General features: G+C 71.5%; 104 protein-coding genes (2 of these 104 cut by a window edge). 53 read left to right on the top strand and 51 right to left on the bottom strand.

Annotated features, from left to right (window positions below):
* Positions 1–860, bottom strand: partial view of a hypothetical protein gene (locus tag EG812_RS18010; RefSeq protein ID WP_013732385.1) — the 5' portion only. 61 nt of this gene lie to the left of the window's left edge; the window shows 860 of its 921 coding nt (coding positions 1–860); it begins with the start codon at positions 858–860; the stop codon falls past the left edge of the window.
* A gap of 176 nt (positions 861–1036) precedes the next feature.
* On the opposite strand from EG812_RS18010, the gene EG812_RS18005 reads away from it, so the two are divergent.
* Both EG812_RS18005 and EG812_RS18000 read left to right on the top strand, forming a co-directional pair.
* Positions 1037–1705: a class I SAM-dependent methyltransferase gene (locus EG812_RS18005; protein WP_013732384.1), complete on the top strand. Its 669-nt coding sequence runs from the start codon at positions 1037–1039 to the stop codon at positions 1703–1705.
* 1 nt (position 1706) lies between these two features.
* Positions 1707–2891, top strand: a complete 1185-nt coding sequence (locus tag EG812_RS18000) for a cytochrome P450 (RefSeq protein ID WP_126712242.1) — start codon at positions 1707–1709, stop codon at positions 2889–2891.
* Positions 2892–2902: 11 nt separating this feature from the next.
* Here EG812_RS18000 and bioD read toward each other — a convergent pair whose 3' ends face one another.
* On the bottom strand, positions 2903–3640 hold the full coding sequence (gene bioD / locus EG812_RS17995; protein ID WP_013732382.1) for a dethiobiotin synthase: 738 nt from the start codon (positions 3638–3640) through the stop codon (positions 2903–2905).
* Complete coding sequence (locus tag EG812_RS17990) at positions 3628–4764, bottom strand: 8-amino-7-oxononanoate synthase (protein WP_126712241.1); 1137 nt, start codon at positions 4762–4764, stop codon at positions 3628–3630. Before EG812_RS17990 ends, bioD begins: the two co-directional genes overlap by 13 nt.
* A gap of 161 nt (positions 4765–4925) precedes the next feature.
* Here EG812_RS17990 and bioB point away from each other — a divergent pair, with 161 nt between their 5' ends.
* Genes bioB through EG812_RS17975 form a run of 3 tightly spaced genes read left to right on the top strand, consistent with a single transcriptional unit; the run spans position 4926 to position 6633 of the window.
* On the top strand, positions 4926–5921 hold the full coding sequence (bioB, locus tag EG812_RS17985) for a biotin synthase BioB (RefSeq protein ID WP_013732380.1): 996 nt from the start codon (positions 4926–4928) through the stop codon (positions 5919–5921).
* 5 nt (positions 5922–5926) lie between these two features.
* Positions 5927–6121 carry a biotin synthase auxiliary protein BsaP gene (gene bsaP, locus EG812_RS17980; protein ID WP_126712240.1) on the top strand — a complete coding sequence of 65 codons (195 nt, stop codon included), beginning with the start codon at positions 5927–5929 and terminating at the stop codon, positions 6119–6121.
* Positions 6122–6123: 2 nt separating this feature from the next.
* On the top strand, positions 6124–6633 hold the full coding sequence (locus EG812_RS17975; RefSeq protein WP_013732378.1) for a GNAT family N-acetyltransferase: 510 nt from the start codon (positions 6124–6126) through the stop codon (positions 6631–6633).
* A 99-nt stretch (positions 6634–6732) separates the two neighbouring features.
* Here EG812_RS17975 and EG812_RS17970 read toward each other — a convergent pair whose 3' ends face one another.
* The 4 genes from EG812_RS17970 to EG812_RS17955 all read right to left on the bottom strand — a co-directional run bounded on the left by EG812_RS17970 (position 6733) and on the right by EG812_RS17955 (position 12923).
* Positions 6733–7542: an inositol monophosphatase family protein gene (locus EG812_RS17970; RefSeq protein ID WP_126712239.1), complete on the bottom strand. Its 810-nt coding sequence runs from the start codon at positions 7540–7542 to the stop codon at positions 6733–6735.
* Positions 7543–7636: 94 nt separating this feature from the next.
* Positions 7637–10555, bottom strand: coding sequence for a glycoside hydrolase family 9 protein (locus EG812_RS17965; protein WP_126712238.1), 2919 nt, complete (start codon positions 10553–10555; stop codon positions 7637–7639).
* Between the two features lie 499 nt (positions 10556–11054).
* Complete coding sequence (locus EG812_RS17960; protein WP_013732375.1) at positions 11055–12110, bottom strand: GNAT family N-acetyltransferase; 1056 nt, start codon at positions 12108–12110, stop codon at positions 11055–11057.
* Between the two features lie 111 nt (positions 12111–12221).
* A complete protein-coding gene (locus tag EG812_RS17955; protein ID WP_126712349.1) occupies positions 12222–12923 on the bottom strand; it encodes an ACT domain-containing protein in 702 nt (233 codons plus the stop codon).
* A gap of 149 nt (positions 12924–13072) precedes the next feature.
* Here EG812_RS17955 and EG812_RS17950 point away from each other — a divergent pair, with 149 nt between their 5' ends.
* On the top strand, positions 13073–14164 hold the full coding sequence (locus EG812_RS17950) for a phosphotransferase family protein (RefSeq protein ID WP_126712237.1): 1092 nt from the start codon (positions 13073–13075) through the stop codon (positions 14162–14164).
* Positions 14164–15378: an acyl-CoA dehydrogenase family protein gene (locus EG812_RS17945; RefSeq protein ID WP_126712236.1), complete on the top strand. Its 1215-nt coding sequence runs from the start codon at positions 14164–14166 to the stop codon at positions 15376–15378. Before EG812_RS17950 ends, EG812_RS17945 begins: the two co-directional genes overlap by 1 nt.
* A gap of 93 nt (positions 15379–15471) precedes the next feature.
* Here the strand turns inward: EG812_RS17945 and EG812_RS17940 are convergent, their stop codons facing one another.
* The 6 genes from EG812_RS17940 to EG812_RS17915 form a co-directional block, all read right to left on the bottom strand.
* Positions 15472–16518, bottom strand: coding sequence for a LacI family DNA-binding transcriptional regulator (locus EG812_RS17940; protein ID WP_043720107.1), 1047 nt, complete (start codon positions 16516–16518; stop codon positions 15472–15474).
* An 82-nt stretch (positions 16519–16600) separates the two neighbouring features.
* The gene (locus EG812_RS17935) at positions 16601–18034 is read right to left on the bottom strand and encodes a GH1 family beta-glucosidase (protein ID WP_013732370.1); all 1434 of its coding nucleotides are present in this window, start codon (positions 18032–18034) and stop codon (positions 16601–16603) included.
* Entirely contained in the window at positions 18031–18813 is a 783-nt protein-coding gene (locus EG812_RS17930) for a carbohydrate ABC transporter permease (RefSeq protein WP_050814713.1), read from the bottom strand. The genes EG812_RS17935 and EG812_RS17930 overlap by 4 nt, the downstream gene beginning before the upstream one ends.
* A gap of 67 nt (positions 18814–18880) precedes the next feature.
* Positions 18881–19849: a carbohydrate ABC transporter permease gene (locus EG812_RS17925; protein ID WP_013732368.1), complete on the bottom strand. Its 969-nt coding sequence runs from the start codon at positions 19847–19849 to the stop codon at positions 18881–18883.
* A gap of 112 nt (positions 19850–19961) precedes the next feature.
* On the bottom strand, positions 19962–21251 hold the full coding sequence (locus EG812_RS17920; RefSeq protein ID WP_013732367.1) for an ABC transporter substrate-binding protein: 1290 nt from the start codon (positions 21249–21251) through the stop codon (positions 19962–19964).
* 273 nt (positions 21252–21524) lie between these two features.
* Positions 21525–22088: a plasmid pRiA4b ORF-3 family protein gene (locus EG812_RS17915; protein ID WP_043720104.1), complete on the bottom strand. Its 564-nt coding sequence runs from the start codon at positions 22086–22088 to the stop codon at positions 21525–21527.
* Between the two features lie 151 nt (positions 22089–22239).
* Between EG812_RS17915 and EG812_RS17910 the strand changes: the two genes are divergently transcribed.
* The 13 genes from EG812_RS17910 (at position 22240) to EG812_RS17850 (ending at position 41194) form a co-directional block, all read left to right on the top strand.
* Entirely contained in the window at positions 22240–22986 is a 747-nt protein-coding gene (locus tag EG812_RS17910; RefSeq protein ID WP_013732365.1) for a pyrimidine reductase family protein, read from the top strand.
* A 64-nt stretch (positions 22987–23050) separates the two neighbouring features.
* Positions 23051–25354 carry a hypothetical protein gene (locus tag EG812_RS17905; protein WP_126712235.1) on the top strand — a complete coding sequence of 768 codons (2304 nt, stop codon included), beginning with the start codon at positions 23051–23053 and terminating at the stop codon, positions 25352–25354.
* Between the two features lie 185 nt (positions 25355–25539).
* Positions 25540–27306 (top strand): ATP-binding protein, encoded by a 1767-nt coding sequence (locus EG812_RS17900; RefSeq protein WP_013732363.1) that lies wholly within the window; start codon positions 25540–25542, stop codon positions 27304–27306.
* 20 nt (positions 27307–27326) lie between these two features.
* Positions 27327–28475, top strand: coding sequence for an exonuclease SbcCD subunit D (locus tag EG812_RS17895; RefSeq protein ID WP_126712234.1), 1149 nt, complete (start codon positions 27327–27329; stop codon positions 28473–28475).
* Positions 28475–30949 (top strand): AAA family ATPase, encoded by a 2475-nt coding sequence (locus tag EG812_RS17890; protein WP_126712233.1) that lies wholly within the window; start codon positions 28475–28477, stop codon positions 30947–30949. The genes EG812_RS17895 and EG812_RS17890 overlap by 1 nt, the downstream gene beginning before the upstream one ends.
* 7 nt (positions 30950–30956) lie before the next feature.
* A complete protein-coding gene (locus tag EG812_RS17885) occupies positions 30957–31910 on the top strand; it encodes a hypothetical protein (RefSeq protein ID WP_013732360.1) in 954 nt (317 codons plus the stop codon).
* Positions 31910–32767, top strand: a complete 858-nt coding sequence (locus tag EG812_RS17880) for a spermidine synthase (protein WP_126712232.1) — start codon at positions 31910–31912, stop codon at positions 32765–32767. The genes EG812_RS17885 and EG812_RS17880 overlap by 1 nt, the downstream gene beginning before the upstream one ends.
* 83 nt (positions 32768–32850) lie before the next feature.
* Positions 32851–33543: a sigma-70 family RNA polymerase sigma factor gene (locus EG812_RS17875; RefSeq protein WP_126712231.1), complete on the top strand. Its 693-nt coding sequence runs from the start codon at positions 32851–32853 to the stop codon at positions 33541–33543.
* Positions 33540–34316 carry an anti-sigma factor gene (locus EG812_RS17870; RefSeq protein WP_043720100.1) on the top strand — a complete coding sequence of 259 codons (777 nt, stop codon included), beginning with the start codon at positions 33540–33542 and terminating at the stop codon, positions 34314–34316. Before EG812_RS17875 ends, EG812_RS17870 begins: the two co-directional genes overlap by 4 nt.
* Positions 34317–34514: 198 nt before the next feature.
* Positions 34515–35201: a COG4315 family predicted lipoprotein gene (locus tag EG812_RS17865; protein WP_043720096.1), complete on the top strand. Its 687-nt coding sequence runs from the start codon at positions 34515–34517 to the stop codon at positions 35199–35201.
* A 355-nt stretch (positions 35202–35556) separates the two neighbouring features.
* Complete coding sequence (locus EG812_RS17860) at positions 35557–37365, top strand: stealth family protein (protein WP_233579530.1); 1809 nt, start codon at positions 35557–35559, stop codon at positions 37363–37365.
* Positions 37362–38351, top strand: coding sequence for a hypothetical protein (locus EG812_RS17855; protein ID WP_013732353.1), 990 nt, complete (start codon positions 37362–37364; stop codon positions 38349–38351). The genes EG812_RS17860 and EG812_RS17855 overlap by 4 nt, the downstream gene beginning before the upstream one ends.
* Positions 38348–41194: a stealth family protein gene (locus tag EG812_RS17850; protein WP_126712230.1), complete on the top strand. Its 2847-nt coding sequence runs from the start codon at positions 38348–38350 to the stop codon at positions 41192–41194. Before EG812_RS17855 ends, EG812_RS17850 begins: the two co-directional genes overlap by 4 nt.
* A gap of 66 nt (positions 41195–41260) precedes the next feature.
* Here EG812_RS17850 and EG812_RS17845 read toward each other — a convergent pair whose 3' ends face one another.
* Complete coding sequence (locus EG812_RS17845) at positions 41261–43060, bottom strand: stealth family protein (RefSeq protein ID WP_126712229.1); 1800 nt, start codon at positions 43058–43060, stop codon at positions 41261–41263.
* Positions 43061–43519: 459 nt separating this feature from the next.
* Here EG812_RS17845 and EG812_RS17840 point away from each other — a divergent pair, with 459 nt between their 5' ends.
* Complete coding sequence (locus EG812_RS17840; protein WP_013732350.1) at positions 43520–44437, top strand: DNA-3-methyladenine glycosylase family protein; 918 nt, start codon at positions 43520–43522, stop codon at positions 44435–44437.
* Between the two features lie 52 nt (positions 44438–44489).
* Here the strand turns inward: EG812_RS17840 and EG812_RS17835 are convergent, their stop codons facing one another.
* Complete coding sequence (locus tag EG812_RS17835) at positions 44490–44702, bottom strand: hypothetical protein (protein ID WP_013732349.1); 213 nt, start codon at positions 44700–44702, stop codon at positions 44490–44492.
* Positions 44703–44837: 135 nt separating this feature from the next.
* Between EG812_RS17835 and EG812_RS17830 the strand changes: the two genes are divergently transcribed.
* Positions 44838–45950, top strand: coding sequence for an ATP-dependent DNA ligase (locus EG812_RS17830; protein WP_126712228.1), 1113 nt, complete (start codon positions 44838–44840; stop codon positions 45948–45950).
* 54 nt (positions 45951–46004) lie between these two features.
* Positions 46005–47570 (top strand): alpha/beta hydrolase, encoded by a 1566-nt coding sequence (locus EG812_RS17825; protein ID WP_199743905.1) that lies wholly within the window; start codon positions 46005–46007, stop codon positions 47568–47570.
* Positions 47571–47702: 132 nt separating this feature from the next.
* Here EG812_RS17825 and EG812_RS17820 read toward each other — a convergent pair whose 3' ends face one another.
* On the bottom strand, positions 47703–48410 hold the full coding sequence (locus tag EG812_RS17820; protein ID WP_126712226.1) for a DUF899 family protein: 708 nt from the start codon (positions 48408–48410) through the stop codon (positions 47703–47705).
* A 136-nt stretch (positions 48411–48546) separates the two neighbouring features.
* Between EG812_RS17820 and EG812_RS17815 the strand changes: the two genes are divergently transcribed.
* Entirely contained in the window at positions 48547–49467 is a 921-nt protein-coding gene (locus tag EG812_RS17815) for an RNA polymerase subunit sigma-70 (RefSeq protein WP_126712225.1), read from the top strand.
* Between the two features lie 69 nt (positions 49468–49536).
* On the opposite strand, the gene EG812_RS17810 is transcribed toward EG812_RS17815, so the two are convergent.
* A complete protein-coding gene (locus tag EG812_RS17810) occupies positions 49537–50313 on the bottom strand; it encodes a winged helix-turn-helix transcriptional regulator (protein WP_158632521.1) in 777 nt (258 codons plus the stop codon).
* A 30-nt stretch (positions 50314–50343) separates the two neighbouring features.
* Here EG812_RS17810 and EG812_RS17805 point away from each other — a divergent pair, with 30 nt between their 5' ends.
* Entirely contained in the window at positions 50344–51069 is a 726-nt protein-coding gene (locus EG812_RS17805) for a DUF899 family protein (protein WP_126712223.1), read from the top strand.
* A 96-nt stretch (positions 51070–51165) separates the two neighbouring features.
* The gene (locus tag EG812_RS17800; RefSeq protein WP_126712222.1) at positions 51166–51657 is read left to right on the top strand and encodes a hypothetical protein; all 492 of its coding nucleotides are present in this window, start codon (positions 51166–51168) and stop codon (positions 51655–51657) included.
* Positions 51658–51697: 40 nt separating this feature from the next.
* Here the strand turns inward: EG812_RS17800 and EG812_RS17795 are convergent, their stop codons facing one another.
* A complete protein-coding gene (locus EG812_RS17795; RefSeq protein ID WP_126712221.1) occupies positions 51698–53341 on the bottom strand; it encodes a TolB family protein in 1644 nt (547 codons plus the stop codon).
* 345 nt (positions 53342–53686) lie between these two features.
* On the opposite strand from EG812_RS17795, the gene EG812_RS17790 reads away from it, so the two are divergent.
* Positions 53687–54331 (top strand): C39 family peptidase, encoded by a 645-nt coding sequence (locus tag EG812_RS17790; protein WP_013732340.1) that lies wholly within the window; start codon positions 53687–53689, stop codon positions 54329–54331.
* A gap of 98 nt (positions 54332–54429) precedes the next feature.
* Positions 54430–54882: a GNAT family N-acetyltransferase gene (locus EG812_RS17785; RefSeq protein ID WP_126712220.1), complete on the top strand. Its 453-nt coding sequence runs from the start codon at positions 54430–54432 to the stop codon at positions 54880–54882.
* A gap of 225 nt (positions 54883–55107) precedes the next feature.
* On the opposite strand, the gene ligD is transcribed toward EG812_RS17785, so the two are convergent.
* On the bottom strand, positions 55108–56133 hold the full coding sequence (ligD, locus tag EG812_RS17780; RefSeq protein ID WP_126712219.1) for a non-homologous end-joining DNA ligase: 1026 nt from the start codon (positions 56131–56133) through the stop codon (positions 55108–55110).
* A 47-nt stretch (positions 56134–56180) separates the two neighbouring features.
* On the opposite strand from ligD, the gene msrB reads away from it, so the two are divergent.
* Complete coding sequence (msrB, locus tag EG812_RS17775; protein ID WP_013732337.1) at positions 56181–56591, top strand: peptide-methionine (R)-S-oxide reductase MsrB; 411 nt, start codon at positions 56181–56183, stop codon at positions 56589–56591.
* A gap of 5 nt (positions 56592–56596) precedes the next feature.
* Here msrB and EG812_RS17770 read toward each other — a convergent pair whose 3' ends face one another.
* The 3 genes from EG812_RS17770 to EG812_RS17760 form a co-directional block, all read right to left on the bottom strand.
* Positions 56597–57208 (bottom strand): DUF305 domain-containing protein, encoded by a 612-nt coding sequence (locus EG812_RS17770; RefSeq protein WP_013732336.1) that lies wholly within the window; start codon positions 57206–57208, stop codon positions 56597–56599.
* Between the two features lie 56 nt (positions 57209–57264).
* Positions 57265–58008: a lytic polysaccharide monooxygenase gene (locus EG812_RS17765; protein ID WP_126712218.1), complete on the bottom strand. Its 744-nt coding sequence runs from the start codon at positions 58006–58008 to the stop codon at positions 57265–57267.
* Between the two features lie 99 nt (positions 58009–58107).
* Positions 58108–58383, bottom strand: coding sequence for an isoamylase early set domain-containing protein (locus tag EG812_RS17760; RefSeq protein WP_013732334.1), 276 nt, complete (start codon positions 58381–58383; stop codon positions 58108–58110).
* Positions 58384–58575: 192 nt separating this feature from the next.
* On the opposite strand from EG812_RS17760, the gene EG812_RS17755 reads away from it, so the two are divergent.
* The 3 genes from EG812_RS17755 to EG812_RS17745 all read left to right on the top strand — a co-directional run bounded on the left by EG812_RS17755 (position 58576) and on the right by EG812_RS17745 (position 60714).
* Positions 58576–58836 carry a metallothionein gene (locus tag EG812_RS17755; protein ID WP_013732333.1) on the top strand — a complete coding sequence of 87 codons (261 nt, stop codon included), beginning with the start codon at positions 58576–58578 and terminating at the stop codon, positions 58834–58836.
* Positions 58837–59023: 187 nt separating this feature from the next.
* Complete coding sequence (locus EG812_RS17750; RefSeq protein ID WP_126712217.1) at positions 59024–59464, top strand: GNAT family N-acetyltransferase; 441 nt, start codon at positions 59024–59026, stop codon at positions 59462–59464.
* A gap of 161 nt (positions 59465–59625) precedes the next feature.
* Complete coding sequence (locus EG812_RS17745; RefSeq protein ID WP_013732331.1) at positions 59626–60714, top strand: lytic polysaccharide monooxygenase auxiliary activity family 9 protein; 1089 nt, start codon at positions 59626–59628, stop codon at positions 60712–60714.
* Positions 60715–60862: 148 nt separating this feature from the next.
* On the opposite strand, the gene hemQ is transcribed toward EG812_RS17745, so the two are convergent.
* Genes hemQ through hemE form a run of 3 tightly spaced genes read right to left on the bottom strand, consistent with a single transcriptional unit; the run spans position 60863 to position 64073 of the window.
* Entirely contained in the window at positions 60863–61564 is a 702-nt protein-coding gene (gene hemQ, locus EG812_RS17740; RefSeq protein ID WP_126712215.1) for a hydrogen peroxide-dependent heme synthase, read from the bottom strand.
* On the bottom strand, positions 61561–62970 hold the full coding sequence (gene hemG / locus EG812_RS17735) for a protoporphyrinogen oxidase (protein WP_126712214.1): 1410 nt from the start codon (positions 62968–62970) through the stop codon (positions 61561–61563). The genes hemQ and hemG overlap by 4 nt, the downstream gene beginning before the upstream one ends.
* 5 nt (positions 62971–62975) lie before the next feature.
* The gene (gene hemE, locus EG812_RS17730; RefSeq protein ID WP_126712213.1) at positions 62976–64073 is read right to left on the bottom strand and encodes a uroporphyrinogen decarboxylase; all 1098 of its coding nucleotides are present in this window, start codon (positions 64071–64073) and stop codon (positions 62976–62978) included.
* Positions 64074–64292: 219 nt separating this feature from the next.
* Between hemE and EG812_RS17725 the strand changes: the two genes are divergently transcribed.
* The 4 genes from EG812_RS17725 to EG812_RS17710 all read left to right on the top strand — a co-directional run bounded on the left by EG812_RS17725 (position 64293) and on the right by EG812_RS17710 (position 69639).
* Positions 64293–64865, top strand: a complete 573-nt coding sequence (locus tag EG812_RS17725; RefSeq protein ID WP_013732327.1) for a DUF3000 domain-containing protein — start codon at positions 64293–64295, stop codon at positions 64863–64865.
* Positions 64866–64935: 70 nt separating this feature from the next.
* Positions 64936–66252 carry a ribonuclease D gene (locus EG812_RS17720; protein WP_126712212.1) on the top strand — a complete coding sequence of 439 codons (1317 nt, stop codon included), beginning with the start codon at positions 64936–64938 and terminating at the stop codon, positions 66250–66252.
* Between the two features lie 124 nt (positions 66253–66376).
* Positions 66377–67573: a thiolase family protein gene (locus EG812_RS17715; protein WP_126712211.1), complete on the top strand. Its 1197-nt coding sequence runs from the start codon at positions 66377–66379 to the stop codon at positions 67571–67573.
* Entirely contained in the window at positions 67570–69639 is a 2070-nt protein-coding gene (locus tag EG812_RS17710) for a 3-hydroxyacyl-CoA dehydrogenase NAD-binding domain-containing protein (RefSeq protein ID WP_013732324.1), read from the top strand. The genes EG812_RS17715 and EG812_RS17710 overlap by 4 nt, the downstream gene beginning before the upstream one ends.
* A 173-nt stretch (positions 69640–69812) precedes the next feature.
* Here the strand turns inward: EG812_RS17710 and EG812_RS17705 are convergent, their stop codons facing one another.
* The 3 genes from EG812_RS17705 to mdlC all read right to left on the bottom strand — a co-directional run bounded on the left by EG812_RS17705 (position 69813) and on the right by mdlC (position 72905).
* Complete coding sequence (locus tag EG812_RS17705) at positions 69813–70037, bottom strand: hypothetical protein (RefSeq protein ID WP_126712210.1); 225 nt, start codon at positions 70035–70037, stop codon at positions 69813–69815.
* Positions 70038–70204: 167 nt separating this feature from the next.
* Positions 70205–71296, bottom strand: a complete 1092-nt coding sequence (locus EG812_RS17700; RefSeq protein WP_126712209.1) for a Glu/Leu/Phe/Val family dehydrogenase — start codon at positions 71294–71296, stop codon at positions 70205–70207.
* A 19-nt stretch (positions 71297–71315) separates the two neighbouring features.
* Positions 71316–72905: a benzoylformate decarboxylase gene (mdlC, locus tag EG812_RS17695; RefSeq protein ID WP_233579529.1), complete on the bottom strand. Its 1590-nt coding sequence runs from the start codon at positions 72903–72905 to the stop codon at positions 71316–71318.
* 127 nt (positions 72906–73032) lie between these two features.
* On the opposite strand from mdlC, the gene EG812_RS17690 reads away from it, so the two are divergent.
* On the top strand, positions 73033–73761 hold the full coding sequence (locus EG812_RS17690; protein ID WP_013732320.1) for an IclR family transcriptional regulator: 729 nt from the start codon (positions 73033–73035) through the stop codon (positions 73759–73761).
* Between the two features lie 10 nt (positions 73762–73771).
* On the opposite strand, the gene EG812_RS29100 is transcribed toward EG812_RS17690, so the two are convergent.
* From EG812_RS29100 to EG812_RS17665, 5 genes are all read right to left on the bottom strand, one after another.
* Positions 73772–74158, bottom strand: coding sequence for a VOC family protein (locus EG812_RS29100; protein WP_158632520.1), 387 nt, complete (start codon positions 74156–74158; stop codon positions 73772–73774).
* 80 nt (positions 74159–74238) lie between these two features.
* Positions 74239–75426, bottom strand: coding sequence for a sensor histidine kinase (locus EG812_RS17680; protein ID WP_013732318.1), 1188 nt, complete (start codon positions 75424–75426; stop codon positions 74239–74241).
* The gene (locus tag EG812_RS17675) at positions 75423–76091 is read right to left on the bottom strand and encodes a response regulator transcription factor (RefSeq protein WP_013732317.1); all 669 of its coding nucleotides are present in this window, start codon (positions 76089–76091) and stop codon (positions 75423–75425) included. Before EG812_RS17675 ends, EG812_RS17680 begins: the two co-directional genes overlap by 4 nt.
* 129 nt (positions 76092–76220) lie before the next feature.
* On the bottom strand, positions 76221–77513 hold the full coding sequence (locus tag EG812_RS17670) for an outer membrane protein assembly factor BamB family protein (RefSeq protein WP_126712206.1): 1293 nt from the start codon (positions 77511–77513) through the stop codon (positions 76221–76223).
* An 82-nt stretch (positions 77514–77595) separates the two neighbouring features.
* Positions 77596–78882, bottom strand: a complete 1287-nt coding sequence (locus EG812_RS17665; protein ID WP_126712205.1) for an outer membrane protein assembly factor BamB family protein — start codon at positions 78880–78882, stop codon at positions 77596–77598.
* Between the two features lie 38 nt (positions 78883–78920).
* Between EG812_RS17665 and EG812_RS17660 the strand changes: the two genes are divergently transcribed.
* Positions 78921–80858 (top strand): DUF6311 domain-containing protein, encoded by a 1938-nt coding sequence (locus EG812_RS17660; protein ID WP_199743897.1) that lies wholly within the window; start codon positions 78921–78923, stop codon positions 80856–80858.
* Positions 80859–80861: 3 nt separating this feature from the next.
* Here EG812_RS17660 and EG812_RS17655 read toward each other — a convergent pair whose 3' ends face one another.
* Both EG812_RS17655 and EG812_RS17650 read right to left on the bottom strand, forming a co-directional pair.
* Positions 80862–82637, bottom strand: coding sequence for a DUF6311 domain-containing protein (locus tag EG812_RS17655; protein WP_233579528.1), 1776 nt, complete (start codon positions 82635–82637; stop codon positions 80862–80864).
* Complete coding sequence (locus EG812_RS17650) at positions 82637–84424, bottom strand: DUF6311 domain-containing protein (RefSeq protein ID WP_502697200.1); 1788 nt, start codon at positions 84422–84424, stop codon at positions 82637–82639. Before EG812_RS17650 ends, EG812_RS17655 begins: the two co-directional genes overlap by 1 nt.
* A 324-nt stretch (positions 84425–84748) precedes the next feature.
* Between EG812_RS17650 and EG812_RS17645 the strand changes: the two genes are divergently transcribed.
* The gene (locus EG812_RS17645) at positions 84749–85924 is read left to right on the top strand and encodes a hypothetical protein (protein WP_233579527.1); all 1176 of its coding nucleotides are present in this window, start codon (positions 84749–84751) and stop codon (positions 85922–85924) included.
* Positions 85925–86189: 265 nt separating this feature from the next.
* Here the strand turns inward: EG812_RS17645 and dxs are convergent, their stop codons facing one another.
* The 3 genes from dxs to EG812_RS17630 all read right to left on the bottom strand — a co-directional run bounded on the left by dxs (position 86190) and on the right by EG812_RS17630 (position 91609).
* A complete protein-coding gene (dxs, locus tag EG812_RS17640; protein ID WP_126712201.1) occupies positions 86190–88142 on the bottom strand; it encodes a 1-deoxy-D-xylulose-5-phosphate synthase in 1953 nt (650 codons plus the stop codon).
* 99 nt (positions 88143–88241) lie between these two features.
* Positions 88242–89510: a class I SAM-dependent RNA methyltransferase gene (locus tag EG812_RS17635; RefSeq protein ID WP_502697199.1), complete on the bottom strand. Its 1269-nt coding sequence runs from the start codon at positions 89508–89510 to the stop codon at positions 88242–88244.
* Positions 89507–91609 (bottom strand): APC family permease, encoded by a 2103-nt coding sequence (locus EG812_RS17630; protein ID WP_233579526.1) that lies wholly within the window; start codon positions 91607–91609, stop codon positions 89507–89509. The genes EG812_RS17635 and EG812_RS17630 overlap by 4 nt, the downstream gene beginning before the upstream one ends.
* Positions 91610–91763: 154 nt before the next feature.
* On the opposite strand from EG812_RS17630, the gene EG812_RS17625 reads away from it, so the two are divergent.
* Positions 91764–92426, top strand: a complete 663-nt coding sequence (locus EG812_RS17625) for a potassium channel family protein (protein ID WP_013732307.1) — start codon at positions 91764–91766, stop codon at positions 92424–92426.
* A 2-nt stretch (positions 92427–92428) separates the two neighbouring features.
* On the top strand, positions 92429–93118 hold the full coding sequence (locus tag EG812_RS17620) for a potassium channel family protein (RefSeq protein ID WP_193386294.1): 690 nt from the start codon (positions 92429–92431) through the stop codon (positions 93116–93118).
* Positions 93119–93136: 18 nt separating this feature from the next.
* Here the strand turns inward: EG812_RS17620 and EG812_RS17615 are convergent, their stop codons facing one another.
* From EG812_RS17615 to dut, 4 genes are all read right to left on the bottom strand, one after another.
* Positions 93137–93820, bottom strand: coding sequence for a DUF3159 domain-containing protein (locus EG812_RS17615; protein WP_013732305.1), 684 nt, complete (start codon positions 93818–93820; stop codon positions 93137–93139).
* Positions 93821–93896: 76 nt separating this feature from the next.
* A complete protein-coding gene (locus EG812_RS17610) occupies positions 93897–94277 on the bottom strand; it encodes an OB-fold nucleic acid binding domain-containing protein (RefSeq protein WP_013732304.1) in 381 nt (126 codons plus the stop codon).
* 152 nt (positions 94278–94429) lie between these two features.
* Entirely contained in the window at positions 94430–95080 is a 651-nt protein-coding gene (locus EG812_RS17605; RefSeq protein WP_013732303.1) for a DUF3710 domain-containing protein, read from the bottom strand.
* Positions 95077–95607, bottom strand: coding sequence for a dUTP diphosphatase (gene dut, locus EG812_RS17600; protein WP_126712199.1), 531 nt, complete (start codon positions 95605–95607; stop codon positions 95077–95079). Before dut ends, EG812_RS17605 begins: the two co-directional genes overlap by 4 nt.
* A gap of 84 nt (positions 95608–95691) precedes the next feature.
* On the opposite strand from dut, the gene EG812_RS17595 reads away from it, so the two are divergent.
* Positions 95692–96180: a DUF3093 domain-containing protein gene (locus EG812_RS17595; RefSeq protein WP_436278298.1), complete on the top strand. Its 489-nt coding sequence runs from the start codon at positions 95692–95694 to the stop codon at positions 96178–96180.
* Between the two features lie 19 nt (positions 96181–96199).
* On the opposite strand, the gene EG812_RS17590 is transcribed toward EG812_RS17595, so the two are convergent.
* Both EG812_RS17590 and EG812_RS17585 read right to left on the bottom strand, forming a co-directional pair.
* A complete protein-coding gene (locus tag EG812_RS17590; protein WP_126712198.1) occupies positions 96200–97009 on the bottom strand; it encodes a hypothetical protein in 810 nt (269 codons plus the stop codon).
* A gap of 211 nt (positions 97010–97220) precedes the next feature.
* Positions 97221–97517 carry a DUF4193 domain-containing protein gene (locus EG812_RS17585; protein ID WP_007075406.1) on the bottom strand — a complete coding sequence of 99 codons (297 nt, stop codon included), beginning with the start codon at positions 97515–97517 and terminating at the stop codon, positions 97221–97223.
* A gap of 427 nt (positions 97518–97944) precedes the next feature.
* On the opposite strand from EG812_RS17585, the gene EG812_RS17580 reads away from it, so the two are divergent.
* The gene (locus EG812_RS17580) at positions 97945–98460 is read left to right on the top strand and encodes a LytR C-terminal domain-containing protein (RefSeq protein ID WP_199743904.1); all 516 of its coding nucleotides are present in this window, start codon (positions 97945–97947) and stop codon (positions 98458–98460) included.
* A gap of 159 nt (positions 98461–98619) precedes the next feature.
* Here the strand turns inward: EG812_RS17580 and EG812_RS17575 are convergent, their stop codons facing one another.
* Complete coding sequence (locus tag EG812_RS17575) at positions 98620–99438, bottom strand: inositol monophosphatase family protein (RefSeq protein ID WP_126712196.1); 819 nt, start codon at positions 99436–99438, stop codon at positions 98620–98622.
* A gap of 284 nt (positions 99439–99722) precedes the next feature.
* On the opposite strand from EG812_RS17575, the gene EG812_RS17570 reads away from it, so the two are divergent.
* Together EG812_RS17570 and EG812_RS17565 are read left to right on the top strand one after the other, a co-directional pair.
* Entirely contained in the window at positions 99723–101330 is a 1608-nt protein-coding gene (locus tag EG812_RS17570; protein ID WP_013732297.1) for an RNA polymerase sigma factor, read from the top strand.
* 243 nt (positions 101331–101573) lie between these two features.
* A complete protein-coding gene (locus EG812_RS17565; protein WP_013732296.1) occupies positions 101574–101807 on the top strand; it encodes a DUF7455 domain-containing protein in 234 nt (77 codons plus the stop codon).
* Positions 101808–101923: 116 nt separating this feature from the next.
* Here the strand turns inward: EG812_RS17565 and EG812_RS17560 are convergent, their stop codons facing one another.
* From EG812_RS17560 to EG812_RS17550, 3 genes are all read right to left on the bottom strand, one after another.
* Entirely contained in the window at positions 101924–103654 is a 1731-nt protein-coding gene (locus EG812_RS17560; protein ID WP_126712195.1) for a DEAD/DEAH box helicase, read from the bottom strand.
* Between the two features lie 200 nt (positions 103655–103854).
* A complete protein-coding gene (locus EG812_RS17555) occupies positions 103855–104511 on the bottom strand; it encodes a trimeric intracellular cation channel family protein (RefSeq protein WP_126712194.1) in 657 nt (218 codons plus the stop codon).
* 28 nt (positions 104512–104539) lie between these two features.
* Complete coding sequence (locus EG812_RS17550) at positions 104540–104758, bottom strand: DUF3039 domain-containing protein (RefSeq protein WP_013732293.1); 219 nt, start codon at positions 104756–104758, stop codon at positions 104540–104542.
* Positions 104759–104846: 88 nt separating this feature from the next.
* Between EG812_RS17550 and EG812_RS17545 the strand changes: the two genes are divergently transcribed.
* Both EG812_RS17545 and EG812_RS17540 read left to right on the top strand, forming a co-directional pair.
* Complete coding sequence (locus EG812_RS17545; RefSeq protein ID WP_126712193.1) at positions 104847–105779, top strand: pseudouridine-5'-phosphate glycosidase; 933 nt, start codon at positions 104847–104849, stop codon at positions 105777–105779.
* A 127-nt stretch (positions 105780–105906) separates the two neighbouring features.
* Positions 105907–106788 (top strand): carbohydrate kinase family protein, encoded by an 882-nt coding sequence (locus EG812_RS17540; RefSeq protein WP_043723432.1) that lies wholly within the window; start codon positions 105907–105909, stop codon positions 106786–106788.
* A gap of 86 nt (positions 106789–106874) precedes the next feature.
* Here EG812_RS17540 and EG812_RS17535 read toward each other — a convergent pair whose 3' ends face one another.
* The gene (locus EG812_RS17535; protein ID WP_013732290.1) at positions 106875–107231 is read right to left on the bottom strand and encodes a DUF3099 domain-containing protein; all 357 of its coding nucleotides are present in this window, start codon (positions 107229–107231) and stop codon (positions 106875–106877) included.
* 103 nt (positions 107232–107334) lie between these two features.
* Here EG812_RS17535 and EG812_RS17530 point away from each other — a divergent pair, with 103 nt between their 5' ends.
* On the top strand, positions 107335–107634 hold the full coding sequence (locus EG812_RS17530; protein ID WP_232510707.1) for a hypothetical protein: 300 nt from the start codon (positions 107335–107337) through the stop codon (positions 107632–107634).
* Between the two features lie 2 nt (positions 107635–107636).
* Complete coding sequence (locus tag EG812_RS17525) at positions 107637–107948, top strand: hypothetical protein (protein ID WP_043723428.1); 312 nt, start codon at positions 107637–107639, stop codon at positions 107946–107948.
* Positions 107949–107990: 42 nt separating this feature from the next.
* Here EG812_RS17525 and EG812_RS17520 read toward each other — a convergent pair whose 3' ends face one another.
* Positions 107991–108572, bottom strand: a complete 582-nt coding sequence (locus EG812_RS17520) for an HhH-GPD-type base excision DNA repair protein (RefSeq protein ID WP_013732287.1) — start codon at positions 108570–108572, stop codon at positions 107991–107993.
* Between the two features lie 111 nt (positions 108573–108683).
* On the opposite strand from EG812_RS17520, the gene EG812_RS17515 reads away from it, so the two are divergent.
* The 4 genes from EG812_RS17515 to EG812_RS17500 all read left to right on the top strand — a co-directional run bounded on the left by EG812_RS17515 (position 108684) and on the right by EG812_RS17500 (position 113132).
* Positions 108684–109244, top strand: coding sequence for a GNAT family N-acetyltransferase (locus EG812_RS17515; RefSeq protein ID WP_013732286.1), 561 nt, complete (start codon positions 108684–108686; stop codon positions 109242–109244).
* A 126-nt stretch (positions 109245–109370) separates the two neighbouring features.
* A complete protein-coding gene (locus EG812_RS17510) occupies positions 109371–110429 on the top strand; it encodes an iron ABC transporter substrate-binding protein (RefSeq protein WP_126712192.1) in 1059 nt (352 codons plus the stop codon).
* Between the two features lie 65 nt (positions 110430–110494).
* Complete coding sequence (locus tag EG812_RS17505) at positions 110495–112030, top strand: ABC transporter permease (RefSeq protein ID WP_126712191.1); 1536 nt, start codon at positions 110495–110497, stop codon at positions 112028–112030.
* A 34-nt stretch (positions 112031–112064) separates the two neighbouring features.
* On the top strand, positions 112065–113132 hold the full coding sequence (locus EG812_RS17500; RefSeq protein WP_126712190.1) for an ABC transporter ATP-binding protein: 1068 nt from the start codon (positions 112065–112067) through the stop codon (positions 113130–113132).
* A gap of 47 nt (positions 113133–113179) precedes the next feature.
* Here the strand turns inward: EG812_RS17500 and EG812_RS17495 are convergent, their stop codons facing one another.
* Positions 113180–113633, bottom strand: partial view of a S8 family peptidase gene (locus tag EG812_RS17495; protein WP_013732282.1) — the 3' end only. The gene runs 767 nt beyond the window's last position; the window shows 454 of its 1221 coding nt (coding positions 768–1221); its start codon lies off the right edge, out of view — the gene reads right to left on this strand; its stop codon occupies positions 113180–113182.

Below are 113633 nucleotides of genomic sequence, written 5' to 3'. Positions count from 1 at the left end.
CGTTCCCACTCCCCGACCCGTCCCGGGCCGACCGTGACGGTCGCGGGCTCGGTCACCTCCGGATCGCGGGTCAACTGCCGTAGCCGCATGAGCAGACCGACGCCGAGGAAGAGCAAGAGTCCACCGAGCAGGAAGGCGGCCTCGGTCAGGCCGATCCCGGTGCCGGACTGCGAGACCTGGTTGCCGGCCGCGCCGGCCGCCGGCGGCTCGGCCGCAGCGCCCGCGTCCGCCTCGTCGGTGGCGTCGAACTCCTCGTCGACCGGATCCACCGTCGGCACCTCGGTCGGCTCGTCGGTCGGGTCCACCGTCGGCACCGAACTCGGTGTCGGCGCCGCCGTGGTGGGTGGCGCCACCGCAGCCCGGCCGATCACCTCGCGCGTCGCCGTCTGGCGCGACAACAGCCGCAGGTTGCGGTCGTACGCCTCGGCGGCCAGGCTCACCCGGCCCTGCGCCGCATCCGCGGCGAACCCGATCCGGTACTGAGCGGTCACCGTACGCCCCGGGCAGAGCGTGCCCGGGTCCAGTTGCCGGTCGGTCAACCGGGCCACGTCACCGTCGATGCGCACCTGCACCGGGAACGAGCCGGTCTCCTCGATCCGGTCCACCCGGACCTGATCGAGGCGCAGCCCCTGCACCGCGAGCACCAACGACCAGCGGACCTTCAGACAGCCGCCGGGATCGTCGCGGGACACCACGGCGGACACCGTCGCCGCCTGCCCGCCCGCCGTGAACCGCTCCGGCAGACCGCTGAGCTCGGTGGCGAACGCCGCGTGCGCGGGCGCGGCCATGGCGACGTCCACCCCGGTGAGACAGGCCAGCACCACCCCGATCCGTAGCGTGCTGCGCCACAGCCTCTTCACGATCCGCCCTCCCGTTGGTCGTCTCCATCGGCAACGCTAGGAGCGCCGGAGGCCACCCGGTAGACGGGTGTGTTCGCACGGATGGTGAAGCAAGATGCCCGTTTTCACGTACGGTATTGAACCGCTCACCGCCGACCCGCGACACGCCGGGAAACGCACCGGTGGACAATCACCGGATGTCCGCGCTCTCCACCGCCTTCGTCCGGCTGCACGCCCGGCTCGCACCCGTCGCCTTCGTACCCGAGGTGCGGCTGCATCAGGCCGACGAGCCGATCGGGTTGTGGGAGTTGACCGAGGGCGAGTTCCGCAGCGACCAGCCGCCACCGTTCTGGGCCTTCGCCTGGGCCGGCGGGCAGGGCCTGGCCCGGTACGTCACCGACCATCCGCAGCTGTCCGCCGGCCGCCGGGTGCTCGACCTGGCGTCCGGCTCCGGGCTGGTCGCCATCGCCGCCGCCAGGGCCGGTGCCGCCGCCGTACGCGCGGTGGAGGTCGACCCCCTGGCGGTCGCGGCGATCACCCTCAACGCCGAAGCCAACGGGGTACGCGTCGACGCCGAACTCGCCGACATCCTCGACGGCGAGGCCGGCGACGCCGAGGTGATCTTCGCCGGGGACGTCTTCTACAGCGCGGCCATGACCAACCGGGTGCTGCGCTTCCTGCTGCGCGCCGCGCGCGGCGGAGCACAGGTGCTCGTCGGTGACCCCGGCCGGGCCTTCCTGCCCCGGGACCGTTTCGATGAACTCGCCAGCTACGACGTGCCGGTCAGCGAGGCGCTGGAGAGCGTACGGGTGAAGCGCACCACCGTGTGGCAGCTCCGCGCGGGACGACCGGAGGCGACCGGCTAGCGTGGCGCGCGTGCTGTTCCGCAGCTGGGAGCAGGCCCCGGCGGCGCACGACGACGCCTGGGCCGGCAGCGGCGTGGCCCGCGTCGCCGATCACGTGGGCGTCGAGCATCTGCTGGTGACCCGGCACGCGCTGGTCCGGCAGGTGCTCACCGACCCGCACACGTACCGGCCCGACAACGCCCTGGACGCGGTGACCCCGATGCCGGTGTCCGCGCTGCGGATCCTCGCCGCACACCGGTTCCGGCTGCCGCCGACGCTTGCCAACAACGGCGACGCCAGCCATCCGGGCATCCGGGCCCTGGTCGCCGACGCCCTGCACCCGTTGCGGGTGGCCGAGCAGCAGGACTGGCTGACCGCGCTGGTGCGCCGACGGGTGGCCGGGCTGACCGCCGAGCTGGACGCGGGCCGACCGGTCGACCTGTACGCCGGACTCGCCGCCGACCTGCCGTTGCTGGTCCTGGCCCGGCTGGTCGAGCTGCCCGACGCCCCGGTCACGGCGGTGAAGAGCTTCGCCCGCGCGGCCCTGGAACTGTTCTGGGCCCCGCTGGACGCCGCCCGGCAGCAGCAGCTCGCCGCCGAGGTGGGTCGCTTCCACCTGGTGCTGCGGGAGTTCGCGGCCACCGGCGGCGGGCTCGCCGGGGCACTGCGGGCCGCCGGGCACCCACCCGACGTGGTGGTCGGCGCGCTGTTCTTCCTGCTGGTCGCCGGTCAGGAGACCACGTCCCAGTTCCTCACCCTGCTGATGCACCGACTCGTCGGTGAGCCGGGGGTGCTCGCCGGGGTGCGGGACGGCTCGGTCGCGGTCGCCGACGTGGTCGAGGAAGGGTTGCGGCTGGAACCACCGATCGTTACCTGGCGTCGGGTCGCCGCCGTGGACACCACGCTGGGCGGGACGGCGGTTTCGGCGGGTACCAGTGTGGTGTTGTGGCTGGCCGGGGCCGGACGGGACCCGGCGGTGGTGGAGTCACCCGACGAGTTCCGGCCCGGCCAGCGCGGGTCGCGCCGGCATCTGGCCTTCGGGGCGGGCGTACACCGCTGCGTCGGCGACCAGTTGGCCCGGATGGAAGCCGCGACGGTGGTGGCGGAGGCGGCCCCGCTGCTGGCCGAGGTCCGCGTGCTGCGCGCACCCTGGTACCCGGACAACCTCACCTTCCGGATGCCGGACACCTTCCTGGTGGCCCGCTGACCGGGGGCCGTTCAGTTGATCTCGTCGGCCCAGGCACGCCAGTCGTCGAGGACGCCGTACAACGCCGGGGTGAGCCAGCCCGGAGCGGACCGACGGAACACTCCCGGGTCCATCGCGCCGGCACCAGCGGGCAGGGCGCCGAGCAGGTTCGGCAGCAGGTCGCTCAGGTTGGCCCAGTGCACCAGCTCCGGATCGGCCGGCCAGGCGCCGATCACCACCCCGGCCGGCACGGCCCGCCGGTCGAGCGCCTCCAAGGTGAGCGCGGTGTGGTTGAGGGTGCCGAGCCCGGCGCGGGCCACCACCACCGCGGGCGCGCCCAGCGACACGGCCAGGTCGGCCACCGTCCACGGCTCGCCGGAGGGTCGCACCCCCATCGGTACGAGCAGCCCACCGGCCCCCTCGACCAGCACGAGGTCGTGTTTGTCGGCCTCGTCGCGGATCGCGTCGACCGCGTTGTACAGCTCCAGGGGCGGCAGTTCGGCGACCCGGGCGGCGACCAGCGGGGCGAGCGGGTCGGGGAAGCTGGCCAGGGTACGGCCGGTCATCGGGGCGGCCAACCGGGTGACCGCCTCGACGTCACCGGGCTCGCCGGTGGCCGTACCGGTCTGACCTGGTTTGACCACCGCGACTCGCAGCCCGGCCGCCTGCGCGGCGGCGGTGATGGCCGCCGTCACCACGGTCTTGCCGACCTCGGTGTCGGTCCCGGTGACCAGCACCGGTCCCCGCCACTGATCCGTCATGGCGCACATTCCACGATGGCCTCCAGGGCATGCTCGAAGTCCGCCCGCGGCACCCCGGCACCGATCGTCAACCGCAGCCGGGACCGGCTGTCCGGGGTGGAGGGCGGACGGAAACAGCCGACCGCGACGCCCCGGTCCCGGCAGGCGGCGGCCCACTCGGTGGCCGCCTGCGGGCTGGGGGCGGTGACCGAGACGACGGCGGCGTCGGGGGTGGAGACGTCCAGGCCGGCGGCGCGCAGCCGACGCACCGCCGTCGCGGCCCGCTCGGTCAGGACGGCACGCCTGTCGTCGCCGGTGCGGGCCACCTCGACGGCGGCGTGCACTCCGGCGGCGACGGCCGGCGGCAGGGCGGTGTCGTAGATGAAGGTGCGGGCGGTCTCCACCAGGTGCCGGACGAACTCGGCCGGGCCGGCCACCACGCCGCCCGCGCCGCCGAGCGCCTTGGACAGGGTGGCGGTGACCACCACGTCCGGCTCGCCGGCCAGCCCGGCGGCGGCCACCGCACCGGCACCGGCCGGACCGGTCACGCCGAGCCCGTGCGCGTCGTCGACCAGCAGCAACGCCCCGTGTTCGCGGGCGACCCGGTGCAGGTCCACCAGCGGGGCCAGGTCACCGTCGACGGAGAAGACCGACTCGGTGACCACCACCGCCGGCCGTCCGGGTGCCGCGGCCAGCGCCGCCACGACGGCCGCCACGTCGGCGTGCGGGGTGACCACGGTCTGAGCACCGGAGATGCGGCACCCGTCGATCAGGCTGGCGTGGTTGTGCGCGTCGGAGACCAGCAGCGTACGGGGACGCACCAGTGCCCGGACGGCGCCGACGTTGGCCAGGTATCCGGAGGAGAAGACAAGTGCCCGCTCGGTGCCGAGCCAACCGGCGAGGGTGTCCTCCAACGCGTGGTGCGCCTCGGTGGAGCCACGGACCAGGCGGGAGCCGGTCGCCCCCAGCCCGTACCGGGACAGCGCCTGCGCCGCGGCGGCGATCACCTGAGGGTGCGTGGACAGGCCCAGGTAGTCGTTGCCGGCGAGGTCGACCACGGCGTCGGCGGCGGCGCGCGGATGCAGCCGGCGGGTCAGTCCGGCCTTCGCCCGCAAGTCGGCGCGGCGGGTCAGCGCCGCCAGCCAGTCCGCCACCGCCACGTCCCTCCCCCGGGTTCCCGCCGGGCGAAATTACCACCCGTACGGTCGGCCCCGGCGTGGCGCAGTACGGCTCGCCGGGCAGGCGCCGGCCGTCCGTTCGTGCTGGCTCGCCGCGCCCGTTTCCGCCCGTCTGGCGGCCTTGTAGGGTACGTGCCATGCCAGAGATCCTCGACCAGGCCCGTAACCAGGTGCTGGAGGGTGGCGTCGGCCTCGACCAGGCCGGCGTCCTCGCGGTGCTCAACCTGCCCGACGAGCACCTGACCGCCACGCTTCAACTCGCCCACGAGGTGCGGATGCGCTGGTGCGGCCCGGAGGTGGAGGTCGAGGGCATCGTCTCGCTGAAGACCGGCGGCTGCCCGGAGGACTGCCACTTCTGCTCCCAGTCCGGCCTGTTCACCTCACCGGTGCGCTCCGTGTGGCTGGACATCCCGTCGCTGGTCAAGGCGGCCAAGCAGACCGCGGCGACCGGGGCGACCGAGTTCTGCATCGTGGCCGCCGTACGCGGCCCGGACGCCCGGCTGATGAAGCAGATGCGCGAGGGCGTGGCAGCGATCAAGGCCGAGGTCGACATCCAGGTCGCCGCCTCGCTGGGCATGCTCACCCAGGAGCAGGTCGACGAACTGGTCGACATGGGTGTGCACCGCTACAACCACAACCTGGAGACCTGCCGCTCCTACTTCCCGAACGTGGTCACCACGCACTCCTGGGAGGAGCGCTGGGAGACCCTGCGGATGGTCCGCGAATCCGGCATGGAGGTCTGCTGCGGTGGCATCCTCGGCCTCGGCGAGACGGTGGAGCAGCGGGCCGAGTTCGCCGCCCAGCTGGCCGAGCTGGACCCGCACGAGGTGCCGTTGAACTTCCTCAACCCCCGCCCCGGCACGCCGCTCGGCGACCGGCCGGTGGTCGAGGGCAAGGACGCGCTGCGGGCCATCGCCGCGTTCCGGCTCGCCATGCCGCGCACCATCCTGCGGTACGCGGGTGGCCGGGAGATCACCCTGGGAGACCTGGGCACTCGCGACGGGCTGCTCGGTGGCATCAACGCGGTGATCGTCGGCAACTACCTGACCACCCTGGGTCGATCCGCCACCGACGACCTGAAGCTGCTCGACGACCTGAAGATGCCGGTCAAGGCGTTGTCGGCGACGCTGTGACCCCGATGGACGAGGCGGTCGGGATGTGGTGTGACAGGTGCGGCGAGGCCGCGACGACCGGCACCCACCCGGGTTGTGCGGCGGCCCGCGCGCTGGAGCCGCCGCGCTACTGTGCGCACTGCCGGCGCCGGATGAAGGTGCAGGTGCTGCCGGTCGGCTGGTCGGCGGTCTGTGTCGAACACGGCGAGTTGCGAGGCTGAGCATGCTGCTGCGGGGACGATCGGTGGTGCTGCGACCGGTGACCGCAGCGGACGTACCGGCTCTCGCGGCGATCCGCGCCGAGCCGGAGGTGCGCCGCTGGTGGCGCGGTGACGACGACCTGGCCGCCGCCGTCGCCGCCGATCTCGCCGACCACGACCTGACCGTGTACGCCATCGAGCACGGCGGCCGGGTGGTCGGCGCGATCCAGTGGTACGCCGAGGACGACCGCGACTACCGGCACGCCAGCCTGGACATCTTCCTCGACCCGGCGGTACGCGGTGCCGGGCTCGGCGGCGACGCCATCCGCACCCTGGTCCGGCACCTGATCGACGAGCACGGCCATCACCGGTTCACCATCGATCCGGCCGCGGCGAACACCCCCGCGATCCGGGCGTACGCCAAGGTCGGTTTCCGCCCGGTCGGGGTGCTGCGCCGCTACGAGCGCGGTGCCGACGGCCGCTGGCACGACGGCCTGCTGATGGACCTGCTCGCCGACGAACTGGCCGACTGACGTCGCCTGAACGGGCACGCGCCCCACTGTCGCGGGGCCTCAAGGTCACACTCGATGTCGGATCGAGTGGTTACCGTGCCGCTCGGAGGCCACTCGATCTCAGATCGAGCGTGATCTTGCGCATTGGTCTCGGACGAGAGTGAGCAGGGCGGCGTGGGTCGGCTCGTCGGCGGCTACGACAAGACCGCCGAGGCCGGTGTGGAGCGGCCTACCGTCGATGCCGGTGACCACGCAGCCGGCCGCCTGGCACACCGCGATGCCGGCCGCGAAATGCACATTGTCGCGCAGTTGGCCGTCGGTGACGTAGGCGGCTCGGCGGCCGGCGGCGACCCAGGCAACGGCCAGGGTGGTGGAGACCACCCGCGGGCGGAAGGTGTCGATGAAGCTCTGGTCGGCGAGCAACCGGGCAGCCGAGAAGACGTCGATGTTGGGAAAGGGCGGGTCGAGATTGACGTCGACCAGCCTCGACTCCGATGACGGGTCGAGTCGCTGGTCCACACCACGGTGACGCAGGTACGCACCGGCACCGTCGGTCCAGAACACCTCATGGCTGAACGGATCGGCAGAGGCGGCCACGGTGACCTGCTCCCCGACCCGCAGAGCCACGTTCACCGCGGCCAGCATGTTCCTGACCGCGAAGTTCAGGGTTCCGCACAACGGATCGACAAACCACACGCGACCGCTGACGCCGGTACCTGTGCGTCCGCTCTCCTCGCCCACGAAAAGATCATTCGGGCGCGCGCTGCGCAGGACATCGAGGATCGCCGCCTCCGCCTCGACGTCGGCGGTGGTGGCGAAGTCACCCGCGGACTTCGAGAAGTGCGTCAGCGCTGACCCGTAGTGCGAGCGGACGACCGCCGCCCCGGCTTCCGCGGCGGCAACGACCAGCTCCTCATCGCTGATCGGCATGCAGGCACCATACGCCCGGGGTCCAGCCGGCAGATGTGGACGAGGGCGGGACGGCTCACCGGTCGGTGAGCCGCCCCGCCCCACAATGCGTCCGTCAGCCGATGGTGCAGGTGTTGCCGTTGAGGGTGAAGCTGGTCGGCCTCGGGTTGCTGCCCGTGTGGGTGCCGTTGAAGCCGATGCTTGTCGAGGCGCCCGGCGCGATGGTGCCGTTGTAGGACGGGTTGGTGGCGGTCACCGAGGTGCCGGTCTGCTGGAAGGTGGCCGACCAGCTCTGGCCGACCCGCTGGCCGCTGTGCGGGAAGGTGAACGCCAGCGTCCAGCCGTTGATCGCCGTGGTGCCGGTGTTGGCGATGGTGATGTTCGCGGTGAAGCCGGTGCCCCAGTCGTTGGTGCCGTAGGTGATCCGGCAGGGCGACGTGGGCAGCGGCGCCGAGGTGGTCACCGTCACCAGCTCCGACGGCGGCGAGGCGTTGCCGGCCGCGTCGATCCCGACCACGTAGAAGTAGTACGTGGTCTGCGGGTTCAGCCCGGTCACCTGGTACGTGGTCCCGGTGACCGTGGCAACCAGTTCCGCGCCGAGGTGCGTACGGTAGATCCGGTAACCGGTGACGCCCACGTTGTCGGTCGACGGGGTCCAGGTCAGGGTCGCTCCGTTGGCGGTGATCCCGGATACCGTCAAGCTGCCCGGCGCGGTCGGCGGGGTGGTGTCGCCCTCGTCGACGGCGGGGGTCGTCACGGTCAGGCTCGGCGAGGTGGCGGACCGATTACCGGCCCGGTCCCGGGCCTGCACGCTGAACACGTAGGTTCGGGCGGGGGTCAGGCTGTCGATCGTCACCGAGTTCGTGGCGCTGGTGCGCAGCAGGATCGCGTCGCTGCCGACCTGCCGGATGCTGACGCTGTAGTCCTCGATTCCGCTCTCGGTGTCGGTGGACGCCGGCCAGGTCAGGCTCACCGAGCGGGAGGTGACCGCGGTGGCGACCGGGGTGCCGGGGGTGGTGGGCGGGGTGGTGTCCGCAGCGGTCGTCGGTTCCTGTCCCCAGACCCGGGCGCCACCGGCGTAGAGCGGCACGTTGCGGTTGGGCCCCGCGGTGGCCTGGAACGACGGGTCGTTGGCGGTGTTCCAGGTGCCGCCCTCGGGCACCCCGACCTTGAACTGGACCTCCATCCGGTGCTGCGACTGGCCGGCCGGGGCGATGGTGTGCCCGGTGCAGTCGACCTCGACGTACCAGAGGTCACCAGCGGCCTGCCGGGCGGTCGACGGCGCCGGGCAGCCCTGGGTGTATCCGGGGGTGACGGTCACCGGGCCGGTGCCGTCGGGGCGGAAGTAGTAGCGGAACTTCGCATCCGTCAGGGCCCGTGCCGGGAAGGCCGACTTGTTGTAGATCATCACCTTGAGGCCGGTGGCCCGGGTCTCGTTCTGCAAGACCGTGGTCTCCACGGTCAACTCGTCGATGTCCGGCTGCTCGGCGACCGGGAAGTTGGCCAGCGGGGTGCCGCCGTACTCCTGGGTCAGCCGGGCCAGGGCGGAGGTGAAGCCGGCGTTGTAGTCGGTGGCGACCTCGTTCATCACGTAGTCCGACCGGTTGTCGGTGTACGCGTCGTTCGGCGAGGACGGGCCGCCGACCAGGGCGCCGTAGAGGGTGTGCCGGGTCTCGGTGGGTACGGTCATGCTGTCCCACCAGGAGCCGTGCGCGGTGCGGTGGTGCGGGTTCTTCGGGGAGTTGGCGCCGAAGCCGATCATGTAGCTGGAGTTGCGCGGGTTGTCGCCGAGCGCGTAGTTGATCTGCCGGACGGCGAAGTCCTTGTAGCGGGCCTTGCGGGTGGCGTCGGTGGTCTTGTCGCTGTAGACCAGTGCGGCGAACGCGGTGTTGGCCGCGTAGCGCAGGGCCCCCCAGGAGTCGAGCACCGCCATCCCGCCGGGCGAGTAACGGATCCGCTCCCCGTTGACGCCGACGGTCCAGAAGTCCAGCCAGCGGTTGGCGTCGTCGATGTACTTCTGCTTGCCGGTCAGGTTGGCCAGCAGCACGTACGCCCCGAACTGCTTGTTGTCCCAGGCCACGGTCCACTTGTAGGAGCGGGTGGTGGTCTGCGGCTCGGTGCCGAGCTTGTCGTACTCGCTCTCGGCCTTGGCCAGGTAGGCGGCGTCGCCGGTGGCCCGGTACAGCCAGATCGCGCCCCACACCAGCTCGTCCTGGTAGCCGCTCCAGGAGCGGTAGAAGCTTGTCGCGTCGGTGATGCACTCGTGGTAGTTCTTCCGCACCGTGTCGGCGAAGGTGTAGAGCTGCCGGGCGTGGGTGAGCAGCTTGTCGGCGTACGCGGCGTCGGTGGGTCGGAACACCATCGACGACGCGGCCATCGCCGCCGCCGTCTCCCCGGCCAGGTCCGCGCCGCCACAACTGGCATCGATCTTGTACGCGGGCCGCGCCATCGGCATCACCTCGGCCGGGCCCCACCACTTGTGGTCGTCGTCGCCCTTGCCCACCTGCCCGTAGAGCACGTTCGGCGACGGGTGCGCCTTGACGAAGTAGTCGTTGACGAACCGCAGGTTGTTCAGCAGGTGGGTGAGCTGACCGGAGGCGGCGTAGCCGGAGCGGTACTCGACCGCACCCCAGGCGAGCATGGTGGTGGTGAACGCCATCGGGAAGCCGAACTTGACGTGGTCACCGGCGTCGTACCAGCCACCGGTCAGGTCGATCCCGACGTCGGAGCCGTCGCGCAGGCCGGAGTCGCCGCGCCAGGAGACCCGGTTCCAGTCCGGCAGTTTGCCGGACTGCTGCGCCTCGTAGAACAGCAGGGACTTCTGGAGCGCCTCGGCGTAGTTGAAGGCGGGCGCGGCGGCGCTGGTCGAGGCGTCGCCGGAGGTCGGCGCGGCGACACCGGCCGCCGGTACGCCGAGCACGAGCGCGAGCCCGGTGGCGAGGGCGGTGCCGGCGGTGCGGAGCCGGCGGGACCAGGGCTGGTGGTGACCGGGCTCGTCGCCGCGGGCGCGACGCGGCCGTCTGGTGTGGTGCATGCGGCTGCTCCTGTCGGTGCGGGGCAGGCAGCGCCGACGCGTGCCGCGTCGGGATGGACGGCTGCCGGCAAAAGTGGCGGAGGATGGGATCCAGCAGGACCGGGAGCGCTCCCATGGATAGGTAGCAATGTAATCTGGCACCGACCACTTTGGGAAGGCCGACGCGGAGCCGCGAGCAGCGCCGAAAGAGCCTGGTGTGTTACGTCGACACGCCGTCTTCAGCCCTCGAATCGTCTCCGTCGTACCGACAGGAGATCCTCCCGTCCGCCCAGGTCAGACCGTTCACCTGAGATCAACACAGGTGGTGGGCAGGCACACTTGTGTCATCCCCCGACCAGGTCGGGAAAGCTCGCTGCGAACCAACCACCAGAAAACGGCCGCCGGTGTCCCTCCGGCGGCCGTTTTCTGGTGCCACAGGCGAAGGGCAGGGCCTCCGCACCGGAAGTCCTGCCCTTCTCACCGTCCTCCGCATCGGAGGTCGGTCGTCTGATTCCCCCGGTCAGCCCGCGCTCTCCACCGGCACCTCGGCGACCAGGGGCATCGTCACGGTCAGCAGGCCACCGTCCTGCTCGATCGTGGTCGGTCGGTGCAGCCGGCGCAGCGTCCGCAGCATCGGCGTGTTGTCGGCCTGGGTGTGCAGCACCGTGGCCGCGTACCCACTCGACTCGGCCTGCCGGACCAGCCGCCGCAACAGCATCGAACCCAGCCCGCGCCGCTGCCAGTCGTCACGTACCAGCAGCGCCAACTCGGCCTCGTCGCCCTCGGCGAGCAGGTTCGCCATCGCCACCACCGACTCCGTCGACGGATCGGCGTCGTTGGTGACCGCGACGAGGGTCAGTCCACGGGTCGGCTCCAGCAGCCGCCGCAGCCGCGCCGGTGTCGGCAACGCCGCCCCACCCAGGTAGCGCCGTTGGCGGGTACGGGCCGAGCAGGCCTCGTGCAGCTCGGCCACCGCGGTCAGGTCCTCGGCGACCGCCGGTCGTACGGTCAACTCCGCCCCGTCGGGCAGGACGACGGTGATCTGGTCAGCGCCCCGACCCGCCGCGGTCGCGCCCAACTCCAGCAACGCCTGCGCTCGTGCGTACTCCGCCGGGGTGAAGCTCGGCGCGACCCGGCGCAGGTGGTACGCGCCCCCGTTGGGGTCGGCCAGCAGCATCGTCAGGCCGTCGATCCCGCACCGGGCCGCCTCGGACGCCGGGCGCCAGGTCACCTCGTCGGCACCGAGCAGGGCCCGCAACACCTCCCCGGTCGCGTCCGGGTCACGCACCAACCGGGTCGCCAGAGCGAGCACCCGGGTCGGCTGGTCGACCAGGCCACGCGCCTCGCTGCGCGCCACCCAACAGTCCCGCCCCCGACCCCGCTCGACAGCGGCGACGAGGTCCGCCTCGTCGAGGGTGTCCGGCGCGTCGACCAGGAAATCGTCGACGGCACCGTGCTCGGTGGTGTGCACCTGCACGGTGAGGATGTTGACGCCGCGCAACGCGAGGCTCGCCGTGAGCACCGACAGATAGCCCGGTCGGTCGTCGACGGTGGCCCGGATTCGCCAGAGGGTCATTGGTGCCTCCCTTCGCGTACCACCCTCGCGCCCGCCTGTTGCCGGACGATTGCCCCGCCGTGTCGAGCCGCGTCCGGCCCTGCGGCGTACGTCACAGCTGGCCAGGGGCGGTCACGGCGTGGCGCTGATCGGCGGGACGTCGACCAGGTCCAGCCGGTCGCCGAGGATCACCGCGCTGGCCCGGACCAGCTGCGCCAGCCGGTCCACCTCGGTGGAGTGGAACGTGGCCGGGGTCAGCGACTCGCTGTGTTCGCGGCAGACGACCATGACCAGCCCGGCCCGACCGAAGGGCGCGACCGCGAAGTGCCCGCCGTCGCGCATGGTCATCGACCGGGCCCGCAGCGGGGTCACCTCTGGCAGGCGGGGCGGCTCGGGCGTACGCCAACTGGCGTGCGCGACCGTGGCCCCACCGCCGCCGGTCCGACTGGCCCAGTCGACGGGCACCACCGCGGCGACCGCCCAGTCGGCGGCGAGCAGTCCGGGCACCGCGTCGACAAGGGTGGCCAGCCCGTCGGTCGGGTTGGCGGCCACCTGTGCCAACAGTTCGGCGTCCTGACCGGTGGTGGTGGGCGCGCCGATCGCCCGCCACACCCCGTCCACCCGGACGCCGGGGATCGCCGCCAGGCCGGCGAGCAGCCGTTCGACCCGAGCGGCGCCGGGCCACACCACGGTGAAGTCGTCGACCGCGCGCCCGCCGAGCCGTTCCAGCACGACCACCTGGACGATGTCCGCGCCCGACACCCCGAGGGTGCGGGCCACCTGGCCGAGTGTGCCCGGGCGGTCCGGCAGGGTGACCCGTACGCGCAACAACATCTCGAACCCCTCCGCTCGGCGGGCCAGCACGAGGGCCGGCAGGCTGATCATCAGGCTGCCAGGTGACCATTTCGTCCCTGTTGCGGCGGCATGACCCGAGGGTCAAACCTGACCTTGACAAGCGGTCCGAGCTGCCCTGGACTGTCCGGATGACCGATCCGGCCACCCGCCACCCGACGCCGGAGCGGCACCGGGGCACCGGCGGCGACTCCCCCGCCGGTCTGGACCTGGGTCGACTCAGCCACTACCTGGCCGAACACCGACCCGACCTGGCCACCGCCCCGCTGCGGGCCGAGCTGATCACCGGCGGCCGGTCCAACCTGACCTACCTGCTCCGGGCCGGCGGCCAGGAGCTGGTGCTGCGCCGTCCGCCGCTCGGGCACGTGCTGGCCACCGCGCACGACATGGCCCGGGAGTTCCGGGTGATCTCGGCGCTCGCCCCGACCGACGTGCCGGTGCCGGACGCGGTGTTGCTCTGCTCGGCCCCGGACGTGCTCGGCGCGCCCTTCTACCTGATGCGACGGGTGCCCGGCGAGGTGTTCCGCAGCCGACAGCAGACCGACGGGCTCACCGCCGAGCAGCGACACGGGCTGGCCATGGCGATGATGGACACCCTCGCGGCACTGCACACGGTCGAACCGGAGGCGGTCGGCCTGGCCGACTTCGGCCGCCCCGACGGCTACCTCGCCCGGCAGGTACGCCGCTGGGCCGGGCAGCTGGACCGCTCCCGCAGCCGGCCGATGCCCGGCATCGACGAGCTGCGCGACCTGCTCGCCGCCACCGCACCCGAGGGCCGCAACGCCGGCCGCATCGTGCACGGCGACTACCGCCTGGACAACCTGCTCGCGACGGTCGATCCGGTGACCGTGGCGGGCGTGCTGGACTGGGAGATGGCCACCCTCGGCGACCCACTGGCCGACCTCGGGCTGCTGTTGACGTACTGGGAGGTGCTCGGCGGCAGCGACATCGCCGACGGCAACCCGGTCGCCGACGGCCTCGGCCCACGGGCCGGCTTCCCCACCGGCACCGAACTGATCGACCGGTACGTCGACCGCAGCGCCGTCGACGTCGGCCCGCTGCACTGGCACATCGCCCTCGGTTGCTTCAAGCTCGCGGTGATCTGCGAGGGCATCCACTACCGGTACACCCTCGGGCAGACCCTCGGCGAGGGCTTCGACACCATCGGGGACATGGTGGCGCCGCTGGTCACGCACGGACTGAACGCGGTGAGGGAGAGCTGATGGACTTCGGGTACGACGCCCGCACCGAGCAGTTGCGCGCGGAGCTGACGGACTTCCTCGACCAGCACGTCTACCCGGCCGAGACGGTGCACGCGACGCAGGTGGCCGCCACCGGTGACCCGTGGGCCCGTCCGCCGGTGCTTGCCGAGTTGAAGGCCGAGGCCCGTCGGCGCGGCCTGTGGAACCTCTTCCTGCCCGACCCGCGCTACGGTGCCGGGCTGACCAACCTCCAGTACGCCCCGCTGGCCGAGCTGACCGGCCGCAGCCCGCATCTCGCCCCGGAGGCGCTCAACTGCGCGGCACCGGACACCGGCAACATGGAACTGCTCGCCGAGTTCGGCTCCCCCGCCCAGCGCGAACGCTGGCTGAACCCGCTGTTGGCCGGCGAGATCCGGTCCGCGTTCTGCATGACCGAGCCGGAGGTGGCCTCCTCCGACGCCACGAACATCGCCACCTCGATCCGCCGCGACGGCGACCACTACGTGATCGACGGACGCAAGTGGTGGTCGTCCGGGGCGATGGATCCGGCCTGCGAGCTGTTCATCGTGATGGGCAAGACCGATCCGGGCGCCGAGCGGCACCGGCAGCAGAGCATGGTCCTGGTCCCCCGGGACACCCCGGGCGTCATGGTCCGCCGGGGCATGACGGTGTACGGCTACAGCGACGGCCCGCACGGCGGGCACGCCGAGATCGACTTCACCGGCGTACGGGTGCCGGTGGAGAACCTGATCGGCACCGAGGGCACCGGTTTCGCCATCGCCCAGGCCCGCCTCGGCCCCGGCCGGATCCACCACTGCATGCGGCTGGTCGGGATGGCCGAACGGGCCCTGGAACTGCTCTGCCGGCGGGTCACCGAGCGAATCGCGTTCGGCCGACCGCTCGCCGAACAGGGTGTGGTACGCGAGTGGATCGCCGAGTCCCGGGTCCGCATCGAACAGGCCCGGTTGCTGGTGCTCAAGACCGCCTGGCTGATGGACACGGTCGGCAACAAGGGCGCACACACCGAGATCCAGGCAATCAAGATCGCCACCCCGGCGATGGCCGAGTGGGTGATCGACAAGGCCGTCCAGGCGCATGGCGCCGCCGGGGTCAGTCAGGACACCCCGCTGGCCGCGCTCTGGGCCCAGGCCCGCACGCTGCGGCTCGCCGACGGCCCCGACGAGGTGCACCGGGCCAGCCTCGCCAGACGCGAACTACGCCGCTGGACTGACTGAGCCCGCCTGCTGGGCGCCGTTTCGCCGAAACGGCGGGGTAGGCGCGGACGGAACCGCCACGACGGCGTAACGCAGTCGATCATCGGCTCGGGGTCAGGTGGAGGCGCGCTCCACCAGCTGCGTCTGGAGCACGATGTGCGGGGCGGGAATCTCGTCACCGCGGATCCGGGCCACCAGCAGCCGGGCCATCTGCCGTCCCATCTCCTCCACCGGCTGGAAGACCGAGGTCAACGGAGGGACGGCCTGCCGGGCGATGGGCGCGTCGTCGAAGCCGATCACCGCCACGTCCTCGGGTATCCGGCGGCCGGACTCGCGCAGCGTCCGCATCGCGCCGAACGCCATCAGGTCGGCCGCGACGAAGACCGCATCCAGGTCGGGGCAGCGCTCCAACAGGTGCCGCATGGCGGTCGCGCCGCTCTCCTCGCTGAAGTCGCCGTACCCGATCAGGTCGGGGTTGATGCCGAACCCGGCACTGCGGACCGCGTCCCGGTAGCCGGAGAGGCGGGCCAGGCCGGCGCCCATGTCCTGCGGGCCGGCGATGGTGGCGATGCGCCGCCGACCGCGGCCGGCCAGGTATTCCACGGCCTGGCGTGCCCCGCCGACGTTGTCCACGTCGACGAAGGAGGCGGGTTGGGCCTCCGGGTGCAGCATCCGCGCGGGCCGACCACCGAGCACCGTCGGCAGGCCGCGCTCCTCCAGCAGCGTGGGTAACGGGTCGTCGTCGTGCAACGACAGCAGCAATACGCCGTCGACGTGCTGGTTGGTCAGGTGGTGCTCGACCCGCTCCCGCTCCAGCGGGGACTGCGCCATGGCCAGCCAGAGCTGAAGCGGGGTCTCCAGCAGGGTCGAGCTGATCCCCCGCACGATGCCGGCAAAGAACGGTTCGGCGAAGATCCGCTCACCGGACTCGCTGACCACCAGCGCCACCGAGTCGGTCCGCTGGGTGACCAGCGCCCGGGCGGCCCGATTCGGCACGTACCCCAGTTCGGCGATGGCCTGTTGCACGGCGGCACGGGCCTCCGGGCTCACCTGGGGAGAGCCGTTGACCACGCGGGAGACAGTCCCACGGCCAACACCCGCACGCGCCGCGACCGCGTCCAGGGTCGGGCGCCCGAGTGACCGGGTGCGCTGCGTTGTCATCGTCTGCTCCTCCGACGTCAGGCGGCACCGGCACCTGGTTGAGCGTCGGTGCCGGGCCGCCCGTTACTGGCTGGCCGTCGCCTTATTGTGCGGCCAGACCGTTGCGTCGGATCACCTCTGCGTACCACCTGGCGCTGGACTTGGGGATGCGAGTCTGGCTGTCGTAGTCGACGTAGATCATGCCGAACCGCTTGGTGTAGCCCCAGGCCCACTCAAAATTATCCAACAGTGACCATGCGAAGTATCCCTGCAGGGGGACACCGGCGCTGATCGCCTCGTGCGCGGCGCGCAGGTGCGCGTCGAAGTACGCCAGGCGTTCGACATCGTCGACCTGGCCGTCGATCACCGCGTCGACGAACGCGGAACCGTTCTCCGTCACGTAGAGCGGAAGATCGGTGTACTCCTCGTGCACCCGACGCAGCGTCTCCACCAGCCCGGGGGCGTCGATCTCCCAGTCCATGTCGGTGACCGGCACGCCCCGGGTGACGAACCGGACGTCCTCGCTGCCCGGCCAGTTGGTCGGTGCCCGCCAGTACCGCTCGGGCTGCTCACCGGGGACCGGCGCGGCGACCACGTGCCGGCTGTAGTAGTTCACCCCGACCAGGTCCATCGGCGTGGAGATGACGGCCAGGTCCCCGTCGCGGACGTGCCCGAAGTCGGTCACCTTCGCCAGGTCGGCGACCAGATCGTCGGGGTACTGGCCACGCAGCATCGGGTCGAGGAAGAACCGGTTGGCCAACCCGTCGATGCGTCGGGCGGCGTCGACGTCGCCGGGCGCGTCGCTGGCCGGGGTGACCGGGTAGAGGTTCACGGTGACGCCGAGTTGCGCCTGGGGCAGCGTCGCGCGCAGCGCCTGCACGGCGAGCCCGTGCCCGAGCATCAGGTGGTGCCCGGCCTGGACCGAAGCCGCCCCGTCGGTACGGCCCGGGGCGTGCACCCCGGAGCCGTAGCCGAGGAAGGCCGAGCACCATGGCTCGTTCAGCGTGGTCCAGTACTTCACCCGGTCGCCGAGGGCGTTCGCCATCAGCTGCGCGTACTCGGCGAACCGGGCGGCGGTGTCGCGGGCCGGCCAGCCCCCGGCGTCCTCCAGCTCCTGGGGCAGGTCCCAGTGGTAGAGGGTCAGCCAGGGCTCGATCCCGTTGGCCAGCAGGTCGTCGACCAGCCGCTGGTAGAAGTCGAGCCCTTCGGCGTTGACGGGACCGGACCCGCCGGGCTGCACCCGGGGCCAGGAGACCGAGAACCGGTACGACTTGAGCCCCAGCTCGGCCATCAGTCGTACGTCGTCGCCGACCCGGTGGTAGTGGTCGCAGGCCACGTCACCGGTGTGCCCGGCGACCGTGCGTCCCTCGGTGTGGCTGAAGGTGTCCCAGATCGACGGGGTACGTCCACCCTCGGCCGCGGCCCCCTCGATCTGGTACGCGGCGGTGGCCGCTCCCCAGAGGAAGCCCGGCGGGAAGGTCAGCGGCGCACGTTCGTCGAGGACGCCGACTGCGGGTGGGGTGGCGGGGTTGCTCACGACTTGACTGCACCTTCCATGATCCCGCCGATGATCTGGCGGCCGAACACGATGAAGACCAGGACCAGTGGCAGGGTGCCGACCGCCGTGGCGGCGAAGACCTGGGAGTAGTCCGTGTAGTAGGCGTACGAGAGGAAGGAGAGCGACACCTGCAGGGTCGGGTTCTCCGGGCTGAGGATCGCGTACGGCCAGAGGAACGAGTTCCAGGTTTCCATGAAGGTCAGCAGGCCGAGCACGGCCGCGGCCGGCCGCAGCGCCGGCAGCACGATGTTCCAGTAGATCCGGAAGGTGCTCGCCCCGTCGACCCGGCCAGCCTCGATCAGCTCGTCCGAGATCGCCTGGCTGGCGTACTGCCGCATCATGAACACGCCGAAGGCGCTGACCAGGAACGGCACGGTGACCGCGAGCAGGCTGTCGTACCAGCCGAACGACTGCATCATGCCCCAGAGCGGGATCAGGCCCATCTGGGTCGGGATCATCATGGTGACGATGATCGACAGCAGCAGGATGTTACGGCCCCGGAAGCGCAGCTTCGCGAAGGCGAAACCGGCCAGCGAGCCGGTGAGCACCACCGACACGGTGACCACCGAGGAAACGATGACCGAGTTGACCAGACCGGTGACGAAGTTGGCCGCGTCGTTGTCGAGCACCCGGCCGAAGTTGTCCCCGAAGGAGCCGGCCGGGGTGAACGGTGGCGGCACGTCGTTGATCGCATCCAGGCTGCGGGTGCCGATCACGATCATGTAGTAGAACGGGTAGATCGAGAGCAGGGCCGCCATGACGAGCGCCAGGTAGGTCAGCGGGCTGGTACGCCAGAGGCGAGAAGCCGATTTCACTGGTCTCTCCTTACTTCGCCGTACGGCGGACGAGTACGAAGTTGATCAGCGACACCAGCACGATGATCATGAAGATCGCCCAGGCGACCGCGGCTCCGTAGCCGGCGGTGTTCAGGTTGACGATGCCCATCTCGTACATGTACATGGCCAGGGTCTGGAACTGCCGCTGGTCACCACCGATGATGTTGCCGTTGGCGAAGAGCAGCGGCTCGGTGAACAGCTGCATGCCGCCGATCGTGGAGAGGATGACCACGAAGATGAAGGTCGGCTTGAGCATCGGCAGGGTGATCTGCCAGAACTGCCGCCACTGACCGGCCCCGTCGATCGCGGCCGCCTCGTAGAGATCCTTCGGGATGGCCTGCATGCCGGCGAGCAGGATCAGGGTGTTGTAGCCGGTCCACCGCCAGTTGACCATGGTGGCGAGCGCCGTCCAGGAGCTCCACTTCTCGCCGTTCCAGTCGATGGCCTCGACACCGGCGAAGCTGAGCAGCCAGTTGAACAGACCGAAGTCACGCTGGTACAGCATGCCGAAGACGATGGCGACCGCGGCCACCGAGACCACGTTCGGGATGAAGATGGCCATCCGGAAGAAGGTCTTGGCCCGCAGCAGGGTGCGGTTGAGCAGGTTGGCCAGGAAGAGCGCCAGCAGCAACTGCGGGATGGTCGACAGCGCGAAGATGCCGAACGTGTTGACCAGCGCGTTCCAGAAGTACTCGTCGGAGATCAACCGGGTGTAGTTGTCGAACCCGATGAACGAGTTCTCGCCGATCATGTCCCAGTCGTGCAGGGACATCCAGGCGGTCCGCAGCATCGGGTAGAACCCGAAGACCCCGAAGATCAGGAAGAACGGTGCGATGTAGAGGTACGGGGAGTACTTGAGATCCAGGCGGTTGAGCAGATGCCCACGCCGGCGCCGGGGCTCGGCGTTCGGAGGCGGTGGTGCTGACGACGGCGGTGCCGTCGTGGCCGACAGACTCATCAGGTTTCCTTTCCGGGCGACGCCCCGGGGCCCGCACGCGGTGCCACGCGCAAGGGGGGACCGACCGGTGGCGTCCGGGCAGGAATCCCGAACGCCACCGGATGGGAATCACTCAGAAGGCGCCCTGAGTCTCAGCGTCCTTGGTGAACTGCTCCCAGGCCTGATCCTTGCTGGCCCGCCCGTTCTCGAAGGCCCGCATGGCCGGCTCGAACGCGTTCTCCTTGACAGCCTGGTGCTTCGGGCCCAGGTGGACCGGCTCGATCTTGGCGACGCTCTCACCGAAGATCTTGCCCGTCGGCGCACCGCTGAAGTACTCGTTGGTGTAGTTGAGGAACTCCTCGTTCTTCAACGCCTCAAGGTTGGTCGGCAGCGGGCCGGTGGCCTTGAAGGCCGCGACCTGGCTGGTGGCGTTGGTCAGGAACTCGGCCAGCTTGGCCGCCTCCTTCTGGTGCTGGCTCTGCTCCGGCACGGCCAGCCAGGAGCCGCCCCAGTTACCGCCGCCACCCGGAACGGCAGCCACGTCCCACTTGCCCTTGTTGCCCTCGCCGGAGTTCTCCTCGACGATGCCGAGCATCCAGGACGGGCAGAAGGTCGCCGCGAAGGTGCCCTGCTTGAAGCCCGCGTTCCACGCCGGCGACCAGGTCTCGGCCTTGGCGGAGATGTCCACCATCGAGGTGGCGGTGTCCCAGGCAGCCTTCACCGCAGGGCTGTCCTTGGCGATGACGTTGTTTTCCTTGTCGTAGAACAGGTCGCTGCCCTGCTGGAACAGCACGCCGTTCGAGACCGCGGTGATCGAGTCGATGAAGCCCTTGCCAGTGGCCTGCTTGTACTTCTGGCCGGTCTGGTGGAAGCCGTTCCAGTCCGGCCACAGGGCCGAGACCTGGTCCCGCTCGGTGGGCAGGCCAGCCGCCTGGAACAGGTCCTTGCGGTAGCAGACGGCGAGGCTGCCGACGTCGGTGGGCAGACCGATCAGCCGCCCGTCCGGCGCCTTGCCCAGCTCCCACTTCCAGGGCAGGTACTCCTTGGAGTGGTCGTCGATCAGCGGAGCGAGGTCGGCCCAGTTGCGCGGGTTGGCCTTGAACTCGTTGAGGATGCCCTCTTCCAGGGCGGTCACGTCGGCCGCGCCCTTGCCGGTGGCCAGGTAACGGACCAGCTTGGGGCGGTACTCGCGCAGCTGCGCGGTCTTGCGCAGCTCGACCTTGATGCCGGTCTGCTGCTCGTACTGCTTGACGAGCTCGTCGTAGCCCATCTCGCCGAAGGTGTCGACGACCAGCTTGGCGGGCTTGCCGCCCTCTGCCGACGTGTTGTCGTCGTCGTTGCCGCAGGCCGCGAGGCCACCGACGGCGGTGACCGCCGCCAAGGTGGCCGCCGCCAGGCGGGCACGCCGCTTGGTGAGGTTCATCCTGACCCCTCTTTCAGTGGTGAGGCTGGTTTATGTGGTGGGGGGGTGCCGCAGCGTCTGCCGGCCGCCGGCTGGTCAGCCGGGCGTCGACGCCCCGGGCGCGCTGAGATGTGATCTACGCCCCTTGGGAACGCTCCCATGAGATTGCCGGGAGGTATCAGGAGTGTCAATAGGCCATTGGGAGCGTTCCCAGATCGTTACCACCGGACCGGTTTGATCCCGCTTCGCGCCAGCCTCGACGACTGTCCGGTCAAGGTGCCGGAACGTCCTTGATCAGCAGAAGCGCCGCAGCAGTGTGGTCACCCGGCCGGCGTCGAAGGCCTCCGGGTCGAAGCCGTCACCGACCCACGCCCGCATCGCCGCGTGCTCCGGGTGTCCCGGATCGGCGACCGCGGCGAGCAGCAGCAGGTAACCCTGCGCGCCGCCGACGTTCTCCGGCGGAGCGGCCCGCTCGCCGTCGACACACCTCGGGTAGCGCTCGTCGGCATCGGCGGTGACCACGTCCTCCACCAGCAGGTCGTGCTCCCACCAGTCACCGAAGTCGTACGTGTACTGCAACCGGCTGCCCTTGCCCGCCACCGCGTCCAGCCGCACGTCCAACTCGTCGTGCAGGGTCAACTCGTCGTCGAGCGCCAGGTCGCCGTCCGGGTCCGGCTCGCCGTACTGCACGCCGTCGATCTCGAACGAGTGCAGATGACAGTCGCGCCAACCCATCGCGTGCTGCACCACCCGGTGCAGGCGATCCAACGTGTAGCCACCGGGCACGAGCACCCGGCGCCAGATCGTGGGACGAACCCCGGACAGCGAAATCCTCAGCTGGAAGATATGACGCGGCATGCGTGTCCCATCCTTCCTCGGCATAGGCTGCGGACATGATCTGCCGAGCGTGCCGGGCGCGGCGGCACGACGACTGCCCGGGCCGGAACTGGTGCGACTGCCAGCACCGTACCCCTCGACCCACCCCTGTCGTCACCGGTCCGGCCAGCGAATGACCGCCGACGCGCCGATTTCCGCCCTCTGGCCGGATCCGTCACCCGCTCCGCTGGACGACGATGCGCTGACCGCGCTCTATCGCCGGGCCGACACGCCGCAGCTGCGGATGAACTTCGTGACAAGTGTCGACGGCGCGGTGAGCCTCGACGGCTACTCGGCCGGGTTGTCCGGCGAGCCCGACAAGCGGGTCTTCCGGCTGCTGCGCATGGTCTGCGACGCGCTGCTGGTGGCCGCCGGCACGCTGCGCCACGAGGGTTACCGGGCGCTGCGGCTCGACGAGCAGCGCCGCGCCTGGCGCCGCCGGCACGGGCTGGCCGAGTACCCGACGCTCGTGGTGGTCTCCAACAGCCTCGACCTCGATCCGACCCAGGCCGCCTTCGCCGACGCGCCGGTACGCCCGATGGTGCTCACCCGCGACGGCGCGCCCGCGGCACCGGGCCTGGCCGCCGTGGCCGATCTGGTGCACTGCGGCACCGACGAGGTCGACCTGGCCGTCGGCCTGGCCGAACTGCGGCGGCGTGGCTTCGACCAGGTGCTCTGCGAAGGTGGCCCGCACCTGTTCGGCGCGCTCACCGCCGCCGACCTGGTCGACGAGGTCTGCCTGTCGGTGGCTCCGCTGCTCGCCGGCGCCGGCGCCGGCCGGATCACCGCCGGTACGCCGAGCCCGGCCCGGCAGCTGCCGCTGCGCCACGTGCTGCTCGCCGGCGACGGCACCCTGCTGCTGCGCCACGCCCGCCACTGACCACCTGCACGACTGTCGGCGGAAATGGCCGAACCGCCACCGGCGACGAGGTCAGCTCAATACCGTGAACCGGGATCGGCAGCTGCCGGAGGACGGGACGTTGACGCACGAGGTGGTCGAACTACGGGTGCACGGCGTCTCGGGGACCTCCGCCGAGACGCTGCTGGACCACCCTGTGGTGATCCGGGTCGCCGGTGACGACAACGCCGGCTTCTACCGCCCCCGGCCCGGGTTCGGCATCAGCGACCGGCCGAGCGGGCTGAAGGTCGAAGCGTACCGCTGGGGGGCGCTCACCGCCGGAGCCGCCGTGCGTACCCTCTCCCTGCTGTTCCTGTTGCCGTTCATGCTTGTCAACCTCGCCGTCTGGGCCCGGCCGGCGACCGGCGGGGCCGGCGGGTTGATCGGCCCGCTGTGCCGGCTGCTCGCCGCCACCCTGACCGCGGCGTTCGTGTTGTCCGTCGTGGGGGTGAGCATCGACCTGGTCGGCTGGCAGTGCGTCGGCTACCAGCCCTGCCGGGCGGGCCGCGGCTACCTGGCCTGGCTCGGCAGCCTCCCTCTCGGGCCACGCCTGGCGATCCTCGCGCTGGTGCCCATCGCCGCGCTGCGGCTGCTGTGGTGGCTCGGCGCACGTTCGTCCCGGGCCTTCGAGGCGTTTCCGGCCAGGCCCGGGCAGGCACGCGACGCGCTCGGCGAGGACCGCATCGACGAACCCGGCTTCTGGAACGACGCGATCGTGGTGCGTCGACTGCTGACCCTGCACGTCGCGGTCGGGCTCGGCATTCTCGACACGATCCTGCTCGGCGCGCAGATCCATCTCCGTCCCACGCCCGTGGTGTACGTGCTCTTCGGTACGGCCTGGTGCCTGCTCGCCGTCGCCGCCGTCCTGCTCTGCCGACCGGCCCGCGCCGTCGACGAGGGGCCGGGCCGGGGACCTGTCGACATGCGGGGCGTACGGCGGCTGCGCCAGGCCACGACGGTGGTCACCCTGCTGGCGCTCGCCTACACCGTGGTGCCGTTGGAACCGGAGCCACCGCACGGGCAACTCCCCGGATACGAGGGCGCGGTGGCCGCGTTGATCGCGGTCCAGGCCGGCCTGCTGATCGCGCTGACCGTCACCACCTGGCACCAGCGCCGGCGCAGCCGCGCGGGAACCCCGTTGTGGCTCGGTGGACTGGCCGGCCCGCTGCTCGCCACCGCGGCGGTCGCCGCCGCCTACGGATTCGCCGCCGCGCTGGTGTACCGGGTGGCCGACTTTCTGGACCGCAGCGACATCCCCAACCCGGCACGGCCGGATCGCCCCGGCGCACCACCGCTGGAGCCACCGGTCTCCTACCGTTGGGCGGCCCTGGCCGGGCTGGCGGCGATCATGGTCGTCGCGATCGCCGCACTCTGGCGGATCGTCGCGACAAGGCGACGGCGACGCCGGATGGCCGAGCAGATCGTCCGGCGCGACTTCCCCGATCCCCCGCCGGAGGCGCTGCCCCAGCGCGCCGCCGTCCGGGAGGTCGTCGCCCGGGCGGCGTTCACCGAACAACTCGGGCCCATCTTCATCGTCTTCCTGGTCCTGTCCCTGCTCGGCGTGGCGATCGTCGCCCTGGACCTGATCGGCGTCGGGCCGTCGGAGCTGTCGCGGTACCTGGCCAGAACCGACGGCCAGGCGACCACAAACCTGTCGCTCGTGACCGATGTCGGGATCTACGTGATCGGGCTGGTTGCGGCCGGAATCGTCGTGCTCGGGCTGGCCTCCTACCGCTCGGAGGGCACCCGCCGCTCGGTCGCGGTGATCTGGGACCTGGGCACGTTCTGGCCACGTACGGTGCATCCGTTCGCGCCACCCTGCTACGCCGAACGAGCCGTGCCGGAACTCGCCAAGCGGGTCAGCGCACTGGCCCGCAAAGGAGGCGTGATCCTCTCCGGGCACTCCCACGGTTCGGTGCTCGCCGCCGCCACCCTGCTCCAGTTGCCGCCGGAGGTGCTGCCCCGGGTGGCGTTGCTGACCCACGGCAGCCCGTTGCACCGGCTCTACTCCCGGCTCTGTCCGGCCTTCCTCGGTGACGACGTGCTGTACGAAATCGGCGACCGGATCGGCTGGCGATGGGTCAACCTGTGGCGCGACACCGACCCGATCGGCGGTCCCGTCTTCTCCGCGCACTGGCCCGGGCAGCCACCCCGGGTGCCGCCGCCGGCCGGCACCGTCGACCGCCGGTTGCGGGACCCGGTCGAGGTCACCGTGCCGCCGGACGACACCGTGCCGCCCCGCATCGACCAGCATTGGCCGTACCACACCAATCCGCAGTACGAGGCTGCCGTGCGGGAGTTGGCCGGGCGACTCGACCCGGACCTGCTCCACCTGAGCCGGGACCGGTAGCAAACCCGGCCGATCGACACGAGCAGTGGGGGTGCCGTCGCGCTGCGCGGTCGAGGCCGGAGTCTCGACGTGGCCTCCGCCGCGTCGCGTGGCGGTGTGTCGTACTCCTCCGGCAGGATGCAGGGCGTGCGTGCCGACCGCGATGACCGCCCGGTACGCGATAACCGCCGAGGAGGAGCCACCCGATGACTGACCCGGGGTTCGACGTCACGGGCGAGGGCGCGGGTGAAGGTGTCGGCCGGGTGCTCGGCACCGCCGACGCCACTCCCCTGCAGTTCTGGACGGCCGTCGCCCCCGGCAGCTATCTGCAGCTCGACGACGTGGTGGTGACCCGCCGGGAGTTGCCCGACCGGGAGCCGGTGACCATCGCCGGGGTGGTCACCCAAGTCCGGGCGCGGCACGAGGGCGCCCAGTTCGACTCCGACGTGTTCGCCATCGCCGACGGCACCCTGCCCGCCCAGGTGCAGGAGGCCGCCGAGATCACCACCACCCGGGTCGACCCGGAGTTCTACGTGCCGCCGCAGCCCGGCGCGGTGGTGCACCGGGCCGAGGGCGACGCCCGGGCGCGGGCGCTGCACTTCGACCGGATGGAGCGCCGCATCCCGATGGGCACCGGCCGCGACGGGGTGCCGGTCTACCTCAACGCCGACTTCCTGGACGGCACCCGGGGCGCCCACGTGTCGATCTCCGGCATCTCCGGGGTGGCCACCAAGACCAGCTTCGCCACCTTCCTGCTCTACTCGGTGTTCCGCTCCGGGCAGTTGGGCGGTGACGCGGTAAACGCCAAGGCGCTGATCTTCAACGTGAAGGGCGAGGACCTGCTCTTCCTCGACCACCCGAACAATCGGCTCGACGACGCCACCCGGGCCGCGTACGCCCGGCTCGGCCTGGTCGCCGACGCCTTCGGTGACGTACGGGTGTACGCCCCGCCGAGGGTCGGCGACTCCTCCGGCACACCCGACGTGAGCAGCCGGCTCACCGGGGTCGACAGCTTCTACTGGACGCTGTCGGAGTTCTGCGCCGACCGGCTCCTGCCGTACGTCTTCGCCGACGCCGACGACGAACGCCAGCAGTACACGATGGTGGTCCACTCGGTCGCCGCCCACCTGGCCCGCTATGCCCAGCCGGCCGACGGTGGGGTGAGCCTCGACGGGGTGCGCCTGGGCAGCTACGGCGACCTGGTCGACCACATCGTCGAGCAGCTCAGCGACGACGAGACCCGCGGCGAGTGGGCCGGCAGCGCGGTCGGCCTGGGCACGGTCAACGCCTTCGCCCGGCGGTTGATCGGCAGCAAGAAGGACCTGTCCCGGCTGATCCGGGGTGACCTGGCCACCCGCCGCCCGCACTCGATCAACACCGCGGAGAGCGCCCAGGTCACCGTGGTCGACCTGCACAACCTGCCCGACCGCGCGCAACGGTTCGTGGTGGGTGTGACGCTCAAGAGCGAGTTCGAGCGCAAGGAGAAGGCCGGCACCGCCAAGCCACTGCTGTTCGTGGTGCTCGACGAGCTGAACAAGTACGCCCCCCGGGAGGGCTCCTCCCCGATCAAGGAGGTGCTGCTCGACATCGCCGAGCGGGGCCGCTCGCTCGGGGTGATCCTCATCGGTGCCCAGCAGACCGCCAGCGAGGTGGAACGCCGCATCGTCACCAACTCGGCGATCCGGGTGGTGGGCCGGCTCGACCCGGCCGAGGCGTCCCGTCCCGAGTACGGCTTCCTCCCGCCGGCCCAGCGGCAACGCGCGTTGCTGGCCAAGCCGGGCACGATGTTCGTCAACCAGCCGGACATCCCGGTCCCGCTCTGCCTGGAGTTCCCCTTCCCGGCCTGGGCGACCCGGGTCTCCGAGGCCGGGGCCGCGCCGTCGCAGACGCTGCGCTCGATCACCCAGTCCGCCGACCCGTTCGCCGTGGTCGGCTCCGGCGGCGGCAGCGTCGACGACGACATCCCGTTCTAGGCACAGGGAAGGCGGACCCAGTGAAGATCCTGCACACCTCCGACTGGCACGTGGGCAAGGTCCTCAAGGGGCAGTCGCGGGCCGAGGAGCACAAGAACGTGCTGGCCGGGGTCATCGACATCGCCCGGCAGGAACGGCCGGACCTGGTCGTCATCGCCGGTGACCTCTACGACACCGCCGCGCCGACGGCGGAGGCGACCCGGCTGGTCACCCGGGCGTTGACCGCGCTGCGGCGTACCGGCGCGGACGTGGTGGCCATCGGCGGCAACCACGACAACGGCCCGGCGCTGGACGCGCTGCGTCCCTGGGCCGAGGCCGCCGGCATCACCCTGCGCGGCGCGGTCCGCGAGGATCCGGCCGAGCACGTCATCGACGGCACCACCGCCGGCGGGGAACGCTGGCAGCTGGCCGCCCTGCCGTTCCTGTCCCAGCGGTACGCGATCCGCGCGGTGGAGATGTACGAGCTGACCGCCGCGGAGACCACCCAGACCTACGCCGACCACCTGGGCCGCATCCTGGCCCGGCTGACCGAGGGCTTCACCGAGCCGGACCGCGTCCACCTGGTCACCGCGCACCTGACCGTGGTCGGGGCGGCCACCGGCGGCGGTGAACGTGACGCGCACACGGTGATGGGGTACGCGGTGCCCGCCACGGTCTTCCCCGGCACCGCGCACTACGTCGCGCTCGGGCATCTGCACCGCGCCCAGCGGGTGCAGGGACCGTGCCCGATCCGCTACAGCGGGGCACCCCTTGCAGTGGACTTCGGCGAGCAGGAGAACGTCCCGTCGGTGACCCTGGTCGAGGTCAGCACGACCACCGCGGCGCAGGTGCGGGAGGTGCCGGTGACGGCGGCCACGGCGCTGCACACCGTACGCGGCACGCTGGCGCAGCTCGCCGGGATCACCGCACCGGAGGGTTGGCTGCGGGTGTACGTGCGCGAGCAGCCCCGCGCCGGGCTGCGCGAGGAGGTGCAGGAGTTGTTCCCCCGCGCGCTGGAGATCCGCATCGACCCGGAGCTGGTGCCGGCGCCGGGCAGCGGCACCCGGGTCGCCCAGCGTTCCGGGCGTTCTCCCCGACAGCTGTTCGCCGACTACCTGGACAGTCGGGGGCACGCCGACGACGGCGTCCGGGACCTCTTCGACGAGCTGCTCGAGGAGGTCGAGCACTGATGCGGCCGATGCGACTGGACCTGGCCGGTTTCACCGTGTTCCGCGACGAGACCACCATCGACTTCACCGACGCGGACTTCTTCGCCCTGGTCGGGCCGACCGGTTCCGGCAAGTCGACGGTGCTCGACGCGATCTGCTTCGCCCTCTACGGCACGGTGCCCCGCTGGGGTGGCACGCGCGGGCTGGGTAACGCGCTGGCCCCGTCGGCGACGGAGGCCCGGGTGCGACTGGTCTTCGAGTCGGCCGGGGCCCGGTACGTGGCGACCCGGGTGGTGCGCCGGGACGGCCGCGGCAACGTGAAGACCGCCAACGCCGGGTTGCAGTTGATGCCGGACGGCTTCGACGTCACCAAGCTGGACACCGGGCTGAGCCCGGAGGATCTCGGCGAGGTGGTCGCCGGCACCCCGGGCGAGATGGACGAGGCGGTGCTGGCGGCGGTCGGCCTGCCGTACGAGCAGTTCACCAGTTGCGTGGTGCTGCCGCAGGGGAAGTTCGCCGACTTCCTGCACGCCCGGCCGGCCACCCGGCAGCAGATCCTGGTCAACCTGCTCGGCCTCGGCGTCTACGAGCAGGTGCAGCAGCGGGCCACCGGGCGTGCCGCGCAGGCCGAGGCGAAGCTGGAGGCCGTCGACCAGTTGCTCGCCGGGCTCGCCGACACCGACGACGCCACCCTGGAACGGGCCACCGAGCAGGTCGAGCGGATGACCGAGCTGGCCACCGCGGTCACTGCCGCCGTACCGGAGCTGGAGACGGCGCGGGCGACGGCGCGCGAGGTGATGCAGGCGCTGGCCGCCCTCGACGCCGAGTTGTCCGTGCTGGACGCGGTCCGGGCGCCGGACGGCACGGCCGAACTGACGCAGGCGGTGGCCGCCGCCCGTGCGGCGGCCGACGCCGCGGTCGACGCGGTGTCGCTGGCCGAGGAGCGCGAGGAGAAGCTGCGCGGCGAGTTGACCGCCCTCGGCGACGAGAGCACCCTGCGACTGCAGCTGCGCTCCTACGCCGAGCGGGAGCAGTTGGCCGGTCAGGCCGACGCGCTGCGCGCGGCGGTGCAGGCCGCCGGCGCCGAACACGACGCGGCCGTGGCGGCGCTGGCGCAGGCGACCGCGGCGGCCGAGCGGGCCGAGGCGGAGCTGGCGGCGGCGTTCCAGGCCCACGAGGAGGCCAAGACCGCCGACCAGGCGGCGGCGCTGCGGGCGCACCTGAGCGACGGGGACGCCTGCCCGGTGTGCGAGCAGGTGGTGGCCCGGGTACCGGCGGTGCCGGCCGGGTCGGCGGTGGCCCGCGCGGTGGCCGCCGGCAAGTCGGCGCGGGCGGCCAGCGAGGCCGCGAAACGACTGGTGGTCGAACGCGACGCGGCCGCGCGGGACCTGGATCGGGTGCTGGTGCGCACCCGCGCCGAACACGACGGGATACAGGCCCGACTGTCCGCATTGGACGAACTGCTCGCCGACGCGGCGAGTGCGCAGACACTGCGCGAGCGACTCGACGAACACACCCGACTGCGGGCGGCGCTGGACGAGGCGGCCACGGCGGTACGGGCCGGTCGGGACGCCGCGCGCCGGGCGCGGGGCACGGTGGATGCCGCGCAGGAACGGCTGCGTACGGCGTGGCGGCACTTCGACGGCACCCGCGACGGGTTGGCCCGCTTCGGTCCGCCGGCCGCCGACCGGGACGACCTGGCCGCCGCCTGGGCCACCCTGGCCGAGTGGGCGCAGGAGCAGGCACGACAGCGCCGGTCGCAGCGCGACGGCCTGGCGACGTCGGTGGCCGACGCGGAGGCGGCGACCCGCGCGGTGGCCGCCCGCATCGACGGCATCTTCGCCGACGCCGGGTTGCCGGCCCCCGACGATCCGGTGCGCGCCGCCACGGTCGCCGTGGAGCGGGCCGAGGCCGAGCTACGCCGGCTGGTCGAGCGCCGTGAGCAGGCCGCCGAGCTGCGTGAGCAGCGCGCCGAGCACGAGCGGCAGGCCCAGGTCGCCCGGGCGTTGGCCGGGCACCTGCGGGCCAACAACTTCGAGCGGTGGCTGCTGGCCGAAGCCCTGGACCTGCTTGTCGACGGGGCGTCGGGGATCCTGCGGGAGCTTTCCGGCGGTCAGTACGACCTGATCCACGACAAGGGCGAGTTCTTCGTCGTCGACCACCACGACGCCGGTCTGCGTCGCGGGGTGCGGACGTTGTCGGGCGGTGAGACGTTCCAGGCGTCGCTGGCGTTGGCGCTGGCGTTGTCCGAGCAGTTGGCCGGGCTCTCCACCACGGCGGCCAGCCTGGAGTCGATCGTGCTCGACGAGGGCTTCGGCACTCTCGACGCGGCCACCCTCGACACCGTCGCGGCCACCCTGGAGAACCTGGCCGCCCGGGGGGACCGGATGGTCGGGGTGGTCACCCACGTGCCGGCGCTGGCCGAGCGGATCCCGGTCCGCTTCGAGGTACGCAAGGACGCCCGCTCGGCCCGCGTCGAACGCACCGGCCGGTGAGGCTCTCATGACGCGGTTCTTCGTCGACAGTTGGGATCCCGCCTACGGGGCCTCGTTCGAGGCGTCGGCGGCGGGGCCGGCCGCGCCGAGCAGCGCCCAGGTCGACGCCGACGCCGAGTTGCCCGCGCTGGACTGGCGGGCCATCGGCCCCCGCCCGGGGGTGCGGGCCCCGGACGTGGTGCTGCTTGTCGACGGGGTACGCCGGATCGACGCCAGCGTCTGGACGGCCGAGGAGGACGGCACCTCCTTCCCCGGCCTGGCCGCCTCGTACGCCGCCGGGGTGGTGCGGTGCGATCTGGAGCGTGGGGCGGCCCACCTGGCCGGGGCAAAGGTTGGCCGGGGACTGTTCACCGCCAGCCCGTCGGCGGGCGACGTGGTGGCCGGCACCGTCCGCTACCCGGTGCACCGGGTCAGTGGCACCGGCGAGTTGGCGAAGTTGCCGGCCGCGGTGCAGGGGCCGCTGACCGCGCTGGAGGTGGAGGTCTCCGACGCCGCGCGTACCGATGACGACCTGCTGGTGGTGGACGGGCCGTTGCGCAACCGGCGGCAGTTGCCGCGCACCCTCGGCTACATCAAGACCCAGCACAGCCAGTATCTCGACGCCCGGCTCACCGCCGTCGTCACCGGGCTGGCGCCGGGACACCGGTCGCCGGTGTTCCGGCTCGGCACCGCCTGGGGTGGCTGGTCGTGGTACCTGCGGCTGCCGGTGTCCGCCGGGGCGCCCTGGGCCGGCATCGTCCGGATGGAATGCTCCGCCGACCTGGAGATCACCGAGGCGGTACGGCTGGCGGATCTGTCGCTTGTCACGTTGCCCCGGTTCGCCTCCAGTCCGTACAAGGATCCCCGGGCCCCACAGAATCTGGTGCCGATCGCCGGCCTGGAGCGGCTGCTGCGGTCCCGGTTGGGTGATGCCCGGCTGCTGCACCGTGCGCTGACCGCCGCCGCCCGGACCAACCGCTGATGGGCCGCCGCCGCGACACCGAGCGGGTCACCGAACAGGTCGACACCGGGCTCGCCGAACTGACCCCGGATCCGGACCGCCCCGGCTCGTGGACGCTCCTGCTGGACGGCGCACCACAGTCGCATGTGGATCTGAACGACCCGACCCACCTGGAGTTCGAGTACGTCCGGCGGCTGGCCGCCGCGTTCGACCTGATCGCACCCGCCGGTGCCCCGTTGCGGGTGCTGCACCTGGGCGGCGGGGCGTTGACGCTGCCCCGCTACGTCGCCGCCACCCGGCCCGGCTCCGCCCAGCGGGTGGTCGAAGTGGACGCCGCCCTGGTCGACCTGGTCCGGCGGGCCCTGCCATGGCGGGCCGATGCCCGTTTGAGGGTGCGGGTCGACGATGCCCGCGCGGCGTTGACCGGCACCCGGGACGACAGTTACGACGTGGTGGTCGCCGACGTGTTCGCCGGTGCCCGCACCCCGGCCCGACTGACCTCGGTCCAGTACGCCGCCGAGGTGGCCCGGGTGCTGCGCCCGGGCGGCTGGTACCTGGCCAATCTCGCCGACGGCCCGCCGCTGCGCTACGCCCGGGGGCAGGTCGCCACCGTCCGTACCGTGCTGCCTCGGGGTTGTCTGGTCGCCGACGCCGCGGTGCTGCGCGGCCGCCGTTACGGCAATCTGGTGCTGGTCGCCGGTCGACAGGAGCCACCGGTGGCGGAGTTGACCCGGCGGGCCGCCGGTGACTGGTTTCCCGGCCGGGTCCTCGCCGGAGCCGACCTCGACCACTTCGTCGGGGGTGCTGCCGTGGTCCACGACGAGCAGGCCACCGACTCCACGCCACCGCCGTCGGGAATTTTTTCCGTCCGACGTTGATCTGTTCGGCAGGGCCGTGCGTATCCATCGGCAGCCATGCCCGTGGGGGGACGGCTTTCTGTCCATGGACAACGGAGGTCTGCATGCACACACTGGCGGCCGGTTGGCGCGGCGAGCGGGTGCGGGTGGACTGGATGTCGGCCCGGTCCCAGTCGCGGCCGACCACGACCACCAACGGGGTCGACTCGCGTGCGGTGTCTCGCCAGAATAGCCCGGTGACGCCGCGACCCGCCCCTGGCCGCCACCAGGCGACGACCACCGAGGCCGCCCACTCCGACCAGTTGATCCGCACCCTGTACGCGGAACACGCCGGTCCGTTGCTGATGTTCGTGATGCGGCTGACCGGCGGTGACCGGCAGCGGGCGGAGGACATCGTCCAGGAGACGCTGCTGCGTGCCTGGCGCAACGCCCACCGGCTGGGCACGCAGGGGCAGGGGTCGCTGCGCCCCTGGCTGGTGACGGTGGCCCGGCGCATCGCCATCGACGAGCACCGCAGTGAACAGGCCCGGCCGGCCGAGACGTACGACCGGGATCTGACCGCGTTCGCCGAGTCGGACAACACCGACCGGGTGCTGCGTTCGATGACGGTGGCCGATGCACTACGAACGTTGAGCCAGTCGCACCGGGAGATCCTGGTCGCGACCTACTTCCGAGGACGTACGGTGCCAGAGGCGGCCGAGGAACTTGGGCTGCCGCTGGGCACCGCCAAGTCACGGGTCTACTACGCGCTGCGCGCGCTGCGCACAGCCTTGCAGGAAAGGGGGGTGACGGAATGAGCCGGGTTGACCACATGGACGTCGCCGCGTACGCGCTCGGCGTGCTGGACGAACAGGACATGGAACGGTTCGAGGAACACCTCGCAACCTGCTGGGCGTGCGCGGCCGAGCTGGAGTCGATGGTGCCGGTGGTCGGGCTGCTCTCCGACATCGACGCGGAGTCGGTGACGGCGCTGGAGCAGACCCACACGAATCCGGTCCTGCTGGACCGGACGCTGGTGGCGATGCGTACGCACCGCCGCCGGGCACGGTTCCGGCAGATCCTCGCGACCGCCGCCGCGGTGGTGGTCTTCGGCGGGATCACCGGGGTGGTGTTCAGCAACCTGGCCGACAGCGGCACCGCGCCGCAGATCGCCGGGCCGACCAGCGGCCCGGTGCAGGTGCCGAACACCGGCTCGGGTGACCCGGGTGATCCGGGGGTCGGCGGTAACGCGCAGGAGGGCAGGAAGGTCAACGTCACCGACCCGACCACCGGGGTCACGGCGACCTTCTTCCTCGCCTCGAAGGATTTCGGCACCAACATCGCCTTCACGCTGGGTCGGCTGCCCGGTCCCCGGGAGTGCCGGCTGGTGGTGGTGCGCGAGGATGCCAGCACCGAGGTCATCTCCACCTGGTCGGTGCCGCAGGGCGGCTACGGCACCAACAGCAACCCGCAGCAGCTGAGCCTGGCCGCCGCCACCTCGTCCAAGTTGGACGCGGTGAAGCACTTCCAGGTGCAGGAGGTCGACGGCAAGGGTGCGGGCAAGCCACTGGTGACGGTGCCCGCCAACTGACTCACCACCACGCAGCAGGGCCCGCCTCGGTCGAGGCGGGCCCTTGCTCGTCTGCGCCGGCGGAGGTACGCCCACACACGGACAGCTGTCGATTCCGGTTCAATCATCCGGGTGTGAAATGAGCCACCCTTCTGCTTTCAACCTTGACAGCCTCGTTTCCCGTACTTCCCGGTGACTTGTCAAGTATGAGGAGGGCACGTGGCAAAGATGAAGCGCACCGTCGTTGTCGCGAGCGCCATGGTCGCACTTACGGCCTGCGCGCCCGCGGGCTACAACGGAGCAGACCCCGGCGTGGCGGAACCGGTCGCTGTCGCCGCGGCCGACTCCACGGCCACCCCGGACCCGGAGAGCAGCGCGGATCCCGAGGCCAGCGCCGAACCGGGCGCCTCGGCGTCGCCGGGAGCGGAGCCTGAAGCCGACGCCCCGCTGCCCGACGGTGTCGAGTTGACCGAGAGCCTGACCGGCAAGAAGTTCCCCCGGATGGGCAGCGCGGTCGTCAACCAGGACGGCTTCCTGCTGTACCGCTTCGACCGCGACAGCAACGACCCGCCCGCCACCAACTGCGAGGACCAGTGCGCCGAGGTGTGGCCGCCGGCGCTGACCGACGGCAACCCGAAGCTCAAGGGCGTCTCCGACGACGCGGTCGGCACCATCACCCGCCCCGACGGCACCCGCCAGATCACCCTGGACGGCTGGCCGCTCTACACCTACATCGGTGACAAGAAGCCGGGCCAGTGGAAGGGCCAGGGCGTCGGTGGCACCTGGTTCGTGGTCAACCCCGACGGCAGCAAGAACCTGGAGTGCCTGCCCAAGGGCACCCCGAAGGCGGTCGAGCCGCCATCGAAGACCAAGTCCGACAGTTCCGACTCGGACTACGACTACTGATCCTGTCAGTCGGATGGCCGGCCGCAGCCCGTCGGGGCGCGGCCGGCCATCGTCGTCTGTCGGTGAGCCGAATCGACCGGGCACGGTTATGCGAAAGAAGACGAACAGTTGATGGCCGGTGACCGAACGGCAAGTATCCACACGAACCGGCTGACTGGTACATTGCCACACGTCGCGCGCCGGGGCGTCCGGCCACGGTGCGCCGAGCCTGACGCCCATCGCGGTGAGTCGACAACTTATCGGGGGCTCCCGGCCTGGCCCGGGGCGACGACACATGGGATCTCGGCTTGTCTGCTGACCTTCTCTGGCATCGCGTTCCGCGTAGTTCGGCCACCGTCGAAGCGAGGCGATGACGATGGCATTACGCATCCACCGGGTAGTACCGAAGCGTTATCGACTCCGGATCGTCCAAGCCCTTCCGCCGCAACGGCAGCTCTGGCTCGTACGCCGGCTGACCCGGCTGGCGCCACGTCAGACCCACACCCCCGTCGGTCGAGTGCACCAGGTCCGCGACGGCGGTCGTCGAGTAGCAGCCGAGGTGGTCGAGCAGGCCACGCCGCTCGCACTCTGGCAGCGCAACCTCGACCTCGTGACCCAGACCCTGGACAAGGCGGGGATCGACTACTTCTGCGTCCGTCACGCCGACGACCTGCGCAGCGCGGTCGCCGTACCCCTTGCGCGCAAGGGCGAGACGCTCCGGGTGCTGCAGGAGCTGGCCGGGCAGCCGCAGGTCACGGTGAGCGTGGTCAACGCACAGGGTAAGCAGGTCAGCGCGAGCGAGCAGGGCGCCATCGTGCAGGTCTTCCACTGCGTGTCGGACCCGGGCAGCACCACGATCATCGGCAGTCGCTTCGCCTCCGAGGTCGAGTTCTGGCAGCTCGTGACGCCGAGCGACCGGCCGACCGCGGAGATCGTCGCACCGCGCGGCAACCAGGTGGCCGCATCCCTGCCCGCGCAGGGCGAGCCGGTCACCGTACCGGCCTCCCGACTGACCCGCTTCGCCCCCGAACGTGGCGAGCCGGGCCGATACCGCAGCCGGGCGGAATTCGCAGGTCTGGGCCACGAGCACGTCACCTTCCCGATCGATGCCGTCTACACCTGGGTCGACGGCAACGACACCGACTGGCTGGAGCGCAAGAACCGGGCGCTGCGGCAACAGGCGGGAGCCGAGATCAACGAGGTCGCCCTCGACCCGTCCCGATACGTCAGCCGGGATGAACTGCGCTACTCGTTGCGCTCCCTGGTGGGCTTCCTGCCCTGGATCCGGATGATCTATCTCGTCACGGACGATCAGATTCCACCGTGGCTGGACGTCGACCATCCCATGATCAAGGTGGTCCGGCACCGCGACATCTTCCGGGACACCGGCCAGTTGCCCACCTTCAATTCACACGCCATCGAGTCCCGGTTGCACCGCATCGAGGGTCTCAGCGAGCACTTCATCTACGTCAACGACGACATGTTCTTCGGGCGGCCGCTGTTGCCGACCAAGTTCTTCCACGCCAACGGGATCGCCAAGTTCTTCCCCTCGCCGGCTCAACTCGACGTCGGCCCGGCGACGATCTACGACGCTCCGGTCACCGCCGCCGGGAAGAACAATCGGCGGCACATCCAGGATCGGTTCGGACGCACGATCACGCAGAAGATGCGCCATGTGCCGTACGCCCTGCGCAAGAGCGTGCTGGAAGACATCGAGCGACAGCTCACCGACGAGGTGCTGAGTACCGCCGACCATCAGTTCCGGCACCCGGCCGACCTGTCGATCCCGTCGTCCCTGCAGCACTACTGGTCGTACTTCTCCGGCAAGGCAACTCCCGCGACCATCGCCTACACCTACGCCGACCTGGCCCATCCCGCCACGCCTGTGCAGTTGGCACGGCTCCTCGCCCGGCGTGATCGGGACGCCTTCTGCCTGAACGACACCGAGTCGGCCGAGGTCTCCATTCCCGAACAGCACGCGATGCTCACCGAGTTCCTCACGGCGTACTTCCCGTTCCGCGCCCCGTTCGAGCTGCCCGCCGACGTCGAAGCGGAGCGGGCACGACACACCGCGACGGCGCTCGCCTCGGCGAGCCTGCCTGGCCACGCCACGCCCGCCGCCGCCCGGCCGTCTCGCGACGGCCAGGTCGACGGCGCGATCGACGACCGTGAGCCGGTCGGATGAGCCCGAGCGAACGTCGCCGGCCGGCACAGCCTCCACTGCGACTGCTCCAGGTGGTGTACGGCGCCCGACGGCGAGCCGGTCTGGTCGCGGATCGTCTCGCCCGCCGCACCAACCAGCTGCGCCGGGATCCCGTCGCCGATCTGCCCGAGGTCGACTGCGACTTCTTCGCGGTACTCGACGGACGTACGCTGCACCTGCACGCGCTGCTGCCCAGTGCCGCGGTACCCGCTCCGAGCCGGGCCACCCTGATCTTCCTCCAGGGTGCGCAGGTCGTGGAGTGCCCGGCAACGGTCGAGGCGGAAGGCGACGCCTTCGGGGTACGGGTGCAGGCCGCCTTCGGGACGGGCAACGACGACATCTCGCTCGCCAAGGGTGTCTGGTCGCTGGCGCTCGCGGTGTCCGGCGAGGCCGGTGAGCAGCAGTTCGCGTTGCGCGCCGGCGAGTCGCCGGAGCACGACGGACCGACGGTGCCGGCACCGCCGCACCCGATCTCCGGCTGGCGGTACGAACCCGGCCTCGGCCCGCACGGGCTGGCCCAACTCACGGTCGCGGGGGCCAAGGCCCGTGCCGAGGTGATCCAGCTGGCAACGGGACGCACCGAGGCGCGAATCCAGGCTCGCCTGCTCGGCGTCCGCTCGCTGGAGGACCCGGTCGTGGTCTTCACCCCGCGCGCCGGTGGCGCAGACCTGGTCATCCCGATCGACCCGGTCGACGGCCGGTTCGAGTTCGTCGTGCCCCTGGCCGAGCTGGCCTCCGGTCCGCCGGGCACCGAGGTGATCTGGGAGGCATGGGTACGCACCTCCCCCACGCGCATGATCCGTCTCGGCCGGTTCCTCCACGACCTGCGTGATCCGCGCACGGTCCTGCGGGTCAGCCGGTCCACCGTGGTGGTCGGCGACCGGCACTTCGTGGGATACCGGCCGTACTACACCAAGGCCGGCAATCTTGCCGTTGCCTGTCTGCACTTCACGGGGGCACCGACATGAAGATCACCTTCCTGCTCAACACAGCCGACGCCCTTGGCGGAACCGAACGGGCCATCCTGACCCAGGCCGACTACCTGGCACGACGACACGACGTCGAAGTGATAAGCGTCTTCCGCACCAGCGACACCAGCTTCTTCGCCATCGACGAGCGGGTACGCCGCCGTTACCTGGTCGACCTGACCGGGCCCACTCCCCGCCCTCACCGGGCCACCTCGGTCGACGACGCCAGCTACGTGGCGTTGGCGAACAGCGCCAGCCGACTGATCCCGAAGCCCTGGGAGAGGCAGTTCAACCGACTGGCCGACCTGGAGGTCGAGCGGGCGCTGCGCTCGCTCGACACCGACGTGCTGGTCTCGTCGTCACCCGCCCTGATGTCGCTGGCGACCACGCTGGCGCCCCCGGGGGTGGTGACCGTGCACCAGGAACACCGGCCCTCGCAGCTACGTGGCGGGACGGGCCAGCCGCTGTTCCAGATGTCCCCCCGGTTGGACGCCCTCGTCGTGCTGACCGACCGGACACGGGACTGGTTCGTCGACACCTTCGGCACGTCCTGCCCGCGGCTGGAAGTCATCCCCAACAGCATTCCGGACGGCTACCGACCCCGCTCCGACCTGCGCAACCCGGTCGTGGCCATCGCCGGGCGGATGGTGCCGGAGAAGCGGATCGACCATGCCATCCGCGCCTTCGGCAAGGTGGCCGCCGCCCATCCGGACTGGACCTTGCGGGTCTACGGCGACGGCCCGCTGCTGCCGGAGATGCGTCGCCTCGCCTCTGACCTCGGTCTGCACGACAACGTGCAGGTCCTCGGCGCGACCGACCGGATGACCGAGGAGTGGTCGAAGGCGAGCGTCGCCCTGCTCTCCTCGCGGGACGGCGAAGCGCTGCCGCTGGTGTTGCTGGAGGCGTTCGCCGCAGGTGTACCCGCGGTGAGCTACGACATCCAGACCGGCCCGGCCGAGATCATCACGCACGGCGTGGACGGTCTGCTGGTCAGCTCCGGCGACGAGGACCAGCTCGCCCAGGCGCTGATCCGGCTCGTCGCCGACGACGAATTGCGGCGTAGCTTCGGCGCGAACGCTCTCGTCGCTGCCGAGCGGTACCGCATCGGGCCGATCATGCAGCGGTGGGAGAACCTGTTCGCCGAACTCGTCGCCGAGCACGCCGGCACCGAACAGCTTCGCGCCGACCGGCTCGCGACCTGGCTGGCACGGGCGGGCGGGTCCGGCTTCGCGCCCGCTGCCCCCCGGCCCTCCCATGTCGCCACCGGCCCCGACCTGGAGTCGCTGGAGCAGCAGGTCGACGAGGCAGTACCCGGACTGGTGCGCAGCGGTGGACGGCTCAGTGTCGTGGCCGATGACCTGACGCCCGCCGATGCCGCGTACGCCAACTTCACCGCCGTGGTCGACGTGCTGGAGCGGTCCGGCATCCCGTACTGGGTCGCCCGCGATCCGGGCGTACGGCACCGGGTTGTCGTCGCGCTGGAGCAGCAGGAGGCGACGCTGTCGGCGTTGGCCGCCGCCTTCGCCAAGGCCCCGTACTACGTCGAGACCCTGACGACCGATGCCAAGGTGACCGGGGTGACGCTGGCAGCGTGCCTGGCCACCGAGCCGCGCGCAGCCGACGCGCGGGGACTGCGGGTGTTCCGACCGATCGTCTCCACGTCGCGGACCTTGCGTTACGGTCCCGCACTCGGCTGTGACGTGGAGTTCTGGGTGCCTTCACCGGAGGGCGACGCACTGATCGCGACCCGCCGCACCCTGCTCGGCAACTCCGTGCCGGTGGCGGCGATGGCACCGGCAGTCCTCACCGTCCGGGATCGGCAGCACCCCACCATCGAGCCCTTCACCCAGCGACTCGTCTCCGAGGTGGACTTCCCCGTCGACGTGGTCTACACCTGGGTCGACGGGTCGGATCCGACCTGGGTGGCCGACAAGAACAGCCTCCTGGCGAGCCTGGGGCGGGCACCGGTCGAGGCGGCGGGGAGCACCGCCCGGTTCCGCGACCGCGAGGAGCTTCGCTACTCGTTGCGGTCCATCGACATGTACGCGCCCTGGGTACGCAACATCTACCTGGTCACCGCGGGGCAGAGCCCGTCCTGGCTGGACACCGACCATCCGCGGATCACCGTGGTGGACCACCGGGATCTCTTCGGCTCCCGAGGCGCGCTGCCGACGTTCAATTCGCACGCCATCGAATCGCAACTGCACCACATCGACGGCCTGGCGGAACACTTCCTCTACTTCAACGACGACTTCTTCCTGGGCCGCCCGGTCGGGCCGACACTGTTCTTCCGCAGCAACGGCCTGTCGCAGTTCTTCCTCTCCCCGACCTCCATTCCCATGCTGGAGGTCAGCGCGGACGACGACTTCAACTTCAGCGCGGCGAAGAACAACCGACGGCTCATCCGGCAGGCGTTCGACGCCACCCTCACCCACGGCCTCCTGCACGCGCCGTACGCGATGCGTCGGAGTGTGGCGTACGACCTGGACAAGGCCTTCGCCGGCGAGATCGACCGGACTGCGGCGAGCCGGCTACGTGACCACGCCGACGTCTCGGTCGCCTCCTCGTTGCACCACTACTACGGGTATCTCACCGGACGTTCGGTGCAGGGCGGCATCCGGGTCAGCTACGTCAACACGGGCGATCCGAGCGAGCACCCGCAGCTGACCCAGATCCTCATCACTAGAGGCTATGACGCGTTCTGCCTCAACGACACCCACCACGGTCAACTCGACGAGGCGGAGCAGAATCGCATCGTCGCCGGTTTCCTGGAGAGCTACTTCCCGGTGGCCAGCCAGTTCGAGCGAGGCAGTAGGCGCAACCGCGCGCACCGGTACGCGTAGCGGGGCCGTACCGACAGATCGGCCAGTTGCCCCGGGCCTTCCGCCCGGGGCAACTGGCCGATCTGGTCAGGAAACCTGGAAATCGCCCAACGAGCTGCGTCTGCTGTTGGGCAGGGTCGGTGCGTCGACCTGTGGAGTCCGACGCGTACCCGGGACGGGCCGCTGCGCGTCGCGCCACAGGGCGCTGGCACCGAGGTCGCGGCGCTCGGCCACCTCGTCGTCGGGCAGCTCGAACGGTGCGGGGAACGGCAGGTAGCGGGGCAGGAAGTCGGCAAGCATCCGCTCCTGCTCCTCGAACGCGCGCGGGTCCGAGTCGGTGTCGTTGAGGCAGAACACGTCGCGGTTGCGGTGGGCCAGCAGCTCGGCCAGGCGCGCGGGCGTCGACGGGTGGCCGAGGTCGGTGTACTCGTACTCGATGTGCCCTGGGACGGCCTGAGCGGTCAGATATGCCCAGTACTGGTGCAACGACGACGGGATCGACAGGTCTTCGTGGTGGCGGAACCGGTGCTGGGCCGTGGCGAGCACGTCCGCCGGCAGCATCGCCTCGATCTGGTGCATGATGCTGCGCCGCAGGGCGAACGGGGTGTGCTTCATCTTCTGCGTGATGGTCACGCCGAACTGACGCTGGATGTGCCGGCGGTTGTTCTTCCCGGCGGCGTTGACCGGCGGGTCGCTGGGTTTCGCCTCGCCGAGCCCGAACTGTGCCGGGGAGAGGAAGAACTTCGCGATCCCGTTGGCGTGGAAGAAGTGCGTCGGCAGCAGTGGCCGGCCCAGGAAGACGTCGTCGTTGAGGTAGAGGAAGTGCTCGGCCAGACCCTCGATGCGGTGCAGCCGGGACTCGATGGCGTGCGAGTTGAACGACGACAGGCCACCGATGTCGGCGAACAGTTCGGCGTGCGAGACGACGGTGATCATCGGGTGGGTCGGGTCGAGCCAGCTCGGCAACTGGCTGTCGGTGACCACGAAGATCTTCCTCAACCAGGGTGCGAAGCTGTGCAGCGAACGCATCGAGTACCGCAGCTCGTCCCGGTTGTGGTAGCGGGAGGTGTTGGCGGCGATCGCGTGCAGCGGACCGCCGGGCGTCCCCATCGCCGCCTGCTTGCGCTCGCGCCATTCCGGGTCCGAGCCGTCGACCCAGGTGTAGACCGCGTCGATCGGGAAGCCGACCCGGTCCGGTGCGCGTACGGCCAGGTCGCGACGGGTGCCGTAGGTGTGGTCGTCGGCCTCGGGCACGAAGTGGCTGAGCAGCGCGGCAGCGACCCGTACCGGTTCGGCGCGGGCCGGGGCCTCGTCGATCACCGCGTTGTGCCGGGGTGCCCGGACCACGTCGCCGACCCGGGTCCACAGCTCGATCTCGCAGGCGAACTGCGCGCCGAGCACCAGGCCCGCCCGGGCGTCCGTCACCGGGAACCACACCTGGATGACCTCGGTCGGCGCCCGGTCCGGCTGGTGGCGCTCGGGCCGTACCTCGACGATCCGGACGTGTGCGCCCGACAGCTCGGGCGCGGTGCGGACCAGCTGCCGTAGCGCGTCGCGCTTGTCGTCCAGGACCGCCACCGTGCTGCGCAGGTAGTCGTCGTTGCGTACGCAGTGGTATTGGATCCCGGCGGACTCCAGCGCGGAGGTGACGGCGGTCAGGTTGCGGTGCCACATCTGCAGCGGCGTGGCCGCCGCGACGACCTCGGCCTCGGTGCGGACCCCGTCGTCGGAAACGGTCACCCGGGCGCCGACCGGGTGCGCCGTCTCCCCGCCGCGAGGGCGGGTGAGGGTACGCACCATGGCGAGCCGCTGATGCTCGGGGAGCAGCCGGAGCAGGTGGCGCCGGACAGCAGGCGGAAGAAGGCGGTAGACGCGCAGCGCAATCATCAGATCGTCGAGGTCCGACGGGTCACCCTTCGGTGACCACGTCAGTGCTGAGGCCCGTGCGGCGGAACGACGGCCGTGGGCCGTCCTGGTTGAACAACCGCTACGGCAGTCATTCCGTTACCTCCTGCACAAGTCCCCGTGGTGCGCGGTCCCGGCCCTGTCGGTTGACCGGCGTCCGCCACCGGGCCATGCACCGGCGTCGTTGCAGGCCGGACGGATACCGCGCAGGTCGGACCATAACAGCGCAGTTGACTAACGAGATAGTGATCAAACCTTGCCATTACCGTCGTGTCGGATTGTGGCGCCAGCTACATCTGTATTTGCGGGTATTTGACCGAAGAATCCTGGCCATTCAGGTGGCCAGGAGGTGAACGTACGGTTCATTGGCACCGTCCGGGGACCCGAAACGTGCCAGGCCCCGCGCTGATCAGGCGTCCGCCGAGGTGGCACAGTGGGGTCGTGACCGGGACCGCGCCCACCGCGAGCCGGACGCTGCGCCCGCCACCCGACTACCGGCTGGTCGCATCGATCCGGCCAATCACCTTCAGCCCGTACGATCCCTGCGCACGAATCACCGGCGACACCCTCTGGTGGGCCGCTCGTACCCCGATCGGGCCCGCCACCCTGGCCCTGCAGAGCACCGGCGGGGAGCTGCGTGCCGACGGGTACGGGCCCGGCGCCGGCTGGATGGTCGAGCACGCCGACGCGATCGCCGGGCTGCACGACGACCTCACCGGCTTCGCCGACCTCGCCCGGTCGCACCCCGTGGTGGCCCGACTCGCGGCCCAGCACGCCGGCTTGCGGCTGCCCGCCACCGGGCTGGTCTTCCCCCGGGTGCTCCGGGCCGTCTTCGAACAGAAGGTCACCGGCAAGGAGGCATACCGGGCGTACGCGGCCACCGTCCGCCACTTCGCCGAGCCGGCGCCGGGACCTGTGTCGCTGCTCCTGCCCCCCGAGCCGGCAGCCGTGGCAGCCGCCCCCTACTGGGTCTTCCATCCGTTCGGTGTGGAGCAGCGCCGCGCCGAGACGCTGCGCCGCGCCGCCGCCGTCGCGGACCGCCTCGAACGCAGCGCGGACTCGTCAACGGCCACCCGTGCCCTGTTGTCGATCAACGGGATCGGCCCGTGGACAGCCGCCGAGGTCGTCCGGGTGGCGTACGGGGACGCGGACGCGGTAAGCGTCGGCGACTACCACGTACCGAACACGGTGGCCTGGGCCCTGGCCGGCGAGGCACGCGCCGACGACGCCCGGATGCTGGAGTTGCTGGAACCGTTCCGGGGGCATCGGGGCCGGGTCTGTCGGCTGCTGGAAGCCGCCGGCATCCATGCGCCGCGATTCGGCCCGCGGATGCCGATCCGCTCCTTCGCCCGCTACTGACCTGCGGTCCTGCTGACCTTCGGGCACTGCCGAGCGGCCGCCCGACAGGGTGTCACGCGGCCTCGTGCAGGTCGGCAAGATCCACCGGGCTCCACCGGCGCAACAGCGCCGCCAACTCGGCCACCGTGGCCACCTCGCCGAGCACGTTGTCGCCGCCGCCGAAGCGGCGGGGATAGCGGTGGACCAGCCGGTAGACGTGCCGGCCCCGGATCAGCTCGACGCTGACCCGCCACCGTCCGCAGCACCCGCACACCCACTCCGACACCCCGCGAAAGTAGCTCTGACCTGCGGTTATGCGAATCTCCCAGGCGAGTGGTGACGACCCACCGGCGGACACGCCACCCACCGACCAGCCGTGATCTGCCTCACCGTTGTCGGTGGGGTCTGATTGACTGTCGCCGTGGACCTGCCGATCAACCCGCCGGTGGAGCCGATGCTCGCCCGCAGCGTCGCGTCGATCCCCACCGGGCCGGGCATGACCTACGAGCCCAAGTGGGACGGTTTCCGCTGCATCATCTTCCGCGACGGCGACGAGGTGGAGCTGGCCAGCCGGGGCGGCAAGCTGATGACCCGCTACTTCCCCGAGGTGGTCGAGCAGGCCCGCCGGCAGCTGCCGGCGCGCTGCGCGGTCGACGGCGAGCTGATCGTGATCCGCCGCGACGGCCCGAAGGCCGCGCCCCGGCTCGACTTCGAGCTGCTGGCCCAACGCATCCACCCGGCCGCCTCCCGGGTGAAGCTGCTCGCCGAGACCACGCCCGCCGACTTCGTCGCCTTCGACCTGCTCGCCCTCGACGGCGAGAGCCTGCTCGACGTGCCCTACCCGACCCGACGCGCGCGCCTGGAGCAGGCCCTGGCCAAGGTGCGCCCGCCGGTGCACGTCACCCAGATCACCACCGACGCCGACACCGCCCGTCGCTGGTTCGACGTGTTCGAGGGCGCCGGGCTGGACGGGCTGATCGCCAAACCCGCCGACCTGCCCTACGAGCCGGGCAAGCGGCTCATGTTCAAAGTCAAGCACGCCCGCACCGCGGACGTGGTGGTCGCCGGGTTCCGCTGGCACAAGTCCGGCCCGGTGGTCGGCTCACTGCTGCTCGGCCTCTACGACGACGCGCAGGTGCTGCACCACATCGGGGTCAGCGCCTCGTTCACCATGGCCCGCCGGGCCGAGTTGCTGGAGGAGCTGGCCCCCTACCGCGAGGTCGGAGCCGAACACCCGTGGGTGCACGGCGACCACGAGCGCGGCCAACGCATCCCGGGCGGGGTCAGCCGGTGGACCGGCACCAAGAACCTGGAATGGGAGCCGCTGCGCCCGGAGCTGGTGGTCGAGGTGGCCTACGACGCGATGGAGGGTGACCGGTTCCGGCACACCGCCCGGTTCGTCCGCTGGCGGCCCGACCGCGACCCGCTCTCCTGCCGGTACGACCAGTTGGACCGGCCGGTCCGGTTCGACGTGGACCAGGTCCTGCGCGGCGATCCGACGGTGACGGTCGGGTCCGGCACCGGCTCCGCGTAGCCTGACGATCGCACCGATCACGGAGGCTCGCTCGTGACCCGTACTACCGACCCGATCCGCCGCCGCCGACGGCTGACCATCGCCGGCCTGGTGTCCGCTGCGGTGGTCGCCGCCGGATGCACCCTGCCGGCACTCGCGCCGCGCAGCGACGTCGAGGGCGAGGCCGCCCCACCGGGCACGACACCGACCTGGCAGGCCTGCCCGGAGGTGGCCGACGAGGTGGTCGGGCGGGGCGCGCCCGGCATCCGGTACGAATGCACCCGCATCCAGGTCCCCCGCGACTGGGCCGGCGGCAGTGCCGCCACGACCGGCCCCGGTGCCGGCGAGACCTTCGAGATCGCCCTGATCCGGGCCCGCTCCGACAAGCAACGCGACCGCATCGGCTCGCTGCTGGTCAACCCCGGTGGTCCCGGCGGCTCGGGCGTGGACACCGCCGTCTACCTCTCCTTCGGCGAGCAGTACGGCGGCCTGCCCGACCGCATCATGGAACGCTTCGACATCGTCGGCTTCGACCCACGCGGGGTGGCCCGGTCCAGCCCGGTGGAGTGCATCTCCGACGCCGACCTCGACGCCGTCTTCGGCTCCGACCCCGACCCGCAGAACCAGCAGTCCTTCGACGACCTCGTGGCGCTGGCCAACCGCATCGGCCGGGGCTGCGGCGACAAGTACGGCGACCAACTCCCGCTGTACGGCACCGAGCAGGCCGCCCGGGACATGGACGCGATCCGCGCGGCGGTCGGCGACGACAAACTCACCTACCTCGGCTACTCCTACGGCACGCTGCTCGGTGCCACGTACGCCCAGCTGTTCCCCTCCCGGGTGCGGGCGCTGGTGCTCGACGGCGCGATCGACCCCCGACAGGGCCTGATCGAGGGATCGGAGAGCCAGGCCAAGGGCTTCGAGCGGGCCTTCGACAACTTCCACCGGTGGTGCGCGGCCAACGCCGCCCGCTGCCCGATCGCGCCCGACGCCCGCGCCGCCGTCATCTCCGCCATCGACAAGGCCCGGGTGTCACCGGCCCGTTCCGCCGACGGCCGGGAAGCCACCGCCGGCTGGGTCTTCTACGCCGTCATCTCCTCGCTCTACACCGAGAGCGGCTGGCAGGAGCTGGCCCGCGCCATCGACCAACTGGAGGGCGGCAACCCGCAGGGCGTGTTCCGCCTCGCCGACAGCTACGCCGACCGCGACGACAAGGGCCACTACACCAACCTCTTCGACGCCAACACGGCGATCAACTGCGCCGACGAGGAGGAACGGCCCAACCTCGACCGCATCCGCCAACTGCAGTCCCAGTGGCGCACGCAGTACCCGCTGTTCGGCCCGGCGCTGGCCACCGGCCTGATCTCCTGCACCGAATGGCCCGGCGGCAGCGACCCCTACCCCACCGGCCGCGCCGACGGCGCCCCGCCCATCCTGATCGTCGGCACCACCGGCGACCCGGCAACGCCGTACGAGCAGACCCCGGCGCTGGCCGAGATGCTCGGCGTCGGCCGGGTGCTCACCTGGGAAGGTGAGGGTCACACCGCGTACCCGCAGACCGCCTGCATCACGGCTGCCGTCGACGCGTACCTGATCGACCTCACCGTCCCCGCCGAAGGGAAACGCTGCCCCGCCCGCTGACTTCCGGCCTCACTTCCCCTGCCGGCACCCGCAGGCATTCGGGCTCTGCGGGAAGCGCCCGCCCGCGGCACGACGTGGCAGCAGGCTGGCACCGCGGCCGACCCGAGCATGATCACCTCGATCATCAGGACGTCATCGCGGTGCGACGCCGGGGCGTGACCATTGCGCGGTGGGGCGGCCGTTGAGACGCCACGGGTGCCCGGTGACCCGTGGCCAGCCTTCAGGCGAGTTTTCCCAGTTCTCCTGCCGGCCGTACACCGTGAGGTCCAGGGCGTGGTAGGTGGTCGTCAACGCCTCCACGCCCCGCCCGGTGGTCCAGTAGGTCTCATAGACCTTGTCGCCGTCGCGCAGGTAGCACGCGATGAACCCGGAGCCGCGACCGTCGGCCAGAGCTGGGTCGGAGTCTCTCGCCGAATACCAGGGGAACCTGTAGCCCATGAAATCCGCGAACGGGGCACTTTCGTCGTAGGGACCCTCGCAGAACACGGCGTAGGTGACGTCCCGAGCGTGCAGGTAGTCCAGCATCTGCATGTGACAGGTCGAGAAGGTGCACCCCTCACACTGCTGCTCGTACGGCTTGCCGTCGTGCCACATGTGGAAGTAGGCGATGAGCATCCGGCGGCCCTCGAACACCTCCACCAGCGGGGTGTCCCCGCCAGGGCCCCGCACCGTCACCGTCGGCATCAAGGTCATCGGCAGCTGGCGACGGGCGGCTGCGATCGCGTCTCCTTCGCGGGTATGGGCCTTCTCCCGGACCAGCAGTTCGTCGCGCTCGCGCAGCCAGGTCTCCCGGTCGACGACCGGGGGCGCGGCGGCGCTGGACGCGGGGGTTGCCGTCATGGCTGTCTCCTTCGTGCAGTGGGGATCGGTCACAGGTACAGACGACCGAGTCGACGGTCGTCATCGGTGACCGATGACGGATGGGTCCTCAGTCGTCAGTACGGTGGTGAGGACCACTCAGCCCCGGGAAAGTCACATGTCCGAATCGCCTGATGAGCCGGCGGTCTGGCTTCAGCGCGCCTTCGACGAGCACCGGCGTGAGCTACACGTCCACTGCTACCGCCTCGCCGGGAACGTCACCGACGCGGACGACCTGGTGCAGGAGACCTTCCTGCGGGCCTGGCGGGCTCGCGACCGCTTCGAGGGTCGGGCGTCGGCGCGCACCTGGTTGTACCGGATCGCCACGAACGTCTTCCTCGACAGCCGCAAGGCGGCCGGTCACCGGACGGTACCGTACGGTGATCCGCTGGAGTGGTCCACCGAGCTCGGCCCCTATCCCGACGCCCTGCTGGCCGACGATCCGCAGACCGGTCTCGCCGCCCGGGAGACCGTCGAGCTGGCCGTGATCGCAGCGCTCAGGTACCTGCCGCCGCGGCAGCGGGCGGCCTTCGTGCTGCGCGACGTCTACGGCTGGACGCCGCAGGAGATCGCCGCCGCGCTCGACACCGCCGTAGCGGCCGTCAACAGCCTCCTCCAGCGGGCCCGCCACACTCTTCGGCGGCACGCTCCGTCGGACCCGAAGGACTGGCGCCGCCCGCAGCTCACCAGTGAGGACGAAGAGATCCTGCGCCGCTACGCCAACGCGAAGGACCCGGAGACGATCCGGGCACTGCTCGCCGAGGACGTACGGATCACGATGCCGCCCGAGCCGCCGGTCGTCGGGATCGACGCGGCCGCGGAGTTCCTCGGCCGACCGCTCGACTGGCGTACGTTCCCCACCTCGGCCAACGGGCGCCCTGCGCTGATCAACTATCTCCGCCGGCCCGGCAGCCCGCACTACGAGGCGTTGGTCGTCGACGTACTCCGGATCGAGAACGGGAAGATCGTAGAGAGCAACGCCTTCATCGGTGCCCGTCACGTCGCCGCCTTCGGCATGCCCGCCACGCTCGAGCCCTAGACGAGTAAGTCTCAAGCTAGGTGGTTGCCTGAGCCCCCAGCCGGGGTGTACTCCCCTTCGCTCATCAGCTCATCCTGTCGTCACCGGGATGCCGAGATTGCCATGCCCGTTCGTCGGGCGCTGCCCGGTGCGGTAGAGCCCGACCACGCGCACGACCGCGTCGCGGTCGCCGGTGACGTGCACGTCACCGGCGCGTTCGGCGTCGGCGAGCGGCAGGCCCTCGAACAGGATGCCGCCCCACACTGTCGAGTCGGCGGTCACCGTCGCCACCGGCTCCTCGGCGAACCCGACCTGGATCGTGAGAGTCCGGTCCACGGCGGTCAGGTGGTACCGGTGTACCGGTGGGTCGGGCCGGCGGGCGTCGTACAGGTGAAGGGCGATCGGCGGCAGGGCGGCGAGCATGGGCGGCGCCATGGTGCGCATGGCGAGGACCGTCGCGTCGGGAGTCATGCCACCGCAGGTGTCCGGGGCCGGGCCGGTCGCGTACCACTGTCCCAGCGCCGCGAGGACCGTCTCCAGGCCCTGGCCCCACGTGGTGGCGGCGTACGCCTGGGTGTGGGGTTGATCGGTGAGCGTGACCTGCTCGACGATGCCGGCCTGCTGCAGCGACCGAAGTCGGTCGCTGAGGACGGCCGGGGTGATGCCGCGAGCCGCCTCCGCCAGGTCCGAGAAACGTTTCGGTCCGAGAATCAGTTCGCGTACGACGATAAGCGTCCATCGGTCGCCCACCAGGTCGAGCGCGTTCGCCGCCCGGCAGGCGTCACCGAGTTCGGCGTAGGTCCGCTTGATAGGCAACCAGATCAGCCGTCCCTTCTGCCCGGAGACACAGTGCCGGGATGGCTCCACACCCGCACCGACTATGTTTAAGGTACCGGCATGGAGAATATCGACAGCAGTCCGCTTCCTCCCATCGTCGACCGGGAGACCTGGCTGCGGGAGCGGGATGCTCTCCTGCCCCGCGAGAAGGCCCATACCCGCGAGGGTGATGTGATCGCCGCTGCTCGGCGCCGCCTGCCGATGACCGAGATCCAGCCCGTCGAACTCATCGGCGAGCGGGGCCTGACCTCGCTGCCCGACATCTTCGAGGGCCGCGACCAACTCGTCGTCTACAAGCACATGTGGCACCTCGGCAAGCCGTTCGAGGGGCAGTGCGAGGGCTGCACCCTCAGCATCTGGGACTTCCAGAACGCGGTCTACCTCGAGGAGTGCGGCATCACCTTCGCCGTCTTCTGCGAAGGGCCGTACGAGGAGATCGCGCCGTTCCGGGAGTTCATGGGCTACACCCACCCGTGGTATTCGACGTACGGTCTCGACGAGCCGGCCTTCGCCGACAACGGTGCCATCGCCTGCTACCTCCGTCAGGACGACCGGGTCTTCCTCACCTACGAGACGACCAGCCGGGGCGTCGAGGCGATCATGGGCTCACTCAAGCTGCTCGACATGACCGTCTACGGCCGCCAGGAGGAGTGGGAGGACTCGCCCGAGGGCTGGCCGCAGCGTCCGCCGTACAGCTTCTGGCGCAGGGACGGCCGGCCGACCGCGCAGTGGACCCGCCCGCAGGTCACGCCGGTCACACCCGCCGGCGCATCCCACTGCCACTGACGACTACGCCGACCAGGCCGGGCTGCCAGGGCAACCAGCGGAAACGAACGGCACGGCAGCTTGCCTGACCAGGTTTGTGCCCGTTCTACTGGCCGCATGGTTCGGATCGCCGTGTGCACTTGCGCGCTGCTGCTGGCCCTGGCCGGTTGCGCCGGGGACCATTCGCGTCCGCTGACCACCGAGACGTCGACTGTCCGAGGGCCCGCCAGCCCTACCAGTGCGGGAGGCAGCCTCCTGACAGGGGAAGGCTTCCAGACGCTGGTCGCGGCCACCGAAGTGCATTTCCTCGCCGCGTTGCGCGGTGAACTTAGGGTCGGCAGCGGCGGATGCCTGGTCCTGCGCGACGCCGAGATGCAATCGTACGTGGTGGTCTGGCCCCCGGGCGTCACGCTGCTCACCGACGGCAGAATCGGCGTACGGGTGCCCAAGGTTGGCGCGTTGACGGCGGGCGACCGGATTTCCGCTGGCGGCGGATACGAGGAACTGCCGACCGTCGCACAGCCCTCCGACCTGTATCCGTTGGTCCCGCCCGAATGCAACGATGTGGCGGCGATCGCGTTGTTCGGTAGCGTCGGCAAGAGCGCGTAGGTCGTACTCGTAGCCTCCGACCTTTCCGGTCGCCATCAGGTCAACTGGTGCTTGTGGGAACGATGCCGAGGCTGACCAACCAGGCCCCTTGGTAGACGACGACTGGTTTGCCGGTGCCGTCCCGGCGAGCGATCATGACGAGGTCGAGATCTCCTGGCGCTGTCCGGCTGTTGAGCGGACGCAGCGAGATCAGCAGGTGCTGCTGGTCCGGTGTGAGGATTACGTTGGCGACCCGCTGGTCGGGGCCGGCGCCGGTGGGAACCTCGACCCGGCCGCCGGAACTGTCGGTCACCAGCAGCCGATCCACCCGCTCGCGTCCGCTCTCGGCGAGCAGGGTGTGCAGCACCGCGCCGTCACCGAGGGTCTCTCGGGGAAAGGTTCCTGGCGGGGCGCTGGTGACCGTACCGTCGGGGCTGAGGGTGAGGGTCTGCTTGCCTGGCGCGAACCACAGCGCCGACAACGCGGCTGCGCCGGTCGGCGGGGATTCGTGCCGCCACACCGTCACCTCCGACGCCTCCGGGGTGTTCGGGTGGGAGGTCGCGGTCGCGGTGGAGAGTCGTACCGACCAGGCGCGGCTGGGCCGGGGCACCCGTTGGCGGGGGTCCTGACGGGCCTCCAGCTCGACGACCAGGGCGTGGTCGCCGGAAACCGTCGCGGTGACAGTGCCGGTCATCGGCGGCAGTGCCGCCGGCCGGGCGGGCTGTTCGCCGCTGCGCTCGGTGCCGTCGCCGACCACCGGGGTGACCGCGCCCGACTTCAGGTCGAGTACGGAGAGTCGGCCCTTGCCGGAACGGGTGTCCACCACGATGGCGCGCCGCCCGTCAGGGGCGAAGGCGACCTCGCCGACCGGGGTGAGCAGGTCACGTACCTCCCCCTTCGGGGTGACCAGGCTGATCCGGCGGGTGCCGGGAACGGGCCGACGCAGCACGGCGAACCCATCGCTGGTGAAGACCCCGGGGAACTCCGCCCCGCTGGCCGCCCCGTTGACCGTCACCGTGGGCCGGGACTGGCCGGTCCTGGTGTCCGCGATGACGAGTTGCCGAGGGTTCTGGCTGGTGAGCGCGGCGAGGTAGCGGCCGTCGGGTGTGGCGGCGATCGGCTTCGACGGCAGCTCGACGGCCGGGCTCGCCGCCCCGGACGCCAGGTCGATCCCGCCGTACCGGCCGCTCTGCCCCTGCTCCCAGATCACCCCGCCCCGGTCAGCGATCTTGCAGAATGCCTCGACCGCCGGCAGCCCGACCCTGCCGTCGCCCGTCACGGTGAGACAACGGGATTCCGTGATCGACAGGTTGGATTCGACACTGAAGGCCCGATCGGCGTACCCAAAATCGGGCAGCGTGACGTCGCGCAGGCGGCCGTCGACGAGTACGGCGTCACGGCGATCCTCACCCAGCCCTCGGGCGACGGTCGGGAAACGGGGATCACCGCCGAGAGCGACCTGGGTGTGTCGCCGGGCGGGCGTCAGGCCGGCGAGGTCATCGCCGAACCGTTCCAGCGCGAGCAGCCCTGTCGCCTCGTCGGTCAGGGGAACCGCAAGCAGCGCCGGACCGAGCCCACGCACCTCGGCCGGCACCTGCGTCACTCGGACGGGCAGATCGTCCTGTTCCGCTTGGGTGCAGCTCGTGGCCGTGGTCAGCACCAGCAGTGCAAGCGCAATCGACGCAGCCTGGCGGATAACAGTCATCCGGGCATTGTGATCCCCTTCGACAAGCCGCCGCTCCGGAGCGGGGCCCGAAGGTTCATGCCCGACACCGACCTGCCGTCCGGTATGTGGCCGTTTGCGGGGCGCACCGATCGGTCGACGGCGGAATGACGCCCGGCCACGGGTCGTTGTACATGGCATACCGCGAGGGCCTCCCCCCGCCACGCGGTCTCCCGGAACCCCGTGGAATGTGGGGCCGCCCGGGATCGTTACATCCCTCGGACGCCCGAGCACCTCGCCGGGCGTTCCTCTTTCCCCCCGCAGCACGGCACGCCCGAACCGGCTGATTCCTGCTGCGTACCCCCGAACGGAAGGTGTGACTCAATCATGCGTACCACCCTCCTGCGTAAGACCGCCCTGACCTTCGCCGCTGCCGCCGCCACCGCCGGTGGCATCGCCGGCCCCGCCGTCGCCGCCCACGCCGCCCCCGCTGGCGTGCAGGCCGACCGCAAGCCCAGCGACGAGCGCCAGCTCGACGTGCGCTACGAAGCCCAGCCCAACTTCTACTTCTGCGGCCCCGCCGCCGCCCGCAACGCCCTGAGCGTGCAGGGCAAGAACATCGACGTGTACGACATGGCCGAGCGGATGGGCACCACCGAGGCCGGTACCGACTCCATCAACGACATCACGCCGGTGCTGAACAAGGAGACCGGCAAGGACGTCTACAAGTCGGTGGAGATCCGTGACGCCAAGGCCGCCGAGAAGCAGACCGACAAGCTGCGCGAGGACATCAAGCGCACCGTCGACGACGGCCGTGCCGTGGTCGCCAACATCGCCGGCACCGCCACCGACACCGACGGCGTCGCCCACAGCTTCGAAGGCGGGCACTACGTCAGCGTCACCGGTTACGACGACGAGGGCAAGACCGTGACCATCGCGGACTCCGCCAACCCCGCCCAGGCCTCGTACCAGATGGACATCAAAACACTGGCCAACTGGATCGCCACCCGCGGTTACTCCGCAGCCTCCTGACGATCCGCCAGCTGAACACGCAAAGGGCCGACCCCCGGGCGGGGTCGGCCCTTTGGTCTGCCACAGACCGGCAGCCGCGGGTGTGCGATTCTCGCGGGATGAGCGACGTGATCTTCCGTGCGGCGATCCGGGCCGACCTGCCCGCCGTACTCGACCTGCTCGCCGACGACATGTTGGGGCGCACCAGGGACGTCGGCGAGGTCGACGCCACCTACGAGAAGGCGTTCGCGGACATCACCGCCGACCCGCGCAACCACCTCGTCGTCGCCGAGGCCGGCGGCGAGGTGGTCGGCTGCATGCAGCTCACCTACATCCCCGGGCTCGGTCGGCACGGTGCCGAACGGCAACTGATCGAGTCGGTACGGGTCCGCTCGGACCGGCGCGGTCATGGCCTCGGCCGACTCATGATGACCTGGGCGATCGATCAGGCACGGCAGCGTGGCTGCGGCCTGGTGCAGCTCACCACCGACAAGAGCCGCCACGACGCCCACCGCTTCTATCTGGGCCTCGGCTTCGTGGCCAGCCACGAGGGCATGAAGCTCAGCCTCTGACGCCTGTCGGCGGGTCGGCCAGCTGGGGACGCCCGACCTCGCAGTCGAGCCGCACCCCGCAAGGTCACGCTCGATCTGGGATCGAGTGGCCTCGCCGCGAACGGGAAGCCACTCGATCCAGGATCGAGCGTGACCGTGCAGAGCATGCCCCGCCCGGCAGCAAGCACCGTGCAGGCGCGGACCAACGCGGCGGCGTGCGGGCCCGAAGCAACGCGGCGGGGTGGGTCAGCGGGGGCGGTCGCGGTCGCGGGAGGGCTGGACCCGCTTGGGTTCGCCGGGCATCTTCGGATGGTCCGGTGGGTAGGGCAGGTCGCCCTCGCCGGCTGCGGCGTCCCGCTCGGCCCACTCCAGCAGCGGAGTGATGTCCCACCCGGCGTCGTCGATGCCGGCGTGCGGGTCACCCTGCTCGGCCAGCCGCTGCGGGACGGTACGCAGGTCGAAGTCGTCCGGGTCGACGTCGGGTAGCTCGTCCCAGGTGACCGGGGTGGAGACGGTCGCCCGGGCGTTGGCCCGCAGCGAGTACGCGCAGGCGATGGTGCGGTCCCGGGCCATCTGGTTGTAGTCGACGAAGACCCTCTCGCCGCGTTCCTCCTTCCACCAGGCGGTGGTGACCAGGTCGGGACGGCGGCGGGCCAACTCCCGGGCCAGCGCGATGGTGGCCCGGCGCACCTCGACGAAGCTCCAGCGTGGCTGGATGCGCAGGTAGACGTGCACGCCTCGGCCGCCGGAGGTCTTCGGCCAGCCGGGGACGCCCAGCTCGTCGAGGATGGCGCGCAGCTCGCCGGCGGCGGTGGCCGCGTGGGCGAAGTCGGTGCCGGGCTGCGGGTCGAGGTCGACGCGCAGCTCGTCGGGGCGGTCGGGCTCGTCAGCGCGCACCGGCCACGGGTGGAACACGACGGTGCCCATCTGCGCCGCCCAGGCCACGTGGGCCAGGTCCGCCGGGCAGAGCTCCGCGGCGGTGCGCCCGCTGGGGAAGGTGATCTCGGTGGTGCGCACCCAGGGCGGTACGCCCCGGGTCGGCACCCGTTTCTGGAAGAACATCTCCCCCTCGATGCCGTCGGGGAAGCGTTGCAGGGTGGTCGGCCGTTCGCGCAGGGCGCGCATGATGCCGTCGCCGACGCCCAGGTAGTAGCCGAAGACGTCGGCCTTGGTGAAGCCGCGCTTCGGGAAGATCACCCGGTCCGGGCTGGACAGCCGTACGGTGTGCCCCGCGACCTCGATCTCCTCGGCCGCCGCCTTCGTGCCTGCCATTTCGCGACCATATGCGATGGGTCCGACGTTCGACGTACCGTTGACGGGTGAGTCTTCCCGACAGCGAACTGCCCCGCACCGAGGACGAGTGGCGGGTCCGGCTCAGCCCCGAGGAGTTCCGGGTGCTGCGCGAGCACGGCACGGAGCCGGCGTGGACCGGCGAGTACGTCGACACCAAGACCCCCGGCATGTACCGCTGCCGCGCCTGCGGTGCGGAGCTGTATCCGAGTGACACCAAGTTCGACTCGCACTGCGGGTGGCCGAGCTTCGACGACGCCATCCCGGGTGCGATCAAGGAGATCGAGGACAACTCCCTCGGCATGCGGCGCACCGAGATCCGCTGCGCCCGCTGCGACAGCCACCTGGGGCACGTCTTCCGCGGTGAGGGCTTCACCCCGAAGGACACCCGGCACTGCGTGAACTCTCTTTCCATCCGCCTGGACCCCAGCACCCCCTGAGCCGGTCAGGCCGCTGCCGGGTGGGCGGCCAGCATCGCGACCTGGGCGGTACGGGACTGCTCGATGCGTCGGGCGAGGTCGCGTACCCGCTCGTCGGTGCCGGCTGCCAGGTGCGCGCGGGCCAGGTCGGCGGCGCCCTTCTGGTGGGCGCCGAGCACCTCGACCAGCACCCGGTCGACCTCGCCGGCCGGGGCGTCGCGCAGCCGGGCCAACTGGTCCGGGCCGGTGCCGTGGCCGGCGTGCTCGTCGGCGCGGGCGCTGCGCCCGGCCTGCGCCAACCAGCCGCGTGCGGTGGCCAGTTCGTCGGCCTCGGTCACCTCGATGGCGGCGATCAGGGTCCGCAGCTCGGGGTCGGCGAGCCGGTCGTGGACCAGCCGGGCGATCTGCAGGGTCTGCTCGGTGTGCCCGGCCATCATCGACAGAAACAGCAGGTCGATGCCGGCCATCCCGGTGGCTGCCGGCGTACCGGATCCGGCGGGTCGCGGTGCGTCGAGAGCGGGTGACGCCGTCGGGCCGCCGGTCGCCGATGCGGTCGCGGCCGGCGGTGCCGGCGCGCCGCCACCGCCGTGCTGCCCGCCGCAACCGGTGGCGAACAGCACGGCGGTCAGGGCCAGCACCGCCCGGAGGCGGGCCGGCGGGAGGTGCGGCCGGGACCAACCGCACCTCCCGCTGCTCAGACCAGGCTCCACAGCGCTGGTACGTTCGGTGGCTCCCAACCGGCGATCGCGGTGTGCGCCTGCCGGCAGCGGTACGTCCGACCGCCGTAGGTGACCTGGTCGCCGACGGCGTACGCGCGCCCCGCGGTCCAGGTGCCACCGGCCGGCGGGTTGCTGGTCGGCGCGACGGTCGGGGTGGGCGACGGTGCCGGCGGGGTGGTCGGGCTCGGGCTCGGCGGCGGGTTGCCGCCACCGCCGATCTGCAGGTCGACGCAGGAGTAGAAGGCGTTGGCGGTGTCGGCGATGTTCCAGACGGCCAGCAGCTTCTGGCGGCCGGAGTAGCCGGACAGGTTGACGCTGTGCGAGACGGTGGGGCCCGGCTGGCGTCCGCCGCCGCTGAACACGGCGACCCGGGTGTTGCCGATGTAGTACTCCCAGTCGCGGGTGGCGTGCATCGCGGTGTTGACCCAGGTGAAGGTGACAGTGGTGCCGACCGAGGTGGCGGGCCAGCCCCGGTTGTCGTCGTTGAGGACGGCGAAGTGGGAGATGTTGGCGTGGCAGGTGCGCAGCCCCTTGGGGCCTTCCACGCTCTGCGGTTCCCAGCGGATCTGCCCGCAGTCGGGGACCCGGTTCTGGGCGCAGAGCGCCTGCCGGCTGGGCGGTGACGAGACGTAGCCGTGGGCCTGGGCGGGGGCGGCGACGGCCAGGGTGGCGACCATGGCACCCGTCGCGACCAGCGGGAGAGTGATTCTTCGACGCATGGCGGCGGCTCCTTCGCGGCATGTTGCCTGGTGAGGTGCCACCAACATAATTTAAACAATGTTAACAGTAAAGACCGCTATCAATAAAAGTGGCGGCGATCAGAGCAGCAGCAGGCCGCCTTGGTCGTCCACCCGGTCGGCGGACTCGTCGTCGAACCACAGCCCACCGGTGGCCAGGTAACGGAAGCGGTGCTGCCCCGGCCCCAGCCGTACGGTCACCGTCCGAGTGCCGTCGCGGCGGGCCACCAGCACGTGTTCACCGGGCTGCCAACCGTTGAAGGACCCGACCACGCTGACCGTTCCCGGTGGGGTGTCTCGGGGAAGGCAGAAGGTGACCCGAGTCTGGCTGCCGAAGAGCCGGTTCCGCTTGATCATCATTCCTCCCGGTTCGCGTACTCCACCGAAAGGCGGCGGCCGGGCCGCCGCCGGCCAGGTCACCCGGTACAACGGCCGACCTGCGGCGAGCGACACGCCGCCCCGTCCGGGCGATCCGCGCCGATTCCGGCCACCCCGGCCGATCGCGTGCCACACGCTGAGGACAACAACCGGCTATCGAGGGGATGCGTCGTGGCGACGTGCGAGGTCTGCGGAAACGACTACTGGCTGGCCTTCGAGGTACGCACGGTCAGCGGCGACGTGCACACCTTCGACAGCTTCGAGTGCGCCGCACACAAGCTGGCCCCGATCTGTGAACACTGCCAGGTGAAGATCATCGGGCACGGGGTGGAGGTTTCCGGGCGCTTCTTCTGCTGCGGTCACTGCGCCCGCGCGGTGGAGGCCGAGCAGGGCGCCCAGATCCGCGACACCGTCGGTGCCCGCCCCGCCTGACCGAGCACCTCACCACGGCTGACCGCGCACGCCCCGACCAGGCGCGCACCCGCCCCGCCTGACCAGGTGCGGCCTCGCTCCGCCCAACCAGGCACGCACCCCGCTCCGCCCAACCAGGCACGCACCCCGCCCCGCCTGACAGCCACCCGCGACCGGCGGCCGGTCGGTGACGCCCTAGCCTGGGCCGATGCCGAGCACGCAGCTGCGGGTCGCCGGTTTCGCCGACCTGGACGCCCGCACCTTTCACGACCTGGTACGGCTGCGCGTCGACGTGTTCGTGGTCGAGCAGGAGTGCGCGTACCCGGAACTCGACGGCCGCGACGTCGAACCCGGCACCCGACACCTCTGGCTGGCGCGCGACGGCGCTGTCCTGGCGTACCTGCGAATCCTGGCCGACCCCGACGGCGTGGCCAGGATCGGTCGGGTGGTGGTGGCGCCGTCGGCGCGCGGCGCCGGGCATGCCGGACGGCTGGTAGTCGCGGCGCTGGCCGAGATCGGCGACCGGCCGTGTGTGCTGGAGGCGCAGTCGCATCTGGTCGACTTCTACGCCCGGCACGGGTTCACGGTCAGCGGCCAGGAGTACGTCGAGGACGGCATCCCGCACACCCCCATGCGCCGCGATCCCTGATCCGATCGCAGCGATTGACTGATGGCGATGTTTTGTGCCATTCTTCCGCACGGAGCCAATAACCGCAGTGCCACGCGGACCGGCGCGGGAGAGGCAACTCCCGGGCGTTCGGGCGAGGTCGCGATCCGACGATCCCCCTGGGGGCTCCATCCATGTCCAAAATGCTCAAACCCGCCAGGCTGGCCGGCCTGCTCGCCACCGCGGCAGCCGCCACCCTGCTCGTCTCCACCGCCCTGGTCAACTCCGCCTCCGCACACGGCTCGGTCGTCAACCCCGGCGCCCGCGCCTACAGCTGCTGGGAGCGCTGGGGTGGCGACCACATGAACCCTCGGATGGCCACCGAGGACCCGATGTGTTGGCAGGCCTGGCAGGCCAACCCGCAAGCCATGTGGAACTGGAACGGTCAGTTCCGTGAGGGCGTCGGCGGCAACCACCAGGCCGCCATCCCGGACGGCCAGCTCTGCTCGGGCGGCCGCGCCGAGGGTGGACGCTACAACGCCCTGGACACCATCGGCGCCTGGCGGACCACCCAGGTCTCCAACAGCTTCCGGTTGAAGTTCTTCGACCAGGCCAGCCACGGGGCCGACTACATCCGGGTGTACGCCACCAAGCAGGGCTTCGACGCGCTGACCAAGCCGCTGGCCTGGTCGGACCTGGAGCTCGTCGGGCAGATCGGCAACACGCCGGCCTCCCAGTGGCAGCGTGAGGTCGACGGCGTCTCCATCGAGATCCCGGTGAACGCGCCGGGCCGCAGCGGCCGGCACATCATCTACACGATCTGGCAGGCCAGCCACTTCGACCAGTCGTACTACCACTGCAGCGACGTGCAGTTCGGTGGCAGCACCAACCCGCCGCCCACCACGCCGCCGCCGACCACTCCCCCGCCCACGACCCCGCCGCCCACCACTCCCCCGCCGTCCACTCCGCCGCCCAGCAACCCGCCGCCGGCGGGTGCCTGCTCGGCGACGTACCAGGTGACCAACAGCTGGTCCGGTGGCTTCCAGGGTGAGGTGAAGGTGACTGCGGGCAGCGCGGCCATCCGCAGCTGGCGGGTGACCTGGACGTACGCCAACGGTCAGCAGGTCAGCCAGGCGTGGAACGCCACGCTCAGCTCCAGCGGCTCGACGGTGACCGCCACCAACGTCAGCTACAACGGCAGCCTCGGCTCCGGAGCCAGCACCACGTTCGGCTTCCTGGCCTCCGGCTCCAGTGCCAGCGCACCCACGCTGACCTGTACGGCCACCACCTGATCCCGAGCGGGGTCGCGCCCTTCTCCCTCGGGCGCGGCCCCGCCCGGCTGGCCGACGGGCCGACGCTGACGCGTCGGCCCGTCGGCGCCGGTGAGTGTTAACAGGGGGCCCTTGCTATGCACGAGGCGTTAACAAGGTGCCCTTCCTTTCACGGCAGGGCGGTGACGATGTCGGCGATCGAGCGGCGGCGGCCGGTGTAGAACGGCACCTCCTCGCGGACGTGCAGCCGGGCCCGCGAGGCGCGCAGGTCCCGCATCAGGTCCACGATCCGGTGCAGCTCGTCGGCCTCGAAGGCGAGCATCCACTCGTAGTCGCCGAGCGCGAACGAGGCCACCGTGTTGGCGCGTACGTCCGGGTAGCCCCGGGCCATCTGGCCGTGCTCGGCGAGCAGTTCCCGCCGCTCCGCGTCGGGCAGCAGGTACCAGTCGTACGAGCGGACGAACGGGTAGACGCACAGGTAGGCGCGGGCCTCCTCACCGGCGAGGAAGGCCGGGATGTGGCTCTTGTTGAACTCGGCCGGCCGGTGCAGCGCCATCTGCGACCAGACCGGGGTCATCGCCCGCCCCAGCGTGGTGCGCCGGAACCGCAGGTAGGCGTCCTGGAGGGCGTCGCTGGACGAGGAGTGCCACCAGATCATCAGGTCGGCGTCGGCGCGCAGCCCGGCCACGTCGTACGTGCCCCGGACCACCACGTCCTTGCCGGCCAACTCCTCGATCAGGGACTCGACCTCGCCGGTGACGTTGTCGCGCAGCGACGGCAGCGGGGCGCTGACCCGGAACACCGACCACATGGTGTAGCGGATGGTGGAGTTGAGTTCCTTCAGCCGGGCCGCGTTGCTCTGCTCGGTCATCTCGCCGATCCTCCCAATGCTGTGATGATCTCCTCGGCTGCCGCCTCGCCGGAGCGGACGCAGACCGGGATGCCCACGCCGTCGTAGCCGGCACCGGCCAACGTCAGCGTCGGATGCGCCGCCCGCAGGACGGCCCGCGCGGCGGCGATCCGATCGAGGTGGCCGGGGGTGTACTGCGGCAACGCCCCACCCCAGCGCTGCACGTGCCCGGCGATCGGGGCGGGCAGCGGCGTGCCGAGCACCGCCGACAACTCCCGGTGCACGGTCGCGGCCAGGTCCTCGTCGGAGCGCTGGAGCTGGGCCTCGTCGCCGTAGCGGCCCACCGAGGCGCGCACCAGGGCCACCCCGTCCGACCGACGCAGGTGCCCCCACTTGGTGGTGAAGAACGTGGACGCCTTGATCAGCAGCCCTTCGGTGCCGGGCACCAGGAAGCCGGACAGCTGCGGCAGCGCCGGCTCGGGCAGGGCCAGGGTGACAAGCGCGACGCTTGCGTAGTCCAGCCCGCCGATCTCGGCCGCCACCGCGTCGGCCACGTCGGTGAGCAGCCGGGCCGCCGGCCGGGCCGGCACCGCCAGCACCACCGCGTCGACGTCGACGTGCTCCGGGTCGCGGGTCGGGCCGACGGTCAGCCGCCAGCCGGTGCCGGTCGGGGTGAGTTCACGGACCGCGGCGTTGGTGCGGATGGTCGCCCCGCTGGCCGTGGCGGCGGCCTCGACCAGGGTGCTCAGCCCGCCGTCGAGGGTGCCGAAGATCGGTTGGCCGGTGTAGCGGGGGGCGGCGGCCTGCGCGGTCCGGACCGCGTCGAGCAGCGTGTGCCGGGTGCGGGCGGCGCGGGCCAGGGCGGGCATGGTGGTGGCCAGGGACAGGTCGTCGGCCCGGCCCGCGTACACGCCGCCGAGCATCGGGTCGACCAGCCGGTCGACCACCTCGTCGCCGAACCGGGCGCGGACCAGCGCGCCGACGGAGACGTCGTCGGTGGCACCGAGCAGCGGCGCGCCGCCGTCGTGGTCGGCCTCCGGGGTCGGCCGGGCCACCGTCGCCACCTTCTCCAGATCCCCGGGTACGCCCATCAGCGTGCCGCCGGGAATCGGCCGCAACTGGCCGTCGACGGCGAGCGCCGCCTGCCCGACGGTGGGGTGCACGATGCGTTCGGCCAGTCCGAGGCGGCGGATCAGGGTCACCACCGCCGAGTCGCCGCCGGCCGGATCCCGCATCAGGAACGACTCGGCACCGAACTCCACCGGCCCGCCGAGCAGCTCACCGGTACGCAGCTTGCCGCCGAGCGCGCCGGACTGCTCGTACACGATGATCTCGGTGTCTTCCGGCGCGCGGTCGCGCAACCGGACCGCGGCGGCCAGGCCGGCGATGCCGCCGCCGACGACCGCCACCCGCCACCGCGACGCCATGGCGGTCAGGCCCCCTCGGCGGGGCGGGCGGACAGTTCGTGCACCAGGGCGACCACTCGGGTGAGCACCTCCGGGTCGGTCTCCGGCAGCACCCCGTGGCCCAGGTTGAACACGTGCCCGGGGGCGGCGCGGCCCTGGTCGAGGATGCGGCGCACCTCGGCCTCGATGACCGGCCACGGGGCGAACAGCAGGCACGGGTCCAGGTTGCCCTGCACGGCCTTGTCGGGCCCGATCCGCCGGGTCGCGACGTCCAGCGGGGTACGCCAGTCCACGCCGACCACGTCGGCACCGGCCTCACCCATCGCGCCGAGCAGCTCGGCGGTGCCCACCCCGAAGTGGATCCGCGGGATCCCCGCGTCGGCCAGGCCGGACAGCACGGTCGTCGAGTGCGGCAGCACGAACCGGCGGTAGTCGGCCTCGGAGAGCGCGCCCGCCCAGGAGTCGAAGAGCTGCACCGCGCTGACGCCGGCGGCGATCTGCACCCGCAGGAACGCCAGGGTCACCTCGGCGAGCCGGGCGGCCAGGGCGTGCCACAGCTCGGGGTCGCCGTACATCAGGGCCTTGGTCTTGACGTGGTTGCGCGACGGCCCGCCCTCGACCAGGTAGCTGGCCAGGGTGAACGGCGCACCGGCGAAGCCGATCAGCGGGGTGTCACCCAGCTCCTTGACAAGCATCCGGACCGCCTCGTCCACGTACGGGACGTCGTCGCGACCGATCGGGCGGATCCGCTGCACGTCGGCGGCGGTACGCACCGGCTCGGCCACCACCGGCCCGGTGCCGGGCACGATGTCCAGGTCGACCCCGGCGGCGGCGACCGGCACCACGATGTCGCTGAACAGGATGGCCGCGTCCACCTTGTGCCGGCGTACCGGCTGGAGGGTGATCTCGGTGACCAGGTCGGGGCGGCGGCAGGACTCCAGCATCGCCACGTTGGCCCGGATCTCGCGGTACTCCGGCAGCGACCGGCCGGCCTGGCGCATGAACCAGACCGGGGTGTGCGGGACGGGCCGGCGACGACACGCCCGCACGAAGGGCGAGTCGGCGGGCCCGCCGGGGCGGGAGGCGTCGTCTCGGGCAGCGGCGCCCGTGGTGTCGGTGGTCATCGCGGCAATCGTGCCACGCGCCCCATCCCGCTCCCTCCCCCACCGCCCACTTTGTGACGTGGCAGCCCTTCGAGGAAGCAAGGGGCAGGCGGTAGAGCCGCGGACCGCTGTCGACACCGCCGCTGGGCGGGTTCGTCGGCAGCCGGCGGATGATCACCAGCTGGTGATCCTCGGCGTGCCGTCACGGCGAGGCGGCGGGTGGCGGCTTAGGCTGCGGACATGGCCCCCCCGATCGCGCTTCCGGACACCTTCGCCCGCGCGGTCGCCGGGCTCCGGTCGGCGACGCCCCGGCCGGAGATCGGCCTGGAGGAGATCGGTGCCCCGCAGCGACTCGCGCCGTACGCCTTCGCGCTCTCCGCCTCGGTGCTGCGCGACGGCGACGAGGTGACCACCGGCCGGCTGATCCTGTTGCACGACCCGGTCGGACACGAGGCCTGGCAGGGCACCCTGCGGCTGGTCACCTACGTCACCGCCGAGTTGGAGAGCGACCTGGCCGCCGACCCGCTGCTGCCGGGGGTCGCCTGGACCTGGCTCACCGATGCCCTCGACGCCCAGGAGGCGGGTTACCGGGCCATCGGCGGGACGGTCACCCAGACGATGTCGAACCGGTTCGGGGATCTCGCCGGCCCGCCCGCGACCGCCGACATCGAGATCCGCGCCTCGTGGACGCCGACCGACGGCGACCTCACCTCGCACCTGTACGCCTGGTGCACCCTGCTCGCCTCCACCGCCGGCCTGCCGCCGCCCGGCGTCACCGCCCTGACCGACCGCCGAGCCGCCGCCACCGGCTGAGTCGGCTGGGTCGACACGCGGCGGGGGCGGGTGCGCGCGGTGTGTTCCGCTTCCGCACTAGGGTTGTCAGGTGACCGACGAACCACCCCTGCGCCGTCGGACCGCCGCAAGCCGTACGGGAAACGACATCGAGACCCCGCCGTCGGCGCGGCCGGAGCCGTCGGACGCGGGGACCGAATCCACCGGCGGCGAGTCCGTGCCGCTGACCGCCCCCCGCGAGGGCACCCCTGAGCCGGTGACCGTCCCGGAACAACTTGCCGAGGTGGTGGCCCGCTTCGCGGCCGGCAGCGGCCCGGTGGCCCTGGACGCCGAGCGCGCCTCGGGCTACCGCTACAGCCAGCGGGCGTACCTCGTGCAGTTGCGGCGCAGCGGCGCCGGTACCGCGCTGATCGACCCGTTGCCGCTGCCCGATCTCAGCGCGCTCGACGCCGTGATCGCGGACACCGAGTGGGTGTTGCACGCGGCCAACCAGGATCTGCCCTGCCTCGCCGAGTTGGGACTGCGTCCGCGACGGCTGTTCGACACCGAGTTGGCCGCCCGGCTCGCCGGATTCGAGCGGGTGGGCCTGGCCGCGCTCACCGAGCAACTGCTCGGCTACAGCCTGGAGAAGCACCACTCGGCGGCGGACTGGTCCAGCCGGCCGTTGCCGGAGTCCTGGCTGACGTACGCGGCGTTGGACGTGGAACTGCTGACCGACCTGCGCGACGCCCTGGACGCGGAGCTGACCCGGCAGGGCAAGTCGCAGTGGGCGGCGGAGGAGTTCGCCGCCCTGGTGCAGGCCGGCACCCGCCCGCCCCGGGTACGCGCCGAGCCCTGGCGCCGTACCTCCGGCATCCACCGGGTCCGTGGCGCACGGGCGCAGGCCCGGGTGCGGTCCCTGTGGTACGCCCGCGACCAGATCGCCGCCCGCCGGGACTCGGCACCGGGCCGGGTGCTGCCCGACTCGGCCATCGTGGCGGCGGCGGAACTGGACCCGAAGGACGAGAAGACGCTGCTCACCCTGCCCGGTTTCGGCGGCCGGTCGGTACGCCGGCTGGCCCGGACCTGGCTGGCGGCGCTGGACGACGCGCGGCAGTTGCCGGACGAGGATCTGCCGGTGACGCCGACGGTGGAGGGCCCGCCCCCACCGCACCGCTGGGCCGAACGGGATCCGGCCGCCGCCGCCCGGCTGGCCCGCTCCCGCGAGGTGGTGCTGCGGCTGGCCGGCGAGCACAATCTGCCGCCGGAGAACCTGATCTCCCCAGACACGGTCCGCCGGCTCGCCTGGCAGCCCCCCGAGGAGATCACCGAAGCCACCGTCGCCGACGCCCTACGCACCCTCCACGCCCGCGAATGGCAGATCACCCTCCTCCTCCCCGCCCTGGCCCAAGCCCTCCTCCCCACCTGACAGCCCCTTTCGGGTGGCATGAGGGAAGGGTGGGGTGTGGGCTGGGCCACAGGGTGGGGTGGAGCGGGGATTGTTACTGGCGGGTAGCATTCGGGGAAATGCCAGTGCCGGCTAGGAGGCTCCAGTGCCCCGTGAAGTTCGGGATGTCGTCTTCGTCGACGGCGTCCGTACCCCGTTCGGCAAGGCGGGTGGCATGTACGCCAACACCCGCGCCGACGACCTGGTGATCCGATGCATTCGCGAACTGCTACGCCGTAACCCGCAGCTGCCCCCGGAGCGGGTCGAGGAGGTGGCCATCGCCGCCACCACCCAGATCGGTGACCAGGGTCTGACCATCGGCCGTACCGCCGCTCTGCTGGCGGGTCTGCCCAAGAGCGTCCCCGGCTTCGCCATCGACCGGATGTGCGCCGGAGCGATGACCGCCGTGACAAGCGTCGCCAGCGCCATCGCCGTGGGCGCGTACGACGTGGCGATCGCCGGCGGCGTCGAGCACATGGGCCGCCACCCGATGGGCGAGGGCGTCGACCCCAACCCGCGCATCGTCGCCGAGAAGCTGGTCGACCCGTCCGCGCTGGTCATGGGCGCCACCGCGGAGAACCTGCACGACCGGCTGCCGCACATCACCAAGGAGCGCACCGACGCCTTCGCGCTCGCCTCCCAGCAGAAGACCGCCAAGGCGTACGCCAACGGCAAGCTCCAGGACGACCTGGTGCCGGTGGCCATCCGGGACGAGGAGGGCGGCTGGGGCCTGGCCACGGCCGACGAGGCCCCCCGCGACACCTCGCTGGAGAAGCTGGGCAGCCTCAAGACCCCGTTCCGCCCGCACGGCAAGGTGACCGCGGGCAACGCCGCCGGTCTGAACGACGGCGCCACCGCCAGCCTGCTGGTCGCCGAGGACGTCGCCCGCGAGCTGGGCCTGCCGGCCGCCATGCGCCTGGTGTCGTACGGCTTCGTCGGCGTCGAGCCCGAGGTGATGGGCGTCGGCCCGATCCCGTCGACGGAGAAGGCCCTGCGCATCGCCGGGCTGACCATCGACGACATCGGCCTGTTCGAGCTGAACGAGGCGTTCGCCGTACAGGTGCTCGCCTTCCTCGACCACTTCGGCATCGCCGACGACGACCCGCGGGTCAACCAGTGGGGCGGCGCGATCGCCATCGGTCACCCGCTGGCTTCCTCGGGCGTACGGCTGATGACCCAGCTCGCCCGGCAGTTCGCCGAGCACCCCGAGGTCCGCTACGGCCTCACCGCCATGTGCATCGGCATCGGCATGGGCGGCACCGTGATCTGGGAGAACCCGCACTGGGAGGGTGGAGACAAGTGAGCGCGCTCACCGCACCGAACGAGGTGGTCACCCGGGCCCTGCTGCGCCAGGTGAACGTGCCGGGGCTGGACCGTCCGGCCGCCCTGATCACTCTCGACAACGGATTCGACCACACCAAGCCGAACACCTTCGGCCCCGGTGGCCTGGCCAGCCTGGACGAGGCGATCAGCGCCGCCCTGGCCGCCGAGCCGGCGTTCATCGCGGTCACCGGCAAGCCGTACATCTTCTGTGTCGGCGCGGACATCACCAGCCTGCCGCTGCTGGCCGACCGGGAGCAGGCGCTGGCCATCGGCCAGTTGGGCCACCGGGTCTTCGCCCGGCTCAAGGACAGCCAGATCCCGACCTTCGCCTTCGTCAACGGCGCGGCGATGGGTGGCGGCCTGGAGCTGGCCCTGCACTGCCACTACCGGACCCTGTCCGCCGGTGCCGCCGCCCTGGCGCTGCCGGAGGTCTCCCTGGGTCTGATCCCGGGCTGGGGCGGCACCCAGCTGCTGCCGAACCTGATCGGCATCCCGGCGGCCACCCAGGTGATCATTCAGAACCCGCTCATGCAGAACAAGATGCTCAAGCCCAAGCAGGCCGCTGAGCTGGGCATCGCCGACGTGCTGCTGGAGCCGGCCGACTTCCTGGAGCGGTCCCTGGAGTGGGCCGCTGGCGTGGTCCGGGGCGAGGTCACGGTGACCCGGCCCGAGGTCGACAAGGACATGTGGGCCGGGGTGCTCTACTTCGCCCGGCAGACCCTCGACCAGCGGCTGCACGGCGCGGTCCCGTCCGCGTACAAGGCGCTGGATCTGCTGGAGACGGCGAAGGACGCCGACTTCGCCGCCGGCACCGCCGCCGAGGACGAGGCCCTGGCCGACCTGATCTTCTCCGAGGAGTTGCGCAGCGGCCTGTACGCCTTCGACCTGGTGCAGCGGCGGGCCAAGCGGCCGGCCGGGGCACCGGACAAGGGCCTGGCCCGCCCGGTGACCAAGGTGGGCATCGTCGGCGCCGGCCTGATGGCCAGCCAGCTGGCCTTGCTGTTCGCCCGTCGCCTCCAGGTGCCGGTCGTGATGACCGACCTGGACCAGGCGCGGGTCGACAAGGGTGTGGGCTACGTGCACACCCAGATCGAGAAGCAGGTCAGCAGGGGCCGAATGGACAAGGGTACGGCCGCCAAGCTGTACGGCCTGGTCAGCGGCTCGGTGGACAAGTCGGCTTTTGCTGACTGTGACTTCGTCATCGAGGCGGTCTTCGAGGACCTGAACGTCAAGAAGCAGGTCTGGGCCGAGCTGGAGAAGATCGTCAAGCCGGAGGCGGTGCTGGCGACGAACACCTCCTCGCTGTCGATCACGGCGATGGCGGCGGAACTGGAGCACCCGGAGCGGGTGGTCGGCTTCCACTTCTTCAACCCGGTGGCCGTACTGCCGCTGCTGGAGATCGTCCGGGGCGAGCGCACCGACGACGCCACGCTGGCCACCGCCTTCGCGGTCGGCAAGCAGCTGAAGAAGTCGTCGGTGCTGGTCGCCGACGCCCCGGCCTTCGTGGTGAACCGACTGCTCACCCGCTTCCTCGGGGCGATCTTCGCCGCAGTGGACGCGGGCACCCCGCTGGAGGTGGCGAACCGCGCGGTGGACCCGCTGGGCCTGCCGATGCGTCCGCTGGCCCTGCTCCAGTTGGTCGGCCCGGCCGTGGCGTACCACGTGGGCGGCACCCTGCACGCCGCCTTCCCGGAGCGCTTCGGCATCAGCGAGAACCTCAAGCGGATCGCCGACTCCGGCCAGCCGATCGTCGTCGACGACGAGATCAACGCCGAGGTGGCGAAGCTGCTGGTGGTCGGCGACCAGCCGCTCACCGAGGAGCAGGTGCGGCAGAACGCGCTGGACGCGCTGGCACAGGAGATCCGGCTGATGCTCGACGAGGGTGTCGTGGCGCAGGCGCAGGACATCGACCTGTGCATGATCCTCGGCGCCGGTTGGCCGTTCCACCTGGGCGGCGTCACGCCGTACCTGGACCGGACCGGCACCAGCGAGCGGGTGACCGGCCAGCGGTTCCTGCCGCGCGGGGTGGCCAGCCTGGCCGGCTGACCCCCACCCGAGCACACCGGATCGCGGTGGTCGCCCCTCCGGGGGCGGCCACCGCGACCTCGTTTGGTGGCCGCCCGCGGCCCGGTGTCCGGGGGTCAGCTGCCGCCGCCGCGCCGAATGGTGTTCGTGCGGGTGCCGGGTGCGGCGGCAACCCGTGGTCCGCTCGGTGACGGTCAGAAGGTTCGTCGTCTCCGGACCACCAGCAGGACACCCTGATGGATCAGCACGCCGACGGCGGTGTTGAGCACGGCCAGCCCGGCCGCGGCGAGCAGGCCCGGTCCGACTTCCTCCACACCGCTCGCCACCAGCAGAACCGGCCATCCCAGCGCGGCGAGGATGAGTGCCGAGCGCCACCAGCGCCCGCACAGCAGGCCGAACACGATCAGCGCCGGGATCATCGGACCTCCCATGGTCAACTGCCCCACCCGCGGGAGGCCTGACGGCCTCGCCGTCGGGCACGGCTGACGGCCTCGACGTTACGCCGTAATGGCGGTGACCCGCCCGGCCGGATACCGCCATTACGCCGTAACGGAGTCGATCAGCCAGGGCCGACAGCGACAGTCCGTCAGCTGGGCAGGTAGCCGGGTTTGAGGCCGGTTCGGGCCTGCTGGATGCGGGTGTGGGCGAGGTCTTCGGCTGCCGCGCCGGGCAGGATGCCCTGCCTGCGGGCCAGGTCGAGCACCTCGGTCACGGTGTCGAAGATCTTCGCAACCTGGGCGGGCACCTCCTCCAGGGGAATCCGCCGGTACTCGGCCGATCCGGTGGTGACCCCACCGGCGCTGGCGACGAAGTCGGGCACCCAGAGGATGTCGCGCTCGACGAGCTGCTGCTCGACCTCGGGGGTGGCGAGTTGGTTGTTGGCAGCGCCGCAGACCACTGCCGCGTGGATCGTCGGGACCGAGTCGCTGGTGAGGGTGGCGCCGAGCGCACACGGGGCATAGATGTCGACAGGCGCGTCGATGACCCGCTCGGCGAGGAGCACCGCGGGCAGTTCCCGTCGGACGCGTTCGCGGGCGGGCGCCGAGATGTCGGCGGCGGTGACCGTGGCCCCTGCCTCGACGAGGAGCCGGACGAGTTCGTAGCCGACCTTGCCGAGCCCTTCGACCCCGACGGTACGGCCGGCCAGGTCGGCGGTCCCCCATCGGACGGCAGCGGCGGCACGCAGGGCGTGGAAGGCACCGTACGCGGTCATCGGGCCACTGTCGCCGTACCCGCCGGCGGTGGTGGTGCGCCCGAGGACGTGGTCGGTGCCCCGGCCGATCACATCGAGGTCGGCGGCGCTGATCCCGACGTCGCCGGCGGTGACGTAACGGCCACCGAGGCTCTGCACGAAACGTCCGTAGGTCTCCAGCAACGCCTCGGACTTGATCGTGTCGGGGTCGCCGATGATGACCGCCTTGGCACCGCCGCAGGGCAGGCCGGCGACGGCGTTCTTGTAGGTCATCCCCCGCGACAGCCGCAGCACGTCGGTCAACGCCTCGGCTTCGCTGGCGTACGGATGGAACCGGGTGCCCCCGACGGCCGGGCCGAGGGTGCTGTCATGGATGGCGATGATGGCCCGCAGGCCGGTCTCCGGGTCCTGGCAGAAGGTCACCTGCTCGTGCGGGAAGTCGGGGAAACGGCCGAACACCGGGGCGGACGGCTGGGGTGCGGACATGGGCTTGCCTTTCAGCGGTTCAGGGGGTGGTGAGGTCGGTGTCGACCTGGATGAGCCGGGGTTCCCCGGCAGCGAGGGCGTCGGTGACCGCCTCGACGAGTGCCGTACGGCTGGCGACCGTCACGCCGGTGACGCCGTACCCGGCGGCCAGCGCGGTGAAGTCGATGTCGGGAATGTCCAGGCCCGGTGTCTCCCCGGCCGCCAGCACCTGGGCGAACCAGCGCAGCGCGCCGTAGGTGCCGTTGCGCAGGATGACGAAGATGACCGGGATGCGGTAGCGGGCGGCGGTCCACAGTGCGGTGATGCCGTAATTGGCCGACCCGTCACCGACCAGGGCGACGACCTGCCGGTCGGGGTCGGCCAGCTGCACCCCGACGGCCGCGGGCAGCCCGAAGCCGAGGCCGCCGGAGGCGGGGAAGTAGTAGCTGCCGGGTTCGCGCAGGTCCGCCTGTGCCCAGAAGGCACCGGTGGTCGAGGTGGATTCGGTGACCCAGACGGTGTCGGCCGGAGCGGTGTCCCGTAGCACGGCGAACACCTCCTCCGGATGCAACCGGCCCGCCGAGCCGGATCGCGGTGCCGGGATGGGCGGCAACGGTACGAGGGCGGCCCGCCGCCCGGGGGTGACGGCGGCGGTCAGCCGGGCGAGGGTGTCGGCGAGATCGCAGACGATCGCGTCACCCATCGGCGCGCGGGCGGCTTCGCCCGGGTCCACGGTCAGGTGCACCAGTCGGGTGCCCTCGGACAGATACCGGCCCGGGTCGTACTGGTGGTAGCGGAACACCGGCGCGCCGACGACCAGGACGAGGTCGTGTCCGGCCAGCAGGTCGCTGATCGCCTTGACCCCGGCCGGCAGCACGCCACGGAAGGCGGGGTGGCGGGTGGGGAACGGGCAGCGCGACGCCGAGGGGGCGATCCAGGCCGGGGCGGCCAGGGCTTCGGCGAGCGCCACGGCATGATCGTTCGCGGCGACCGCGTCGACGTCGGGGCCGAGGATCAGCACCGGCCGTTCGGCCCGGTCCAGCATCGCGGCAAGCTCGGTGAGCTGCGGGGTGGTCAGCGCCGCGGCGGTCACGGTGGTACGGGACAGCAGGTGCCGTGCCTCGACGGAGGACTCCGCCCGCCAGTCGTCGTACGGCACCGACACGTACACCGGTCCCTGGGGTGCCAGGGTGGCGGTGTGGATCGCCTGGCTGATGGTCCGGGGCACGTCCTCGGCGGAGGCCGGCTCGCTGCTCCACTTCACCAGCGGCCGGGGCAGCGCGGCGGCGTCCACGTTGGCGAGCATCACCTCCTGGCCGACGGTCGAGCGGACCTGCTGCCCGGCGGTGACCACCAGCGGGCTGTGCGAGTAGACCGAGTTGGTCAGCTGGCCCATCGCGTTGCCGGTGCCGGCTGCCGCGTGCAGGTTGACAAGCGCCGGGCCTCGGCGGGCCTGGGCGTACCCGTCGGCCATGGCCAGCACCACGCCCTCGTGCAGGCCGAGGAGGTACCGGAAGTCGTCCGGCAGGCCGGCCAGGAACGGCAGCTCGTTGGAGCCGGGGTTGCCGAAGATGGTGGTCAGGCCGTGGGCCCGCAGCAGCTCGAAGGTCACGTCCCGCACGCTCGCCACCGCACAACTCCTCTCCCTCGACCGCGACCAGTAGACCTGGATCTTCCGTCATGCAGAAGGGTCTGGGAGAAGGGTTCCTCTGTGCGGAATACTGCTCTGGTCGGTGGCGAGCAGTGGGAGGCAGGCCATGGAGTCGGTGGGCAACGCGCTACGCGCCCTGCGGTATCTCGGCGCCCAGGAGTCGGTAAGCGTGGCGGACCTCGGCCGGCACCTGCAGGTCGCCCCGTCCACCGCGCACCGGCTGCTGTCCACGCTCAAGGAGTTCGACTTCGCCCGCCAGGACGACTCCCGTCGCTACCGGCTCGGCCCGGCGGCACACGAGGTCGCCACCCGACAGGCCCCCTGGGACGTCGTCGCCGCCGTCCGCCCACACATGGAAGACCTGGCCGCGACCACCCGCGAGACGGTCAACCTGATCGGCCTGCAGGGCGCCAGCATCGTCTTCCTCGACGGCGTGGAGAGCACCCAGACCGTCCGGGTCGGGGTCCGCACCGGCGACCGGCTACCCGCGTACACCACCGCCGGCGGCAAGGCGCTGCTCGCCCAGATGCGCCCGAAGGACATCCGGGCGCTGCATCCGCGCATCTTGGCCGCGCTGACCTCCGCCACGATCACCACGACCGACCAACTGATCAAAGAACTCGACGCCGTACGCGCCCGCGGCTACGCCTCCAACCTTGAGGAGTGCGTCGATGGTGTGTACGCCGTCGGCGTGGCCGTCGTCCACCCCACCCGGGGCGCCGTGGCCGCACTCACCATCTCCGCCCCCGCACACCGGGTCGACGAACGGCGCGCCGACCTCCTCGCCCAGCAACTCCTCCAGGCCAACACCCGCCTCACCCAGGGCTGGCGGTGAGCCAGGCCCGTTATGCCGAGTGCTCGGCCGCGCTGCGCTCCACGCAGAACTCGTTGCCCTCCGGGTCGGCGAGGACCGCCCAACCGGTGCCGTCGGGTCGGCGCTGGTCGTCGATCAGTACGGCGCCCAGGCCGAGCAGCCGGTCGACCTCCTCGTCGCGGGTCCGGTCGGTCGGCTGCAGATCCAGGTGTACCCGGTTCTTCGCCGTCTTGCCCTCCGGTACCCGCTGGAACAGCATCCCGCCCTCGGCGATCTCCGCCCCGGACAGCAGGGCACATTCCGGCTCGCCCGGCTTGTTGTCCGGGTCGTGCCGCATGCCTGTCGCCTCGGCCCAGAAGGTCGCCATGGCGAACGGGTCGGCACAGTCAAAGTCGATCCATCGCACCCTCGAAGTCATGGGCCCAATCTCTCACCGTGATCAAGCGAATTACGCCGCCGGATCACCGGGCCGCAGCGGGTCACCCGGCCCGCGCCGGGTCACCGGGCGGGGTTCTCCCCCGTCGACGCGGCGTCGGCGGCGGGCAGGTTGACCGTCACCTCCAGGCCACCGCCGGACTGCGCCACCGCGGTCACCGTGCCGCCGTGCGCGTCGCAGACCGCCCGGACGATGGACAGGCCGAGCCCCGACCCGCGCGCCCCGGTCCGCTCCCGGCCGCCCCGCCGGAACGGCTCGAACAGTCCCGGTACGTCCGCCTGGTCCACCTCGAAACCGGTGTTGCCGACCACCAGCCAGGACCGCTGCCCGTCGGAGCCGGTGCGTACCCAGAGTCGGCCGTGCAGGTGGTTGTAGCGGACCGCGTTCTCGATCAGGTTGCCGGCCAGGCGGTCCAGCAGACCAGGATCACCGACCACAGGTGCCGGTTCCAGCGAGGTGTGCACGTCGAGCTTTATCCGCTCCACCTCACGGCGGACCGCCGACAACGCGTTGAGGGTGCCGGCGGCGAGGTCACACTCGGTACGCCGGCCCAGTCGACGGCCGGTCTGGGCCTCGCTGCGCGCCAGCACCAGCAGCGCGTCGACCAGGCTGTTGGCCCGCTCCGAGGCGTCGCGCACCACGGTGGCCATCCGGCGGTACTCGGCCGCGTCCGCTTCGTCGTCGCTGAGCGTCACGTCGATTTCGGTACGCATCACGGCCAGCGGCGTACGCAGTTCGTGCGAGGCGTTGGCGACGAACCGTTTCTGGGCCTCGAAGGCGGCGGCGATGCGGTCCAGCATCTCGTCGAAGGTGTCGGCCAACTCGGCCACCTCGTCGTTGGCCCCGGAGTAGCTGATCCGCTGATCCAGTGTGGTCTCACCGAGCCGCCGCGCGGTCGCGGTGACCTGGTGCAGCGGTCGCAGCGCCCGACCGGCCACCGCGTACGCCCCGACCACCCCGACCGTCCCGATGGCCAGCAACGCGGCCAGTCCCTTGGCCAGCAGTTCCCCGGAGGCCGAGTCGACAAGTTGCCGCTGCCAGGCAGCGGCGTCCATGGAACGCCCGTCGGCCAGCAGCACCGTCGTGCCGGGCAGCAGTTCGTCGGTGGGCCGCAGCGCGTCGCGGACCAGCAGCCAGGACAGCAGCACCAGGATCGCGCCCGCGCCCACCAGCAGCACGCCGTTGAGCAGGGTCAGCCGCAGCCGCAGGGTGGGCCGCAGACGCGGGTGCCGCCGCGGGGTGCCCGTCACGCCGGCACCTCGGCGGTACGGTAGCCGGCCCCCACCACGGTCTCGATCAGCGGCGGATCGCCGAGCTTGCGACGCAGGGTCATCACGGTGACCCGGACGATTGTGGTGAACGGGTCGGTGTTGGCGTCCCAGACCCGCTCCAGCAGTTCCTCGCTGGACACCACCGCACCGCGGGCCTTGAGCAGTTCGCAGAGGACGCCGAACTCCTTGTTGGTCAGCTCCACCGGTGCCCCGCCACGGGTGGCGGTCCGGCGGGCCGGGTCGACGACCAGGTCGGCCAGTTCCAGCACCGGCGGTGCCGCCGGGGTGGCCCGGCGGCCCAGCGCCTGCACCCGGGCGACCAGTTCGTCGAAGGCGAACGGCTTGGGCAGGTAGTCGTCCGCGCCGAGTTGCAGTCCTTCGACCCGGTCGGCGACGGTGCCGCTGGCGGTGAGCATCAGCACCCGGGTCAGCGCGCCCGAGCTGGCCAGCTCCGCGCAGATCTGGTCACCGTGCATCCCGGGCAGGTCACGGTCGAGCACCACCACGTCGTAGCGGGTGACGAAGGCCATCTCGTGACCGCTGTCGCCGTCGTACGCGACGTCCACCGCCATTCCGCGCTTGCGCAGGCCACGCGCGATCGCGTCGGCGAGGTGGCGTTCGTCCTCGACCACCAGTACCCGCATGTCCAGCCCCTTCCCGGCGACGACAACTCGACAACCTAACGCTGCTGGCCAAACCGACCCCAACCCCCCACGTCGGTGGTGCCGAGATCCTTCCGAGTCGGCACTGGCGGTCGAGGTGCCCCTGCCCGCTCAGTCGGGCAGCTGCCACACGCCGAAGTCGCCGCTCTGGCGGCGGCAGGCGATCAGGTCGTACCGGCTCTGACAGTCGCCGACGACACCGGGAAGCACGTCGAGGCGCCGTGGCTGTGCCTCCGCCGGGTCGAGCCGGGCCAGCACCGCGCCCACCTCGGGCAACAGGTGGATGCCGAGCAGCCGGAGCTCCTGCTCGTAGCTGGCGACCGTCTCCCAGGAGCCGTACCCGGTCAACACCCTCCCGGTCTCCGCGTCGAGCGTGACAAGCCCTGATTCGCCCAACTGCGCGAGAGCCCTCGTCGGTGTCACCCGCAGCAGGTCACCATCCTCGCTGGTGCTCCACCGCACGTCTCCGGCCACCGGGTCGATGACATGCGTGCCGCCTCTGTTGGCCCTGGCGCAGAGCAGCGCGCCGCAGCGGGTCACGTGGTCCGCCAGCGGCACGGTGGCCTGCCAGCGCGGCACCAGACCGGCCAGGTCGTAGGCGGTGATGGTCCGCGAGTTACGGACCACCAGCAGCAGGTCATCGACCACCGACGACTGCTGGTAGCCGGTGCTGTCGGCGGCGGGCAGCCGGTCGCGGAGCTGTCCGGTCCGGGCGTCGAGCACCTCGACGTCACCGGCGGCGGTGGACACCACGATGGCGTCGATCACACCGTCACGCTGGTGGTGTTCCACCCAGGACGGCGGCAACGTCCTGGACCACAGCTCACGGCCGGTGGCCACCTCGACCGAACGCAGCGTTGTCGACTGCTGAACGGCCCACGTCTGAAGCAGCACCCGACCCGACGCGTCGCGGGTGCCGAACCCGGCGCTGCGCCAGCGCTGCTGCCCGGTGGCGGCGTCCAGCAGCATGGTCTCGCTCGACCGGCCCAGGTCCTGCGACGGGACCAGCGACAACAGCACGCCGGCGGCGGTGTCCTCCACCCGGAAGAACCGGATTCCTGGTGCCACCGGCATCCGCCACAGCGGTACGAGGCGCTGCGGGGTGACGGTGGCTCGCCGGGGCCGGGCATAGGCGGTGAGTTCCCGCGAGCCGTCGGTCACCCCGCGGACCGGGGTGACGGTGAAGATGCGCTGCGCGGTGAGGAACAGGTCGGTCGCCAGGCCGCCCGGCACCGTCGCGTGCACCCGCACGGGTGGAGGTGCGGCGCTGGTAAGCCCCACCAGTGCCGCCAACGCCACCAGCGCGAGGGGCCACTGTCGCCCCCGACCGCTGGGGCGACGCCGCGGGCGTGGCGGTTGCGGGTCAGTCGGCTCGGTCAGCTCACCGAGGTCGATCAGCGTCACACTCGTCCCTCTCCGCCACGCACCTCGCTGGTCGCCGGAGCTTAACGCCGCAGGCAAGCGAGCCACTCCAGCCGCGTTGCGGTCAGTCACGCAGCTGCCACAGCCCGAAATTGCCGTCCCGACGGCGGCACACGATCAGGCCGTCCCGGTGACGGCAGTTGCCGACCGCACCAGGTAGCAGGTCGATGCGGCGTGGCTGCCCGTCTGCCGGATCGAGCCGGGCCAGCACCGCGCCCACGTCGGGGATGGACCGCGTCCCGAGCGGATGTGAGGCGACACCGAAGTCTTGCACCAGATCCCAGCTGTCGTCGACGGTCCGAGGCCGTCCTGTTCCCGCCTCGATGGTCGCGACCGTTGGCGGGCGCTGCCGGTGGTCGACCACCAGAGCACGTCGGTCCCCGGCATGCAGAACGTCGAAGCCCTCGCCGACGGTCCACCGGAGTGCTCCGGTCGCCGGGTCGAGCAGATGCACACCGGATCCGGCACTCGGCGCACAGATCAGGGCTCCACACCTGTAGATCCGCTCGACCGACTGCACGTCGGTCCGCCATCGCCGGGCCAGACCGTCGAGCTGGTACGCGGCCACTGCGCCGGGGCTGCGAACCACCACGAGGTCACCGATGACCGAGGCGTACCGCTGGTCGCCCGGATCGTCCGCATCGGCGGGGAGACGGCCTCGCCGCGTGCCGCTCCGCGCGTCCAGCACCTCGACATCGCCGTCCACCGTGGTGACCACCACGACATCGATCTCCGCTGGGTCCTGGTGATAGGAGGGCCAGAACGCCTTCGACGACACCGACCACAGCTCGCGGCCACTTGCCACGTCGACCGCGGCGACCCGGTCCAGGTCCTGCCTCTCGTAGGTCTGCAGCAGAATCAGGTGCGAGGCGACGAACACCGCGACCCCGTTCTGCCGCCAGCGGAGCTGACCGGTACGGCTGTCCAGCAGCATGGTCTGCATGCCGGCATCCGTACCGGTCAGGGAGAACACCAACGCGGAGTCGTCCACGCGTTCGACCACCATGGGCTGAGCGGACCCGACGGGTGTCCGCCACAGAGCGGTGAGCTGCTGCGGTGCACCGGTGGCCCGCTCCGGCTGCCGATAGGCGAGCAGTTCCTGGCTACCGTCGGCGACGCCGGTCACCGGTTTCACGGCGACGATCTGGCCGCCGCCGGTGAGGAACACCTGGGCGGACAGCGACGACGGCAGGATCGCCTGCAGCCGGGGAGCCGGGGGTGCCGCACCGGTCAGGACCAGCAGCACGACCAGCGCCACCGGCACCAGGAACGAGCGGGAAGGTGGGGGCCGGCGGCGGCGACGCCGTGGCTCGGTCGGCTCGGTTCGGTCGCCGAGGTCGATCACCGTCACGCTCGCCCCTCCCCCGCAACACATCCGGTACGCACCCTATGGGTGCCAAAAGCCCCAAGAGCCCGCCTGTACGATGGCCCGTCGTGGCTGTGCCGGTGGTAAATCCCTCGCTGAATCCCGTCTCCCCGACCGTCGAGACGCAATCCACAGGGCGACCTCGGCGCCGGCCGGCCCGTGCCGACGTGCTGGCCATCGGAGCCTACGTGCTGCTCGGTGTCGTCGTCTGCCTCAACTACTGGGTGGACGTCAATAACCGGGTCTCCTCGCACCTGCCCACCGACCACAGTTGGTTCGAGTGGCTGTTCTCGCACGGCGCGTACTCGCTGCGCAACCTGGAGAACCCGCTGTTCAGCACACAGCAGAACGCCCCCGACGGGGTGAACATGATGGCCAACACCTCGCTGCTCGGGGTGACCCTGCCGTTGGCCCCGTTGACCTGGCTGCTCGGCCCCCAGGTGGTGTACGCGCTCTACCTGGGCGGTGCGCTGGCCGCCACGGCCGGCACCGCGTACTGGATGCTGTCGCGGCACCTGGTGCGCTCGCGGGCGGCGGCCTTCATCGGTGGCGGGTTCCTCGGCTTCGCCCCGGGCATCGTGCACCACGCCAACGGCCAGCCCAACTTCGTCTCCAACTTCCTGCTCCCGCTGATCGTGGTGCGGGTGTTCCGGCTGACCGAGCCGGGTCGGTGGCGGCGCAACGGGCTGGTGCTGGGGCTGCTGGTGGCATACCAGATCTTCATCAACGAGGAGATGCTGCTGCTCACCGCGCTGGCCTGCCTGGTCGTCGTGATCGCGTACGCGATCATGCGGCCTCGGGCGGCGCGGCAGCGGGCTGGCACGTTCGCCGCCGGGCTGGGTGTCGGCGGCGGGCTGGCCCTGCTGCTGACGGCGTATCCGATCTGGTTCCAGTTCAACGGCCCGCAGTCCTACCGGGGCTTGCAGGGCGGGGTGTTTCACAGCTGGGGCGAGGACATTGTCGCCTTCGTCACCTTCCCCCGCGACACCATCGCCGGCACCGAGGCGGTGGAGAAGACCATCGGCATGACCGAGCAGAACACCTGGTTCGGTTGGCCGCTGGTGCTGGTCTGCGTGGTGGCGCTGGTGTTGCTGGTCCGCCGCTGCATGGTGGCCCGCATCCTGGCGGTGCTTGTGGTGTTCTTCTCCGTGGCGGCGCTCGGCCCGGAGATCCGGTTCAACGGCGAGCTGACCGGCATCGGCGGACCGTGGTCGTACATCCCGGAGGACCTGCCGCTGGTCGAGATGATGATGCCGACCCGGCTGACCCTGGTGACCACGGCCGCGCTCGGTGTCCTGCTCGCGCTGGCCTGGGACGCGGTGGCGGGGCACGGCCGACCGCCGGTACCGGCCCCACGCGCCCCGCATCCCGCGGAGGGCTCGGCGGGCGTCTCGGAGCCGGCGAGCAGCTCGGAGTCGGCGGGCCTGGGGCGGCGACCGCGTTGGCAGCAGGCCGTCGGGTACGCGGCGATCACGCTTGCCGTACTGCCGCTGATCCCCACCCCGCTGCCGGCCGAGCGAGTCGATCCGCCACCGACCTTCATCACCTCCGGCGCCTGGCGGCCGTACGTGCCGGACGGTCGGACCCTGGTGCCGGTGCCCATCCCCAGCAACGTGCACGGGCTGTCCACGCTGCGCTGGAGCGCGCTGACCCAGCACCAGTTCCCGATCCCGGCCGGCTACTTCATCGGCCCGAACCTCGACGGCGAGGGTGTCTTCGGCGCACCGAACCGGCACACCAGCACGCTGATCTACCGCAGCATGGACACCGGCGAACTGCCCGAACTGACCGACGAGGACCGCCAACGGGCGGTCGAGGATCTGCGCTTCTGGCGGGCCTCGGTGGTGGTCCTCGGCGCCCACCCCAAGCAGGCCGTGCTGCGGGAGCTGATGACCGCCCTGCTCGGCGAGCCGCAGCGCGTCGACGACGTCTGGCTCTGGGACGTCCGCGACCGGGTGTAGCGGTCAGCCGACCAGCGGGCGGACGTCCCAGACGAGTGCGCCGTCGATCGGGCGGGGCGGCCCGAGCAACGCCTCGACGGTACGACGTACCGCGTCGCCGTGACGCAGTTCGCCCTGCACCACCACCGCCGCCCGCCAGTGCCGCAGGTCCGCCACCGCCTGCCGACGGTCCGCATCGGTGATCGACGGCAGCTCACCGGTGTCGGCCACCCGGCGCAGCAGCGCCGAGGTGGGGCGGTCCGGGGCACCCCAGCGGGCCGTCGGATCGTCCGCGGCCTTCGGGCCGATGAAGAAGCCACCCGGTGCGGTGAACGCCAGCCCGGTCCGGGCCGACCAGAGCATCGCCGGGCTGCGGCCGTGGTTGGTGACCGGCGGCACCGCCACCAGCGTCCGCCCGGCCGGCACGTACGCCCGCCAGGTGCCGTCGGCGACGAACGCCGGCACCGGCCAGACCGACACGGTCCGGATCGGAGTCGGCGTCAACGGCAGCAGGGCGGCGGCGAGCGCACCGGCCCAGAGCAGCCGCACCGCCGACCGGGTGGCGGCCCACTGCCGGGCGACCCGGTCCGCGGCCAGCGCCACCAGCATCCCCAGCACCGGTACGCAGACCAGCGCGAACCGGGCCGGCACCACGTGGTCGAGCAACGGCAACCCCGAGATCAGCCGGTACGGCCCGGCCAGCTCGGTGACCTCCGCGTCGAGGCGTACCGGGGTGCCGAGGGAGAGCAGGGCGAAGACCACCCCGCACCCGGCCAGCGCCCGCACCAGTGGCCGACGCCAGAGCCAGGCGGTGGCGAGCACGGCCAGCACCAGCAGTCCCGGCCCGAAGAAGGAGTTCTCCTCGGTGGGGTTGGGTGCCAGCAGGGCGCTCGACCGGCCGTCCCCGAGCACGGTCTGCCGGGCCAGGGCCGGAAAGGACGCCACGTCGAGCTGGTAGGCGTGCGCGTAGAACGGCATCCCCCGGTAGTGGCCGGGGCCGAAGAACTGGAACCACAGCGGGTACGCCAGCAGCACTGCTGCCACCACCGCGCCGATCCCGATCCGGGCGGCGAGCCCGGGGGCGAGTCGGCGGGCCGCCGCCCGGTCGGCGAGCGCGTACCCGAGCGCGAACACCCCGGCCGCCAGCGCCACGAAGAGCAGCAGTTCCTCACCGAGGAAGACCTGGTAGGTGACGGCCAGCCCGAGCAGCAGCCCGTACCGCCACACCCGGCCGGCGGGTTCGGCACGGAACACCAACGCCAGGATCACCGGCACCAGGAACTGGGCGGCCATGTGCAGGTGCGCCCCGGCCTGGGCGACCATTCCGGGGGCGAACCCGCAGATCAGCCCACCGATCGCGGCAGCCACCCGGGAGCGGACCAGCCGCCGGCGCAGCAGCACGTACCAGGCGGTGGCGGTGCCGGCGAGGCAGCCGACCACCGCCACCACGAAGGCCGTCTGCGAGCCGAACAGCAGGGTGACCGGGGTCAGCGGCACACCCAGCCCGAGCACGGAGGTGTTGGCCATCAGGTTGACCCCGCCGGGAGCGTTGAGCGCGTCGCTCCACAGCGGATTCTCGACTCCCGTCACGGCCCGGGCGGCGCGGGCCAGCATCCACTCGAAGAGGATCTGGTCCCCGGCCTGGTGGAACAGCCGGTCCGGGCGGCCCCACTGGCGGCTGGTCAGCCACGCCGCCACCGCCAGGTATCCGGCCACCACCGCAACATCCGGGGTACGGGGAACCCGCAACCGGCGGCGGGTGGTGGCCTGGACGGGAAGTTCGGCTGTGCCGACCGGCATCAGGCCGTCCGGTCGGTCAACGCCCGTACGTCCCACACCCAGACGTCCAGTTCCTGGCGGGCCGGGCCGACGAGTTGCTCGACGGTCTGCCGCAGCGGCTCCGAGTGCGGCTGACTCACCGGCAGCACCAGGACCGCCGCCCGCCAGTGCCGCAACTCGTCGAGGGAGCGGCGCCGCTGGCGGTCGTTCAGTTCAGGCGTACGCCCGGTCGTCGCGACCTCCTCCAGCAGCCGGCCGATGCCGCTGGGTCGACCGCCGAACCGACCCGGGTCGCCGGTGTTGCCGTTGCGCGGGGCGAGGAAGTACCCGCCCGGCATCTTGAAGTCGAGGTTGGTGGCGGCGGCCCAGCGCATGCCGTGGGTGTTGCCCATGTTCGGCACCGGGATCGGCACCAGCGTCTGATCCGGCCCGACGTAGGCGCGCCAGCGGTCGGAGGTGATGAAATCCGGCACGGGTGGCCGGGTGGTCATCGGCAGCGGCATGGGCGCGATCGGCAGCAGGGCGAGGACCAGCCCACCGGCGGTGAGCGTACGCAGGGTGCGCGGGTCCAGCGGCAGCGTCCGGCTGCGTTCGATGGCCAGGGCCAGCAGGATCGCCACCACCACGCTGGTGATCATGCCGAACCGGGTCGGTACGACGGCGTCCAGCAGCGGCAGTCGGACCAGCCACTCCCACGGTCCGACCATCAGTTCCCGGTCCCACCAGGTGATGCGTTCGCCGAGGGAGAGTACGGCGTAGAACCCGGCGGTGGCCGCCAACGCCCGGACCAGCACCTCCCGCCGCAGCCACAGCACGATGCCCACGGCGATCAGCGCCAGGCTCCAGCCGAAGAAGGCATTCTCCTCGGAGTAGTTCGGCGCGAGGTTGACGTTGGCCCGCTGGTTGCCGCCGATGGTCGGCGACCCGGGGGCGAGGTAGGCGGCGATGTCGTTGCCGTAGTCACGCACCGCGTCGCTGAGCCCGTGGTACGCCATCGGCCCGGCGAACTGGATGTACAGCGGGTACGCCAGCAGCGCACCGGCGATCACCGTGCAGGTGGCCACCGCCTTGCCCAGCGGCCGCCAGGCCGCCGACCAGAGCGCGGGACGCTGGACGACCACCGCGATCAGGAAGATCCCGCAGCCCATCGCGGTGAACAGCAGGATCTCCTCGTTGATGAACGCCTGCGCGGTGACCAGCAGCGCCAGCAGCGCCCCGTCCCGGTACGGCCGGGTCGACCGGGTGATCACCATGACCCGCCAGACGATGAACGGCAGCAGGAACTGGCTGATGATGTTCGGATGCCAGCTGGCGTGGGAGAGCATCGCCGGTGAGAAGCCGCAGAACCAGCCGCCCACCACGGCCGCCAGCCGGTTGCTCACCACGTGCCGGGACAGCACGTGGTACCAGGCCGAGGCGGTGCCGGCGAGGGCGAGGGTGACAAGCACCACGAACGTGACCGCCGGCCCGAACAGCAGCGTCACCGGCACCATCGGGATGCCCAGCGCGAGGATGGCCGTGTTGGCCATCAGGTTGACCCCGTCCGGATAGTTGAACTGCTCCGTGAAGAACGGGAACTCCCCGTGCAGCACCACCCGCACCGAGTGGGCGAGGAAGAACTGCACCTGCGCCGGGTCACTGCTGTAGAGCGACGCGACCCGGCCGGCCGGGTCCGCCCAGATCTGACTGGTCACCCAGACCGCGACGAGCAGGAACCCGCCGAAGACGGCGAGATCCACCCGACGGGGGGTCCATCGGAACCGCCGCTTCGGGGTGGCGTACGCCTGGTCCGACCCGCCGCCGGCCACCTCACTGTCCACAGTAGAGTCGGACACAACGGAACCTTGCCCATCTTCACGCTCAGTGATGGGCTCGGCTGGCAAGTCTGAAGTGACGTCGGTTTTCGGCGGGATTGCGGCGCGGGTCTCGGCAGGCGTCACAGTCGGCGGAGTCTACCCGAGTAGGGAAATAGCGCCCAAGTTGACGGGCCCTCCCCTGTGGTCGATGCATGCCGATGCGACGCAGCGTGAGGCGGAGAAGAGCATGGGCGTGACATCTCGTACTATTGCCCTCCGAAACGACGACCGACGCGATCGGGGGCGTAACAGGTGGGTCCAGTCCGCTGGCGCGGCTTGACGGCCACCAGCCTGTCGGCACTGCTGGTCGCCGTCGCCGCCTGCGGCCCGGTGGCCGAGCGCCGCCCGCAGGACCTGCGGGTCGGCTACGACAGCCTGGACGGTTCGCTGACCGTCTGGCCCCCGCGCGGCTCCCTGGCCGAGGATCCGGCCGCGACGGCCGCAGCAACCCGGGCCGTACGAGACTGGCGCTCCCCGATCGACGATCGGGTGCACGTACCGTCGTCCGGCATCCTCTACTCCGGCCAGGTCGACGGTACGCCGCTGGCCCTGGTCGCCGCCTCGGTGCCCGGCCAGGCCGCCTCCTGGCTGCTGCAACTGACAGGTGACGGCGACGGATACCGGGTCACCCACGCCACCGAGTACACCGACCCCGGCTACCTGGTCTACTCCGACGTGCTGCCGGTGCAGGCGGCCGACGGCCGGCGCTACTTCACCTCGGAACGGGTCCGCCGCCTGGTCGGGCCGAACGGCCGGATCCTGTCCGCCACCGACGGTCTCACCGACCCGGTCGACGTGCCGGAATGCCGTGCCGTGACGGTGACCGCCACCCTGCGCTCCACCACGTCGCTGCCTCGGGGCCGCGCCGCCGACCGGCTGCTCGACCTCGGCACCGGCATCGCCGCACCGCGGTACCCCCTGGTCCGCGACGAGAGCGGCTCGGGCCGGCGGGCGCTGACCGGCCTCGACACCTGCCAATTGGCCGACAAGGACGGTCCCTTCGGCAGCGTCACCCGACGCGTGGGGGACCGAGACACCCCCGACTCGGTACCGGCCTCCTGGCCCATGGCCAAGGTGGCCGTCCGTACCCTCGGCGAGGTGGCCCTCGACGGAGGCGAACCGGCCGAGCTGGAGCAACTGACCTGGGAGACCGCCGACGGCACGATGAGCGCCGTGGTCTACCGACCGGCCGACGACACCCCGCTGGTCTACTCACCCGCCGACCGGACCAGTCCGTTGCAGGTCTACGAACTGCCGGTGCCCGGGCAACCACTGGTCGTGCTCAGCTGGCGGTCCACCAAGGACACCACCCTGTCGGTCCCACCCGGCACGACCCGCCTGGTCGACCGCCCCGGCCTGGTCGTGGCACCGCTGCCCGAGCGCCGCCAGACCTTCAGCCTCGCCGCCGACGACAAGACCCACTACCGCACCGCAGGCCCCGCCCGCCGCTGACCGCACCGTCGCACGACGGAGACCGCACCAGGACGGCGTTCCTGCCGCTGACCCGCCGCTCCGGCCACCCGACCGACGCCGGCCAATCCCCGCCGGAAGTCACTGCCAGTGACTGACCTTGACCACCGCTCCCAGACGCGGAGAACGGGCGCGGAGAACGGGCCTGGAGATTTACGGGTGGACCGGCCCCGGGGAGGTCACCGGGGCCGGTCCACCTACGCGACGAGTCGATCGAGCTGGGCAGCTTGGTCGATCGGCGAGTGGATCAGTTGTGGGTGGGGGTGTTGTTGGTGGGCACCGGGAGGGGCTCCACGGTCTGGGTGTCCAGGCGGGAGATCCAGCCGGTGACGTCGCGGGCGACGTCCTGGGCGGTCAGGCCGAGGTCGGCGAGGATCTGAGCACGCGAGCCGTGCGGGTGCCAGTCGGCCGGCACGCCCAGGTCGCGCAGCGGCACCTGGACGTCGGCGTCACGCATGGCCTGGGCGAGGGCGTCACCGACGCCGCCGATGCGTACGCCGTCCTCGACGGTGACGACCAGCCGGTGCCCGGCGGCCAACTCGACGAGCTCGGCCGGGACGGGGCGGACCCAGCGCGGGTCGACCACGGTGACCCCGTAGCCCTGCTCGGCGAGCCGGGTGGCGACCTCCATGCCCAGCTGCCCGAAGGAGCCGACGGCGACCAGCAGCACGTCCGCCCGCTCCAACTCGGTCAACACGTCCACGGTGCCGACCCGGCGCACGGCGGGCAGGTCGGCGGCGACCGCGCCGGTGGGGTAACGCACCACGGTCGGGCCGTCGTCGACGGCGACCGCCTCGCGCAACTCCTCGCGCAGGGTGGCGGCGTCACGGGGGGCAGCCATCCGCAGGCCGGGCACCACCCCGAAGACCGACATGTCCCAGATGCCGTAGTGGCTGGGCCCGTCGGGACCGGTGATGCCGGCCCGGTCCAGCACGAAGGTGACCGGCAGCTTGTGCATCGCCACGTCCAGCAGGACCTGGTCGAAGGCCCGGTTGAGGAAGGTCGCGTAGACCGCCACCACCGGGTGCAGCCCACCGAGCGCCAGACCGGCCGCGGAGGTGGCCGCGTGCTGCTCGGCGATGCCCACGTCGTAGGTGCGCTCCGGGTACTTGCGGGCCAGCTTCGCGATGCCGGTGGGCTCGGCCATCGCGGCGGTGATGCCCACCACGTCGGGCCGCTCGTCGGCGATCTTGACCAGCTCGTCGGCGAAGACGTTCGTCCACTTCACCGTCGGCGCGGCGGTGGCCTTGCCGGTGGCGATGTCGAAGGCGCCGGGGCCGTGGAAGCAGTCCGCCTCGTCCTCCTCGGCGGGGCGGTAGCCGTAGCCCTTGCGGGTCACCGCGTGCACGATCACCGGGCCGCCGAAGTTCTTCGCGGCGCGCAGCGCCGTCTCGACCGCGGCCACGTCGTGCCCGTCGACCGGGCCGACGTACTTGATGCCGAGGTCCTCGAACATCGCCTGCGGGGCGACCGCGTCCTTGATGCCCCGCTTGACCGCGTGCAGCACCTCGTACATCGGCTTGCCGACCAGCGGGGTCGAGCCGAGTGCGTCCTTGACCGCGTCGAGGACCTTCTCGTAGCCGGGGTTCAGCCGCAGGGTCGACAGGTGGTCGGCGAGGCCGCCGATGGTCGGCGCGTACGAGCGGCCGTTGTCGTTGACCACGATGACCAGGGGGTTGCCGGCGGCGGCGATGTTGTTCAGCGCCTCCCAGCACATGCCGCCGGTCAGCGCCCCGTCGCCGACCACGGCCACCACGCTGCGGGCCTCACCGCGCAGCGCGTACGCCTTGGCCAGCCCGTCGGCGTACGACAGGGCGGTGGAGGCGTGCGAATTCTCGATGATGTCGTGCTCGCTCTCGGCCCGGCTCGGGTAGCCGGAGAGCCCGCCGCGCTGGCGCAACTGGTCGAAGCCGTCCTGCCGACCAGTAATGATCTTGTGGACGTACGCCTGGTGGCCGGTGTCGAACAGCAGCCGGTCACGGGGAGAGTCGAAGACCCGGTGCAGGGCCAGGGTGAGTTCCACCACTCCCAGATTGGGGCCGATGTGCCCGCCGGTGCGCGACACCTTGGCGACCAGGAAGTCACGGATCTCGGCGGCGAGGTTGTCCAGCTCGGTGCCCGACATCCGCCGGACGTCCTGCGGACCGTGCACCCTGGCCAGCAGCCGGCCGTGGTTGGCCGTGTCCTCTTCAGCACTCATGACCGCAGAGTCTATCGGCCTTCGCCCACCTCGCAGCCCGGTCACCGGACCGGGGAGGCTGAGCACGAGGTCAGCGCCACACCCGGGAACAGGCGGTGTTCACGCCGGCAACAGCAACCCGACCAGCTCCACGTGCTGGGTCATCGGAAACAGGTCGTACCCACGCAAGGCGGCCAGCCGCCACCCGAGATCGGTGAAGACCCGCAGGTCGCGGGCGAAGGCGGCCGGGTCGCAGGCCACGTACGCCACCGCCCGGGGCCCGGCGGCGACCACGTCGCGCACCACCCGCGCTCCGGCACCCGAACGCGGCGGGTCGAGCACCACCACGTCGACCGGTCCGGTGATCCGGCGGCGGGCCAACGCCGTCTCCACCCGGGCCGCCACCACCTCCACCTGGGCCAGGTCGCGCAGGTTCTCCCGGGCGGCGGCCACACCGTCGCCGGCCGCCTCGACCAGGGTGACCCGGCCGCTCTCGCCGACCCGCTCGGCCAGCGCCGCGGCGAACAGCCCGGCCCCGCCGTAGAGGTCCCAGGCCCGCTCCCCCGGCTCCGGCCCGGTCAGCTCCAGCACGGCGGCGACCAGGGTGTCCGCAGCCGCGGGATGGACCTGCCAGAACGACGAGGCGGGCAGGTGCCACTCCCGGTCCGCAGCCAACTCCCGGACCCGCTCCGGTCCGCTGACCCGCCGGGTACGCCCCGCCGTCGAGGCCGTCACCGTCACGTCGCCGCCGGTGGAGGCGACCACCTCCACCGCGTCGTCGGCGGGCCACCGGGTGCCGCTGGAGGTGAGCACCGGCTGGTCCTGGATGGCCGGGTGGGCGATCAGGCACCGGTCGACCGGCACCACCTCGTGCGAGCGGTGCTTGAGCAGACCCGCCCGGCCCGCCGCGTCGACGGCGTAGCGGACCCGGGACCGCCAGCCGAGCGGACCGCCGGGCAGCGTCTCGACCCGTACGTTCAGCGCGTCGCACCCGGCCTCGTCGAGGCCGCCGAGGCGGATCAGTTGCTCCCGCACCACGTCGGTCTTCCAGCGCAGCTGGGCGGGCACCGCGACATGTTGCAGGTCGCAGCCACCACAGCGCCCCGGCCGGGCGTACGGGCAGGGTGGCTCGACCCGGTCCGGCGAGGGCTCCAGCACCCGTACCGCGTCGGCTCGGACGAAGCCGCGATGCACCTCGGTGACCTCGGCCACCACCCGCTCGCCGGGCAGCGCGTGCCGGACGAAGACCACCTGCCCGTCCACCCGGGCCACGCAGTGCCCGCCGGGGGCGACCGCCGCCACGGTCAACTCGACCTGCTCGGCCTCGGTCAACCCACCGCGACCATCGGCCGCCTCGGACTGCTGCACCGGGAGGGTCACCTCGTTCACCGCGTCTCTCCGTTCGACGACTGCTGGCCCGGCCCGGACGGCGCGGGGTCCACCGGCACGGGGTCCATCGGCGTGGGGTCCACCGGCGCGATGCTCGGCGGAAGGGTGCTGCGGGGCACCGCCCGGGGACCCCGCACCGGCCCCCGCCCCAGGGTGGCGTCCATCCGGTCGAGGTCCTTGCCGGCGGTCGAGGCGAGCTGCCACGGCACGCTGGTGACCATCACCCCCGGCTCGAACAGCAGCCGACCCTTGAGCCGCAGTGCGCTCTGGTTGTGCAGCAGGTTCTCCCACCAGCGCCCGACGACGTACTCGGGGATGAAGACCGTGACCACGTCGCGCGGCGAGTCCCGGCGGACCCCGGCCACGTAGTTCAGGATCGGTCGGGTGATCTCCCGGTACGGCGAGTCGATCACCGTCAGTGGGATCGGCACGTCCCGACGTTCCCACTCGGTCTGCAACTGCCGGGTGTCGACGTCGTCCACGTTGACGGTCACCGCGGTCAGCGTGTCCGGCCGGGTGGCCTGGGCGTACGCCACGGCCCGCAGGGTCGGCTGGTGCAGCTTGCTGACCAGCACGATGGCGTGGTTGCGGGCCGGCAGCACCGGTCGCCCGTCGTCCGGTGCCAGCTCGACGGCGACCCGGTCGTAGTGCCGGCGGATGGCCAGCATCAGCAGGTAGATCACGCCCATCGCGACGATGGCGATCCAGGCGCCCAGCAGGAACTTGGTGATCAGCACGATGACCAGCACCGCGCCGGTCATCGCCATGCCGAAGGTGTTGATCGCCCGGGACCGGAGCATCCGGCGACGCACCTGCGGATCCCGCTCGGTACGCAGGCGCCGGTTCCAGTGCCGGATCATGCCGGCCTGGGAGAGGGTGAACGAGACGAAGACCCCCACGATGTAGAGCTGGATCAGCTTGGTCACCTCGGCCTGGAACCCGACGATCAGCACGATCGCGAAGGCGGCCAGGAAGAGGATGCCGTTGGAGAAGGCCAGCCGGTCGCCTCGGGTGTGCAGTTGGCGGGGCAGGTAGCGGTCCTGGGCGAGGATCGAGCCGAGGACCGGGAAGCCGGTGAAAGCGGTGTTGGCGGCCACGAACAGGATCGTGGCGGTCACCCCGACGACCAGGAACAGCAGCACCGAGCCGGAGCCGAAGATCGTCTCGCCGAGCTGGGCGGTGACCGTCTTCTGCACGTACCCCTCGGGACCGGCGACGATCTGCTGGCTCGGGTCCTCGACGAACTGCAGCCCGGTGAGCCGGGCCAGCCAGATGATGCCGACCAGCATGGTGACCGAGACCAGGCCGAGCATCAGCAGGGTGGTGGCGGCGTTGCGGCTCTTGGGCGCCTTGAACGCCGGTACGCCGTTGGAGATCGCCTCCACTCCGGTGAGCGCGGCGCAGCCGGAGGAGAAGCTGCGCAGCAGCAGGAACGCCATGGCCCAGCCGGTGGTGTCGTGCCATTCGGCGGCGATGACCAGGTCGGCGCTGGGCGCCCGCAGGTCCTCACCGAGCACCACGATGCGGACCAGCCCGGTCAGGATCATGCCGACGATCACGATCATGAACCCGTAGGTGGGGATGGCGAAGGCGCTGCCCGCCTCCTTGAGCCCGCGCAGGTTGACCGCGGTCAGCAGGATCACGGCGCTGACCGCGATGAGCACCTTGTGGGTGGCGACGAACGGGATGACCGAGCCGAGGTTTGCCACCCCGGAGGAGACCGACACGGCGACGGTCAGCACGTAGTCGACAAGCAGCGCGCTGGCCACCCCGACCCCGGCGCGGGGGCCCAGGTTGACGGTGGCCACCTCGTAGTCGCCACCGCCGGAGGGGTAGGCGTGCACGTTCTGCCGGTAGCTGGCCACCACGGTCAGCATCACCACGACGACCCCGAGGGCCACCCACGGCGAGAAGACGAAGGCCGAGGCGCCCGCGATGGAGAGCATCAGCAGGATCTCGTCCGGCGCGTACGCGACGCTGGACAACGCGTCCGAGGCGAATACGGGCAGGGCGATGCGCTTCGGCAGGAGGGTGTGCTTGAGCCGGTCGGACCGGAACGGTCGACCGACGAGCAGCCGCTTCAGCAGGGTTCGGGCCACGGTCGCCAAGCGTACGGCTGACGTCGCCACTCCCGTCGTCCTGGACCGGGCTGAGGTCGGTGCGGGTGTCGAACGTGAGCGGAGTACCGTCGGTCCCCGCCTGGCGTCAGGACGTGGCAGGCTCGCGGTGACGGGCGCACCTTGGGAGGGCGGCGTGCATATCGTGATCATGGGCTGTGGCCGGGTCGGCTCGATCCTGGCGCACAACCTGGAGTCCCGAGGTCACTCGGTGGCGGTGATCGACCAGGACGCCGACGCGTTCCGCCGGCTGGGCCCCGAGTTCGCCGGCACCACCGTCACCGGGGCGGGATTCGACGGCGACGTGCTCCGTCAGGCCGGCATCGAGCGGGCCGACGCCTTCGCCGCCGTCTCCAGCGGCGACAACTCCAACATCATCTCGGCGCGGTTGGCGCGGGAGACGTTCGGGGTGTCCCGGGTGGCCGCGCGCATCTACGACCAGCGGCGGGCGCAGGTCTACGAGCGCCTCGGCATCCCCACCGTGGCGACGGTGCGCTGGACCGCCGACCGGATGCTGCGACACCTGCTGCCGGAGGGCAACGTGGAGATCTTCCGCGACCCGACCAGCACTGTGTCGATCATCGAGGTGCCCGTGCACCGGGAGTGGATCGGGCATCGGGTGCAGCGGCTGGAACAGGCCACCGGGGCCCGGGTGGCCTACCTGCTGCGCTTCGGCATCGGCACCCTGCCCACCGCCTCCAGCGTGGTGCAGGAGGGTGACCAGATCTTCATGCTGGTGACCGACGACATGGTGGCGACGGTCACCGAGATCGCCGCGGCACCGGACGGGGGGCAGTGATCATGCGGATCGCCATCGCCGGCGCAGGCAACGTGGGCCGCTCCATCGCCCAGGAACTGATTGAGAACGGCCACCAGGTGATGCTGATCGAGCGGCAGCCCCGGATGCTGCGGCCCGAGCGGGTGCCGGACGCCCGTTGGGTGCTCGCCGACGCCTGCGAGCTGACCAGCCTGGAGGAGGCCGACCTGGCCGGCTGCGACGTGGTGGTCGCGGCCACCGGGGACGACAAGGCCAACCTGGTGGTCTCGCTGCTGGCCAAGACGGAGTTCGCGGTGCCTCGGGTGGTCGCCCGGATCAACCGGGCCGAGAACGAGTGGCTGTTCACCGAGCAGTGGGGCGTGGACGTCGCGGTCAGCAAGCCGCGCGTGATGGCCGCCCTGGTCGAGGAGGCGGTGACCGTCGGCGACCTGGTACGGCTGATGACGTTCCGGCAGGGCGAGGCGAACCTGGTCGAGATCACGTTGCCGCCCACCGCGCCGTACGTCGGTCAGCCGCTGCGGGCGGTGCCGCTGCCCCGCGACGCCGCGCTGGTGGCGATCCTGCGCGGCAAGCGGGTGCTGGTGCCCAGCCCGGACGATCCGATCGAGGCCGGCGACGAGTTGATCTTCGTCTGCACCACCGAGGTGGAGGACGCGGTCCGCGCGGTGGTGCTCGGCCCGGACAGCGTCGAGCGGACCCGCGAGTCGCGCTGACCGGCGCGGCTGCGCCGGTCAGCTGCCGGGCAGCGGCGTCGGCTCGTTGTTGCGGGTGACCCGGCGCACCGTCCAGACCGTGATCAACAGCAGCATGACGTACGGCGGGTAACCCAACGCCAGGCGGGCCACGCCGAGCGCGGTGTCCTGCTCGGCCAGGTAGAGCGCGGCCTGCACACCGACCTTGGCCAGCCAGACCACTCCCCAGAGCACGGTCAGCCCGGTGAAGGTGCGCACCAGCTTCGGGTCGTCCCGCCAGGCGGAGCTGCCCTTGGCCACCAGCACCGACCAGAGCCAGCCGACCAGCGGCTGACGGATCGCTGCGGAGGCCAGCAGGGCCAGCCCGTACCCGATGCCGTAGAGGATGCCGGGAAGGTAGAAGTCCCGGGCCTCGCCGGTGCGCCAGGCGATGGCGGCACCGATGCCGATGCCGAACAGCCCGTTGACGGCGTGCCGCACCGGCTTGCGCTGGGCCAGCCGCAGCCCACCGATGAGCACCGCCACGCCGACCGAGGCGATCACCGCGGGGCGCAGCGCGCCGACGATGTTGACGACCACGAAGACCACGACCGGGATGCTGGACTCGACCAGCCCCCGCCAACCGCCGAGCTGGTCGGCCATCTGCTCGGCGACGGTGGGCAGCCGCTCCTCGTCGCCGGGGCCGGTGTCCGGTTGGGTGGCCGGTTGCTGTCCGGTGGTCATCGCCCGCCTTTCCGAGGCAGTCGGTGCTGTCGTGCCGGGATGTCCGGCCAGTCTCTCATCCGCCGGGCCGCAGGCGTCACGTCGACGGTTCCAACTCGTAGTACGGGTTGTAGATCACCTTACGGTCGTCCCGCAGCGCGACCCGCCCCCGCGCGGTCAGGTGTCGTCCCGGCTCGATCCCGGTGATGTGTCGCCGGCCGAGCCAGACCAGGGTGACGACGTCACTGCCGTCGTAGAGATCCGCCTCCAGCGCCGGCTGGTTGGTCCGGGGCGTGTAGACGACGGTACGCAACCGTCCGGTGACGGAGACCACCTGACCTCGCATGCACTGGGTCACCGGCACCCCGCCGCAGCGGGCGCTCTCCTGCTGCAACTGCTGGGCCTCGATCTCGGCCTCGCTGGCGGTGAACCGGCGCAGCATCCGCCGCAGCGAACCCTGACCCTCGTCGGTGGTCATGACCTCCGCGTCACCCTCTCCACACCGGCCGACCCGTGCCGGCACCCGGCCGCCCCGGCGGGACCGGGACGACTCGCGCCAGCGTACGCCGACGCGAGGCCGTCCCGATGCCGACGATGTACGCCCGGACGGTGCGCAACGGCAGACGTCCCTCAGCTCGCGCCGGGGGCCGCGTCCGCCGCGGCGGCCTGCTCGCCCGCCTCACGCGGCAGCCGCAGCGGCAGCGGCTCGCGTACCGGCTTGGCCTCCATCCCGCGATCCACGACCAGCCCTTCCATGCACCGGGCCAACGCTCCGGCCGCCGCCGGATTGGTCGCCGCCTCACCCTGGTAGACCGCGCGGACCATCCAGCGCGGCCCGTCGATTCCGACGAACCGCAGGTCGGTCAGACCATCCTCGGTACGGACCCGGGCCCGCAGCTCGGTGCCGTACTCGCCGGTCACCTCCTGCGCGGCGGCGCCGTCGTTGAACAGCGACTGGCGGATCTCCTCGCGCACCTCGTCCCAGATCCCCTCGCTGCGCGGGGCGGCGAAGACACCGAGCTGCAGGGCGCTCTGCCCGTGCACCAGGACGACCTGCTGGATCACGCCCTGCGGGTCGGCCTGCACCCGCACCTCGACGTCGGGCACCGCCGGAATCTGGAGGCTGCCCAGGTCGAGCCGCTGCACCCCGGCGGGTGCCTCGCTGACGTCGTACGGGCCGCGCGCGGGCTCGGCCGGAGCCGCCTCGACGGTGTCCGGGGCCTCGACGGCCCGCTCGTCACTGGCGTGCCGTCCCGTGGCTCGCTTCCGGGAGAAGATCACTGGGTCCATCCTCCGCTGTTCACACTCACCGTGCCATCGTTTCCGTCCGCGCCGTCGGTCGCCCGCGGCGGCACCAGACCGGCGTGTCCACCGGTGGAGCCGTGCCCACCGCTACCGCGTCCGGACGCGGGCAGCTCGGCCACCGGCTGGAAGGCCGCCCGTTCCACCCGTTGCACAACGAGTTGTGCGATCCGGTCGCCCCGGGAGATCTTCACTGGCACAGCCCGATCATGGTTGATCAGGTTGACCAGGATCTCACCCCGGTAGCCGGCGTCGACCGTACCGGGCGCGTTGAGCACCGTCACGCCGAGTCTGGCCGCTAGCCCCGATCGGGGGTGGACCAGGCCCACGTACCCCTCGGGCAGCGCGATCGCCACGCCGGTCGGCACCAGCGCCCAGCCGCCGGGCGGCAGCTCGACGTCGCCGGCCGCCACCAGGTCGGCACCGGCGTCACCGGGATGGGCGTACGCGGGCAGCGGAAGCTCGGGATCGAGCTGCCGGACCAGCACGGGTACCACGTCGGTCACGGTTCCCTCTTTCGTCTTCTGCGCCGGGGTGACCCTGCCATCCTGCCCGGTACCCCGGCGGTCGCGCGCCGTACCCTGGTATGAGTGAGCGTGTCACCCTCCCACACCGCACCATCCGTCCCGGCGTACGCCGAGCGGCTTCGGCTGCCCTGGTGGCTGTGGCTGGCCGGGCTGGCCACCGCCGCCCTGCTCGCGGTGGAGTTGTGGATGGGCGCGACCGGCGTACGGGCCTGGTTGCCGTTCGTGGTGCTGCTGCCGGCCGCTGCCGCCGGTCTGGCCTGGCTGGGTCGGATCCGGATCGCGGTGGCCGACGGCGAGTTCCGGGTCGACGACGCCCGGCTGCCGGTGCGGTTCGTCGCCGACGTCGTCGCTCTGGACGCCGAGGGGCGCCGTGAGGTGCTCGGCGTCGGAGCCGATCCGCTGGCCTTCGTCGTCCAACGGCCCTGGATCTCCGGCGCCGTCCAGGTGGTCCTCGACGATCCGGACGACCCCACCCCGTTCTGGGTGGTCAGTACCCGCCACCCGGTGGAGCTGGCCGAGGCCCTGCTGGCCGCCCGCGACGCGACCCGCTGACAGCCCACCCCGGAACCGGTCAGGAGCCGGGTAGTGCGGGTGGAGGGCCGGGCACGGTCGGTGGGGAGCCGGGCAGGCTGCGCCGCTGTCGACGCAGGTCGGTGCGGAGCTGGTCGGCCAGGGTACGGGTGGCCCGCCGGTTCAGGTAGCTCGCCACCGCGGCACCGGTGAGGAAGGGCCCCAGCGTGGTCAGGTTCCGGCCGAAGCGCTTGAGCAGCGTGTCCCGCAGCTCGCGGCGGGCGGCCGTGCCGAGCACCGCACCGATGCCCACCCCGGGCACCATCGGATTGACCCCGCGTTGGTTGGCCCAGGCCTGCATCAGCGCGACGGCGCGTTGGGCACCACTGGCCGGCAGCGGCGCGCCGTAGATCTCGTGCAGTTCCCCGGTCAGCTTCAGCTCGATGGCCACCACGGCGACCGTCTCGGCGGCGAGCAGGACCGGCGCGGACAGCAGGGTCGGCGTGACCGTCCACTGGACGGCCGAGGCACCCCCGCCGGCCGCACCGATGCCCGCGGTCGCCCGGGCGGCGTTGCGTACCAGCCGATCGGCCAGCGCCTCGTCGTCCAGGTCGGGAAAGTGCCGGCGCAGGGTGGCCAGGTCACGGATCGGCACGTGCGGGGCGATCTCGGCCACCGTGTCGGTCATCCAGCGCAGCGCCGTCTTCGGCTTGAACAGGCCGCCCACGCCACGGGCCCGGGCCTGCCGGACCAGTCGCCCCAGCAGCTGACGCCGCTTGGCGGGCTCGATCTCGTCGGCGGTCAGCGCGGCGACGGTCGTACCCAGTTCGTCGGCACCGCCGTCGTCGATGCCCGCGCTCCACTCGCTCATGCCGGCGCTCCGTCGCGCGCCACCCGGTGACGCCACCGCCGCACGCCGATGGTTCGTTCGTTCACTGCCCCGACCTCCCCGGCTGGACGACCGCCGGCACGGCGGCCACCCCATTACGAGTGAAGCAGGTCGATCGGCGCGGCGCTCGCCGAGCCGGGCAGCGGCGGCTCCCCAGGGAAGCCGCCGCTGTGCGGTGGTGTCGTACGTTCGGTCAGACGCACTCTCGGCAGATCAGCTCGCCGTTGCGCTCGACCGCCAGTTGGCTGCGGTGGTGCACGAGGAAGCAGCGAGCACAGCGGAACTCGTCCTGCTGCATCGGCAGCACCTTGACCGTCAGCTCCTCGTCGGCCAGGTCAGCACCAGGCAACTCGAAGCTCTCAGCCACTTCGGCCTCGTCGACGTCCACGGCGCCCGACTGCGAGTCGACACGCCGGGCCTTCAGCTCTTCCAGGCTGTCCTCGCCGAGGTCGACCTCGTCGCGGCGCGGGGCGTCGTAGTCGGTGGCCATCGGTTTCACTCTCCCATTTCGATGTTGTCGCTTCCGGTTGTAACGCCGGACGACGCTGTTTCGGTTCCGCTGGCCGGCCACCGCTAGTGTCGGCCACCCGACCCGACGACCGCTCGGGCCAGTCCGCCAAGAGAATCTCCCGGCGAGCGCGGAACCCTACCCCCCCTTTGGGCGAGGCATGTATACCGCCCTCGTGGCTGAGATGTACGCCCCTGCGCGGGAACTTGTTCCCAATGTGACTCAGGCGACACGAAGATAGGGGTAGTACTACCCGCTTCTCGGATGGCGCGCCGGCATGTCGGACTGTTTCCACGCGACGGTCGGACAACGGTTAACCTCAGCGGCGTACCAGACGGCCGCCGGCCCGACCGTCGACGGTCGCCGCCACCCAACACTGCCCGGGAGCCCCCTGATGAGCTTTGCGCGAGTGCGAGCACTCGTCATCGTCGGCACGCTGGCGGTGGTCGCCCTGGTCTTCGTCGTGATCGCCGTCGTCCGGGACACCCAGAGTAACGCCGGTACCGCCGAAGGGTGCCCCGAGGACTGGCCCCGCGCCGATGTGACCCTTCGCGACCACAAGGACGTCAAGATCCGCGTGTACAACGGCACCGACCGTCCCGGTCTGGCCGCCAGCGTCGGCGACGACTTCCGTAACCGCGACTTCCAGGTGGAGAAGGAAGCAAACGAGAAGAAGCAGATCGACGACGTAGCGGTGCTGCGCTACGGCCCGAAGGGCGTCGGGTCGGCCCACCTGCTGCGCGCGTACTTCCTGGGCAACGCCGCACTGGAGTACGACGTCGAGCGTCCGGACGACGTCGTCGACGTCGTCCTCGGCAACGGCTTCCAGCAGTTGGCCACCACCACCGAGGTCAACCAGTCCATCGGTGACCTCGGCGCGCCGGTCGCACCGCCGGGTTCCTGCCCGATGCCGGTCGGCAACTGACTCAGGCCACCCGGCCACTCGAATCCCGTGACGTGGACAGCGCCCTCGACCGGACGGACCGATCTCACCGGCCGCCCGGTCGAATCGCTGCTCAACCGGCCGGCCGGCACCGGCGGGTCGACGCGAGCCGACCGGCTCGACGATGACCGCCGAACGGTGTCAGGGTCCGCCGTCGGCGTCCAGGTCGACCAGGCGATCGTGCAGCGGGGCGAAGATCGCCGGCGGTGCGGCGATGACCATGTCCGGGCCCGGTGCGCGCCCGCCGAGGCCACCGACCCGCAGACCGGCCTCGGCGGCGACCAGCGCTCCGGCCGCCTGGTCCCAGGCCGCCAGCCCCTTCTCGTAGTAGGCGTCGGCTCGGCCCTCGGCGACCAGGCAGAGGTCGATGGCGGCGGCGCCGAGCCGACGGATGTCCCGCACGTGCGGGATCAACTCGGCCACCACCCGGGCCTGGTGTGCTCGGCGGGCCGGGTCGTAGCCGAATCCCGTGATCACCAGCGTCTGTCCGAGGTCGGTCTCGGTGGAGCAGCGCAGCTGTCGGCCGTCCCGCCAGGCGCCGCCGCCGAGCGTGGCGGTCCACTCCTCGCCGGTGTGGATGTTGCGCACCACCCCCGCCACGACCTCGCCGTCGACCTCCGCGGCGATGGAGACCGCGGAGTGCGCCAGCCCGTACAGGTAGTTGACCGTGCCGTCGATGGGATCCACGATCCAGCGCACCCGGGTCGAGGCGTCGCTGCCCGGTCCCGCCGCGCCGTACTCCTCGCCCAACATGGCGTCGTCCGGCCGCAGCCGCCGCAGCGCGTCGCTGATCTGGCGCTCGACGGCCCGGTCGGCGGCGGTCACCACGTCGGTGACGGTGCTCTTGGTCGCCGTGACCGAGACACCCTCGGCCCGCATCCGGTACGCCGTGGCGGCGGCGTCCCGGGCCACGTCGACCGCGATTTCCAACAGTTCCGGTGCCGACGAGCGATCCATCATCCGTCCCCTTCCCGCACGGCCGGGTATCCGGGTCGCACGCGGGTATCATCCTTACAAAGTCCACAAGCACACCGAATCGGCGGCCCCGGTCGCCGATCAGCCGTGCGGCGCAGGATGATCGCCGCAGACGGCGTTACAATTCACCCCTGCCCACGCGCCACGGACGACCGAACGACCGGTCGGCCGGGGACACGGGGGTTCCTCAACCACATCGCCCGGCACGGTGCACCACTGCGCGCCGGACGATCCGGCCGTGCTCGCTCTTCGCCTCCGGAAGGTCATTCGTGACAGAACCCCGCCAGACCGGCGCCGACGTTCGCTCGCTCACCGACACCCTGATCGCCCACGCGCAGAGCGCCGGCGGCCAGCTCACGTCGGCCCAGCTCGCGCGCACCGTCGAGTCCGCCGAGGTGACTCCGGCCCAGGCCAAGAAGATCCTGCGGGCGCTCTCCGAGGCTGGAGTGACCGTGGTGGTCGACGGCTCGGCCAGCACCCGCCGTCGGGTCGCCGCCGCTCGCTCCGCGACCCCGGCCTCCCGCGCCACCACCGCCAAGACCACCAAGAAGGCGGCACCGCCTGCCCCGAAGCAGGCGCCCGCGGCCGAGGAGGCCACCGCGCCGGCGCCCCGTAAGGCGACCTCGCGCAAGACCACCGGCACCACGGCCGAGGTGGCCGCCAAGGCCGCCGTACCGGCCAAGAAGTCCACCCGGGCCACCAAGGCGACGGTGGCCGCCGCGAGCGCGGCGAAGCCCACCAAGGCGGCCGGCAAGGCCAAGGGCGAGGGCGCCGAGGGCGACGTCGACCCCGAGGAACTCGCCGCCGAGATCGAGGACGTGGTGGTCGAGGAGCCGGCCGAGCTGGCCCAGGCTGCCGAGGCCGACGCGGCGAGCTCCGCCAGCGACAACGACTTCGAGTGGGACGACGAGGAGTCCGAGGCCCTCAAGCAGGCCCGCCGGGACGCCGAGCTGACCGCCTCGGCCGACTCGGTCCGGGCGTACCTCAAGCAGATCGGCAAGGTTCCGCTGCTCAACGCGGAGCAGGAGGTGGAGCTGGCCAAGCGGATCGAGGCCGGCCTCTACGCCGCCGAGCGTCTGCGGGCCGCCGAGGAGGGCGAGGAGAAGCTCGCCCGCGACATGCAGCGTGACCTGCTCTGGATCTCCCGCGACGGCGAGCGGGCGAAGAACCATCTGCTGGAGGCCAACCTCCGGCTGGTCGTCTCGCTCGCGAAGCGCTACACGGGTCGTGGCATGGCCTTCCTCGACCTCATCCAGGAAGGCAACCTCGGCCTCATCCGCGCCGTCGAGAAGTTCGACTACACCAAGGGCTACAAGTTCTCCACCTACGCCACCTGGTGGATCCGCCAGGCCATCACCCGCGCCATGGCCGACCAGGCCCGCACCATCCGCATCCCGGTGCACATGGTCGAGGTGATCAACAAGCTGGGTCGGATCCAGCGCGAGCTGCTCCAGGATCTGGGCCGCGAGCCCACCCCGGAGGAGCTGGCCAAGGAGATGGACATCACACCGGAGAAGGTGCTGGAGATCCAGCAGTACGCCCGGGAGCCCATCTCGCTCGACCAGACCATCGGCGACGAGGGCGACAGCCAGCTCGGTGACTTCATCGAGGATTCCGAAGCTGTGGTGGCGGTCGACGCGGTTTCCTTCTCGCTGCTGCAGGATCAGCTCCAGCAGGTGCTCCAGACGTTGTCCGAGCGTGAGGCGGGTGTGGTACGCCTGCGGTTCGGTCTGACCGACGGGCAACCGCGCACGCTGGACGAGATCGGGCAGGTCTACGGCGTGACCCGCGAGCGCATCCGACAGATCGAATCCAAGACCATGTCCAAGCTGCGCCACCCGTCCCGTTCCCAGGTACTCCGCGACTACCTCGACTGATCAGCAATCGTCAACCGATCGTGTCGTTTTGATCACCTGGCGTCAACGCCGGATGGTGATCAGGTGGTTGCACGAATGTGATCGTTGACGTGGCACCCTGGGTGCACGGCACACTGTCGGTGCCAGGTGTGACCTCGGTCCCCCGGGGGCACACAGGGAAGGCGAGGCCCGACATGGGTGTTGCACGATAGGTGACCAAGACCGAAGAGAGTGTTCATCGGTGACGACCAGAGGAGGAAGGCGATGACCCCGACCCTCACGCCGCCGCCCGAGACGGTGAGCCCCCCGGCCGCCGATGAACGGTGCGACCGCTGCAATGCCGCTGGCAAGCTTCGGATCACCCTCGCGGGTGGCAGTGAGTTGGTGTTCTGTGGACACCACGCCAACAAGTACGCCGAGGATCTCGTGAAGATCACCGTGCGGTACGCGACGGACCCGGAGTTCTCCTGGCGTGGTGCCGACCTGATCTCCAACTGAGATCCATAACCCGACATAAGCGGCCGGAGGCATCCAAAGGATGCCTCCGGCCGCTTTCTGCCCAACTCACCCTCGCACTTGTTGATCAAGAGGTTTGCGGGCGGGCCGACCCTCGGTCAGAGGGTTTGGACGGTGGCTATGCGTTCTTCCAGTTGTTCGATGGTGGCTTGGGCGCTGGGGGGGCCGCCGCAGAGGCGGCGGAGTTCGGCGTGGATCTTGCCGTGAGGTTGACCGGTGCGGTGGTGGCGGGCGGCGACCAGGGCGTTGAGTTGTCGGCGCAGCGCCACCCGGCGCTGGGCGGCGCTCATCGGGGCCGGTGGGGCCGCCACCGGGGCCGACGTCTCGGACTGCCGTTCGGCGGCGCGGCGACGTTGGGCGGCCAACTGCTCGGCCTGCCGCTTGGACAGCAGCGCGGCGACCTGGTCCGCGGTCAGCAGACCCGGCAGCCCCAGGTACTCCTCCTCCTCCGGGGTGCCCGCCTGGGCGGCCGTACCGAACGAGGCGCCGTCGAAGATCACCTGGTCCAGTTCGGCGGTGGCCGACAGGGCGGCGAAGCGCTTCTCCAACTCGCCGCTGGCCTGCTCGTCCCGCTGGGCCCGCTCCAGCAGGTCGTCGTCGAAGCCCTCCCGGTCCTTCGGCTTGCCGAGTACGTGGTCCCGCTCGGTCTCCATCTCGCTGGCCAGCCCGAGCAGGTGCGGCACGCTGGGCAGGAAGACCGACGCGGTCTCCCCCGGTCGGCGGGCCCGGACGAACCGCCCGATGGCCTGGGCGAAGTACAGCGGGGTGCTGGCGCTGGTGGCGTAGACCCCGACGGCCAGCCGGGGGATGTCCACCCCCTCGGAGACCATCCGCACCGCGACCAACCAGCGCTGCTCAGAGGCCGCGAACGTCGCGATCCGGGCCGAAGCACCCACGTCGTCGGAGAGCACCACCGCGGCCTTCTCCCCGGTCACCTGCTCGATGAGCTTGGCGTACGACCGGGCGGCCTGCTGGTCGGTGGCGATGACCAGCCCACCGGCGTCCGGCATGCCGGCCTCCCGCAGCACGCTCAGCCGGGCGTCGGCGGCCCGCAGCACCTGCGGCATCCAGTCACCGGCCGGGTCCAGGGCGGTACGCCACGCCTGGGCGACGAGATCCTGCGTCATCGGCTCCCCCAGCCGCGCCGCCAACTCCTCACCGGCGTTGGTGCGCCACCGGGTCTCCCCCGAGTACGCCAGGAACAGCACTGGCCGCACCACGCCCTCGCGGAGCGCGTCGGAGTAGCCGTAGACCGAGTCGGCCCGGGAGCGCAGCAGACCGTCCTCGCCGCGTTCGTAGCTGACGAAGGGGATCGGATTGTCGTCCGAGCGGAACGGGGTACCGGTCAGCATCAGCCGGCGTACCGCGGGCTCGAAGGCGGCCTTCACCCCGTCGCCCCAGGTACGGGAATCGCCCGCGTGGTGGATCTCGTCCAGGATGACAAGGGTCCGCCGGGTCATGGTGCGCCGCCGGTGCACGTGGGGGGCCATCCCGACCTGCGCGTAGGTGACCACCGCGCCGTGGAAGTCGGCCGAGGAGTGCAGATCGGCGTTACGGAACGCGGCGTCGAGTTGGATGCCGACCCGGGCCGCGGACTCCGCCCACTGGGTCTTCAGATGCTCGGTCGGGGCGACCACGGTGACCGCCTCGACGGTGCCGTCGGCCAGCAGTTCGGCGGCGATCCGCAGGGCGAAGGTGGTCTTACCCGCGCCAGGCGTGGCGACCGCGGTGAAATCCTCGCTGCGCCGGCGCAGGTACTCCACCAATGCCTTGCGCTGCCAGGCCCGCAGGGGCGGGAACGACTCGAGCGCCGGCGTCCGGGGTGCCACGCGTTAGCTCCTCTCCGATGCGCACGATGGCCCGACCGCAGGCCTACGAACCGGGCCGAGGGGCACGTCAGCCGCCCCATGAAAACGCCTCCGCGCACCGATGGCCGCGAAGGCCGACTCAGCATAACCAGCAGCGGCCCCGAGCCCCACTCGACGCCACACCGGCGCTGGGTGCCGTGCACCACTGCAACCGGCAGACCCTAGTCGGGTGGGCCGGTAATGCCGCCGGTGCGGGGTGGTGGCCGGAGCGCCGCCACCGGCGCCGACCAGCGGCGCCGCAAGGCCACCAGGCGTACGCCGAAGACCAGCAGCACCGCCGCGACGAGCGGGATCGGCCCGGCGTATCCCAGGCCGTCGAGGAGAACCACCACGATCGAACCGGCGAGCGCCGCCACAGCGTAGATCTCCCGCCGCAGTACGACCGGGATCTCGCCGGTCAGCAGGTCGCGACAGAGTCCGCCGCCGATCGCGGTGATCATGCCGATCAGGCAGGCGCCCACCGGCGGCACCTGGGCGTCGAGGGCCTTGAGGGTACCGGCGACGGTGAACAGGCCGAGCCCGGCCGCGTCCAGCACCAGCACGGTGGTACGGAGCCGGGCGAACTGCGGGTGCAGCCAGAAGATCGCCCCGGCGGTCACTGCGGCGGTGGTCGCGTACCGCCAGTCGGCGAAGGCCAGCGGCGGAACCTCGTCGATCACCAGATCACGGACGATCCCGCCACCGAGGGCGGCGACGAAGCCGACGAAGACGACACCGAACAGGTCGAGCCGTTTGGCCACCGCAGCGGAAGCACCCGAGGCGGCAAAGACCGCGACCCCGGCCAGGTCGGCCAGGAGAAGGGCGGTGGAGGTGGTCACCGCCGCAGGTTACGCGGCCGACGCGGGCTCACTCGGTGTACGAGTCGTAGATCTCCTTGCACTTCGGGCAGACCGGCGAGCCCGGTTTGGGGGTTTTCGTCACCGGAAACTTCTCCCCACACAGCGCCACGACGAACGTGCCCATGACGGCGCTCTCGGCGATCTTTTCCTTCCGGACGTAGTGGAACATCTCCGGACCAGTGTCGGCGTCCTTCAGTTCCGGACGCTCGAGAACCTGTGCACTCACGTCTACACCTCCAACCCACAAGTCTGGCAGGTCACCTGACCCCGGTCCACCTGAGGTACGCGGCGTGCCGGCAGTACGGTGGGCGACTGTGACCAACTTTCATCTGCGCTACGGCACCGAGGTGGCCGAGGCGCTGCGCCAACACCGTCCAGTGGTCGCGCTGGAAAGCACAATCGTCTCGCACGGCCTGCCCCGACCGGACAATCTGACGGTGGCCCGCCAGATCGAACAGGCCGTCCGGGACGCGGGGGCGGTGCCGGCCACCATCGGCATGGTCGCCGGTGAGCTGGTGGTGGGCCTCGACGACGCCGAGTTGACCCGGTTGGCCACCGCCGACGGCGTGACCAAGCTTTCCGTACGCGATCTCGCCGTGGCTGCGGCGACCGGCGCGGACGGCGCCACCACGGTGGCCGCGACCAGTGCGCTCGCCGCCGCCGCGGGGATCAGGGTGTTCGCCACGGGTGGCCTCGGCGGGGTGCACCGTGAGGCGGCACAGACCTTCGACGAGTCGGCCGACCTGGTCGCGCTGGCCTCGACGCCGATCGCCGTGGTGTGTGCCGGGGTCAAGTCGATCCTCGACGTGGGCGCGACGCTGGAACGCCTGGAAACCCTCGGGGTGACCGTCGTCGGCTACCGCACCCGCCGGTTCCCGGGCTTCTTCATCACCGACAGCGGCTTCGACCTGGACTGGTCCGCCGACTCCCCGGAGTTGATCGCCGACATCCTGGCCGCTCGGGAGCAGCACGGGGTCCAGCACGGCGGTCTGGTCGTCGCGAACCCGCTGCCCACCGACGAGCAGCTGGATCCGCAACTGCACGACCGTACGCTCGCCGAAGGGCTGGCCCGGCTGGAGCGCGACGGGATCAGCGGCAAGGCCGTGACGCCGTACCTGCTGGCGCACTTCCACTCGGCCACGCAGGGCGCGAGCCTGGCGGTCAACGTCCGGATCATCCTGCGCAACGCCGACCTCGCCGCCCGGATCGCGGTCGCCGCCGCCCGCCGCGCGGACCCTGCGGCGTGACCGCGAACAGCGCGCCGGCCCTGCGAGCCGCGCAGCCACGAACCCTGGCGGAGCCGTGAGCGAGCGGACCGCCGGGCGGGACACCGGTGCCGTCGGCACACCGGACGCGGCCAGCCGTACCGGTCGGATCATCGTTGTCGGTGACGTGATCACGGACGTGGTGGCGGTGCTGACCGGCCCGCTCGCGACCGGCTCGGACACGGCGGCGGCGATCCAGTTCACCGGGGGCGGCCAGGCCGCCAACACGGCCTCCTGGCTCGCCGCGCAGGGTGTGCCGGTGACGCTTGTCGCCGCGGTCGGCGACGACACCGCGGGACGGGACCGGGTGGCGGAGCTGACCACCGCGGGGGTCGACTGCGTGGTGGCCCGGGTACCCGGCTGTGCCACCGGAACGGTGATCGTGCTGGCCGTGGGCGATGAACGCACCATGGTGACCGAACGCGGGGCGAACGTCCGGTTGACGCCCGAGCACGTCGACATGGCGCTGGCCGCCGCCGAGGACGCGACCCATCTGCATCTGTCCGGCTACGCCCTGCTGGACGCCGGCTCCCGGCCGGCCGGGCTGCACGCGCTGAAGGTCGCCCGCCAGCGCGGCATGACGACAAGCGTCGACGCGGCCTCGGCCGCACCGCTGCGAGCGGTCGGTGCGGCAGCCTTCCTGTCCTGGATACGCGAGGTCGACCTGCTGCTGGTGAACACCGACGAGGCGGCGGTGCTGGCCGGTGGCCTCGACCCGGTGGCCCAGGCACGCGCGCTTGTCGCCTCGGCCCGGCGGGTGGTGGTCAAGCAGGGCGCGGCCGGCGCGACCTGGGTGGACCGGAAGCCGACAATCGTCACCATCCCGGCCCGCCGGGTGGCGGTGGTCGACGTGACCGGAGCCGGTGACGCCTTCGCCGCCGGACTGCTGACCGGATGGCTGGCCGGCGCCGCGCCGCACGCCGCCCTGGAGCGGGCCACCCGCCTCGGCGCGGCGGCGGTGTCCCAGGTCGGTGCCCGCCCGTCCGGCTGACCGGGTAACGCGGACCACGACGACAGCACGGCCTCGCGCGGGGTTGACCGGGATTCCTCCGGCCCCCGCGCGAGCTGCGCCGGCGGTCAGGGCTCGGCGTCGATGACCTTGTGCGGGCGTTCCTCGGCGGTGAGACTTCTCGCCGGGGCCTCCGTCGGCTGGCCGCGCCGGAAGCGGTTGGCGAATCGGTGCTCGTCCTTCGGGGGACGGTCGTTGGCCAGCAGCACCGCCAGCCAGGGGACGATCAGCATGCCCAGCGCCACCAGGGGTAGCCAGAGCCAGAGCAGGGGCGCCTTGGCGCCGACCAGGATCGCGCCGACGACCACGCAGGCCGCCCGGACGCACATCATCATGACGTACCGCCGCTGCCGGGTGGTCAGCTGGTCGTCCTGGCTTCGCGAGGCGTCGGTGATGAGGATCGGTCGGTACGCCTGACGCTTCACCGTGTACCTCCTCGGGGATCCCACCCATCCTGTCACCACCGCGGCCCGGGCGGCGAGGTTCGTCGGCCCACGGTTCGTGTTACGTGCGTGGTACGCTCTCGCTGTGGGCAGCCGGTTCAGCTTCACCGACGAGGCGTTGGCCAACCTGCGGGTCTACGACGTCACACCCGGGGAAGTCTGGGCGGCGCTGCACAGCAGCCGACGCGTCATCCGCCACCTCGGTGACGACGTGATGGTGGTGTACGCCACCACCGCCCGGGGGCGGCGGATCGCGGTGCTGCTGGCCGAGGCCGACGGGGCCGACAACGACTGGGACGTCCTGTCCGCCCGCGAGTTGAGTGACGTCGAGGCCAAGCGCTACGACGAGGCGGTACGAAAATCTCCGGAGAGCAGGAGGCGGTGACGATGGACCGTCACGACGCGACCAAGCAGTTCCACAGCGGCGGTGAGCGGCTCGCCGAGTTGATCGACGAGAGCCGAGCCGTGGAGCTTCCCGTCCCCGACACCGACACCCCGATGGTCAGCCGCTCGGTGCGGCTGCCGCTGGAGACCTACGAACGGGTCCGGGCAGCGGCCGACGCCCGAGGCATCGGTGTGACCACCCTGATGCGGCAGTGGATCGAGGCCGGTCTCGCCGACCTGGACGACTCGGCCACCGTCTCGCTGGCCGACGTCCGGCGGGCCATCGCCTCGCTGGCCCAGCCCAGCGCCGCCTGACGATCGACCCGGCCCGGCCGAGGGCGGAAACCCTGCCAGCGGTCAGGCGCCGGTGGCTTTCGCCTTCGCCGCCGCCTTCATCTGCTGCTTGTACTCCCGGACCAGGCGCAGTGACTCGGCGTCGGTGACGTCGGCGACGGAGCGGTGCGCGTCCGGGTCGCCGTAGTCGCCCGCCGCCTCCTGCCAGCCGGGCGGCTGCACCCCGAACCGCTTGCCGAGCAGGGCGAGGAAGATCTGCGCCTTCTGCCGACCGAACCCGGGCAGGGCGGCGATGCGGGCGAGCAACTCACGGCCGTCCGCCGCATCGGCCCAGAGCCGGGCCGCATCGCCGTCGTAGTGCGCGACCAGCGCCCGGCACACCTCCTGCACCCGGGCCGCCATCGCCTTCGGGAACCGGTGCAGGGCCGGCGGCTGGGCGAAGAGCGCCACCAGGGCCTCCGGGTCGTACCCGGCGATCTCGCGGGCGTCCAGGTCGTGACCGAGTCGCTGAGTCAGCACGTACGGAGAAGAGAACGCCTTCTCCATCGACACCTGCTGATCAAGAACCATGCCGACGAGCAGGGCCAACGGGTCAGAAACCAGCAGCTGGTTCGCTTGCGGGTCGATGGGCAGTGCGAGCGTCATGGCAGCCATGTTCCCCTACCGGCCCGGGCAACCGACGTCGGACGACCGAGGCGTGTCGAATCCCATCAGCAGGCCGACCTCGGTCCCATGCCAGCAGAGGGAGAATCAGACATGGGCCATGCCGACCTGATCGACCACGAGGAGTTGCGGACTCCTCGGCTCTCACTGCGCCGCCCGACCCCCGCCGACATCGACACCATCCATCGCCTCCACCGCGACCCCCGGGCGTACGCTCACAATCCGGCCGACGCCCTCGACACCCGGGCCGAAGCCGAGGAGCGCTACCTGCGCTGGAACGAGCACTGGGAGCGACACGGTTTCGGCTACTGGACCGTCCACCTCCACCTGCGGGACCACCAGCCGCTCGGCTTCTGCGGCATCAAGCTGATGACGCTGCACGGTCGTACCGTGTCGAACCTCTTCTACCGTCTCGACCCGCCGGTCTGGGGCAACGGGTTCGCCACGGAGGCCGCCACCGCCGTGGTCGACTGGGCAGCCGGACACCTGACCGCGCATCCGGTCATCGCCCGAGTTCGACCCGACAACACCGCGTCGTCGACAGTGGCCGTACGCGCCGGTCTACGGCGGGCGCCGCAGCTGGACACGGAAGGTGAGGACGGCCTCGACTGGATCTTCACGGCCAACTGGCCGGAAGATCCGGACAGTCAATGACCTGCCTCACCCGAACCGGTGCAGCACCCTACCGAATTCCGAACTGAGGTTAGCCTGTGCTAACTTCGGCGCGTCGGTCGCCTGACCAGTACCGGGCTGCCGGATCAACCGGAGAAGGGGTTCACCGTGCCTGCCACCCGCCGCATCGCGCGTGCGTTGCTCGCCGCCAGTCTGCTCACCGTCGGCCTGGCTGCCTGTGGATCGGGCGAGGAGGACAAGGCAACCGGCTCCGATCAGTCCGCCGACAAGCAGATCACCGTTTACAGCGGGCGCAACGAGCAGCTGATCAAGCCGCTGCTGGACAAGTTCACCGAGCAGACCGGCATCGCCGTCAACGCCCGCTACGCGAACACCGCACAGCTCGCGGCCCAACTGGTCGAGGAGGGCGACAAGTCCCCGGCCGACGTGTTCCTCGCCCAGGACGCCGGAGCTCTCGGCACCGTTGCCAAGCAGGGCATGTTCAGCACCCTTCCGGAGGCCACCACGGCGAAGGTGCCGGCCACCTACCGCGCCGGCAACGGCCAGTGGGTCGGCGTGAGCGCCCGCGCCCGGGTGCTGGCCTACAACCCAGACCTGGTACCGGCCGACCAGCTGCCAGCCTCGGTGTTCGACCTCACCGGGCCGGCCTGGAAGGGCAAGGTCGGCGTCGCACCGACCAACGCGTCGTTCCAGGCGTTCATCACGGCCATCCGGGTGCAGCACGACGACGCCAAGGCCGAGGAGTTCCTGCGCGGGCTCAAGGCCAACGACCCGCAGATCCGCGACGGCAACGGCAAGATCCTGGAGGACGTGATCAGCGGCGCGATCCCGGCCGGCCTGATCAACCACTACTACCTGGGCGAGGTCGCCAAGGAGCAGGGCACCACGCCGGACGCGCTCAAGGCCAAGCTGCACTTCTTCCCCGGCGGTGACACCGGTGGGCTGGTCAACGTGGCGGGCGTGGGCGTGCTCAAGCGCGCGGCCGACAACCCGGACGTGCAGACGTTCGTGGACTTCCTGCTCGGCACCGAGGCCCAGACCTACTTCGCCGAGCAGACCTACGAGTACCCGGTGATCGACGGCGCGCCCGCCCCGGCGTTCGTGCCGGCCCTGGCCGACCTGGCGGTGCCGCAGATCGACCTGAACGACCTGGACACGCTCGACGCCACCGTCACCATGATCAAGAACTCGGGGTTGGTCCCCTGACCGCTCCGCCGACCGTCACAGGGCCGTCCCGCACCGGGTCGGCCCTGTTCGGCGTACCCGGGCAGGTGCGGCGGCTGGCTCCCCGGCCGGCGTTGCTCGCGGCCTCGACCGCCGCGGTGGCCGTCGCCCTGATCCCGCTGGCCTACCTCGCGGTACGCACCGCCGAGGCGGGCTGGGACCGGATCGCCGCGGAGTTGTGGACCGAGCGGGTGGGCCTGCTCGCGCTGCGCAGCATCGGCCTGGCGGCGGTGGTCACCACGGCCTGTGTGCTGCTCGGCGTGGGTACCGCCTTCCTGGTCACCCGCACCGACCTGCCCGGTCGTCGGCTCTTCGCCGTGCTGGCGGCCCTGCCGCTGGCCGTACCGACCTACATCGCGGCCTTCGCCTGGGTCTCCACGGTGCCCCAGTGGGAGGGGTTCTGGCCGGCCGCGCTGGTGCTGACCCTCTGCTCCTACCCGTACGTGCTGCTGCCGGTCGCCGCCGCGCTGCGCGGGGCCGACCCGGCCCAGGAGGAGGTGTCCCGGTCGCTGGGGCGCAGCGGCTGGCAGACCTTCACCGCGGTGACCCTGCGGCAGATCCGCCCGGCCACCGCGGCCGGGGCCCTGCTGGTCGCGCTCTACGTACTCTCCGACTTCGGTGCCGTGTCCATCCTGCGCGCCGACACCTTCACCCGGGCCATCTTCGTCGCCTTCGACATGGGCTTCGACCGGACCGGAGCGCTGGTGCTCTCCTGCGTGCTGGTGGCGCTGACGGTGCTGCTGCTGACCGGCGAGACCGCCACCCGTCGTCGGGGCGCCCGGTACTCCCGGCTCGGCGGTGCCCGTCGGCCGGTGTCCCGGCTGCCGCTCGGCCCGGCCCGCTGGCCGGTCATCGCCGTTCTCGTCGGGGTCGCCGGGCTGGCGCTCGGCGTGCCGGCGGTCAGTCTCGGGCGGCGGCTGGCCGCCGGCGTGTCCCGCCCCGGCGCGCTGCCCGAGGTGCTCGCCGCAGCCGGGAACTCGCTTACCGTCTCACTGGCCGGCGCAGCGTTGACCATGCTGCTGGCGCTGCCCCTGGGGTTGCTCACGGCACGGGCGCCCGGCCCGCTGACCAGCCTGCTGGACCGGCTGGCCTATCTGGCCCACGCCCTTCCCGGCGTGGTGATCGGGCTCTCGCTGATCTTCTTCGGCATCAACGTGGCGTACCCGCTCTACCAGACCTGGTGGCTGCTCGCCCTCGCGTACGCCACCCTGTTCCTGCCGTTGGCGGTCGGCGCGGTGGCCGGCGCGGCCGCCCAGTCCCCCGCCGGTCTGGAGGAGGTGGCCCGGTCACTCGGCCGTGGACCGTGGACCGTGCTGCGGACGGTGACCCTGCCGCTGATCCTGCCCGGCATCGGCGCCGGCGCCGCGCTGGTCTTCCTCACCGGCATGAAGGAACTGCCCGCCACCCTGCTGCTGCGGCCCACCGGGATGGACACCCTGGCCACCGAGCTGTGGACCAGCACCGCCGTCGGCGCCTACGCCGCCGCGGCACCCTACGCTGCGCTGCTGGTGGCGATCTCCGCCCTGCCCACCTGGCTGCTGGTCGCCCGTAGCGGCCTGCTCGACAAGGAGGAGCGGGCATGAGCAGAACACATCATCAATTCAGTGGAGGGCCGGCATGAGCGAGGTCGTGCTCAGCGGGGTGGTCAAGCGGTACGGGCAGGTCACCGCCCTGGCCGGGGTGGACGTCAGGGTGCCTTCCGGCAAACTGACCGCCGTGCTCGGGCCCTCGGGCTGCGGCAAGACCACGCTGCTGCGCTGCCTGGCCGGCTTCGAGCGGATCGACGCCGGGGAGATCCTGATCGACGGCAGCCGGGTGGCAGGCGGTGGGCGGCACCTGCCGGCGCACCGCCGCAACATCGCGGTGGTGCCCCAGGAGGGCGCGCTCTTCCCGCATCTGAGCGTGGCGGACAACGTCGGCTACGGCCTGGACCGCGCCGCCCGGCGATCCGACCGGGTCGAGGAGGTGCTGACGCTTGTCGGGCTCGCCGGATATGGCGGCCGGATGCCGCATCAGCTCTCCGGCGGGCAGCAGCAGCGGGTGGCAGTGGCCCGGGCGCTGGCCCCCCGGCCGTCGGTGGTGCTGCTGGACGAGCCGTTCAGCGCTCTCGACGCGGGCCTGCGGGCGGGACTGCGGCACGACGTACGCGAGGCGTTGCGCGCCGACGGCGCGACCGGCGTGTTGGTGACCCACGACCAGGGCGAGGCGCTGTCGGTGGCCGACAAGGTGGTGGTGCTCCGCGACGGACGGGTGATCCAGGCCGACGCGCCGACCACCATCTACCGCGAGCCGATCGACGTGTGGGTGGCCGGGTTCGTCGGCGACGCGGTGCTGCTGCCCGCGGTCGTCGAACAGGGCAGCGCCCGGACCGCGCTCGGCCTGCTGCCGGTGACCGGACCGGTGACCGACGGCCAGGTCACCGTGCTGGTCCGCCCGGAGCAGGTGCGCGTCGCCGCCGGATCGGCCGGGGTCACCGCCAGCGTCCTGCGACACGACTTCCACGGGCATGACGCGTTGATCGGGCTCCGGTTGGCCGACGGCACCCGGATCACCGCGCGGATCCTCGACGGCGGCGCCGACTGGCCGGTGGGCGGCCAGGTGACGGTGCACGTCGACGGCCCGGCGCGGGCCTTCCCGGCTCAGACTGCTTCGACCACCTCGGTGCTTGTCGACCTGGCGGCGTGAAGCGGCCCGGCGGATCGGTGATCCGCCGGGCCGGTTTCAGGTCAGGGTCAGTTGACCACGAACAGCAGGCGGTTCGGGGAGCCGCTGCCCGGGCTGGTGACCACGCCGGTGGTGGCGTTGTTGACCAGGTAGGTCTTGACCTGGGCCGGGGTCCAGGACGGGTTGGCCGACAGGACGAGGGCGGCGGCGCCGGCCACGTGCGGCGAGGCCATCGAGGTGCCGCTGATCGTGTTGGTCGCGGTGTTGCTGGTGTGCCAGTCCGACGTGATGCTCGTGCCCGGCGCGAAGATGTGCACGCAGGAGCCGAAGTTGGAGAACGAGGACCGGGCGTCGGTGTTGGTCGTCGAGCCGACGGTGATGGCGGTCGAGACGCGCGCCGGCGAGTAGTTGCAGGCGTTGGCGCTGGAGTTGCCCGCCGCCACGGCGTAGCTGATGCCGGCGCGGATCGAGTTGGCCACCGCGTTGTCGATGGTCGTGCTGGCCCCACCGCCGAGGCTCATG

Origin of the sequence: Verrucosispora sp. FIM060022, from assembly GCF_003977705.1 — a bacterium.
Classification (GTDB): Bacteria; Actinomycetota; Actinomycetes; order Mycobacteriales; family Micromonosporaceae; genus Micromonospora; species Micromonospora gifhornensis.
This window is presented reverse-complemented; position numbering and strand designations above follow the sequence as displayed.

What these genes read in the sequence shown, in the direction of transcription:
- EG812_RS18005 (WP_013732384.1), top strand. Translation starts at nt 1,037, where the DNA reads ATGTCCGCGCTCTCCACCGCCTTCGTCCGGCTGCACGCCCGGCTCGCA.
- bioD (WP_013732382.1), bottom strand. Translation starts at nt 3,640, where the DNA reads ATGTGCGCCATGACGGATCAGTGGCGGGGACCGGTGCTGGTCACCGGG.
- bioB (WP_013732380.1), top strand. Translation starts at nt 4,926, where the DNA reads ATGCCAGAGATCCTCGACCAGGCCCGTAACCAGGTGCTGGAGGGTGGC.
- bsaP (WP_126712240.1), top strand. Translation starts at nt 5,927, where the DNA reads ATGGACGAGGCGGTCGGGATGTGGTGTGACAGGTGCGGCGAGGCCGCG.
- EG812_RS17975 (WP_013732378.1), top strand. Translation starts at nt 6,124, where the DNA reads ATGCTGCTGCGGGGACGATCGGTGGTGCTGCGACCGGTGACCGCAGCG.
- EG812_RS17970 (WP_126712239.1), bottom strand. Translation starts at nt 7,542, where the DNA reads ATGCCGATCAGCGATGAGGAGCTGGTCGTTGCCGCCGCGGAAGCCGGG.
- EG812_RS17965 (WP_126712238.1), bottom strand. Translation starts at nt 10,555, where the DNA reads ATGCACCACACCAGACGGCCGCGTCGCGCCCGCGGCGACGAGCCCGGT.
- EG812_RS17960 (WP_013732375.1), bottom strand. Translation starts at nt 12,110, where the DNA reads ATGACCCTCTGGCGAATCCGGGCCACCGTCGACGACCGACCGGGCTAT.
- EG812_RS17955 (WP_126712349.1), bottom strand. Translation starts at nt 12,923, where the DNA reads ATGTTGTTGCGCGTACGGGTCACCCTGCCGGACCGCCCGGGCACACTC.
- EG812_RS17950 (WP_126712237.1), top strand. Translation starts at nt 13,073, where the DNA reads ATGACCGATCCGGCCACCCGCCACCCGACGCCGGAGCGGCACCGGGGC.
- EG812_RS17945 (WP_126712236.1), top strand. Translation starts at nt 14,164, where the DNA reads ATGGACTTCGGGTACGACGCCCGCACCGAGCAGTTGCGCGCGGAGCTG.
- EG812_RS17940 (WP_043720107.1), bottom strand. Translation starts at nt 16,518, where the DNA reads ATGACAACGCAGCGCACCCGGTCACTCGGGCGCCCGACCCTGGACGCG.
- EG812_RS17930 (WP_050814713.1), bottom strand. Translation starts at nt 18,813, where the DNA reads ATGGCGGCCCTGCTCTCGATCTACCCGTTCTACTACATGATCGTGATC.
- EG812_RS17925 (WP_013732368.1), bottom strand. Translation starts at nt 19,849, where the DNA reads ATGAGTCTGTCGGCCACGACGGCACCGCCGTCGTCAGCACCACCGCCT.
- EG812_RS17920 (WP_013732367.1), bottom strand. Translation starts at nt 21,251, where the DNA reads ATGAACCTCACCAAGCGGCGTGCCCGCCTGGCGGCGGCCACCTTGGCG.
- EG812_RS17915 (WP_043720104.1), bottom strand. Translation starts at nt 22,088, where the DNA reads ATGCCGCGTCATATCTTCCAGCTGAGGATTTCGCTGTCCGGGGTTCGT.
- EG812_RS17910 (WP_013732365.1), top strand. Translation starts at nt 22,240, where the DNA reads ATGACCGCCGACGCGCCGATTTCCGCCCTCTGGCCGGATCCGTCACCC.
- EG812_RS17900 (WP_013732363.1), top strand. Translation starts at nt 25,540, where the DNA reads ATGACTGACCCGGGGTTCGACGTCACGGGCGAGGGCGCGGGTGAAGGT.
- EG812_RS17890 (WP_126712233.1), top strand. Translation starts at nt 28,475, where the DNA reads ATGCGGCCGATGCGACTGGACCTGGCCGGTTTCACCGTGTTCCGCGAC.
- EG812_RS17885 (WP_013732360.1), top strand. Translation starts at nt 30,957, where the DNA reads ATGACGCGGTTCTTCGTCGACAGTTGGGATCCCGCCTACGGGGCCTCG.
- EG812_RS17880 (WP_126712232.1), top strand. Translation starts at nt 31,910, where the DNA reads ATGGGCCGCCGCCGCGACACCGAGCGGGTCACCGAACAGGTCGACACC.
- EG812_RS17875 (WP_126712231.1), top strand. Translation starts at nt 32,851, where the DNA reads ATGCACACACTGGCGGCCGGTTGGCGCGGCGAGCGGGTGCGGGTGGAC.
- EG812_RS17870 (WP_043720100.1), top strand. Translation starts at nt 33,540, where the DNA reads ATGAGCCGGGTTGACCACATGGACGTCGCCGCGTACGCGCTCGGCGTG.
- EG812_RS17860 (WP_233579530.1), top strand. Translation starts at nt 35,557, where the DNA reads ATGGCATTACGCATCCACCGGGTAGTACCGAAGCGTTATCGACTCCGG.
- EG812_RS17855 (WP_013732353.1), top strand. Translation starts at nt 37,362, where the DNA reads ATGAGCCCGAGCGAACGTCGCCGGCCGGCACAGCCTCCACTGCGACTG.
- EG812_RS17850 (WP_126712230.1), top strand. Translation starts at nt 38,348, where the DNA reads ATGAAGATCACCTTCCTGCTCAACACAGCCGACGCCCTTGGCGGAACC.
- EG812_RS17845 (WP_126712229.1), bottom strand. Translation starts at nt 43,060, where the DNA reads ATGATTGCGCTGCGCGTCTACCGCCTTCTTCCGCCTGCTGTCCGGCGC.
- EG812_RS17820 (WP_126712226.1), bottom strand. Translation starts at nt 48,410, where the DNA reads ATGACGGCAACCCCCGCGTCCAGCGCCGCCGCGCCCCCGGTCGTCGAC.
- EG812_RS17815 (WP_126712225.1), top strand. Translation starts at nt 48,547, where the DNA reads ATGTCCGAATCGCCTGATGAGCCGGCGGTCTGGCTTCAGCGCGCCTTC.
- EG812_RS17805 (WP_126712223.1), top strand. Translation starts at nt 50,344, where the DNA reads ATGGAGAATATCGACAGCAGTCCGCTTCCTCCCATCGTCGACCGGGAG.
- EG812_RS17800 (WP_126712222.1), top strand. Translation starts at nt 51,166, where the DNA reads ATGGTTCGGATCGCCGTGTGCACTTGCGCGCTGCTGCTGGCCCTGGCC.
- EG812_RS17795 (WP_126712221.1), bottom strand. Translation starts at nt 53,341, where the DNA reads ATGACTGTTATCCGCCAGGCTGCGTCGATTGCGCTTGCACTGCTGGTG.
- EG812_RS17790 (WP_013732340.1), top strand. Translation starts at nt 53,687, where the DNA reads ATGCGTACCACCCTCCTGCGTAAGACCGCCCTGACCTTCGCCGCTGCC.
- EG812_RS17785 (WP_126712220.1), top strand. Translation starts at nt 54,430, where the DNA reads ATGAGCGACGTGATCTTCCGTGCGGCGATCCGGGCCGACCTGCCCGCC.
- ligD (WP_126712219.1), bottom strand. Translation starts at nt 56,133, where the DNA reads ATGGCAGGCACGAAGGCGGCGGCCGAGGAGATCGAGGTCGCGGGGCAC.
- EG812_RS17765 (WP_126712218.1), bottom strand. Translation starts at nt 58,008, where the DNA reads ATGCGTCGAAGAATCACTCTCCCGCTGGTCGCGACGGGTGCCATGGTC.
- EG812_RS17760 (WP_013732334.1), bottom strand. Translation starts at nt 58,383, where the DNA reads ATGATCAAGCGGAACCGGCTCTTCGGCAGCCAGACTCGGGTCACCTTC.
- EG812_RS17750 (WP_126712217.1), top strand. Translation starts at nt 59,024, where the DNA reads ATGCCGAGCACGCAGCTGCGGGTCGCCGGTTTCGCCGACCTGGACGCC.
- EG812_RS17745 (WP_013732331.1), top strand. Translation starts at nt 59,626, where the DNA reads ATGCTCAAACCCGCCAGGCTGGCCGGCCTGCTCGCCACCGCGGCAGCC.
- hemQ (WP_126712215.1), bottom strand. Translation starts at nt 61,564, where the DNA reads ATGACCGAGCAGAGCAACGCGGCCCGGCTGAAGGAACTCAACTCCACC.
- hemG (WP_126712214.1), bottom strand. Translation starts at nt 62,970, where the DNA reads ATGGCGTCGCGGTGGCGGGTGGCGGTCGTCGGCGGCGGCATCGCCGGC.
- hemE (WP_126712213.1), bottom strand. Translation starts at nt 64,073, where the DNA reads ATGACCACCGACACCACGGGCGCCGCTGCCCGAGACGACGCCTCCCGC.
- EG812_RS17725 (WP_013732327.1), top strand. Translation starts at nt 64,293, where the DNA reads ATGGCCCCCCCGATCGCGCTTCCGGACACCTTCGCCCGCGCGGTCGCC.
- EG812_RS17705 (WP_126712210.1), bottom strand. Translation starts at nt 70,037, where the DNA reads ATGATCCCGGCGCTGATCGTGTTCGGCCTGCTGTGCGGGCGCTGGTGG.
- EG812_RS17700 (WP_126712209.1), bottom strand. Translation starts at nt 71,296, where the DNA reads ATGTCCGCACCCCAGCCGTCCGCCCCGGTGTTCGGCCGTTTCCCCGAC.
- EG812_RS17690 (WP_013732320.1), top strand. Translation starts at nt 73,033, where the DNA reads ATGGAGTCGGTGGGCAACGCGCTACGCGCCCTGCGGTATCTCGGCGCC.
- EG812_RS29100 (WP_158632520.1), bottom strand. Translation starts at nt 74,158, where the DNA reads ATGACTTCGAGGGTGCGATGGATCGACTTTGACTGTGCCGACCCGTTC.
- EG812_RS17675 (WP_013732317.1), bottom strand. Translation starts at nt 76,091, where the DNA reads ATGCGGGTACTGGTGGTCGAGGACGAACGCCACCTCGCCGACGCGATC.
- EG812_RS17660 (WP_199743897.1), top strand. Translation starts at nt 78,921, where the DNA reads ATGGGTGCCAAAAGCCCCAAGAGCCCGCCTGTACGATGGCCCGTCGTG.
- EG812_RS17655 (WP_233579528.1), bottom strand. Translation starts at nt 82,637, where the DNA reads ATGCCGGTCGGCACAGCCGAACTTCCCGTCCAGGCCACCACCCGCCGC.
- dxs (WP_126712201.1), bottom strand. Translation starts at nt 88,142, where the DNA reads ATGAGTGCTGAAGAGGACACGGCCAACCACGGCCGGCTGCTGGCCAGG.
- EG812_RS17620 (WP_193386294.1), top strand. Translation starts at nt 92,429, where the DNA reads ATGCGGATCGCCATCGCCGGCGCAGGCAACGTGGGCCGCTCCATCGCC.
- EG812_RS17615 (WP_013732305.1), bottom strand. Translation starts at nt 93,820, where the DNA reads ATGACCACCGGACAGCAACCGGCCACCCAACCGGACACCGGCCCCGGC.
- EG812_RS17610 (WP_013732304.1), bottom strand. Translation starts at nt 94,277, where the DNA reads ATGACCACCGACGAGGGTCAGGGTTCGCTGCGGCGGATGCTGCGCCGG.
- EG812_RS17590 (WP_126712198.1), bottom strand. Translation starts at nt 97,009, where the DNA reads ATGAGCGAGTGGAGCGCGGGCATCGACGACGGCGGTGCCGACGAACTG.
- EG812_RS17585 (WP_007075406.1), bottom strand. Translation starts at nt 97,517, where the DNA reads ATGGCCACCGACTACGACGCCCCGCGCCGCGACGAGGTCGACCTCGGC.
- EG812_RS17575 (WP_126712196.1), bottom strand. Translation starts at nt 99,438, where the DNA reads ATGATGGATCGCTCGTCGGCACCGGAACTGTTGGAAATCGCGGTCGAC.
- EG812_RS17565 (WP_013732296.1), top strand. Translation starts at nt 101,574, where the DNA reads ATGACCCCGACCCTCACGCCGCCGCCCGAGACGGTGAGCCCCCCGGCC.
- EG812_RS17525 (WP_043723428.1), top strand. Translation starts at nt 107,637, where the DNA reads ATGGACCGTCACGACGCGACCAAGCAGTTCCACAGCGGCGGTGAGCGG.
- EG812_RS17520 (WP_013732287.1), bottom strand. Translation starts at nt 108,572, where the DNA reads ATGACGCTCGCACTGCCCATCGACCCGCAAGCGAACCAGCTGCTGGTT.
- EG812_RS17515 (WP_013732286.1), top strand. Translation starts at nt 108,684, where the DNA reads ATGGGCCATGCCGACCTGATCGACCACGAGGAGTTGCGGACTCCTCGG.
- EG812_RS17500 (WP_126712190.1), top strand. Translation starts at nt 112,065, where the DNA reads ATGAGCGAGGTCGTGCTCAGCGGGGTGGTCAAGCGGTACGGGCAGGTC.